The sequence below is a fragment of the Acinetobacter sp. FY683 genome (assembly GCF_059515885.1).
Genome location: NZ_JCAKNA010000002.1, coordinates 1 through 115343, shown reverse-complemented (window position 1 = coordinate 115343; position 115343 = coordinate 1). Strand labels below are relative to the sequence as shown.

At 36.1% G+C, this 115343-nt stretch carries 105 protein-coding genes and 8 tRNA genes (1 of these 113 running past the window's edge); 75 read left to right on the top strand and 38 right to left on the bottom strand.

All coding sequences use genetic code 11. The features are described 5' to 3' along the window. The 11 genes from nuoG to AC5YDH_RS01525 all read left to right on the top strand — a co-directional run. Positions 1-936, top strand: the 3' end of a protein-coding gene (gene nuoG, locus AC5YDH_RS01575; protein ID WP_496116514.1) for an NADH-quinone oxidoreductase subunit NuoG. It extends 1746 nt beyond the left edge of the window; the window shows 936 of its 2682 coding nt (coding positions 1747-2682); its start codon lies beyond the left edge, outside the window; it ends in the stop codon at positions 934-936. 3 nt (positions 937-939) lie between these two features. Continuing rightward, positions 940-1956, top strand: a complete 1017-nt coding sequence (gene nuoH, locus AC5YDH_RS01570) for an NADH-quinone oxidoreductase subunit NuoH (protein WP_496116513.1) — start codon at positions 940-942, stop codon at positions 1954-1956. Positions 1957-1974: 18 nt separating this feature from the next. Then, complete coding sequence (nuoI, locus tag AC5YDH_RS01565) at positions 1975-2517, top strand: NADH-quinone oxidoreductase subunit NuoI (protein ID WP_496116512.1); 543 nt, start codon at positions 1975-1977, stop codon at positions 2515-2517. Continuing rightward, positions 2517-3035, top strand: a complete 519-nt coding sequence (gene nuoJ, locus AC5YDH_RS01560; protein ID WP_496116601.1) for an NADH-quinone oxidoreductase subunit J — start codon at positions 2517-2519, stop codon at positions 3033-3035. The genes nuoI and nuoJ overlap by 1 nt, the downstream gene beginning before the upstream one ends. Continuing rightward, a complete protein-coding gene (gene nuoK, locus AC5YDH_RS01555) occupies positions 3035-3343 on the top strand; it encodes an NADH-quinone oxidoreductase subunit NuoK (protein ID WP_154772525.1) in 309 nt (102 codons plus the stop codon). The genes nuoJ and nuoK overlap by 1 nt, the downstream gene beginning before the upstream one ends. Beyond that, positions 3340-5235 carry an NADH-quinone oxidoreductase subunit L gene (gene nuoL, locus AC5YDH_RS01550; RefSeq protein ID WP_496116511.1) on the top strand — a complete coding sequence of 632 codons (1896 nt, stop codon included), beginning with the start codon at positions 3340-3342 and terminating at the stop codon, positions 5233-5235. Before nuoK ends, nuoL begins: the two co-directional genes overlap by 4 nt. A gap of 7 nt (positions 5236-5242) precedes the next feature. Further along, positions 5243-6850, top strand: coding sequence for an NADH-quinone oxidoreductase subunit M (gene nuoM, locus AC5YDH_RS01545; protein ID WP_496116600.1), 1608 nt, complete (start codon positions 5243-5245; stop codon positions 6848-6850). A 3-nt stretch (positions 6851-6853) separates the two neighbouring features. Then, on the top strand, positions 6854-8347 hold the full coding sequence (gene nuoN, locus AC5YDH_RS01540; RefSeq protein WP_496116510.1) for an NADH-quinone oxidoreductase subunit NuoN: 1494 nt from the start codon (positions 6854-6856) through the stop codon (positions 8345-8347). Positions 8348-8467: 120 nt separating this feature from the next. Continuing rightward, positions 8468-9103, top strand: a complete 636-nt coding sequence (upp, locus tag AC5YDH_RS01535) for a uracil phosphoribosyltransferase (protein WP_496116509.1) — start codon at positions 8468-8470, stop codon at positions 9101-9103. Positions 9104-9185: 82 nt separating this feature from the next. Further along, positions 9186-9473, top strand: coding sequence for a cold shock domain-containing protein (locus AC5YDH_RS01530; RefSeq protein WP_496116508.1), 288 nt, complete (start codon positions 9186-9188; stop codon positions 9471-9473). Between the two features lie 105 nt (positions 9474-9578). Continuing rightward, complete coding sequence (locus tag AC5YDH_RS01525; RefSeq protein ID WP_496116507.1) at positions 9579-10163, top strand: cold shock domain-containing protein; 585 nt, start codon at positions 9579-9581, stop codon at positions 10161-10163. Between the two features lie 69 nt (positions 10164-10232). Here the strand turns inward: AC5YDH_RS01525 and gigC are convergent, their stop codons facing one another. Continuing rightward, positions 10233-11111, bottom strand: coding sequence for a LysR family transcriptional regulator GigC (gigC, locus tag AC5YDH_RS01520; protein ID WP_496116506.1), 879 nt, complete (start codon positions 11109-11111; stop codon positions 10233-10235). Positions 11112-11195: 84 nt separating this feature from the next. Here gigC and AC5YDH_RS01515 point away from each other — a divergent pair, with 84 nt between their 5' ends. Next, positions 11196-11957 (top strand): ferredoxin--NADP reductase, encoded by a 762-nt coding sequence (locus AC5YDH_RS01515; protein WP_496116505.1) that lies wholly within the window; start codon positions 11196-11198, stop codon positions 11955-11957. 155 nt (positions 11958-12112) lie between these two features. Here AC5YDH_RS01515 and AC5YDH_RS01510 read toward each other — a convergent pair whose 3' ends face one another. After that, on the bottom strand, positions 12113-12535 hold the full coding sequence (locus AC5YDH_RS01510) for a hypothetical protein (RefSeq protein WP_496116598.1): 423 nt from the start codon (positions 12533-12535) through the stop codon (positions 12113-12115). Between the two features lie 198 nt (positions 12536-12733). Here AC5YDH_RS01510 and AC5YDH_RS01505 point away from each other — a divergent pair, with 198 nt between their 5' ends. Continuing rightward, entirely contained in the window at positions 12734-12895 is a 162-nt protein-coding gene (locus AC5YDH_RS01505; RefSeq protein ID WP_496116504.1) for a hypothetical protein, read from the top strand. Between the two features lie 126 nt (positions 12896-13021). After that, positions 13022-13168 (top strand): hypothetical protein, encoded by a 147-nt coding sequence (locus AC5YDH_RS01500; protein WP_496116503.1) that lies wholly within the window; start codon positions 13022-13024, stop codon positions 13166-13168. Between the two features lie 22 nt (positions 13169-13190). On the opposite strand, the gene AC5YDH_RS01495 is transcribed toward AC5YDH_RS01500, so the two are convergent. Then, the gene (locus tag AC5YDH_RS01495) at positions 13191-14390 is read right to left on the bottom strand and encodes a BaiN/RdsA family NAD(P)/FAD-dependent oxidoreductase (protein WP_496116502.1); all 1200 of its coding nucleotides are present in this window, start codon (positions 14388-14390) and stop codon (positions 13191-13193) included. Between the two features lie 60 nt (positions 14391-14450). After that, complete coding sequence (locus AC5YDH_RS01490; RefSeq protein ID WP_496116501.1) at positions 14451-15320, bottom strand: 1-aminocyclopropane-1-carboxylate deaminase/D-cysteine desulfhydrase; 870 nt, start codon at positions 15318-15320, stop codon at positions 14451-14453. Positions 15321-15477: 157 nt separating this feature from the next. Here AC5YDH_RS01490 and AC5YDH_RS01485 point away from each other — a divergent pair, with 157 nt between their 5' ends. Further along, positions 15478-15660, top strand: a complete 183-nt coding sequence (locus tag AC5YDH_RS01485) for an NF038215 family lipoprotein (protein WP_496116500.1) — start codon at positions 15478-15480, stop codon at positions 15658-15660. A gap of 274 nt (positions 15661-15934) precedes the next feature. Next, on the top strand, positions 15935-16558 hold the full coding sequence (locus AC5YDH_RS01480; protein ID WP_496116499.1) for a LysE family translocator: 624 nt from the start codon (positions 15935-15937) through the stop codon (positions 16556-16558). 47 nt (positions 16559-16605) lie between these two features. On the opposite strand, the gene AC5YDH_RS01475 is transcribed toward AC5YDH_RS01480, so the two are convergent. Next, entirely contained in the window at positions 16606-17796 is a 1191-nt protein-coding gene (locus AC5YDH_RS01475; RefSeq protein ID WP_496116498.1) for an ammonium transporter, read from the bottom strand. Positions 17797-18293: 497 nt separating this feature from the next. Here AC5YDH_RS01475 and AC5YDH_RS01470 point away from each other — a divergent pair, with 497 nt between their 5' ends. Genes AC5YDH_RS01470 through AC5YDH_RS01460 form a run of 3 tightly spaced genes read left to right on the top strand, consistent with a single transcriptional unit; the run spans position 18294 to position 20003 of the window. Beyond that, positions 18294-18968 carry a CsgG/HfaB family protein gene (locus AC5YDH_RS01470; RefSeq protein WP_496116497.1) on the top strand — a complete coding sequence of 225 codons (675 nt, stop codon included), beginning with the start codon at positions 18294-18296 and terminating at the stop codon, positions 18966-18968. A 13-nt stretch (positions 18969-18981) separates the two neighbouring features. Beyond that, positions 18982-19356 (top strand): DUF4810 domain-containing protein, encoded by a 375-nt coding sequence (locus AC5YDH_RS01465; RefSeq protein WP_496116496.1) that lies wholly within the window; start codon positions 18982-18984, stop codon positions 19354-19356. Continuing rightward, on the top strand, positions 19353-20003 hold the full coding sequence (locus AC5YDH_RS01460) for a DUF799 domain-containing protein (protein ID WP_496116495.1): 651 nt from the start codon (positions 19353-19355) through the stop codon (positions 20001-20003). Before AC5YDH_RS01465 ends, AC5YDH_RS01460 begins: the two co-directional genes overlap by 4 nt. A 342-nt stretch (positions 20004-20345) precedes the next feature. Here the strand turns inward: AC5YDH_RS01460 and AC5YDH_RS01455 are convergent, their stop codons facing one another. The 3 genes from AC5YDH_RS01455 to metG all read right to left on the bottom strand — a co-directional run bounded on the left by AC5YDH_RS01455 (position 20346) and on the right by metG (position 23882). Further along, a complete protein-coding gene (locus AC5YDH_RS01455) occupies positions 20346-21014 on the bottom strand; it encodes a DUF2971 domain-containing protein (protein ID WP_496116494.1) in 669 nt (222 codons plus the stop codon). Continuing rightward, on the bottom strand, positions 21004-21759 hold the full coding sequence (locus AC5YDH_RS01450) for a hypothetical protein (protein ID WP_496116492.1): 756 nt from the start codon (positions 21757-21759) through the stop codon (positions 21004-21006). The genes AC5YDH_RS01455 and AC5YDH_RS01450 overlap by 11 nt, the downstream gene beginning before the upstream one ends. A gap of 62 nt (positions 21760-21821) precedes the next feature. Continuing rightward, positions 21822-23882 (bottom strand): methionine--tRNA ligase, encoded by a 2061-nt coding sequence (gene metG, locus AC5YDH_RS01445; protein WP_496116491.1) that lies wholly within the window; start codon positions 23880-23882, stop codon positions 21822-21824. Between the two features lie 173 nt (positions 23883-24055). Between metG and AC5YDH_RS01440 the strand changes: the two genes are divergently transcribed. Continuing rightward, the gene (locus AC5YDH_RS01440) at positions 24056-24853 is read left to right on the top strand and encodes a hypothetical protein (RefSeq protein ID WP_496116489.1); all 798 of its coding nucleotides are present in this window, start codon (positions 24056-24058) and stop codon (positions 24851-24853) included. Positions 24854-24881: 28 nt separating this feature from the next. Here AC5YDH_RS01440 and AC5YDH_RS01435 read toward each other — a convergent pair whose 3' ends face one another. Further along, positions 24882-25103 (bottom strand): DUF6500 family protein, encoded by a 222-nt coding sequence (locus AC5YDH_RS01435; protein WP_496116488.1) that lies wholly within the window; start codon positions 25101-25103, stop codon positions 24882-24884. A 152-nt stretch (positions 25104-25255) separates the two neighbouring features. On the opposite strand from AC5YDH_RS01435, the gene AC5YDH_RS01430 reads away from it, so the two are divergent. The 5 genes from AC5YDH_RS01430 to dcd all read left to right on the top strand — a co-directional run bounded on the left by AC5YDH_RS01430 (position 25256) and on the right by dcd (position 29091). Beyond that, entirely contained in the window at positions 25256-25642 is a 387-nt protein-coding gene (locus tag AC5YDH_RS01430; RefSeq protein WP_496116487.1) for a hypothetical protein, read from the top strand. A 234-nt stretch (positions 25643-25876) separates the two neighbouring features. Beyond that, on the top strand, positions 25877-27118 hold the full coding sequence (gene apbC / locus AC5YDH_RS01425; protein WP_496116486.1) for an iron-sulfur cluster carrier protein ApbC: 1242 nt from the start codon (positions 25877-25879) through the stop codon (positions 27116-27118). 174 nt (positions 27119-27292) lie between these two features. Beyond that, positions 27293-27472: a hypothetical protein gene (locus tag AC5YDH_RS01420; RefSeq protein WP_496116485.1), complete on the top strand. Its 180-nt coding sequence runs from the start codon at positions 27293-27295 to the stop codon at positions 27470-27472. 330 nt (positions 27473-27802) lie between these two features. Next, the gene (locus tag AC5YDH_RS01415) at positions 27803-28396 is read left to right on the top strand and encodes a LysE family translocator (RefSeq protein ID WP_496116484.1); all 594 of its coding nucleotides are present in this window, start codon (positions 27803-27805) and stop codon (positions 28394-28396) included. A 125-nt stretch (positions 28397-28521) separates the two neighbouring features. Continuing rightward, positions 28522-29091 carry a dCTP deaminase gene (gene dcd, locus AC5YDH_RS01410; protein ID WP_152875746.1) on the top strand — a complete coding sequence of 190 codons (570 nt, stop codon included), beginning with the start codon at positions 28522-28524 and terminating at the stop codon, positions 29089-29091. 134 nt (positions 29092-29225) lie between these two features. Here dcd and AC5YDH_RS01405 read toward each other — a convergent pair whose 3' ends face one another. The 4 genes from AC5YDH_RS01405 to AC5YDH_RS01390 form a co-directional block, all read right to left on the bottom strand. Beyond that, positions 29226-30941 carry a proline--tRNA ligase gene (locus tag AC5YDH_RS01405; protein ID WP_496116483.1) on the bottom strand — a complete coding sequence of 572 codons (1716 nt, stop codon included), beginning with the start codon at positions 30939-30941 and terminating at the stop codon, positions 29226-29228. Positions 30942-31050: 109 nt separating this feature from the next. Then, positions 31051-34155 (bottom strand): efflux RND transporter permease subunit, encoded by a 3105-nt coding sequence (locus AC5YDH_RS01400; RefSeq protein ID WP_496116482.1) that lies wholly within the window; start codon positions 34153-34155, stop codon positions 31051-31053. Positions 34156-34173: 18 nt separating this feature from the next. Continuing rightward, on the bottom strand, positions 34174-35292 hold the full coding sequence (locus AC5YDH_RS01395) for an efflux RND transporter periplasmic adaptor subunit (RefSeq protein WP_496116481.1): 1119 nt from the start codon (positions 35290-35292) through the stop codon (positions 34174-34176). Positions 35293-35330: 38 nt separating this feature from the next. Next, positions 35331-35975 carry a hypothetical protein gene (locus AC5YDH_RS01390; RefSeq protein ID WP_496116480.1) on the bottom strand — a complete coding sequence of 215 codons (645 nt, stop codon included), beginning with the start codon at positions 35973-35975 and terminating at the stop codon, positions 35331-35333. Positions 35976-36247: 272 nt separating this feature from the next. Here AC5YDH_RS01390 and pilG point away from each other — a divergent pair, with 272 nt between their 5' ends. The 6 genes from pilG to AC5YDH_RS01360 all read left to right on the top strand — a co-directional run bounded on the left by pilG (position 36248) and on the right by AC5YDH_RS01360 (position 45094). After that, on the top strand, positions 36248-36631 hold the full coding sequence (gene pilG / locus AC5YDH_RS01385; RefSeq protein ID WP_154772849.1) for a twitching motility response regulator PilG: 384 nt from the start codon (positions 36248-36250) through the stop codon (positions 36629-36631). 27 nt (positions 36632-36658) lie between these two features. Continuing rightward, positions 36659-37027 carry a response regulator gene (locus AC5YDH_RS01380; protein WP_496116478.1) on the top strand — a complete coding sequence of 123 codons (369 nt, stop codon included), beginning with the start codon at positions 36659-36661 and terminating at the stop codon, positions 37025-37027. A 3-nt stretch (positions 37028-37030) separates the two neighbouring features. Then, positions 37031-37561: a chemotaxis protein CheW gene (locus tag AC5YDH_RS01375; protein ID WP_496116477.1), complete on the top strand. Its 531-nt coding sequence runs from the start codon at positions 37031-37033 to the stop codon at positions 37559-37561. A gap of 61 nt (positions 37562-37622) precedes the next feature. Further along, positions 37623-39692, top strand: a complete 2070-nt coding sequence (locus tag AC5YDH_RS01370; protein WP_496116475.1) for a methyl-accepting chemotaxis protein — start codon at positions 37623-37625, stop codon at positions 39690-39692. Positions 39693-39846: 154 nt separating this feature from the next. After that, positions 39847-44625, top strand: coding sequence for a hybrid sensor histidine kinase/response regulator (locus AC5YDH_RS01365; RefSeq protein WP_496116473.1), 4779 nt, complete (start codon positions 39847-39849; stop codon positions 44623-44625). Between the two features lie 4 nt (positions 44626-44629). Further along, complete coding sequence (locus AC5YDH_RS01360; RefSeq protein WP_496116472.1) at positions 44630-45094, top strand: hypothetical protein; 465 nt, start codon at positions 44630-44632, stop codon at positions 45092-45094. A 109-nt stretch (positions 45095-45203) separates the two neighbouring features. On the opposite strand, the gene dapE is transcribed toward AC5YDH_RS01360, so the two are convergent. The 3 genes from dapE to AC5YDH_RS01345 all read right to left on the bottom strand — a co-directional run bounded on the left by dapE (position 45204) and on the right by AC5YDH_RS01345 (position 47582). Continuing rightward, a complete protein-coding gene (dapE, locus tag AC5YDH_RS01355; RefSeq protein ID WP_496116597.1) occupies positions 45204-46340 on the bottom strand; it encodes a succinyl-diaminopimelate desuccinylase in 1137 nt (378 codons plus the stop codon). Positions 46341-46456: 116 nt separating this feature from the next. Beyond that, a complete protein-coding gene (locus AC5YDH_RS01350) occupies positions 46457-46606 on the bottom strand; it encodes an entericidin A/B family lipoprotein (protein ID WP_496116471.1) in 150 nt (49 codons plus the stop codon). A gap of 121 nt (positions 46607-46727) precedes the next feature. Further along, positions 46728-47582, bottom strand: a complete 855-nt coding sequence (locus tag AC5YDH_RS01345; protein WP_496116470.1) for a DUF1853 family protein — start codon at positions 47580-47582, stop codon at positions 46728-46730. An 89-nt stretch (positions 47583-47671) separates the two neighbouring features. Between AC5YDH_RS01345 and AC5YDH_RS01340 the strand changes: the two genes are divergently transcribed. The 10 genes from AC5YDH_RS01340 (at position 47672) to AC5YDH_RS01295 (ending at position 49688) form a co-directional block, all read left to right on the top strand. Further along, positions 47672-48055, top strand: a complete 384-nt coding sequence (locus AC5YDH_RS01340; RefSeq protein WP_496116469.1) for a YbaN family protein — start codon at positions 47672-47674, stop codon at positions 48053-48055. After that, a complete protein-coding gene (gene elsL, locus AC5YDH_RS01335) occupies positions 48052-48558 on the top strand; it encodes a cell wall-recycling L,D-carboxypeptidase ElsL (RefSeq protein WP_496116468.1) in 507 nt (168 codons plus the stop codon). Before AC5YDH_RS01340 ends, elsL begins: the two co-directional genes overlap by 4 nt. A gap of 234 nt (positions 48559-48792) precedes the next feature. Then, a tRNA-Val gene (locus AC5YDH_RS01330) sits at positions 48793-48868 on the top strand. 30 nt (positions 48869-48898) lie between these two features. Further along, positions 48899-48975 (top strand) — tRNA-Asp (locus AC5YDH_RS01325). 51 nt (positions 48976-49026) lie between these two features. Next, positions 49027-49103: transfer RNA gene (locus AC5YDH_RS01320), tRNA-Asp, on the top strand. Between the two features lie 22 nt (positions 49104-49125). Beyond that, a tRNA-Val gene (locus AC5YDH_RS01315) sits at positions 49126-49201 on the top strand. Positions 49202-49212: 11 nt separating this feature from the next. Beyond that, positions 49213-49289, top strand: a tRNA-Asp gene (locus AC5YDH_RS01310). Positions 49290-49318: 29 nt separating this feature from the next. Continuing rightward, a tRNA-Val gene (locus AC5YDH_RS01305) sits at positions 49319-49394 on the top strand. Positions 49395-49437: 43 nt separating this feature from the next. Next, positions 49438-49514 (top strand) — tRNA-Asp (locus AC5YDH_RS01300). Between the two features lie 98 nt (positions 49515-49612). Continuing rightward, positions 49613-49688, top strand: a tRNA-Val gene (locus tag AC5YDH_RS01295). Positions 49689-50149: 461 nt separating this feature from the next. On the opposite strand, the gene AC5YDH_RS01290 is transcribed toward AC5YDH_RS01295, so the two are convergent. The 3 genes from AC5YDH_RS01290 to yccS all read right to left on the bottom strand — a co-directional run bounded on the left by AC5YDH_RS01290 (position 50150) and on the right by yccS (position 55713). Next, a complete protein-coding gene (locus AC5YDH_RS01290; RefSeq protein ID WP_496116466.1) occupies positions 50150-52747 on the bottom strand; it encodes a PepSY domain-containing protein in 2598 nt (865 codons plus the stop codon). A gap of 146 nt (positions 52748-52893) precedes the next feature. Next, positions 52894-53454, bottom strand: coding sequence for a hypothetical protein (locus tag AC5YDH_RS01285; protein ID WP_496116465.1), 561 nt, complete (start codon positions 53452-53454; stop codon positions 52894-52896). A gap of 84 nt (positions 53455-53538) precedes the next feature. Beyond that, on the bottom strand, positions 53539-55713 hold the full coding sequence (gene yccS, locus AC5YDH_RS01280; RefSeq protein ID WP_496116464.1) for a YccS family putative transporter: 2175 nt from the start codon (positions 55711-55713) through the stop codon (positions 53539-53541). A gap of 659 nt (positions 55714-56372) precedes the next feature. On the opposite strand from yccS, the gene AC5YDH_RS01275 reads away from it, so the two are divergent. The 9 genes from AC5YDH_RS01275 to AC5YDH_RS01235 all read left to right on the top strand — a co-directional run bounded on the left by AC5YDH_RS01275 (position 56373) and on the right by AC5YDH_RS01235 (position 65321). After that, positions 56373-57698: a DcaP family trimeric outer membrane transporter gene (locus tag AC5YDH_RS01275; protein ID WP_496116462.1), complete on the top strand. Its 1326-nt coding sequence runs from the start codon at positions 56373-56375 to the stop codon at positions 57696-57698. 214 nt (positions 57699-57912) lie between these two features. Then, a complete protein-coding gene (locus tag AC5YDH_RS01270; protein WP_496116461.1) occupies positions 57913-59388 on the top strand; it encodes an alanine/glycine:cation symporter family protein in 1476 nt (491 codons plus the stop codon). A gap of 164 nt (positions 59389-59552) precedes the next feature. After that, a complete protein-coding gene (locus tag AC5YDH_RS01265) occupies positions 59553-60536 on the top strand; it encodes a patatin-like phospholipase family protein (RefSeq protein ID WP_496116460.1) in 984 nt (327 codons plus the stop codon). 279 nt (positions 60537-60815) lie between these two features. Beyond that, a complete protein-coding gene (locus AC5YDH_RS01260; protein ID WP_496116459.1) occupies positions 60816-61001 on the top strand; it encodes a hypothetical protein in 186 nt (61 codons plus the stop codon). A gap of 306 nt (positions 61002-61307) precedes the next feature. Next, entirely contained in the window at positions 61308-61823 is a 516-nt protein-coding gene (locus AC5YDH_RS01255; RefSeq protein ID WP_496116457.1) for an acyl-CoA thioesterase, read from the top strand. A gap of 130 nt (positions 61824-61953) precedes the next feature. Further along, positions 61954-62526: a TetR/AcrR family transcriptional regulator gene (locus AC5YDH_RS01250; protein WP_496116596.1), complete on the top strand. Its 573-nt coding sequence runs from the start codon at positions 61954-61956 to the stop codon at positions 62524-62526. A gap of 13 nt (positions 62527-62539) precedes the next feature. After that, positions 62540-63733, top strand: a complete 1194-nt coding sequence (locus tag AC5YDH_RS01245; RefSeq protein ID WP_496116456.1) for an MFS transporter — start codon at positions 62540-62542, stop codon at positions 63731-63733. 9 nt (positions 63734-63742) lie between these two features. Next, positions 63743-64636, top strand: a complete 894-nt coding sequence (locus tag AC5YDH_RS01240) for a LysR substrate-binding domain-containing protein (RefSeq protein WP_496116455.1) — start codon at positions 63743-63745, stop codon at positions 64634-64636. 118 nt (positions 64637-64754) lie between these two features. Beyond that, positions 64755-65321, top strand: a complete 567-nt coding sequence (locus AC5YDH_RS01235) for a hypothetical protein (protein ID WP_496116453.1) — start codon at positions 64755-64757, stop codon at positions 65319-65321. A 130-nt stretch (positions 65322-65451) separates the two neighbouring features. Here AC5YDH_RS01235 and AC5YDH_RS01230 read toward each other — a convergent pair whose 3' ends face one another. Together AC5YDH_RS01230 and AC5YDH_RS01225 are read right to left on the bottom strand one after the other, a co-directional pair. Further along, a complete protein-coding gene (locus AC5YDH_RS01230) occupies positions 65452-67077 on the bottom strand; it encodes a bifunctional 3-(3-hydroxy-phenyl)propionate/3-hydroxycinnamic acid hydroxylase (protein WP_496116595.1) in 1626 nt (541 codons plus the stop codon). Positions 67078-67380: 303 nt separating this feature from the next. Further along, the gene (locus AC5YDH_RS01225; protein ID WP_496116452.1) at positions 67381-67554 is read right to left on the bottom strand and encodes a hypothetical protein; all 174 of its coding nucleotides are present in this window, start codon (positions 67552-67554) and stop codon (positions 67381-67383) included. 406 nt (positions 67555-67960) lie between these two features. Between AC5YDH_RS01225 and AC5YDH_RS01220 the strand changes: the two genes are divergently transcribed. The 4 genes from AC5YDH_RS01220 to AC5YDH_RS01205 all read left to right on the top strand — a co-directional run bounded on the left by AC5YDH_RS01220 (position 67961) and on the right by AC5YDH_RS01205 (position 70649). Beyond that, a complete protein-coding gene (locus AC5YDH_RS01220) occupies positions 67961-68965 on the top strand; it encodes a CobW family GTP-binding protein (protein ID WP_496116451.1) in 1005 nt (334 codons plus the stop codon). Between the two features lie 62 nt (positions 68966-69027). Beyond that, a complete protein-coding gene (locus AC5YDH_RS01215) occupies positions 69028-69558 on the top strand; it encodes a YaeQ family protein (RefSeq protein ID WP_496116449.1) in 531 nt (176 codons plus the stop codon). 84 nt (positions 69559-69642) lie between these two features. Then, the gene (locus tag AC5YDH_RS01210; RefSeq protein ID WP_496116448.1) at positions 69643-69981 is read left to right on the top strand and encodes an FKBP-type peptidyl-prolyl cis-trans isomerase; all 339 of its coding nucleotides are present in this window, start codon (positions 69643-69645) and stop codon (positions 69979-69981) included. Between the two features lie 191 nt (positions 69982-70172). Continuing rightward, positions 70173-70649 (top strand): hypothetical protein, encoded by a 477-nt coding sequence (locus AC5YDH_RS01205; RefSeq protein ID WP_496116447.1) that lies wholly within the window; start codon positions 70173-70175, stop codon positions 70647-70649. A 47-nt stretch (positions 70650-70696) separates the two neighbouring features. Here AC5YDH_RS01205 and AC5YDH_RS01200 read toward each other — a convergent pair whose 3' ends face one another. Further along, positions 70697-71575 (bottom strand): alpha/beta hydrolase family protein, encoded by an 879-nt coding sequence (locus AC5YDH_RS01200; protein ID WP_496116445.1) that lies wholly within the window; start codon positions 71573-71575, stop codon positions 70697-70699. Between the two features lie 168 nt (positions 71576-71743). Between AC5YDH_RS01200 and pnuC the strand changes: the two genes are divergently transcribed. Together pnuC and AC5YDH_RS01190 are read left to right on the top strand one after the other, a co-directional pair. Beyond that, positions 71744-72322, top strand: a complete 579-nt coding sequence (gene pnuC / locus AC5YDH_RS01195; protein WP_496116444.1) for a nicotinamide riboside transporter PnuC — start codon at positions 71744-71746, stop codon at positions 72320-72322. 13 nt (positions 72323-72335) lie between these two features. Further along, positions 72336-72602 (top strand): hypothetical protein, encoded by a 267-nt coding sequence (locus AC5YDH_RS01190; protein WP_496116443.1) that lies wholly within the window; start codon positions 72336-72338, stop codon positions 72600-72602. Here AC5YDH_RS01190 and AC5YDH_RS01185 read toward each other — a convergent pair. After that, positions 72599-73618: a GGDEF domain-containing protein gene (locus tag AC5YDH_RS01185; protein WP_496116442.1), complete on the bottom strand. Its 1020-nt coding sequence runs from the start codon at positions 73616-73618 to the stop codon at positions 72599-72601. The two genes, AC5YDH_RS01190 and AC5YDH_RS01185, sit on opposite strands and share 4 nt — an antisense overlap. Before the next feature lie 302 nt (positions 73619-73920). On the opposite strand from AC5YDH_RS01185, the gene def reads away from it, so the two are divergent. Continuing rightward, complete coding sequence (def, locus tag AC5YDH_RS01180) at positions 73921-74415, top strand: peptide deformylase (RefSeq protein WP_496116441.1); 495 nt, start codon at positions 73921-73923, stop codon at positions 74413-74415. 57 nt (positions 74416-74472) lie between these two features. Here def and dhaK read toward each other — a convergent pair whose 3' ends face one another. Next, positions 74473-76203, bottom strand: coding sequence for a dihydroxyacetone kinase subunit DhaK (gene dhaK, locus AC5YDH_RS01175; RefSeq protein ID WP_496116440.1), 1731 nt, complete (start codon positions 76201-76203; stop codon positions 74473-74475). Positions 76204-76504: 301 nt separating this feature from the next. Here dhaK and AC5YDH_RS01170 point away from each other — a divergent pair, with 301 nt between their 5' ends. The 3 genes from AC5YDH_RS01170 (at position 76505) to AC5YDH_RS01160 (ending at position 78030) form a co-directional block, all read left to right on the top strand. Next, complete coding sequence (locus AC5YDH_RS01170; protein ID WP_496116439.1) at positions 76505-76870, top strand: endonuclease domain-containing protein; 366 nt, start codon at positions 76505-76507, stop codon at positions 76868-76870. Positions 76871-76970: 100 nt separating this feature from the next. After that, on the top strand, positions 76971-77474 hold the full coding sequence (locus AC5YDH_RS01165; protein WP_496116438.1) for a hypothetical protein: 504 nt from the start codon (positions 76971-76973) through the stop codon (positions 77472-77474). 268 nt (positions 77475-77742) lie between these two features. Continuing rightward, complete coding sequence (locus tag AC5YDH_RS01160) at positions 77743-78030, top strand: hypothetical protein (RefSeq protein ID WP_496116437.1); 288 nt, start codon at positions 77743-77745, stop codon at positions 78028-78030. Between the two features lie 68 nt (positions 78031-78098). On the opposite strand, the gene metH is transcribed toward AC5YDH_RS01160, so the two are convergent. Next, entirely contained in the window at positions 78099-81785 is a 3687-nt protein-coding gene (metH, locus tag AC5YDH_RS01155) for a methionine synthase (RefSeq protein ID WP_496116436.1), read from the bottom strand. Between the two features lie 540 nt (positions 81786-82325). Between metH and AC5YDH_RS01150 the strand changes: the two genes are divergently transcribed. Further along, positions 82326-83945 (top strand): inorganic phosphate transporter, encoded by a 1620-nt coding sequence (locus AC5YDH_RS01150; protein ID WP_496116434.1) that lies wholly within the window; start codon positions 82326-82328, stop codon positions 83943-83945. A 62-nt stretch (positions 83946-84007) separates the two neighbouring features. Here the strand turns inward: AC5YDH_RS01150 and AC5YDH_RS01145 are convergent, their stop codons facing one another. Beyond that, on the bottom strand, positions 84008-85558 hold the full coding sequence (locus AC5YDH_RS01145; protein WP_496116433.1) for a hypothetical protein: 1551 nt from the start codon (positions 85556-85558) through the stop codon (positions 84008-84010). Positions 85559-85973: 415 nt separating this feature from the next. Here AC5YDH_RS01145 and AC5YDH_RS01140 point away from each other — a divergent pair, with 415 nt between their 5' ends. After that, complete coding sequence (locus AC5YDH_RS01140; protein ID WP_496116432.1) at positions 85974-86270, top strand: DUF7710 domain-containing protein; 297 nt, start codon at positions 85974-85976, stop codon at positions 86268-86270. A 66-nt stretch (positions 86271-86336) separates the two neighbouring features. Here the strand turns inward: AC5YDH_RS01140 and AC5YDH_RS01135 are convergent, their stop codons facing one another. Beyond that, positions 86337-86954 (bottom strand): rhomboid family intramembrane serine protease, encoded by a 618-nt coding sequence (locus AC5YDH_RS01135; RefSeq protein WP_496116431.1) that lies wholly within the window; start codon positions 86952-86954, stop codon positions 86337-86339. Between the two features lie 160 nt (positions 86955-87114). Here AC5YDH_RS01135 and nfuA point away from each other — a divergent pair, with 160 nt between their 5' ends. The 3 genes from nfuA to AC5YDH_RS01120 all read left to right on the top strand — a co-directional run bounded on the left by nfuA (position 87115) and on the right by AC5YDH_RS01120 (position 92403). Further along, a complete protein-coding gene (gene nfuA, locus AC5YDH_RS01130; protein WP_496116430.1) occupies positions 87115-87753 on the top strand; it encodes a Fe-S biogenesis protein NfuA in 639 nt (212 codons plus the stop codon). Positions 87754-87920: 167 nt separating this feature from the next. Continuing rightward, positions 87921-90179, top strand: coding sequence for a FepA family TonB-dependent siderophore receptor (locus AC5YDH_RS01125; RefSeq protein WP_496116429.1), 2259 nt, complete (start codon positions 87921-87923; stop codon positions 90177-90179). Positions 90180-90390: 211 nt separating this feature from the next. Beyond that, positions 90391-92403, top strand: a complete 2013-nt coding sequence (locus AC5YDH_RS01120) for a ligand-gated channel protein (RefSeq protein WP_496116427.1) — start codon at positions 90391-90393, stop codon at positions 92401-92403. A 37-nt stretch (positions 92404-92440) separates the two neighbouring features. On the opposite strand, the gene AC5YDH_RS01115 is transcribed toward AC5YDH_RS01120, so the two are convergent. Next, the gene (locus AC5YDH_RS01115; RefSeq protein WP_496116426.1) at positions 92441-93442 is read right to left on the bottom strand and encodes a hypothetical protein; all 1002 of its coding nucleotides are present in this window, start codon (positions 93440-93442) and stop codon (positions 92441-92443) included. A 16-nt stretch (positions 93443-93458) separates the two neighbouring features. Next, complete coding sequence (locus AC5YDH_RS01110; protein ID WP_496116425.1) at positions 93459-94493, bottom strand: alpha/beta fold hydrolase; 1035 nt, start codon at positions 94491-94493, stop codon at positions 93459-93461. 309 nt (positions 94494-94802) lie between these two features. On the opposite strand from AC5YDH_RS01110, the gene AC5YDH_RS01105 reads away from it, so the two are divergent. Continuing rightward, a complete protein-coding gene (locus tag AC5YDH_RS01105) occupies positions 94803-95417 on the top strand; it encodes a carbonic anhydrase (protein WP_496116424.1) in 615 nt (204 codons plus the stop codon). 46 nt (positions 95418-95463) lie between these two features. Here AC5YDH_RS01105 and AC5YDH_RS01100 read toward each other — a convergent pair whose 3' ends face one another. Further along, positions 95464-96093 carry an arylesterase gene (locus AC5YDH_RS01100; protein WP_496116423.1) on the bottom strand — a complete coding sequence of 210 codons (630 nt, stop codon included), beginning with the start codon at positions 96091-96093 and terminating at the stop codon, positions 95464-95466. 11 nt (positions 96094-96104) lie between these two features. Between AC5YDH_RS01100 and AC5YDH_RS01095 the strand changes: the two genes are divergently transcribed. Beyond that, complete coding sequence (locus AC5YDH_RS01095; protein WP_496116422.1) at positions 96105-96830, top strand: ABC transporter ATP-binding protein; 726 nt, start codon at positions 96105-96107, stop codon at positions 96828-96830. 2 nt (positions 96831-96832) lie between these two features. Continuing rightward, complete coding sequence (locus tag AC5YDH_RS01090) at positions 96833-99322, top strand: ABC transporter permease (RefSeq protein WP_496116421.1); 2490 nt, start codon at positions 96833-96835, stop codon at positions 99320-99322. Between the two features lie 35 nt (positions 99323-99357). Here the strand turns inward: AC5YDH_RS01090 and AC5YDH_RS01085 are convergent, their stop codons facing one another. Next, on the bottom strand, positions 99358-100161 hold the full coding sequence (locus AC5YDH_RS01085) for a rhomboid family intramembrane serine protease (protein WP_496116420.1): 804 nt from the start codon (positions 100159-100161) through the stop codon (positions 99358-99360). A gap of 112 nt (positions 100162-100273) precedes the next feature. Here AC5YDH_RS01085 and mtgA point away from each other — a divergent pair, with 112 nt between their 5' ends. Both mtgA and ppk1 read left to right on the top strand, forming a co-directional pair. Next, complete coding sequence (gene mtgA, locus AC5YDH_RS01080) at positions 100274-100948, top strand: monofunctional biosynthetic peptidoglycan transglycosylase (protein ID WP_496116419.1); 675 nt, start codon at positions 100274-100276, stop codon at positions 100946-100948. Between the two features lie 122 nt (positions 100949-101070). Beyond that, on the top strand, positions 101071-103161 hold the full coding sequence (gene ppk1 / locus AC5YDH_RS01075; protein WP_496116417.1) for a polyphosphate kinase 1: 2091 nt from the start codon (positions 101071-101073) through the stop codon (positions 103159-103161). Between the two features lie 56 nt (positions 103162-103217). On the opposite strand, the gene oxyR is transcribed toward ppk1, so the two are convergent. From oxyR to rubA, 4 genes are all read right to left on the bottom strand, one after another. Then, a complete protein-coding gene (oxyR, locus tag AC5YDH_RS01070; RefSeq protein WP_496116416.1) occupies positions 103218-104123 on the bottom strand; it encodes a LysR family transcriptional regulator OxyR in 906 nt (301 codons plus the stop codon). 6 nt (positions 104124-104129) lie between these two features. After that, positions 104130-105074 carry an alpha/beta fold hydrolase gene (locus tag AC5YDH_RS01065; RefSeq protein WP_496116415.1) on the bottom strand — a complete coding sequence of 315 codons (945 nt, stop codon included), beginning with the start codon at positions 105072-105074 and terminating at the stop codon, positions 104130-104132. A gap of 49 nt (positions 105075-105123) precedes the next feature. After that, the gene (locus AC5YDH_RS01060; RefSeq protein WP_496116414.1) at positions 105124-106302 is read right to left on the bottom strand and encodes an NAD(P)/FAD-dependent oxidoreductase; all 1179 of its coding nucleotides are present in this window, start codon (positions 106300-106302) and stop codon (positions 105124-105126) included. Between the two features lie 66 nt (positions 106303-106368). Beyond that, a complete protein-coding gene (gene rubA / locus AC5YDH_RS01055) occupies positions 106369-106533 on the bottom strand; it encodes a rubredoxin RubA (protein WP_496116413.1) in 165 nt (54 codons plus the stop codon). Between the two features lie 502 nt (positions 106534-107035). Here rubA and AC5YDH_RS01050 point away from each other — a divergent pair. After that, positions 107036-107578: an adenine phosphoribosyltransferase gene (locus AC5YDH_RS01050; protein WP_496116412.1), complete on the top strand. Its 543-nt coding sequence runs from the start codon at positions 107036-107038 to the stop codon at positions 107576-107578. Between the two features lie 64 nt (positions 107579-107642). Here AC5YDH_RS01050 and AC5YDH_RS01045 read toward each other — a convergent pair whose 3' ends face one another. Further along, complete coding sequence (locus tag AC5YDH_RS01045; RefSeq protein WP_496116410.1) at positions 107643-108143, bottom strand: YqiA/YcfP family alpha/beta fold hydrolase; 501 nt, start codon at positions 108141-108143, stop codon at positions 107643-107645. A 327-nt stretch (positions 108144-108470) separates the two neighbouring features. Here AC5YDH_RS01045 and lysS point away from each other — a divergent pair, with 327 nt between their 5' ends. Next, positions 108471-110000 carry a lysine--tRNA ligase gene (gene lysS, locus AC5YDH_RS01040; protein ID WP_496116409.1) on the top strand — a complete coding sequence of 510 codons (1530 nt, stop codon included), beginning with the start codon at positions 108471-108473 and terminating at the stop codon, positions 109998-110000. An 83-nt stretch (positions 110001-110083) separates the two neighbouring features. On the opposite strand, the gene AC5YDH_RS01035 is transcribed toward lysS, so the two are convergent. After that, the gene (locus AC5YDH_RS01035; protein ID WP_496116408.1) at positions 110084-110626 is read right to left on the bottom strand and encodes a hypothetical protein; all 543 of its coding nucleotides are present in this window, start codon (positions 110624-110626) and stop codon (positions 110084-110086) included. A gap of 320 nt (positions 110627-110946) precedes the next feature. Between AC5YDH_RS01035 and cysD the strand changes: the two genes are divergently transcribed. The 3 genes from cysD (at position 110947) to AC5YDH_RS01020 (ending at position 114319) form a co-directional block, all read left to right on the top strand. Next, positions 110947-111861 carry a sulfate adenylyltransferase subunit CysD gene (cysD, locus tag AC5YDH_RS01030; RefSeq protein WP_496116407.1) on the top strand — a complete coding sequence of 305 codons (915 nt, stop codon included), beginning with the start codon at positions 110947-110949 and terminating at the stop codon, positions 111859-111861. Positions 111862-111969: 108 nt separating this feature from the next. After that, complete coding sequence (cysN, locus tag AC5YDH_RS01025) at positions 111970-113586, top strand: sulfate adenylyltransferase subunit CysN (protein WP_496116406.1); 1617 nt, start codon at positions 111970-111972, stop codon at positions 113584-113586. 160 nt (positions 113587-113746) lie between these two features. Then, positions 113747-114319 carry a GIY-YIG nuclease family protein gene (locus AC5YDH_RS01020; RefSeq protein WP_496116404.1) on the top strand — a complete coding sequence of 191 codons (573 nt, stop codon included), beginning with the start codon at positions 113747-113749 and terminating at the stop codon, positions 114317-114319. Between the two features lie 37 nt (positions 114320-114356). On the opposite strand, the gene AC5YDH_RS01015 is transcribed toward AC5YDH_RS01020, so the two are convergent. Further along, positions 114357-115289: an IS5 family transposase gene (locus AC5YDH_RS01015; protein ID WP_496116183.1), complete on the bottom strand. Its 933-nt coding sequence runs from the start codon at positions 115287-115289 to the stop codon at positions 114357-114359. Positions 115290-115343 lie beyond the last annotated feature (54 nt).

Sequence of the window (115343 nt, the reverse complement as noted above, 5' to 3'; positions counted from 1 at the left end):
GATCATGCTGAAACAGCAACTGTGAAGAAAGCATCTGTTGTTCTTTCTGCTGCAAGCTTCGCTGAAGGTGATGGTACTGTTGTATCGCAAGAAGGCCGTGCACAACGTTTCTACCAAGTGTATGACCCAAGCTACTACAAACCTGAACTTGCAATCAAAGAATCTTGGCGCTGGTTACACGCTTTAGAAACAGGCGTGAAAGGCAAAGCGATTTCTTGGACTGTTCTTGATGATGTGATTGAAACAGTTGCGAAAAACGTACCTGCTTTAGAAGCAATTCAAGATGTAGCACCAGATGCTGGCTTCCGTGTACATGGTCTTAAAGTTGCGCGTGAACCACGTCGTTACTCAGGTCGTACATCTATGCGTGCGCCATTGTCTATTCATGAGCCTAAACAACCTACGGATAAAGATTCTGCATTAACATTCTCTATGGAAGGTTATGTAGGTAATCAAACTCCATCTCCGCTTGTACCATTTGCATGGTCTGCAGGTTGGAACTCTCCACAAGCTTGGAACAAATTCCAAGATAAAGTGGGTGGCTCATTGAAAGGTGGTGATTCAGGTATTCGTTTATTTGATCGTTTGGCTAAACGTCCTGCGCGTACTTTTGTAGCTCCAGCACCTGTGCTTGTGAATGCTGAAAGTTTCCGCCTTGTACCTATGCATCATATCTTTGGTTCTGGTGAATTTACTGTTAAAACACCTGCAATGGAATCGCGTATTCCTGATGCGGTATTTGCAGTAGGTGAGCAAGATGCTGCACGTTTAAATGTGAAAGATGGTCAAACAATTACTGTTAAAGCAGGGGAAACTTCAATTGTTCTTCCTGTGCAAGTAATTGAATACTTACCAACAGGTTATATTGGTTACCCAATTGGTCTAGCACCAACGGTATCTCTTGCAGAGCCTGTTTCAGTCGCGGTAGGAGTGTAATTCATGGAACAAGAATTAATCCGTCAAACGCCGATTTGGGCTGAAAACTGGCCAATTGCCTATTCAGTTCTGCAAGCGATTGTAATCTTACTTGTTGTCGTATTGATTGCAGCTTTGATGTCGTTTATTGAGCGTCGTTTACTGGGCTTATGGCAAGACCGTTATGGTCCGAACCGTGTAGGTCCAGGTGGTATGTTCCAGATTGTTGCCGACATGCTTAAAATCATGTTCAAAGAAGACTGGACACCAAAATTCGCAGACAAATTAACATTCCGTATGGCTCCAGCAGTTGCGATGGCAACTGCGGTGCTATCGTTCATGGTTATTCCTGTATCACCTTATTTAGGTGTTGCAGATATGAGCATTGGCTTATTGTTCTTTATGGCAATGGCGGGTATTGCAGTATATGCAGTACTTTTCGGTGGTTGGGCATCAAATAACAAATATGCGTTGCTTGGTGGTTTACGTTCTGCAGCTCAAACTATTTCTTATGAAGTATTCTTGGGTATTTCACTTATGGGTGTGGTTGCAATTGCAGGCTCATTCAACATGCGTGAAATTGTAGAAGCTCAAAAAGATGTTTGGTTTGTAATTCCTCAATTCTTAGGTTTCTTAATCTTTGTGGTTGCAGGTGTTGCGGTAACTCACCGTCATCCATTTGACCAACCTGAAGCTGAACAAGAATTGGCAGAAGGTTACCACGTAGAATACGGTGGTATGAAATGGGGTATGTTCTTCGTTGCAGAATATGTAAACGTTGTTCTTATTTCAGCACTGATCGTAACTTTGTTCTTTGGTGGTTGGTTAGCGCCATTCAACTTAGATATTCCATTCATTCCAGCTGCGTTCTGGTTCATTATTAAAACAGCATTCTTTGTAATGATGTTTGTATTGGCACGTGGTTCATTAATGCGTCCACGTTATGACCAAGTAATGAATTTTGGTTGGAAAATTTGCTTGCCATTGGCATTGGTAAACCTTTTGGTTACTGGTGCTGTGATTCTAATGAATCAGGCCTAAGACAGCAGGGAGAATAAAATGTTTAAGTTTCTAGCTGGATTTGGGTCAATCGTTCGTTCGTTATTCATGGTATTTAGCCATGTGACACGTAAACGTGACACCATTTTATATCCGGAAGTGAAAGCTGAAGATATCGTACCGCCACGTTTCCGTGGTCGTATCGTGTTAACACGTGACCCAGATGGTGAAGAGCGTTGTGTTGCTTGTAACTTATGTGCGGTTGCTTGCCCAGTAGGTTGTATTTCACTACAAAAAGCAGAAAAAGAAGATGGTCGTTGGTATCCGGAGTTTTTCCGTATCAACTTCTCGCGTTGTATTTTCTGTGGTATGTGTGAAGAAGCATGTCCAACGACTGCAATTCAAATGACACCTGATTTCGAATTAGGTGAGTATGTGCGTCAAGACCTTGTATATGAGAAAGAAAACTTACTTATCTCAGGTCCTGGTAAATATCCTGACTATAACTTCTACCGTGTAACAGGTATGGCTGTTGCTGGTAAAGATAAAGGTCAAGCGCAACGTGAAAGTGCGCCAGTTGATGTACGGAGTCTATTACCATGATGTGGCCATTTTACTTGATGGCACTTGTGGCCATTGTCTCTACAGTTCGTGTTGTAACAAACACGAACCCGGTACACGCTTTACTAAGCTTGATCGTATCATTACTTGCTGTTGCAGGTATGTTCATGATTGTTGGTGCACCATTTGCTGGTGCGCTTGAAATTATTGTTTATGCTGGCGCGATCATGGTGTTATTCGTGTTCGTGGTGATGATGCTTAACCTTGGTCAACATACCGTTGAGCAAGAAAGTAAATGGTTGGCATCATCTGCATGGGCTTATCCGGCATTAATGAGTTTCTTAATGGGCTTGTTACTTGTTTGGATGCTTGGTTCAGACTACACACAAAGTGTAGCGCTTATGGGACAGGAAATTGTTGGTCCTAAAGCGGTTGGTCAAGCGCTCTTTACTCACTACCTATTATTGGTTGAAGTTGCCGCAATGTTATTGTTAGCTGCATTAGTTGCTGCTTTCCATATCGGTAAACGTGATCCAAGTGCTGAAGAGGAAAAAGAATAATGGGCCACATCCCTTTAGAACATGGTTTGATCGTTGCGACCATTCTTTTTGCACTTGGTTTTTACGGTGTAATGGTTCGACGCAATCTATTGTTTATTTTAATGAGCCTTGAAATCATGATGAACGCTGCTGCTTTGGCGTTTGTATTGGCAGGTAGTGCATGGGCACAACCAGATGGTCAAATCATGTTCATCTTGATCTTAACGCTTGCTGCGGCAGAGGCGTGTATCGGTCTTGCGATCGTGCTTCAGTTTTACCATCGCTTCCATCATTTGGATGTGGATGCTGCTAGTGAGATGCGCGGATGAGTTATTTATATTTAACAGTATTATTTCCGCTCATTGGTTTTATCCTTTTAGCGGCAGGACGTAACAAACTTCCTGAAAATATTGCAGCAATTATTGGTGTAGGTTCTGTTGGACTTTCAGCTTTATTTGCACTTATTGCTGGTGTCGACTTTGTAAATAATGGCTCGGTAGCAACAACTCAGTACCTTTGGACTTGGTTCAATGTTGCAGGTTTTGCACCAGAATTTAGCTTACATTTAGACGGTCTATCATTATTGATGATGGGCATGATCACAGGTGTGGGTTTCTTAATTCACATCTTTGCATCATGGTATATGCGTGGTGAAGAAGACTTCGCACGTTTCTTCTCATACTTCAACTTATTCGTAACAAGCATGTTGCTTCTTGTATTAGGCGACAACTTAGCATTGTTATTCTTGGGTTGGGAAGGCGTTGGTCTTTGCTCATACTTGCTTATTGGTTACTACTACCAAACACCTGCAAACGGTTTTGCTGCAATTAAAGCATTCACTGTAACTCGTGTTGGTGATGTATTCTTACTGATCGCATTGTTCTTGTTATATCAACAATTCGGTACGTTAAATACACAATTTATTGTAGATAACGCTGCAAATGTGATGACACAAAGTTCATCTATTACCATTTGGACAGCTTTAATGTTGTTCTTAGGTGCTGCTGGTAAATCTGCTCAAATTCCATTGCAAACTTGGCTTGCAGATGCGATGGCTGGTCCTACACCAGTATCTGCATTGATCCATGCTGCAACAATGGTTACAGCAGGTGTTTACCTATGTTGCCGTATGTTCTCAGTATTTGAACTTGCGCCAGAAGTGATGTTATTCATTTCTATTACAGGTGCGGTGACATTGTTGGTTGCTGGTTTTGCTGCATTGGTTCAAACAGACATCAAACGTATTTTGGCGTACTCAACAATGAGTCAGCTCGGTTATATGTTTATGGCTGTTGGTGCTGAAGCGTACCAAGCTGGTCTATTCCACATGCTTACTCACGCATTCTTCAAGGCATTATTATTCTTGTCTTCAGGTGCGGTGATTCTTGCTTACCATCACGAACAAAACATTTTCAAAATGGGTGGTTTGTTCAAGCGTAATAAATTCTTATTTGCTTGTTTCGCGATTGGTGGCGGTGCATTGGCAGCGATTCCATTCTTAACAATTGGTTTCTTCTCTAAAGATGCAATCTTAGCTGCAGTTTGGACACAAAGTCATATTGCAGGTATTCCACTTTACAACTGCTTATATTGGGCAGGTGTTGCTGGTGCATTCTTAACGTCTATTTATACATTCCGTTTAATTTGGGTTGTATTCTTTGGCGAAGAGAAAACTGCATACCATGAAATTAAAGGTGTAACTTACTGGTTGCCTTTATCAATTCTTGCTGTGCTTTCTACTGGTGTTGCAATTGTATTGAAAGCACCTGTAATGAGCATTCTAGATGCTGCTCACATTCCTGCATTTATTATTCCTGAAGCTTTAGAAGCAGGTGCACATGGCGCTGAATATGTCGCTACTGCAATTGCACTTACAGGTTTAGTGGTTGGTATTATCTTATTTGCTTTTGCATACAAAGCAGTTCAAGCATTTACACGTACTTGCTTGGGTGCTGGTCTGGTAAATATCTGTCGCAATGCGCTTGGTTTCGATGCGTTATATGACCTTGTGTTTGTAAAACCATATTTGTTCTTCGCGAAGCTTGTTGGTCGTGATCCAATTGATGGTTTGTGGTTAGTACTACCAGCTATTGTGAAAGGTGGTAATAGCTTTACAAGTTCACGTCAAACAGGTTCTTTACGCGAATATGCATCAAGCATGGCTTTAGGCATTATTGTGTTATTGATGATTTTGATCGTGACTCAGGTTGTGGGGAAATAAGATGGAAATCACAAACAATTGGATTTTACCCGCACTGATCCTTGTACCGTTCATTGCAGGTTTTGCATGTTGGTTAGTTGATAAGCTTGATCAACACTTACCGCGTTACATCGCACTCATTGGTATGATTGTAACTTTAATTCTCACTCTTGTGCTTTGGGCACAAGGTGGGTATGACTTTAGTTTACAACAGACTCCTACATGGGCTGCAGAATTCAACCTACCTTGGATTCAAAGCCTTGGCATTAACATTCACTTAGCCGTGGATGGTCTTTCACTTCTTATGGTGGGCTTAACTGCATTACTTGGTATTCTTGCAGTAGGTTGTTCATGGGGTGAAATTCAGAAGAATGTTGGCTTCTTCCACTTAAACCTTTTATGGTCATTAGGTGGTGTAATTGGCGTATTCTTAGCAATTGACTTGTTCTTATTCTTCTTCTTCTGGGAGATGATGCTAGTACCTATTTACTTCTTGATCGCACTTTGGGGTCATTCAGGAGCAAATGGTAAGTCACGTGTTTATGCTGCAACTAAATTCTTCATTTATACACAAGTTGCTGGCTTGATTATGTTGATTGGTATTTTAGGTCTTGTGATCTTTAATGCGATTGCTGTAACAGGTCAAATTAGCTTTGCCTATAATGATTTATTACTTGCTGCTCATTACTTAGAAGCAAACTTCCCAGCTTTAGCGTATGGCTTCATGGTGTGTTTATTCATCGGTTTTGCGGTAAAACTTCCAGTTTTCCCATTACACGGTTGGTTACCAGATGCACATGCTCAAGCGCCTACAGCGGGTTCTGTTGACCTTGCAGGTATCTTAATTAAGACTGCTGCTTACGGTTTACTTCGCTTCGTAATTCCATTCTTCCCAGCGGCTTCTGCACAATTTGCAGATATCGCAATTATTTTAGGTTTGGTTGGTATTTTCTACGGTGCTTGGTGTGCATTCCAACAAACAGATATGAAACGCTTACTTGCGTATACATCTATTTCGCACATGGGCTTCGTATTACTTGCAATTTATGCAGGTAACCTTCTTACGTTCCAAGGCTTAATGATTATGATGTTGGCACATGGCTTGTCATCTGCTGCATTGTTCATTATGTGTGGTCAAGTGTATGAACGTTTAAATACACGTGATTTACGTTTGATGGGTGGTCTTCGTGGTCAATTCCAATATTTACCATTCTTCTTAATGTTCTTCGTTGCTGCACTTGTGGGTATACCAGGTTTAGGTAACTTTATCGGTGAATTCCTGATTCTTATGGGTTCATTTGCTAAGTTCCCAGTATTCACAATTATTGCTGCTATAAGCTTAGTGTTTGCAGGTCTTTACGGTTTAATCCTGATTCACAAAGCATTATTTGGTACGCCAAATGAAGAGCAGAAACAACATTATGCAAGTCCGTTAAAAGACTTAAATGCGCGTGAAGTTGTTATTCTTCTAGTATGTGCTCTTGGTCTTGTATGGCTTGGTCTCTTCCCACAAACATTCCTTGATATTTCAAATTCAAGCATGGCGTGGTTAGCTAATAGCTATATCCCAGTTCAAGAAGTCGTTGAAGTTGTTGAGCAAACAACTATTCAACTTGAAAATGTGGGGATCCAATAAGTCATGAACTTCACAATGTCATTTTCTGAGCTTATGCCATTGGCTCCTGTGATGATCGTAGCGTTGACTATGATCGTCGTGATGATTCTCACCGCAATTAAACGTAATCATGATTTAATTGCGACAGCTTCAGTGGTCGGTTTAAACCTTGCTGTAGTTTTAATTTTATTCACAATGTTTGGTGGCTCATTTGCGCCATCAAACGTGATGGGCATGTTTATGGTTGATCCATTTACGATGCTTTATCAATTGTTAATTTTAATTGCAGCACTTGCTTGTTGTACTTTATCTCATGCTTATATTGAGACTTATAAAGATCAACGTGAAGAACTCTATATCTTAATGTTGGGCTCGGTAACGGGCGCAATGTTAATGGTTGCAAGTTCAAACTATGCTTCGTTCTTCATTAGCCTTGAGTTAATGTCGATTCCTGTATACGGCTTATTGGCGTATACGCATCAGCGTTCTAAATCTTTAGAAGCAGGTGTGAAGTATCTTGTACTTTCAGCTACAGCTTCTGCAATGTTGTTAATGGGTATGGCGTATATTTATGCCTACACAGGTTCATTATCATTCTATGATTCTGTACAAACATTATTGCAAAATCTACATCAACCACTTGTGTTGATTGGTATCGCATTCATTATCTTTGCTGTTGCATTTAAATTATCTCTTGCTCCATTCCATAAATGGACACCAGATGTTTATGCAGGTGCTCCAGCACCAATTGCAACATTCTTAGCAACAGCTGCGAAAGTTGCAACAATTGGTTTGTTTGTACGTTACTTACTTTCTTCAGGCGCAATTGCAGTTCAATCAGTAGTTACACTATTAACTATTATTGCTGTGTTATCTATTCTTGTAGGTAACTTCCTTGCAGTTCGTCAAGTGAACTTAAAACGTATTTTAGCTTACTCTTCAATTGCTCATTTTGGTTACTTGTTAATTGGTTTAATTAGCTTAACGTTTGCTAGCCTTGGTAATGTATCTGTTTATGTTATTACTTATGTATTAACAACAATTGGTGCGTTTGGTGCGGTAGCGCTTATGTCTAGCCCATATAACAATACAGATGAGGCTGAAAGTCTTGCTGAGTACCGTGGTTTATTCTGGCGTCGTCCAGTATTAACTGCTGTATTAACAGTAATGATGTTATCACTAGCAGGTATTCCATTAACTGCGGGCTTCATTGGTAAGTTCTTAGTTGTTATGGCTGCGGTAACAGCTCAACATTGGTTCCTTGCTGCAATGATCATTGTGGGTTCAGGTATTGGCTTGTACTACTACTTACGTGTAATTATCGTAATGTACATGACTCCACCAGAAAACCCACGTATTGATGCTGTAGATCACTGGGGTCAAAAAGTGGGTGGCATCATGGTATTGTTAGCAACTTTAGCGGTATTGGTGATTGGTATTTATCCAGATCCAATTATTAGCTTGGCTGTACAATCTGAGATTCTTTCTCCATTACATATGATGATGAGTTCACGTTAATCTACGTAAAAGATCGACATAATTAAAAAAAGCCTCCAAATTGGGGGCTTTTTTATTTTTTCCTAAGACAAAATGCCTTTATAATGGTAAAAATTTATTTACCATTTTAGGTGTTCTCCCGTGGCTATCCATGAAATTCAACATCCATTAATTCGACATAAACTTGGTTTGCTTCGACGTGCTGAAATTAGCACTAAAAACTTCCGTGAGCTTGCTCAAGAAGTAACAATGTTGCTAACTTATGAAGCAACAAAAGACTTACCAATGTGTGATCATGAAATTGAAGGTTGGGCTGGTCCAGTAACAACTCAGCGTATTGCAGGTAAAAAAATTACAGTTGTGCCAATTTTACGTGCTGGTATTGGCATGTTAGATGGTTTCTTAAATTTAATTCCAAGTGCTAAAGTTTCTGTTCTTGGCTTAGAGCGTGATGAAGAAACTTTAGAAGCACGTACATATTATAAAAAATTAGTACCAGATGTTCAAAACCGTATTGCAATGATCATTGATCCAATGCTAGCAACAGGTTCATCTTTAGTTGCTGCAATTGATGTATTGAAAGCAAGTGGCTGTAAAGATATTCGCGTTATGGTTCTTGTTGCAGCACCAGAAGGTATTAAGCGTGTTGAAGAAGCTCATCCAGATGTTGTGATGTTTACTGCTTCTATTGATGATGGTTTAAATGAAAATGGTTATATTGTTCCTGGTCTTGGTGATGCAGGCGATAAAATCTTTGGTTCAGTACAAAAAGATTAATTCTGAATATGAGCAAAAAGAGGCTTTTTAGCCTCTTTTTTTATATACTGATAGAAGTGTGATTTGTTTTAAGGTGTGAGTGATGTCTGAGCAATATAAAGGCAAAATAATAAAGTTTGATCCTGAAAAAGGATTTGGATTTATTTCATCTTCTGAGGGTGATATTTTTTTTCATATTTCAGATTTTCCGACAGAAACTGAACCCAAAAGAAATGATAAGGTAAAATTTGAAGCAGTAAAGAATGGTGATAAGTTTAAAGCTGTGAAAATTGAACGTTTGGAAGATTTGTCAAAAAAGGCAAAGAAATCTAAAGTAGCGACACACAATAAATCAATTACATCTGCATTATTATCAGATTTCCGTAAATAGACGTATATTTACTCAATAAAATTTGAAAATAATGAGTATTAAAAGAGGCATAAAGCCTCTTTTTTTATTAGAATAATGAGAAAATTCAACCAATAAGAGTTAAGCATGCTTAAAGAGGGGACCGTTAAAACCTATAATTCAGAAAAGGGATATGGTTTTATAGAAGTAAAAGGAAATACAAAAGATATTTTTTTTCATATTAATGATATGCCAAATAAGAAAATTGAACCTGAAATAGGTGAGACAGTTTATTTCCAAATTAGTGAAGAAAATGGAAAGTTGAAGGCAATTCATCTTAATCGAATCGATATTAAAGTAGAGAGTGAAAGCTATACGCCTCAGAGTCGATCTGTTCTAGAAAAGCGACCAGATATAAAACATCATTCTTCAAAGGGAGGATCGTTGTTTACTACATTTGGATTAGTGGTAATTTGCGTATTGGGGTATTTTGTTTATGAAAAATATCAAAATTATAAATTAGAACAAAACCCTCAAGAGCAGGTTCAGACTGTTATTTATCAACAGGCAAGTAATAAAAATTCTACAAATCAATTTAGCTGTGATGGTCGTCAGCATTGTTCACAAATGCGTTCTTATGAAGAGGCCGTATATTTTTTAAGAAATTGTCCTAATGTAAAAATGGATGGTAATCATGATGGTATTCCTTGTGAAAGACAGTTTGGTCGTTAATTAAAAAGCATAATGAATATTTCATAAAAAAGTGCCTCTAGAGGCACTTTTTTATGTGTAGATATTTAGTTATTGATCGCAATATTTCATAAATGCTTTTAGACCAGGACCTTGGTATTTTTGACGATGAACAAGCATAAATAATGGACGAGTTAATTGCCAAAATGGTGTGTCTAAAATGACAATTTGTTGCTTTTCAAGTAAGGGTTCAATCGCAAGTTTAGAAATACATGACATACCTAAACCGCCTGCAACAATTTTTAAAATGGCTTCGTTATGCCCTAAGGTTAAACGAATATTTGCATCGGGTAGGTCTTTTAATATGGCATTGTCGAACACTTCACGTGTACCAGAACCTTCTTCACGTAAAATCCACTGAACATCTTTAAAGTCGTTAATGGTTAAAGCACGATTTAACTTTGCTAATGGATGATCTGGTGAGCAACATACGGCTAGCTCATCATCACGCCAATGAATACATTGAAGTTGTGGTAAGTGGCACGAACCTTCAATAAGCGCTAAATCGAGTTGGAACTGATTTACAGCTTCAATCATTTGACGCGTGTTACCTACTTGAAGTTGTAGGTGAGCTTGAGGCTGAACTTTTAAGAAGTTCGCCATAAGATCAGGCATTAAATAATCACTAATGGTGAGAGTTGCACCGAGTCTTAAATCAATACTTTGAAGCTCACCTTTTGCTGCTTGTTCAAAAGCATCACAACGACCTAAAATTTCTAGAGCTTGTGGAAGCAAAAAACGACCTAAATCATTGAGTTGTAATCTTTTACCTAAGCGGTCAAACAGTGGAGCACCTAAGCCATCTTCTAGATCTGCTAAAGCCATACTTGCAGCACTTTGAGTGAGCTTAACGGCATCACTAGCTTTAGTGACTGTACCTTCCTGAGCGACTGCTACAAAAACAGCCAATTGGCGTAATGTCATGCGCATGGGTTGAGCCTTAACATATAAAGTTATTCACAAATTATAACGCCATGCTAACATGAGCATAGTCTTTCATGCCACGTACAAATCATGTCAATTGAGAAATTTAGTCTAGAAAAAGTTTTATCTGTACATCGTTGGACCAATACACTCTTTAGTTTCACTATGACACGGCCATCTCATTTTAAATTTACGGCAGGTCAATTTGCTCGTATTGGTTTAAAAGTTGGAGATGAATTGGTGGTTCGTGCATATTCTGTTGTTTCATCACCTTTTGATGAAACATTGGAGTTCTTCTCGATTGTTGTTCCTGATGGTGCATTTACATCGAACTTACAACATTTAAAAGTAGGCGATGAACTTTATTTAGAAAAAATTCCTTATGGTTATTTAACCCTTGCACGTTATCAACTGCCTTTGCCACAAGATTTATGGCTATTGGGAACAGGTACAGGTTTAGCACCATTTATTTCTATGCTTCAAGATTTTGAAACATGGAAAAATTATAAAAATATTAATTTGGTATATAGCGTACGTACGGCATCAGAACTGGCTTATGCAGAACGCATTCAAGAAATTGCTGAAACTTTTGGTGAAGGGCATACAGGTTTTAAGTTTACGCCAATTATTACGCGTGACCCAGAAGCACCTTTACATGATCGTTTACCTGTACTTATTGCAAATGGTGATTTAGAAAAAGCTGTTGGTTTAGGGCTTAATCCTGAAACCACGCATATTATGCTTTGTGGTAACCCACAAATGGTTGAAGACACAAAAGAAGCATTAAAAGCGCGTGGACTGACCATGAACCGTCGTGGAGAAGGGAATATTGCAGTAGAGAATTATTGGTAATACCTTTGAACCCCTCCTTTGAAAAAGGAGGGGTTGGGTGGATTCTATTGGCTATATTTATTCAGAATCGAGTCCCTCCCAACCTCCCTTTAAAAAAGGGAGGAGTTCTGAAAATAAAAAAACCTCCAATAAGGAGGTTTTTTGTTGAATACATTTTAATGTACAAACATATCCATAAATTCGCGAAGTTCGTGAATAGCAGTTTCTACATCTGTTGTTAGCCATGTAGGCTCAAATATCCCCATGTAATGTTCTAAACGATCATGTGGAACAACTAGACGAATTGGACATTCTTCTTCAAGTAAACGCCACGGAATAATAGGAACTTCATTATCTAAAAATGACACAATATTTCGAATATCGATAACCATCGCATTAATACATTCTGGGAATGGCATTACAGAAAGCTCTTCTGTACGACGACGAAAATATTCAAGATCGCCCCATTTTAGAATATAAGAAGGTTTATTAAACTCGATAATACCAATTAAGTGTTGGTCACGAGTGTAGTGCAATGAACATTGATGTGTGACGTCAGTGTCTAGATCAAGCGTTACACTTTGCTGACGATACGCCATATAACTCTTAAAGTGCATAAATTGGGCACATAGTATAGCTCATATTTCAAGGTAACACGCACATATCTGTTGATCGAACGAGCATAGATCACTTTTAAGGATGATTCGAAAATAATAATTGTTATTGAAATGAAAAATATATTAGTTTAAATATTATACAAAACAATATAAGAATCATTTGATCAATAAGGACCGAATATGGCAAAGAAAAAACCGAATAATTGGTTTGCACCAATTGTGATCGCTGGGCTAACAGTAGGGCTTCTTGCAAGTGCATATAAGTTCATTTTTGCAAATGAAAAGCTAGAAATAGAAAAAGATCTAAGTCAAAAAGGAGAAAATAAAGGGCAAGAAAAGTAAAAAAAATGGTCTATTTTGTTTATTGTAAATAATGAGAATTTAATAATATTTACATGTTAGTACTGTATTTTTATTAAACATATAAATTTTAAAATAATAGGAATTTATAAAATGGGGATTTTAAAAATGATGAATATACAAATTAAGAAGACACATACATTCACTTCACCACCTTTACATATTGTAAAAGCGGTAGAAAAAATGGATTGCACACTTCAGCGTGTGAAGAATGCAAGAAATGTAACTTTATTTAGAACAGATTATTTAGAGTAATCTAATTTAACACTTCATAAAATTAAACATATTCCGATGCGGCATGTGCTGAAGACCATGCCCATTGGAAGTTAAACCCACCTAAATGTCCTGTTACATCTAAAATTTCACCTACAAAATACAAGCCTTTTTGCTTTTTACTTTCCATTGTTTTAGATGAAACCTCAGTTGTATCTACACCACCTAAAGTCACTTCTGCTGTTCTGTAGCCTTCAGTTCCAGATGGTTTTACTTCAAAAGCATGCAAGCGTGATGCAATGTGTTCAAGTTTTTCATCGCTAATATTGGCAATTGAGATTTCTGCTTGTTCAGCCCAAATCAGTTGCTGTAATTCTGCTACAACACTTTTCGGGAAATATTCTGAAAGTAATGTACGCAATAAAACTTTGGGTTGGCTTTGCTTTTTCGCTTTGAAAAAATCTTTTAGATCGATTGAAGGTAAGAAGTCAATTTTGAAACTTTGACCTGCATCCCAATAATTAGAAAGTTGTAGTGAGCTAGGGCCACTTAAACCACGGTGCGTGAATAATAAAGCTTCTGTAAAGCTATTTAAGTCATTTGAAAGCGTTGCTTCAACGGCATTACCGCTGAGGCGAGTGGTGACTTCCTTAAAACCATCTGTAAAGGTAAATGGCACAAGCCCTGCTCGAGTTGGATAAACATGATGACCAAATTGTTTGGCAATATCATAACCAATTGCAGAACCGCCTAAAGTTGGAATAGATAAACCACCTGAAGCGACAACAACAGACTCTGCTTGGAAATAACCAATATTGGTCGCAACTTGAAAACCTTGATCATCTAGAGCATTTACTGCTTTTACTTCGCAGTTGGTTTTAATGTCGACTAAACCTGTTTTGTCACATTCTGCCAAGAGCATCGCTAAAATTTCTTTTGCACCATTTTGGGTAAATAATTGCCCATGTTTGCGCTCTTCATATTCAATGCCGTACTCGCAAACCATGCCAATAAAATCCCAATTGGTATATCGAGATAGGGCAGAAATTACGAAATGTGGATTATGCGAAATAAAGTTAGATGGCTCTACATATAGATTGGTAAAGTTACATTTACCCCCACCTGACATTAGAATTTTTTTACCTACTTTATTAGCTTTTTCAACGACAACGACTTTACGCCCACGTTGAGCTGCCATATATGCCGTCATTAAACCAGATGCACCAGCACCTAAAACTAAGACATCATACTGATTAGAAGACATGACAAACTCACAGGAGATAAAAGCAGGGCATTATAGACAATTTTACGCTGTTTTTCAGACTTATTCTGATTTAAGCCGACCTTGTAAGCCACCTGTATGAATTGCCAAAATTTTTGTGGATGGAGCAATGTGTTTTTGTTGAATCATTTTAGAAAGACCCAATAACATTTTTGCGGTATAGATGTGTTCAAGTGGAATTGAAAATTCATTTTCAAAGTTTTGTATAAAACTTAAAAGTTCAGGAGTCGTTTTTGCATAGCCACCACAACAAAATTCATCGGTGATTTGCCAATTAGTTTTTTGAGTTCTTGTTTGAACATCTTGAGTTAAAAAATTACCTTTTAATGCAGAAAAACCAAGTACGGTTTGATGTTGAGCACTTGATTCGATAATGCCTGTAATTGTGCCACCTGTACCCACAGCACAACAAATTAAGTCAAAATTTTCACGATCAGCTTCAGTTAAAATTTCCTTACAGCCTTGAATAGCAAGATCATTTGTTCCGCCTTCAGGAATAATATAATAATCAGGATATTGTTGTTTCAGCTCAGCAAGGAAATTAGAGGAATCTTTTAAGCGATATTGTTCACGAGAAATGAACTTTAATTGCATATCAAAATCTTGTGCTGTTGTTAAGGTTGGATTCAATGCTTTATGTGCAAGCTCTTCGCCACGAATAATTCCAACACTTTTAAAACCAAACTGATGAGCTGCAAAAGCAGTTGCTGCAATATGATTTGAAAATGCACCACCAAATGTTAATACACCTGAGTAGCCTAAGTTTTTTGCTTCTAAAAAATTATATTTGAGTTTAAAAAATTTATTGCCTGAAATTGCAGGATGAATCAAATCTAGACGTTTTATGGTTATAGATATGCCGTGTATTGAAATATGTTGTTCTGGAATATTTTCTGCAATTTCATTAAACATAAAAATAAAAGCTTTGGTTGTATAGCAAATAATATTAGCGATAAATCACAGCATAAAGAAATGTATTTGACGGAGGAATAATAGTATAAAAATAAAATGTTTGTTTTTTAATCAATAATGCTATGCTGATTAGAAAGGAATTAAAGAGGGATTTGCTATGAAATATACAACCCTATTTTTGACATGGTTTACCTTACTCAGTTTGACCGCATGTGATACGCAAACTTCAGGACAACAGCAGCAAATAGAAGCACGCACCATGATTATTGGTGGTGTTCCTGCACACGATAAAGATTATAAACTTTCACCATCCACGACATTAAACGAAAAGCTTAAATAGTTATTTAAAGTTGCAATGTTTTTTATACGTAGAGTATTTGGGTTAGTGATTTATCAAGAAAAAAAATGATGAAATTCATGAAAGTATTCTTTTGAAGATGAGCTTATTTTTTAGAAATATAGGTTTAAACAAGTTAAGTGTATTGTTATTTCATGAAAGTTCAATTAAGTAGTGAATAATTCTGTAGTTTTACAAAAATAATGCTAAAAACAGGGAGATATTTCACATTGTAATATGTAAAATTGCTTCGGAATTTTAATATGTAGGTGTTTCTGTGGAATCATTTTGGATTTTGGGCTCAATTGCCTTTGCTTTAATGCTAGGTGCAATGAGTCCTGGACCGACTTCGATTTATGTTGCAAAAAATGCAATTGCAATTTCACGTAAACATGGTTTATTTACAGCTATGGGCACTGCTACAGGTGCAGCAATTTTTGGTTTACTTGCTGTGCTTGGTTTACAGGCATTTTTATTGGCTGTTCCATCTGCATATTTATTATTGAAAATTTGCGGTGGTTTATATTTGTTGTGGATGGCATTTAAAATTATTAAACATGCCAAAGAACCTATTGAGTCAAATGACGATATGACAAAGCAAATGTCTTTACGTCGTGCATATACTACGGGCTTAATTACGCAATTATCAAATCCTAAAACTGCCATTATTTTAGCAAGTATTTTTACTGCATTATTACCTAAAGAAATCCCATTTTATTTCAACTTTGCATTGCCTATTTTATGTTTCTTTATTGATGCTGGGTGGTGTTCATTGGTGGCAGTTGCATTATCTGCTGAGAAACCGCGCCGTGTGTACTTAAAGTTTAAAGCAGGTTTTGACCGTGCAGCAGGTGCTGTAATGACCGTACTTGGTTTAAAACTTATATTCGGTATGAAGTAGTTTTATTAAAAAGTATGAAAAAAGCCTCTTTAAAAGAGGCTTTTTATTTATCTAAAACTATTGTCTTCAGAATTGGCTGAAATTCTGTGGATAGATAAGTCTGCACCTATATATTCTTCTTCTTGGCTTAAACGTAAACCTATGGTGAACTTCAACATACCATAAACCAAGAACCCGCCCGTTAACGCAACTGTAATCGCAATTGTGGTGCCAATAATTTGAGAAATCATAGAAATATGACCTATTCCGCCTAACCATTGTTGACCAAATAAGCCAACAGCAAGCCCACCAAAAGCACCACATACACCGTGTAATGGCCAAACGCCCAATACATCATCAATTTTTAATTTGTTTTGTGTGTAAGTAAATAATTTAACAAATATAAGACCCGCTAGTGCACCAATAATAAATGCCCCAAAAGGATGAACAACATCAGACCCTGCACAAATGGCAACTAAACCTGCTAGTGGTCCATTGTATAAGAAGCCTGGGTCATCTTTACCTGCAATTTTGGCTGCCAGTGTTCCGCCAATCATTGCCATTAACGAGTTAATAGCAACAAGACCAGAAATGGCATCTACACGTTGGGCACTCATTACATTAAAACCAAACCAACCGATAATTAAAACCCAAGAACCTAGAGCTAAAAATGGAATAGATGATGGTGGGTGGGCAACAACACGACCATCATTTTTATAACGTCCATGACGGGCACCAAGTAAAATCACAGCTGCCAAAGCAATCCAACCACCCATTGCATGCACAATAATAGAGCCTGCAAAATCATGGAAACTTGCACCAAAATTATTTTCCAACCATTTTTGGACACCAAAATTACCGTTCCACATCATCCCTTCAAAAAATGGATAAACTAAAGCGACTAAGAATAATGTTGCGATGGCTTGGGCTTTCATGTTTGCACGTTCCGCAATACCGCCTGAAATAATGGCAGGTATGGCAGCAGCAAAAGTGAGTAAAAAGAAGCAACGCATTAAGTTATAGCCATGATCTGCGGCTAAGGTTGTTGCACTGTGGAAAAAGTGTTGACCGTAGGCAAGATAGTAGCCTACTAAAAAGTATGCAGTGGCTGAAATAGCAAAGTCCGCTAAAATTTTACTTAAGGCGTTGACTTGGTTTTTATGTCGAACAGTACCAAGCTCTAAAAATGCAAATCCTGCGTGCATGGAAAGGACTAAAATTGAACCAAGTAGGAGAAAAAATAAATCTATATTTTGCATGGGATATCTCAATTTTGTGCGTGATTTCACAAATTGAGAGTCAGTATATAGAGCAAATTTGAGAGTAAAAGAGTGATTAATAAGGGAAATTATGATGATAAATTACATGGAATTAAGAAGACTCGATATAAGGCAATAATATAAAGTCTAGTTCTAAAATGGTGCATTATTTCTATTAAAAGAAAGGGAATAGATTTTAATTTTTATATATTTAATTTGAACATTTATTCAGAAATAGTTTAATGCTAATAAATGGTGCAATATGATGTACAGTAGAAATTAGGAATTAATTCTTCATTAAAATATTTTGTATGTAGTACTTATTTGGTTTTCTTAAGTTAACAAAGAACATTTTGCTTCTAAGAAGAAGAAAGCCCATGCATGATTGATATAGTCTAGCTCATCAATTTAAATGTGATGAAGTACACAAAATAAACAGTAATAAAATATTTTTTGGCTAGACTACGAAAAAATTACTCAACTTTGGGATAAATATTATGACTCAAAAAACATTACTTGTAACAGCGCTAGCTTGTCTATCTCTTACGGCATGTTCAACAGTAGAAACTTCAAAAACTATTCAATCGCCTCAAGTAACATCGGCAACTTCTGCTGTACGTTATAACGGAGTGAAAATACCTGTTTCAATTGGTAAGTTTGATAACCGTTCAAACTACATGCGCGGTATTTTTTCAGACAATACTGACCGTTTAGGTGGTCAAGCAAAAACAATTTTAGAAACACATTTACAGCAAACAGGTTATTTCTCGGTTTTAAACCGTGACAATTTGTCTGCATTACAGCAAGAAGCAGGTTTTTCAAAATCAAACCAAGCCATTAAAGGTGCACGTTATGTATTAACAGGTGATGTATCTGAGTTTGGTCGTAAAGAAGTGGGCGATCATCAACTTTTTGGTATTTTAGGTCGTGGTAAAACACAGATTGCTTATGCAAAAGTGAATTTAAATGTTGTAGATGTAAAAACGGCTGAAGTGATTCATTCGGTACAAGGTGCGGGTGAATATGCACTGAGTGAACGTGAAATTTTAGGTTTTGGATCTAACGCATCTTACGATTCTACTTTGAATGGTAAGGTTTTAGATTTAGCTGTTCGTGAAGCTGTAAATAATCTTGTTTTAGATATTCAAACTGGCAAGTGGTCTACTCGTTAATAGGTTTTAACTGATGAAAAAAACAGTTTTAGCTCTTATTGCATTGAGTCTTTTTCTTGTTGGATGTGGTGGTGGAAATCCTTCTTTGTATCGTTGGGGAGAATTTCCTCAACAAACTTATAATTATATGAGTGGCAAAGAGAAGACTTCACCTTTAGAACAAATTACACGTCTTGAAAAAGATGTAGAAATATCTAAAGCAGAAAATAGAGCAGTACCACCTGGGTTATATGCACATTTGGGTCTATTGAATTTAGATATTCAAAACTCACAACGTGCTGCCATGTATTTTGAATTAGAGAAACAGGTTTATCCTGAATCTACGGTATTAATGAATCGTTTGTTACAGCGTATGGGTGCAACAAATTCGAGTGGAGTGAAAAAATGAAAAAGTTAGGTTTTTTCACTTCTATTATCTTAAGTTTGGTTTCTACTTATTCATTTGCCGATCAAGTTGAAGATCGTACAGCTTATTTGTCGAATATACCTGTGTCTATTGTGGTTTTACCACCCATTAATGAGTCGCCAGATACACGTGCAACCAATGGCTTTTGGTCTACAGTAACGCCACCACTTGCAGAAGCAGGATATTATGTTTTTCCTGTAACTGTTGTAGACACTATGTTGAAAGAAAATGGTGTGACCAATGGTTTTGATGCACAAAGCATTCCTTTAAAAAAGCTGAAAGAAATTTTTGGTGCGGATGCTGTAATGTATTTAAAAGTGAAGCAATATGGTTCTAAGTATCAGTTGATTGATTCTGTTGTAACTGTTGAGGTTGAAGCAAAATTGGTTGATTTAAATACAGGAGCTTTGTTGTGGGAAGGGCAGAATAAGCAACGCCAAGGTAGTAGTGATGGTAATAATTCTTTAGCGGGTATGTTAGTTTCTGCTTTGGTGAATCAGGTTTCGAATCAAATGAGTGATGCGGGTTATGATGTTTCTCGTGTTGTGAGTTCTCATTTGTTTAGGGTTGATGAGCGAAAGAAAGGGTTGATGTATGGACCGAGGTCTGTGAAATCGGTGAAAAATTAAAAGAAAAATCCCCTAGCTTTAGGGGATTTTTTATGGGAGAAGCTTACGTTCTTTTCGTAAGATGAAAGTAATAGGAATTTTTATTTATTAGAGGGAGATGCTTATTGCAATTTCCTCTCCCTTGCGCAGCAGTACTGCTTATCTTCTAAAAGGAGAGGGAATAGCTCCAAGCTCCCTCTCCCTGAGGGAGAGGGTTGGGGTGAGGGAGAAATAACTCAGAATTTATTACTTTACTTTTGATGGATCAAAAGTAACAAAAATCCTTTGTCCGTTAGAGGGCACGTCCGTGTGCGCCTAACGAACGGGCGACATCCATGTCGCAGATCATTAGTAGGCATACTTCTAAAATTTAAACTTAATCAGGCTTAATGGCATATGTTTTATCGATTGTGTACTATGGCAAAAATATGCTTGATAGAAGTTAAACTCTGCTCTTTTATGTTCATAACATTTCTGTTTAATGATTTCTATAATTCTAATTTTATCTTTCTCAGAGGTATTAATTCCAAAAATTAGACCATTTAAAGAAGAAAATTCGTATCTTAGTGTTCTATCTTTGGGATTGGTGTAGTCATAGCAAAATTCATCTAAAATCAATCGATATTCATTTTCATAACGCCAATCTTTTGATTTTCTAGTTATATTTTGGATAAAAGTATCATGGTAGTTTTCATGCCAAACATGATAGTTTTGATAGATTGTATTTCGTAAATAACTGGTTTCACCTTTAAAATTTATTAGCCAATTTCTATCTAAATCAAGTCTGTTAATACAACCTAAAGATGTAAAAAAATTAAAGGAATTAGGTCTTTTATCATATTCGATACGATGAAACTTTAGCGGTGTTAGTTTTTGCTCATAAGTATGGGATTCATTACTAAAATCTGGGGTGTACAACTTTAGAGTTGAGAGCGCATTACACTTTTCTGAATTAAATATTAGGCAAACACCAGTATGATGTGAACCATAGGATCCCCAAACGGAAGAAGATTGACTGGATTCATAATTCATAATTCATGAAGCAGGCAGCGTACCAATTGCGATGCATTAATTTTTTAATTTTTTCTAGGAAAAAGTTTGGAAAACTTTTAACAAAAAACTCTTGTTTAAAAGTCATTTTTTTGGGTGCTAAATTCTGAAGCAAATCTAATTGTTGATTTGGAGAAGTCATTACTTGAAATATTAAAGGTCGCTCATATTGAGAAAGCGTATCTAGTAGATGAAAGAACTCCTCGTTAAATTGGCTGACTTTTGACAAATCAAGTAATTTTGAATCAAATAAAGGTTGTGAAAATTGAGAGTAAATTTCATTAACGGCTTTTAGAGCTATGAGGTGGATACTTCTTAAATATAGACTAATTTCATCCCAAGAAAATTTACGCTCTTTTTTACTGAGTTCTGTAAGAAAATTAACAGCTTCAGATTTATTAAAGAAACTATCAAAAATTTTTTGTAAGTGTAATTTCAGAGGGGGAGGAATTTTATCCCAATTATAAAAAAGTTCTAGGTGTGTAGGTTCTTTGTATCTAAGTTTAGGGGGATGTAAGAGGATATCCTGAATAACTTGGTCTAATAGAAATAAATAATTTTTAAAAAAATTAGTCCAAACAATTTCATCTCCTTGGAAGTAAATATCATGATAACCTTCCATAGGATCATTTTGCTCACTTGGTGAAGCAAAATAAATTTCCTGATTTTCGAGTTCTTTATATTTTCCTAATAAATTATCTAGTGATCTAAATCGATAAAATTTCATATTTTATTCATAACAAAAAGCCCCACTTAAATATAGCAGGGCTTTTTGTAAGTGTCTAAAAATTAAGACACTTTGTCACCAGCTTTAGCACCAGTTTCAGGTGAAATCACCCAAACACCTTCGCCATTACCCGCAGCTAAAACCATACCATTTGAAATACCAAAACGCATTTTACGTGGTGCAAGGTTAGCAACCATCACCACCAATTTGCCTTTTAAATCTTCAGGTTGGTAAAACTCACGAATACCACTAAATACGTTACGTGGCTCAGCTTCGCCTACATTTAAAGTTAATTGAAGAAGCTTGTCAGAACCTTCAACCGTAGTCGCTTCTAAAACTTCAGCCACACGTAAGTCAACTTTCATAAAGTCTTCGATGCCAATGATTTCAGCTTCGCCTACTTTAGGTTCAGGCTTTTTCTCAGCGACTTTCTTTTCTTTTTTCTTTTCAACTTTTGGTGCTTCAGCAGGGGCAGCTAAAGAATCTTTAGACGCATCTACCATAGCAGCAACTGCTTTCGGGTCTACACGTTGCATTAACGGTTGGAACAATGCAATTTCGTGTGTAACTAAAACTTGCTTACGAGATTCAAAATTGAAGTTTTCTAATTGTAAGAACGCTTGAACTTGATCTGCCAAAGTAGGCAATACAGGCGCAAGGTAAACAGCCAATTGACGGAATAGGTTAATACCTACAGAACAAACGTCATGAACTTGTTGTTCTTCACCTTCAATTTTAGCTAAAGCCCAAGGCTTTTTCTCATCAATATATTGGTTTGCTTTGTCTGCAAGCGCCATAATTTCACGAATAGCAGCAGAGAACTCACGGTCTTCATACGCTTTCGCAATAGAATCGCCTGCATCTATAAAGCTTTGTACCAATTCAGGTTCAGCACAAGTTGCACTTAATTTATTATCAAACTTAGTATTGATGAATTTTGCACAACGACTCGCAATGTTTACAACTTTACCAACAAGGTCAGAATTCACTTTTTGAACAAAATCATCAAGGTTTAAGTCAGAATCTTCAACTTTGTCAGACAGTTTAGATGCAAAGTAGTAACGTAAATATTCAGGGTTTAAATGCTCTAAATACGTTTCAGCTTTAATGAACGTACCACGAGATTTCGACATTTTTTGACCATTTACAGTCAAGAAACCATTTACGAATAAGCCAGATGGCGTACGGTAGTTTGCACCTTCAAGCATTGCAGGCCAGAACAATGCATGGAAATAAACAATGTCTTTACCAATGAAGTGATACACCTCATTTTTAGAATCTTTTTTCCAGTAATCGTCAAAGCTTAATTCAGGGCGTTTAGTTTTAATGTAGTTTTCAAAACTAGACATATAACCAATTGGCGCATCTACCCAAACATAGAAATATTTGTTTGGTGCATCTGGAATTTCAAAACCAAAATATGGCGCATCACGTGAAATATCCCAATCGTTTAAGCCATTGTCGAACCATTCATCTAACTTGTTCGCAATAGAAACAGGTAAACGACCTTCGTCACGTGTCCATTTTTGTAAGTATTCTGCAAAATTTGGAAGTTTAAAGAAGTAATGATCTGAAGATTTTTCTACAGGAGCAGCACCGCTTAAAGTCGATTTTGGATTGAGTAATTCAGTTGCGTTATATGTTGTTCCGCAAACTTCACATGAGTCGCCGTATTGATCTTCCGCTTTACATTTAGGGCATGTGCCTTTAATGAAACGGTCAGACAAGAACATGCCTTTTTCTGGGTCAAATAACTGAGAAACAGGACGAACTGCAATATTGCCTGCTTCGCGGTTTTTAATATAAATTTCTTCAGAACGCGCTTTGTTTTCTGCGCTATTTGTAGAGTCATAATGGTCAAAGTGAACACCAAAACCATCAAAATCACGAATATGTTCTTTTTGAACATTGGCAATTTGCGCTTCTGGTGAAATGCCATTTGCTTCGGCACGTAGCATGATTGCTGTACCGTGAGCATCATCCGCACATACATAAGTCACGTTATGACCCATTGCACGCATGGCACGAACCCAAATATCTGCTTGGATATAACCGAGTAAGTGACCCATATGGATTGGACCATTGGCGTAAGGAAGGGCGTTAGTAACTAAAATATTACGCACGGATATAACTCTCTCATTCGTATTTTATGCAATGGGCGTAATTTTACATGAGATAGCGCGCAGATGCACAAAGGTTTCAGCGAAATCTTTTCATAAAGTAAATATTTATATATTGCAAAGGCAATAACAGTGATAATAGCCTATTAAAGAAATGCCGAAAGAGTGATAAACCCATGATCGATGATGATTTTGATTTCGACCAACCTGTAACGCGTATTCCGCAAAATGAACAGCGTAATAAACAGCTGGGTAATCATATTTTAAAAGAGGCAGAGCAATATTTAGAAGCCATTTCGGCAGAAGAACATAAGCATTTAATTCAGTCGCTAAAAGCATTGGTAGCGAATGAAGAATACTTTACTGTTTTGGCAGAACAGCTAGACCAACCTTTAGGTGAAAAAGTTGCCAATGATGCTTTAAATTTACTGTACTTTTGGCGTGAAAACCAAAACTTTGAAAATGCAGCAGAATTTAAATTATTAGATGTGATTAACGGTGAGCATTTTCAGACTGAAATGTTAAAAGCCTTTGATGCACTTGAAATTGGTGAAACCAAAGCACAGCGTAGATTAGTAATTCTTGAAGCATTAAAGCTTTATAAATTAGGTTTTTATGCAGGCTGTATTCCTGTTTTATATTCGCAGTTAGAAGGTATTTTAACTGAAGTGCTTTTACAAACAGGTTTCTTAAAGCAAAACGGTACCAAGTTTGTCGATGTTTATAAAATTGTACCTGGTTTAAAAGGTAATGAAATTAAAAGCTTATGGCATAAGTCTAAAATTGCTGTTGAATTGAACCGTTATTTTGCAGAAATTAATGCTTATAAAATGGATAGTAGTTCTGTAGTCACGGCAACGCGTCATAATATTTTACATGGCACGGATGTTGAACATTTTAACCAAGAACGAAGCTTTATTTTGTTCATTTGGTTGTTCTCTGCGGTAAGTTTTATGAGTACGGTTCGCGCTTAACAAATAATTTCAATTGAAATAAAGCAGTTTATTTTTCTTGTGAAATAAGCTGCTTTATTTTTGTCGCTTTTTCAAAATGATCAAGTTTATGTGTTTGAATCCACCACGTTGCAACGTGCATTAAAGTTTCAGGGTCATCATTTTTATTGGCAAAAAAAGCATAAAAAGATAAGCCAACCGTTTCACCTTTCTTTGCTATTTTCTCATCACAAATTCTCAGTATTTTTTCTTTGATTAAACAATTCAGCATGCTATTTCTTTTTTATGAAATGAAAGGTGAAAAAACAATATACGCAAATTTATGTATCTCGTTTGTTATGATTTGATGATTTAGGATGTTTTTTACACTTTTATCTGTATAAATAATAGTTAAATTAACTTAATAACAATGAGGATTTAAAAATGTCGAATACAAATAATTTAGATGATTTAAAAAACAAAGTTGCTGAACTTGGTGAAGATGTAAAGCTAAAAGCTAAAGAAGTTCAGTTAGAAGGTGAAAAACTCGTAGATGATGTAAAGCATTCTGCAAAAGAAGCAAAGCTTGAAGGCGAAAAAGCGTTAAATGATTTAAAAAAAGATGCAACGGAACAGCAGGGTGATTTAAAAGATAAATTAGATCATTTCAAAACTGAAGCGGGTCAAAAGTTAGATGAAGCAAAGTTAAAAGCCAATGAACTAAAGCAAGATGCTTCTGAAAAACTAGATGATTTAAAAGTTCAAGCAACGGAAAAATTAGATGAGCTTCAGAAAAAAGCATCCGATTTATTTAATAAGTTTAAAGGTTGATAGTTGAATTTACGGTTCGCTGAATTGCTATATTTATAGCAAAAGAATATGCCACAGGATTTCAAATTTCTGTGGCATTTTTTATGGAGAATATTTAGAAAATAGAGAATGAAAAACCAAAAACCAACTATTTTTGTCAGAATTATAAAAACAGTGGCGAACTTTACTTAACCTTCTTCTCAATAATCGTTAAACTATAACATTCTGCTGTATTTCCAGACTTGGAGTAATTGTATGTCGTGGCTTTCTTCACTTAAATCTGTCTTTTCGCCTGCAAAAGGGGTAAACGAAGAAGAAATCCAAAATGTGCTTCAAAACTATGTTTTGCCAAATTCGACAAATGCATTAAAAGATCGAATTACTCAGGTGAATGTAGAAGGAAATATCTTACAAATTACAATTAATACAGTGCCTGCAGAAGCAGATGACCTACAAAAAATTCATGATGATTTAGCCGATGCTTTAGAAAAGTGTGGCATTACAGAATTGAATATGCATGTGATTCAACAAAAAACTGGAAGTTGTGGTCATGACCATAAAGAAGGTGAAAGCTGTTCTACACCAAAAGCAGAAACAACAAAAACAAATCTACCTCCTGTAGTTGATGCTTCTGGTTCTGCACAAACACCTGAAGAAGATCCGAATAATCCGCCTATTCAAAAAGCCGCACCGCAACAGCGTGATGTGCCAAAACATCCACGTATTCAAAACGTGATTTTGGTGTCTTCAGGTAAAGGTGGTGTTGGTAAATCTACAACCACAGTAAATATTGCACTTGCATTACAAAAGCTTGGTTTAAAAGTTGGTGTATTAGATGCAGATATTTATGGTCCAAGTATTCCTACAATGTTAGGTAATGCTGGTCGTACACCCATGATTGAAGCAGAACAATTTGTGCCCATTGAAGCCTATGGTATGGCTGTACTTTCGATTGGACATTTAACAGGGGATAACAATACTCCTGTTGCATGGCGTGGTCCTAAAGCAACGGGTGCATTGATGCAGTTGTTTAATCAAACTTTATGGCCTGACTTAGATGTACTTGTGATTGATATGCCACCAGGCACAGGTGATATTCAATTAACATTGGCACAGCGTATTCCAGTAACAGGCGCAGTGATTGTGACTACTCCGCAAAATGTTGCGTTGCTTGATGCAACAAAAGGGATAGAGTTATTTAATCGTGTGCAAATTCCAGTGATGGGTGTTGTTGAAAATATGTCTACACATGTTTGCTCGAATTGCGGTCATGAAGAGCAAATTTTTGGTACAGGTGGTGGCGATAAACTTGCTGAGCAATATCAAATTCCACTTCTTGGTCGCCTACCATTAAATGCTCAAATTCGTGAAAATGCCGATGCAGGCAAACCATCTGTGATTGCTCAAGATGCAGCAGCAGAGAACTATATGGAAATTGCAAAGAAAATTGCAGATAAATTACCAAAAGTTGAGAAAGATCAAAGCCGTATCTTTTAAGTCTATTATTTAAATAAAAAAACTCATCGAAAGATGAGTTTTTTTATGCCTAACGAATCAGTGAAGCATTCAAAATCCGATGGGCGGTTGAAAAACGTCTTAATTTAGGATTATTTACTCTATTTTAAATTTTTAAAATAGAGTTCTCCCAGTAACAACAGAATGGTATTTACAATGCGTTCTTCTAAAATTTTAGCGGCTGTAGTCATCTCTTTAGGTTTTGTTTCTTTTAATGCTTCTGCTGCAATGATCAACAATGTAGATTTTCCTGCTGAATTTGTTCAAGCAAAAGAAAAAGCTGCTTCGGTTAATCAAGAGCAAGTTATCGCATCTACAGCGGAAGTAAATAAATAATATTTATTTATGAAACATTTAAGAGGGCAATAGCCCTCTTTTTTAATATCAAATAATATGCTTTAAGTTGATGCGTTGAGTTAAATATTAATATTTTAAGTAAAAAAAAAACAAAAAAATTGAGAGCTTTTTATATATTTGCTTAAAAAGAAAACGACGTGACTTTGCAGTTCTAGTCTATTGAATTTTGATAAAATTAGATCAAGTTATTGAAATAGATCTAAATATTTAATTTTTAAATAAAAATGATAATTCCTTCTTACAATTAAATTTTTGCTAAGCTTTCTAATCTGATCTATTCTTCGAGGATTCTTTGGGTGAGGTCTTTGCATGATTTCATGGTTATTTATCGGTTTAGTGGTGACTATTCTTTTGACACCAGGACCAACAAATACGTTGCTTGCATCGTCAGGTATACAAGTTGGTGTTAGAAAATCTTTCCGATTAATTCCATCTGAAGCATTTGGCTATCTTATTTCAATTACAGCATGGGGCTTTTTAATTGGTAAAGTTTCCACGTATTTACCTTTGCTACCAGTAATTTTGAAATTATTTAGTGCAAGTTATATTGTATATTTGGCAATCAAGCTTTGGCGTACTGCCAATATTGAAGTGAGTTACGCTCAGCCTGTTATTGCTGCAAAAGAATTATTTTTGGCAACGTTGTTAAACCCGAAAGCACTTTTATTTGCAACTGCAATTTTCCCTGCATTGGCATGGGTAAATATGAATTATTATGTCGCACATATGCTGGCATTCTTAATACTTATTGTACCTATTGCATTTTTTTGGACTTATATTGGTTCAGTCTTAGCATCGAATAAAATTCGCTGGTTAAACCAAACGAATCTTCAAAAAACAGCATCTTTGGTTTTATTGAGTTTTTCAATCCCTTTAAGTTATTCTGCAATTTTAAGTCTCTAATTGGGACATTTTTCTTATTTCGTGAATTGAGTTGAAGTTAAGGTGAATAGACTTATTTGCATTAAGTCAGATTTCAGTTAAAGTACATCGCAGTGAATTATTTAGCATTATTTGGATAGAACTCAATGGCAATTAAATCGGATCGCTGGATTCGCGAAATGAGCGAAAAACACGGCATGATTGAACCGTATGCAGAAAACCAAGTGCGCTTAGATGAAAATGGTCAAAAACTAATTTCTTATGGCGTTTCTAGTTATGGTTATGATGTACGTTGTGCACGTGAATTTAAAGTATTCACAAACGTACATTCTGCAATTGTAGATCCAAAAAACTTTGATGATAAATGTTTTGTCGATATTGAAGCAGATGTTTGTATTATTCCACCAAACTCATTTGCTTTAGCACGTACAGTAGAATATTTCCGTATTCCACGTAATGTATTGACTGTTTGTTTGGGTAAATCGACATACGCTCGTTGCGGTATTATTGTAAACGTAACACCACTTGAACCTGAGTGGGAAGGTCACGTTACTTTAGAATTCTCAAACACAACAAATCTTCCTGCTTATATTTATGCAGGTGAGGGTGTTGCTCAGATGTTGTTCTTCGAATCTGATGAAGTATGTGAAACATCTTATAAAGATCGTGGTGGTAAATACCAAGGTCAAACCGGCGTAACTTTACCTAAAGCTTAATGTTTTAAATAAAGTAAAAAAATCCCGCTAGTTAGCGGGATTTTTTGTATTTAGTCTAAGTTTTTAGTTTCTTTTCACTCCCTTATAAAAAGAAATGAAAAGAAAAAACGAAGTTAAATATTTTTATTTAAGAATTAGTTTGCAACTTTAGCAAGTAACTCTTCTTTGCTTAAGTTTGTAGATTCTGCATCTCTACGACCTTTATATTCGAATGTACCTGCATCCAAACCTTTTTCGCCAATGACGATACGGTGTGGAATACCTGTTAATTCGATGTCTGAGAATTTAACACCCGGACGTTCGTTACGGTCATCAAGTAATACATCGTAGCCTGCCGCAGTAAGTTCAGCATAGAGTGCTTCAGCAGCTTCTACTGTACGTGGAGATTTGTGTGCATTCATTGGAACAATAGCAACGTCAAAAGGTGCAATGGCAGCAGGCCAAATAATGCCTTTGTCATCGTAGTTTTGTTCAATTGCAGAAGCAACAACACGTGTAACACCAATGCCGTAACAACCCATTGTTACAACTAAAGGTTTACCATCATCACCCAATACTTTACAGCCTAAAGCTTCTGAGTATTTTTGACCCAATTGGAAGATGTGACCGACTTCAATACCACGTTTAATTTGAATTGTGCCTTTGCCATCTGGAGATGGATCGCCTTCAACAACATTACGTAAGTCATAAACTTCTGTGAATTGAGCATCACGTTCCCAGTTTACGCCTGTTGCATGTTTGTCTGCTTCATTTGCACCTGCAACAAAGTCAGAAAGAACAGAAGCTGCACGGTCAATAATTACCGTTAAGCCTTTTTCTTTTAGACCTTGTGGACCACAGAAACCAGGTGTTAAGCCAAATTTTGCAATTTGTTCTTCAGTAGCAAAAGTAAGAGGAGATGCAATTAAAGGATGTTTTTCTGCTTTAATTTCATTGAGTTCGTGGTCACCGCGAATAAACAATGCAACAACAGGAGTTTCTTTGCCTTCTTCTGCAACACCTTGTACAAGTAATGCTTTAACAGATTGAGCAGGATCTGAATTTAAGAATGCAGATACGTCTGCAATTGTTTTTTGATTTGGTGTATCAACAATTGTTAATTCTTGTGTTGGTGCAGCGCGTTCGCCAACTAAAATAGCTTCTGCCATTTCCACGTTAGCAGCGTAGTCAGATTCTGTAGAGAATGCGATATCGTCTTCGCCACTTGAAGCCAATACGTGGAATTCGTGAGAACCTGAACCACCAATAGAACCTGTGTCTGCTTGAACAGGGCGGAAGTTTAAGCCCAAACGTGTGAAAATTTTGCAGTATGCATCGTACATTACGTCATACGTTTCTTGTAATGATGCTTGGTCTACATGGAAAGAGTACGCATCTTTCATAATGAATTCGCGTGAACGCATTACGCCAAAACGTGGACGAATTTCGTCACGGAATTTTGTTTGAACTTGGTAGAAGTTTGCAGGAAGTTGCTTATAACTTTTTAATTCGTTACGTGCTAAATCTGTAATGACTTCTTCGTGTGTAGGTCCAAGTACAAAGTCGTTTGTATGGCGGTCTTTAAAACGTAATAATTCTGGACCGTATTGAACATAACGACCTGATTCTTCCCACAAAGAAGCAGGTTGAGTCACAGGCATAAGGACTTGAAGAGAACCTGCACGATCCATTTCTTCGCGAACAATCGCTTCAACTTTATTTAATACGCGAACGCCCATTGGTAACCAAGTATATAAACCTGAAGCCAATTTACGAATCATCCCCGCGCGTAACATAAGCTGATGCGAAATAACTTCAGCATCATTTGGGGTTTCTCTTAACGTTGCAAATAAAAAGCGACTCGCGCGCATGGAAACTGTCCTAATCAATTTTGCGTGAAAGCAAAGAGTATACAATAAAAAATGAGGTGAGAATTTGTGTATCTCACCCCAATATTTTGGAAAATATGGTCTAGGGAAATTATGACATGAATTTTTTAGTTTGACGCATCATAAAGTTTTTAAAATCGTCTAAATAGGTAAAAATCACAGGAACAACAACTAAGGTGAGCAGTGTAGAGGTAATTACACCACCAATTACTGCATGTGCCATAGGTGCGCTTTGTTCGCCACCTTCACCTAAACCAAGTGCTAGCGGTACCATACCCATCACCATTGCGCTTGTAGTCATTAATATTGGACGCAAACGTGTTTTTCCTGCCTCAATAATGGCGTCATAGCGACTTGTGCCTTTATCCATTGCCTTTTTAATAAAGTCGATGAGTAAGATGGCATTTTTAGTGACCAATCCCATAAGCATAATAATACCAATAATGGAAAATAAGTTCATGGTCGAATTAAACAAGAATAAGGCAAGGAATACGCCAATAAGTGATAAAGGTAAAGATGCCATAATTGCAGCAGGATGAATAAAGCTATTGAACTGTGAACCTAGCACAATATAAATAAACACAATAGATAGCGTAATTGCAGTTAGGGCATAACCTGCCGATTCTGCCATATCTTTGTTTGAACCTTGCGTGTCGAAGCTATAACCAATAGGCAGTTTGAAATATTGCTGAATTTTAGCAATGTCACCGCCAATATCTCCCGTAGGGCGACCCGAGGTATTTGCTTCAATTAAAATTTCACGAGATAAATCACGACGGTTAATTTGAGATGCACCTAAGGTTTCTTCAAATTTCGCAACAGATGCCAAAGGAACAAGAATTGGATTGTTATTTGCATCGGTTTTTTGCGAGCTTAAATACATGTTTTGCACATCACTTGGTAGGCGACGTTGATCTTCCGTTAGACGTAAATTGACATCGTAAGTTTCACCATTTTCATCTTGCCAAGTGGTGACATCATCACCCGCAATTAAGGGGCGAACCACATTGGCAATTTGATTCACAGAAAGTCCTAAATCACTGGCTAATACACGATTAATTTGTACATTTAAGGTCGGTTTGGGTTCTTTAAATGAACTTTCTAAATCGACAATACCATCGACTTTTGAAATTTCAGCCATAAAACGGTCTGAAATTTTTTGAAGTTCATTTAAGTCAGGACCTTTGATAGAAATCATTACAGGTTTTTTACCACCTGAAACCACTTCATCTGCCGAAGCAATAGAGGTCACGGTAATACCTGCAACCGATTTTAAGCGGTCACGAAACTCATTATTTAAGTCAGATAAAGTTTGAGTTCGTTCAGAACGAGGCGTGACAGAAACACGAATACTGACATGATTTTTCCCTCGATCTGTTGCACTGTTAATAGATCCGTAAGTGACTTTTACTTCAGGGTGTTGACGAATAATAGCATCGACTTGTTGTAATTTAGCTTGAGAATATTCTAAAGATGCGTTTACAGGTGTTTCAAATTTAATGCGAATTTCACCTTTGTCTGGAACAGGAACGAACTCTGTACCTACAAATTTAGATAATCCTAAAGCGCCAAATAGTGAAGCCACAGCAATGAGCAAAGTCATTAAACGGAATTTAAGTGCAAGTTTTAAAAGCTTTTCATAATAGATGTTCAGTCGATCAATTTTGCCTGAAATCCAACTAAAAAAACGCTCTATACGGTTGGGTTTTTTATTTGGATTATGCTTTTCTGCCCAATGTGCGGAAAGCATAGGATCAAGCGTAAAACTTACAAACATTGAAATAAGAACAGCAATACTTACAGTTACACCAAATTGATAGAAGAAGCGTCCAATAATACCGCCCATAAAGGCAACAGGTAAGAAAACTGCAACAATGGTTAGCGTGGTTGCTAATACGGCTAAACCAATTTCTTTCGTGCCATCTAATGCAGCAGTCACATGATCTTTCCCCATGTCTGCATGACGTACAATATTTTCCCGTACCACAATGGCATCATCAATAAGTAAACCAATACTTAAAGATAGAGCAAGGAGCGTCATCATGTTAATGGTGAAACCAAATGCCCAAATAAAGGCAAGCGTGCCCAATAAAGAAATAGGTAGGGTTAAACCTGTAATGACGGTAGACCTGAAAGAACCAAGGAAAAGCAGAACAATTAAAATGGCTAAAATAGCACCTTCAATAATCGTTCGTGCAACATCTTTAATACTCCCTCGAATACCTTTGGAACTGTCTACTACAACTTTTGCTGTTGTGCCTTTAGGAAGCTGTTCTCTAATCGTATCTAAAGTTTTATACATGTTATCGACAACATCAATAACATTGGAATCTGAGCTTCTTAAAATGTCTACAGCCACAGCAGATTGACCATTTAAATAAGCACTAGACTCCATTTCTGCTTGGCTGTCTTCAATAGTTGCGACTTGTTTTAAATAAATAGGCGCACCATTTTTATTGGCAATAATTAAATCACCAAATGCAAATGGATGAATAACTTTAGACTTAATTTCAACAACAAGTTCAGAGTTTTTCTGTTTTAGTGCACCACCAGGAATATCAACATTTTCTGCTTTTAGGGTATTCATGACTTGGTCTATACCAATACCAAAGCTTTGTAGTTGTTGAGGATTGACCTGTATGCGGATTTGACGTTGTGCATCGCCCAATAAGTTAACTGTACCTACGCCTGCAACGGTTTTTAGTTGAGGAATAATACGTTGATTTAAATAAGAACTTAAATCGCGAAGCGACATATTATTTGACTCAAACACAATAGACATAACTGGGCTAGTGGTTGGGTCGTATCGTTCTACTATAGGGTCTTGAATTTCATCACGAAATTCTGCCGTTACAGGTGCAATTTTATCTCGGACATCTTGTGCGGCAACAGACGAGGAAATATCTAAATTAAACTCTGCAATAATCATAGATAAGCCTTCGCTAGATTGCGATATGACTTGTTTTAGACCTGAAATTGTATTGATCTGGTCTTCCATTTTTTTTGTAATTTCAGATTCTACTGTTTCAGGTGATGCTCCTGGATAATTGGTATAAACCACAACAAAAGGGAAGTCGACATCGGGAAATTCTTCAACCCCCATGCGTTGCCAAGAAGATAGACCTAATACCATCAAACAAAACATCATCATGATCGTAAAAACGGGATATTTCACACTGATTCGTGTTAACCACATAAATAAGTATCCTAATTTTTAGTTTTTATTGATGATCACTTCTTTGTGAATGTCTTGATCTGTAAATTTAATTCGGCTAATGACATCGTTAGCTTTTAAGCCAGAAATAATTGCAGAATTATCGCTGTAGCGTTGTTCTAAAACCTGAATATTTGCTTTGGTAATTTTATTTTGACGGATCACCCAGACATAGGGTTGAGTCGTAATATTTACAATACTATCAAGAGGAATAATTTGTCCTGAAATGTGTTGAGAGGATAAAATATTTCCATCCACAAATGCACCAATACTTAAAGAGTTTATCTCTGTAGTCGGTTTGGCAAAAAACTCGATTTGGCGGCTATTTAAATTGGCAATAGGGGATATTCGAGAAATTATGGCAGAGAATTTTTTTGCATTACCTTGAATATTAAATTCAACCTCTTGTCCAATTTTTAATGCTGATTGAGCATCACTTGGAACGTTAGCTTGCAATTCTAATTTGTTGATATCAACAATTTCAAAAAGAGTTTGTCCCGTTGCAACAGTTTGACCAGGTTCAATTTGACGTTTTGTAATGACGCCGTCAATGGGGCTTGTGATTACACCGTCTTGATTGGCTTTTTGTGCAATATTGACATTGGCTTGTTGAGCACGTGCATTTTCTAATTGGCTTTTATAATCAAGTTCACTTTGTTCATATTCGACTTTGGAAATAAACCCCTGATCTAATAAACGCTTTTTGCGTTGCATCATGCTTTGGGCTTGATTGGCTTGTGCCTGTGCAGAATTGAAGTTTGCCTGAGCTTGAGCAAGTCGGGCTGCATTGTCTTGATTGTTTAAGCGAGCCAGTATTTGTCCTTTTGACACACTTTGACCAACTTCAGCATTAACAGATGTAGCTGTAGCTGTTACTTGGGCTTGAATGCTACTTTGATTCACAGCACGAATAGTACCTGTGAACGCGGTTTTTTCTATGGCGCTGCCATTTTTAAATTGAATTAAATCTGCTTGAATCAATTCAATTTTATTGTTTTCTTCGGCTTTTGTGGTTGGTGTATTTTTACTGCAAGCACTTAAAGCAAGACATAGACATAGTGTGGTCATGCGAATAGGTGTACATAAATTTTTTTTTAGACATATTGCTTTAAGTTGCATTCACTAACCCTTGTTCTATATGTACCTGAAAGTTCAATTTATTCAATTGCTTTAAGACGTGCAATAACTTTGTCGTACTCAGCCTGTGTGTTTAAGTAACTTACTTGTAATGATTGAATATTTTCTTTTAACGAGCTTAAGTTATTAAGATTGTAGGTAAGGTTATTTTTAAGTTGTTCAGGAACAGCTTTTCCTTTGCGGGTATATTCCATTTCATCACGTTTAAATTGAACACGGTCATTTTGTAATTGTTTGAGTTGTGATTGTTGAAAGCTAATTTGTTTTTTAATGGACTGTAGAGCGATATCACGCTTTTGTGTGGCTACTTTGCTGTTGTTATATGCTTTCTTTAATTTTTGATCATTTTCTAATTGCTTTGCTTGGGCGGCTCGTTGAGGTGCTTGTTTTAAATCTGCCTCGACATTATACGCTCGATTTTTTCTGATCACTTGCATGTTTTTATCTAAAGCTTCATAACCTTGACGAATGTGTGCTGGAGTAACACTTGAACTTATGTTTGCAATCCCACGATTATCATAATAACGGTACCAAACAGCATTTGCTGAATTGTTTGCAAAAATTACAGTTGGATACAAGCTAAGAACGGTTAGTAGAATAATTTTTTTGATTTTATGATTGTGTAGATTAACTACCCAATTCAAGTTATGCTCATACCAGTTCATCTTTTTCCCCAATATAAAGTTGACTAAATTACTTATTTTAAAGTAATAATGAATTAATTTTAGTATAGTTTCATCCATATTAACTTTATATCACTCAAAAAAAAATCGGTGAATCTTATAAAGTGTGAAGCTGTTTGTGTATTACTAGTAAAAGTGTAAATTTGTAATAAATATGTTCATTGAAAGTACAAGTGAAGATATGTTAAAAATACCTACAATCTGTATTGAATTACAAATAAATCGCTTATCCAAAAATGAGAAGGGTCAGTTAAATGGACGATAAACACCAAAATCTTAAAGTTATGGTGATTGATGACTCAAAAACTATTCGACGTACTGCAGAAACTTTATTGCAACGCGAAGGTTATGAAGTTGTCACTGCAGTAGATGGTTTTGAAGCGTTGTCTAAAATTGCTGATGCGAATCCGGATATTGTATTTGTTGATATCATGATGCCACGCTTAGACGGGTATCAAACTTGTGCTCTCATCAAAAACTCTCAAAACTACCAAAATACTCCAGTCATTATGTTATCTAGTAAAGATGGCTTATTTGACCAAGCGAAAGGTCGTGTTGTAGGTTCTGATGAGTATTTAACTAAACCATTTAGCAAGGATGAATTGTTAAACGCGATTCGTAATCACGTTTCTGCATAATATAAATGGTTGTTATTGGGGAAAATTATGGCTCGTATTCTAATTGTAGATGACTCACCAACAGAAACATTTCGTTTTAAAGAAATATTAACTAAGCATGGATTTGAAGTTCTAGAGGCTACAAACGGTGCGGATGGTGTTACTGTTGCACAAGCTGAGTTACCAGATTTAGTTCTTATGGATGTGGTCATGCCGGGCGTGAATGGTTTCCAAGCTACACGTCAAATTGCTCGTGGTGATACAACAAAGCATATCCCAATTGTAATTGTGAGTACCAAGGATCAGGCGACTGACCGAGTTTGGGGCAAGCGCCAAGGTGCAAGTGACTATTTAACAAAACCAGTAGATGAAAACCAGTTAATTGAAGTGATTAAACAACAACTCAATGCAGGGTAAAATATGGCATCGAATGGATTTATCGAATTACTTCGGTTGTCTAAGCGTGGGAATAAAACCTACGCTTCAACTGAAAATGAAGTAAACCGATGGTCTGGCATTGCTTTTGAAATAATGGGGCAATATTTTGTTGCTCCATTAGGGGAAGTATCTGAAGTTATTTATCCACCCAAATATACACTCGTTCCAAACACTCAACCTTGGGTAGTTGGTCTTGCAAATATTCGTGGACGCTTACTGTCAATTTCCGACTTGGCGCATTATATTTCAGGTAATAAAAGTCAAAATACACGTACTCAAAAGGTTATGTGTATTAGCCATAACGATCATTATGTCGGTTTAGTTGTAGATCAGGTTTTAGGAATACAACACTTTAATAAGAAAAGTTTTTTCTCTAAACATCAAAATTTAGAAAAAAATTTACAAGAATACTGTCAGGGTTATTTCCAACAGCATAATCAGCAGTGGAATGTTTTCTTATTTAGTCAATTGTTGAAGAATCCTAAATATTTGAATGCAGCAATGAATTTTTAAAAAATGAATAATCGTAACCTTATTGTATAGGGCTAAAGTTTGTAATTTGGGGGAAAGCTGAATGGGCTTTAAGTTTAAAAAGAAAAAAACGGGCGAAGTCAATCCAAAAAAAGAATCGGCATTGGCAAAAAAACTTCAACCGCAAATTGATCAGTATGCACGTGTATTTGGTGATACAGATAAATCTAAACCGTTACTTTTAGCTGCGGCTATTGCTCTCGTTATTGCAACACTTAGTCTTTTATCCCTGTTCTATACAGTACCTCATTCAAATAACTTAACTCAAAGTTTGGGTGATTTACGTTTGTTATCTCAAACAGTATCTCGTCAGGCAACAGAAGCAACAGCATCTGGTACAAAAGAATCTATTGATAAATTAAAAACATTACAGTCTGAATTTAATCGTAATTTAGAAGTTGTAAAAAGTGGTCATTCATATTCTGCAGAACTTGAAGCTGTAGAAACTGATTGGGCTAAAATTTCAAGAAACATTGACTTAATTGTTTCACAACAAAAATTCATTAACACCTTATATGACACAAACATTGCTATTGGTGAAGCTATTCCGGGTATTCAGGCGGAATATAACTTGATGGTTGACCAAATGGCACGTCAAAACTTACCAAGTAGTCAGGTTATTATTGCGAAGAACCAGGTATTTCTTGCAGAACGTATTTTACGTTCTATTAGTTCGGTATTGGTTGGTGTCGAAAACTCTCGTGAAACTGCCGATGACTTTAGTGTGGATACAGAAACATTCGGTTCATATTTAAAAGCACAGTTAAATGGTAGTGCAGAGCTAGGTGTACAACGTATTTCAGAACCTGATTTACGTGCATCATTAGAAAGTATTGAAACAGACTATAATAATGTATTGAAGTCTGCTGCAGCTGTTGTATTAAAAAACTCAAACCAAATTGTACAAGTTCGTAAAGCATCTTCTGAAATTTTTGCTAAATCAGATGAGCTATTGAAAAATTTAAATCAAATTTCAAGTGGTTCAGGCTTATATATTGTTGTTCCTGCAATTGTATTGATTTTGGCACTTGTTGCATTCTTAGTTGTTGTTTATAAATTATTGACACTTCGTGGTGATTCAGATAAACAACGCGTTACACGCTTACAAGACGAATATGATCGTAACCAAAACGCAATTTTACGTTTACTTGATGAGATTGCCGATTTGGCAGATGGTGATTTACGTTCATATGCAACAGTATCTGAAGATTTTACAGGTGCAATTGCCGATTCCATTAACTTCGCGATTGACCAATTACGTGACCTTGTATCGCGTATTAACGACACATCACAAGAAATTGCACAATATACTGCGAACACACAGGGCATTACGAACCAGTTAGCAGAAGCTTCTGAGCATCAGGTGCAAGAAATTGCAGGTGCATCTGCCGCAATTAACGAAATGGCACTGTCAATTGACCAAGTATCATCGAACGCAGAAGAATCTGCTTTGGTTGCAGAACGTTCAGTACAAATTGCATCTAACGGTGCGGAAGTTGTAAACCGTTCTATCGATGGTATGGATATCATTCGTGAACAGATTCAAGAAACGTCTAAACGTATTAAGCGTTTGGGTGAGTCTTCACAAGAAATTGGTAACATTGTTGCCCTGATTAACGATATTGCCGACCAAACGAACATCTTGGCATTGAACGCAGCAATTCAAGCGTCTATGGCAGGTGAGGCTGGTCGTGGTTTCGCCGTGGTTGCCGACGAAGTACAGCGTCTAGCTGAACGTTCAGCATCTGCGACTAAACAGATTGAAACACTTGTTAAAACCATTCAAACAGATACAAACGAAGCCGTTATTTCAATGGAACAAACGACTTCGGAGGTTGTACGTGGTGCGAACTTATCTAAGGATGCGGGTGTTGCCTTGGATGAAATTCAAACCGTATCGAATAGTTTGGCAAAACTTATTGCAAGTATTTCCGATGCAGCAAAACTTCAGTCTGCGTCTGCAAGTCATATTGCAACAACGATGAACGTTGTACAGGAAATTACATCGCAAACAACAGGTGCTACATTTGATACGGCACGTTCGGTATCTGAGCTTGCAGGTATGGCAGAATCATTACGTGAATCTGTAACTGACTTTAAATTACCTGAATAAGGCTTAACAGCTTGGGGACGGTGTATCGATTTTTAGAAATGGATACACCCATTCAGAAATTTGTAACGATGCATTTATCTAAAAGGGTGCTGCATCTTTATTCCAGATTCAGTTTAAGTGCCTTTCGGTGCGGATAACGTAAGAAGCCTTAGCTATGAAAGAAATATTAAAAAATTTAGTTGAATCTACAACGCTTCCTGAAGATAGTTATCTTGAGCAAGATGAAGAAATTCTAGAAATTTTTGTTGAAGAAATTGAAGAAATCTTCGAAGAATTAGATCCGTTGCTTGAATTGTGGTTGGCTAATTCAGCAGATAATGAAGTGCTAAAGACAATTCGTCGCCATTTCCACACCTTAAAAGGTTCGGGGAGAATGGTGGGGGCGCGCTCTGCTGGTGAAGTTGCATGGGCGGTTGAAGATCTTTTAAATCGCGTTTTAGCAGGTGCAATTGAACCAACAACGCAAATAGAGCAATTTGTTGCGACTGTTTATAAAATTTATAAATTTAAGCTTTACCCATTATTTAAAAATGTACAAGCAACTCAAATAGATTTAAGACCATTTGTATTAATGGGACAATATTTGCAACAACAGCAAAGTCTTGAGCCAGCGCTAGAAGAACTATTGTTATTAGCGAAAACTCTAGATTCCGAAGATACTGTAACAGGGCTTGAGTTTACAGCTGATGTTGCTGTGGCTAGTGCTTTAGAAATTGAGAATTTTGAAATCGTTGAGCCAGTTTCTCAAGCAACTTTGGTTGAAAATAACCTTGTTTCAGAAACAATAGAGGCTATGGACTTTGATATTAAACCACAAGTTCAAGTTGACGAAGCTCTAGAAAGTACAGACACATTCAGTTTGGAAAATGAAGAAAAAGAATTACTTGAAGAAACAGTTGAAATTTTTATTGAAGAAGCTGGAGAGCATTTAGGCGTTATCAATAGTTTCTTAACGAATGAACATGCGACTGAAAAAGATTACAACAATTTAATTCGTGCAATACATACATTACGCGGCAGTTCAACCATGGTGAATTTAAACCATGTGTTTGATGCCAGTACGAAAGTAGAACACCTTATAAAGTCTTTACTAGAAGATGGTTTAGACGTTACAGACCAAGAAATATCGGCACTTATTCAATATTCAGACTTTATTCAAAACTATCTAGATCAACTTAAAAAGTCAGCACCTTGTAATGAATTACAATCGCTATTTGACAGTTTTATAGAAAGCTGGAGTCAGTATGAATTTGAGGAAAAGCGTGCTGAAGAAAGTGAAAATACACAAGGTATTGTCACTAAGTTAATGGATTTGAATATTGATCGTTTACTTGATGCAGAATTTGAATTCGATCAATTGGCAAGTGATGAGCAATATTTACGTGAATTAAGTGCTCAAGCACAAATTTTGGTAGATGGAACACAAGTTAAAGCGGCTGAAAGTATTCATCATTTAACCAAAGAATTGAAAGCTGCTTATGATGTACTTCTAGAAAAGCCACAACTATTAAATTCAGATTATGCGTATGATGTATTTAATACGATTCATCAAAAATTAATTTATTTATTCGATAGTTTGGCATCAAGTCAACGTGTTGTTCTAACAGCAGATGATTTGTATGCATTACAAAATTTATCGGCATTTGTTCAGCAAGATATTCAGCCAATCATTGTTGAAGAGCAAAAATCTACTGAGTTTGAGTTTAGTGAAAATTCGATTGGTTTAGTTGATTCAACTACGGAAGTTTTATCACCTGAGAAGCCATTAGTAGATATTGACGAAACACATATACTTAATTTTGAAGCCGCAAATACACTTGCAGATTTAGATACAACAGTTGTTGAAACGTCTAAAGAGCAAAGTACAGAGCAAGGTTCAGTTTTAAATTTAGCTCAATTATCACAGCGTATTGCATCCGATCGATTGGCTGTTGATTCTGATCTAACAAATCGTGATTTTGATTTAGATCTGCTCGATATTTTCCTTGAGGAAGCAGATGAGCTTTTAGGATCTATTGATGAAGAAGTCGATTCTTGGACTAAAGATCATGAGAATAAAACATCTTTAACGAATTTAATGCGCTATTTGCATACCTTGAAAGGTGGTGCAAATATGATTTCTGCAAAGAATATTGGTTTAATTACCCATAATTTAGAAAGTATTTATGAACGATTAATCAATAAACAATTTGAAGCATCAGCCGCATTAATTAGTGTTATTCGTTTAGTTCAGGATGATGTTTCCGACCGTATTCAAGCGATTCGTGAAGAAGCAATTGATTATCCAGCAACAGAAACAGTCGATATTCTTCAAAATATTGTGGCGATTACACAAGGTCAAGAGATTGTTCATGCAGAAGTTGTTGAAACGCATGTTCCTACAAATCTTGAAGTAGAATCTGTTCAAGATCATGTTGAAACGGCATTTGCAGAAGCTGATACGAGTCAGGTCGATAGCCATACATTAACATTCAAATCTGACGATACACTTTCGTTTGATATGAATGAAGCTTTCGAGCCTATTGCTGAAACTCAAAATGAAAGTTTGAATGTAGAGTTTGAAAATTCGGAACAAACGAAAGTAAATACAGAAGAGCAAAGTTTACATGAAATTGCTGAGGAGTCTTTCCTTGAAGAAGCAGAAGAGCTCTTAGAAACTACGGAAAGCTTGATTCATCAATGGATTGAAAACCGAAGTAGTCGTAGCGTTTTACTTCAATTACAACGTGCAGCACATAGCTTAAAAGGCGGTGCACGTATGATTGATTTAGAGCCTGTGGCTGCAATTACTTATCAACTTGAAAATACATTTGAGCAATTTGCCTTCCATCAATTCAACTCAAATGCATACGACAGCTTATTATTTACAACGGTAACTTGGTTAAAACAGGCAATTTTCCATCGAGATTACACAAATTTTGATGGCTTAAATGCAAGTTTAACCGCAATTGAATATGTAAATGTCTCTGCACAATTACCTGAAAGTGTTGCTCAATTAGATATTGTAGATAGCACTGCAAACTTTGAGTTTATTCAAGGTGATGGTACAGAGCCTCCTGCAATGCTAGGTGAGTGGGATGATCTTAATCAAGTAGATAACAGCAATGAAATGATTCGTATCTCGGCTGACTTAGTTGAGAAGATGATTGATTTATCTGGTGAAAACTCGATTAACCGTTCACGTATTGAAATGGAATTGGGGCAATTCAACGGTACTTTGTATGAGATGGAGCAAGCGATTCAGCGTTTAGCTGATCAGTTACGTCGAATGGAAGGTGAGCTTGAATCACAAATTCTTGCCAAGCATGGTAGTGAGAACTCTCGCTATGAAGATTTCGACCCATTGGAGATGGATCAATATTCATCTTTAAACCAATTGTCGAAATCTCTTGCCGAATCTACTTCCGATTTGGTCGATTTTAAAAACACCTTGTCAGATAAAATCCGTGGTGCAGAAGGTTTGTTATTACAACAATCTCGCATCCAATCTGAAATTCAAGAAAGTTTGATGCGTACACGGTTGGTACCATTTTCACGGTTATTACCACGTTTACAACGTCTTGTACGTCAAACAGCATCTTCATTAAACCGTCCAACAGAGCTTGTGGTTCACAATACTGAAGGTGAATTAGACCGTACGACACTAGAGCGCTTAGTTACACCATTCGAGCATATGCTTCGTAATGCTATTGACCATGGTATTGAAAGTCCAGAAGTGCGATTGGCTGCTAAAAAGCCTGAAATAGGTTTAGTGGAGTTAAACATTAGCCGTCAGGGAACTGATGTGGTTGTGACGTTTAGCGATGATGGTAAAGGTATTGATGATCAAATCATTAAAGAAAAAGCTTTAAAACTTGGTTTGATTACTCCAGAACAAGAGTTAGATAAACAAGAAATTTTACAGTTTATTTTCCATCCAGGTTTCAGTACAGCCAAAGAAGTGACACAAATTTCAGGGCGTGGGGTTGGTCTAGACATTGTACAAAGTGGTATTAAAGCACTTGGTGGTCATGTCACAGTAGACTCAACTTTAGGTAAAGGAACGTCATTCAGTATTCGTGTACCCACTACGGTAGCAGTAAGTGATGCCCTCATGGTGAAAGCGGGTGATCAACAATTTGCATTACCACTGGCACAAATTGAACGTATTGTTCGAATTGCACCAGCAGCGCTTGAAACCTACTTCAATAGTAAAGATGATTACTTCAAAATTGACAATGAAAGCTATAAGTTACGTTATATTTCAGAGTTTATTAGTAATCAGCCTGTACCACGTTTAAATAATGTTGGTCATTCACTTCCTGTTATTTTAATTAAAGGTAGTGCAGGGCAAACGGTTGGATTGTTAGTAGATCAACTTATTGGTTCTCGCAACCAAATTGTAGTGAAACCAATTGGTCAGCAGTTCTCTAAAGTGGGTGCCATTGCAGGTGCAACCATTATGGGTGATGGTCATGTTTGTCTAATTTTAGATAGTCAAAGCATTGCGCGTCAGGTACAAGCAACTAAGCGTCAACATGTAAGTACGAAACAGCGTGACATTCAGCGTAATGATGAACGTCGTTTAATTATGATTGTCGATGACTCCGTAACTGTACGTAAAGTAACAACACGTCTATTAGAGCGTCAAGGTTACGATGTTGTAACAGCAAAAGATGGTGTAGATGCTGTTGAGCAGCTTGAAAATGTGAAACCAGATTTAATGTTGCTTGATATCGAAATGCCTCGTATGGATGGTTTTGAAGTGACTACGCATGTACGACATCATGATCTGCATCAAGCCTTGCCTATTATTATGATTACATCACGTACAGGTGAAAAACACCGTGAGCGTGCATATAGTTTAGGTGTATCAAACTATATGGGTAAACCATTCCAAGAAGCAGAACTACTTGAGAACATTGAAACTTTATTGGCAGCAAAGCAGGGGTGATTGAATGAGTCAGAATTTAGAAAACTCATCACTGATTGATCAAATTAGTCAGCAAGAGCTACATCATTTAATTACTGTTTCAACAGGTTTTATTGATGCTTATATTGTTCAGTGTCACAATAAATCTCCAATGTTGATTCCACAAAACATTGTTCTTTCAGCACTCGATAGTCCAACGAAAGTAAAGACTGTAGATTGGCATGAGCTTAACTTACCTGTATTTTCTGTTTGTAATCCAGATACGGTTTTAGGTGTTGCTCTGATTATTGAAGGTGATGATGTTGATCAGCGCTTTGCCTTGATGTGTAATGAAATGCCAAAAACAGTTCGCTTACGTATTTCTGAAGTTGTTGATGATGAACAGCATGAGAATTTAGATGCTACGATTTTCCAATATGTGAAAAAGGGAGATGAAATTTACCATATTCCCAATATGGCAAATATTCAAAATGCATTGGGTATTAAGTAACTTTTTGCTAAATCTCAAATATAACAAGTTTGATGCAATTCAAAAAAAAAGGAACTCTAGAGAGTTCCTTTTTTATTTTAGACTTTTAATTTATCTTATCTGCAATAAATCATGAAGCCAGTAAGTTTTCTAAAATTTGTTCGTAAATCTCAGCAAGAGGCTCTAAATCGTCAACATTAACATGTTCGTTAATCTGATGAATAGTTGCATTCAAAACGCCTAATTCGAGCACTTGTGCGCCTGTAGGTGCAATAAAGCGACCATCAGAAGTACCACCGCTTGTAGAAAGCTCAGTTTCTACACCAGTTACATTTAAAATAGCAGTTTTGGCAGCATTCACGAGTTCACCAACAGGCGTCAAGAATGGTAAACCTGAAAGTGTCCAAGAAATATCATAGTCAACATTATTACGGTCTAAAATTTCTAAAGTGCGTGCTTGTAATTCTTCAGCAGTAACTTCAGTTGAATAGCGCCAGTTAATCAACATGTTCATTGTGCCGGGTACAACATTAGTTGCGCCCGTACCAGCATTAATATTCGAAATTTGGAATGTTGTTGCAGGGAAATATTCATTACCATTATCCCAAACTGTTTCGCACAACTCTGAAATAGCTTTAGATGCAGTGTGAATTGGGTTAATCGCAAGGTGAGGGTAAGCAACGTGACCTTGTTTTCCTTTTACTGTTACATTGGCATTTAAAGAACCACGACGACCATTTTTAACAATATCGCCAAGCTTATTTGTGCTTGAAGGCTCGCCCACTAAGCACCATGTCATTTTTTCATTACGTGCTTCTAAGGTTTCAATAACTTTAACAGTTCCGTTAATTGAAGGACCTTCCTCATCAGAAGTAATTAAAAATGCAATTGAACCTTTGTGATTAGGATGTTTTTTGACAAAGCGCTCAGATGCTACGACCATTGCAGCAAGTGCAGTTTTCATATCTGCACTACCACGACCATATAATTTTCCATCGCGGATTTCAGGTGCAAAAGGATCTGAATTCCATGCATCTAAGCTACCCGTAGGAACAACATCGGTATGACCAGCAAAACAAAATACAGGTGATTCAGTGCCTTTACGTGCCCAAAGGTTATCTACATCATCAAAACGCATGTTTTCAATATTGAAACCAATTTTTTCTAAGCGTTTTGCCATAATGTCTTGGCAAGTATGATCAATGGGAGTTACCGAAGGTTGGCGTAATAATTGTAAGCTAAGATCAAGAGTTTCAGACTGAGTCATACCATAAAAACACATCAAAAAAGTCACCCTATAATAGGCGAAAGTTGAGCATAAAGGGAGTTTTAAAAAATAAAAAACCCTATCAAAGATAGGGCTCTATAACTAAAAATAAGGAATTATTTTCTACTAATACTTTCTGAAGTCTTTTCAGCCGTATTAGTAACAGCACCACCGACTTTAGAAACATCTTCACCAACACCTTTTACGGTATTACAACCAGTTAATACAAAAGCAAGTGCAATTGATGCAACAATAATTTTTTTCATAATGAGTTCCATACGTTCAGGTTAAATTTTTATTACCTTTTTAGATTAAAAAATAAACTGAAAAGTATTGTTGATTTTTTATGGTGCTTACGTAAGTAATTGTAGCTTGTTTTTTAGTCGCCTAACGGTTTAGTAAATTTGAATTTCTATACATGTAATAATTCTGCAATTCGGGTTGATAATATAAGCCATCCGTCCACCATATTGCAGTTTGACTACTTGGATTGATATGTGGACAAATCCATTCTTGGCGGCTTAAGCGATAATATTCTTGAAGCGGATTTTTAATGGCTGTCCCCCAAGTGCCAAGACGTCTATTTTTATTAATCCAGCTAGGTTGTTTAATGTTTATTGGTTGATCGGGTAAAAATAATTGACCTTTCATCACAGCAAATTTATGTGAAATTTTATGATTTAAAGCATGACTAAATTGAAATTGCTTTTGAGTAAAGTGATTGAGTTTACGTGCAAAAGTATCACTTCTGTTTAAGCCATACCAAAAAGGTAGGGATAAATCTTTTTCTGCTAGATAATATTTAAGAGCAACTTCCCAATGTTCAATTCGATTTTCTTTATTGTTAAAAATTAAAAAGTCGAGTTCACCAATGGTTCTTGGACCATCAATAATTTGAATGCTGTGATCTAAAAGTGTGTAATGGTGATATTTGGCATCAAGTAACCAAAACCAAAAAAGCATTTCAAAGCGTAAACCTAAACGTGTACTTTTGAGTTTTGCTAGAAATCTATCAAGTTCTGTACTGTCTAAATCAAGTTCATGTAAACGATTTTCATAGTTTTTATAGTGACAATGCCAATGTTCATCTGAATGTAAGTCAAAGGAATGATGAATGGTTAAGTCGGAAGGGATGTTAGACAAAATATTTGGACTTGCAAGTGCAAATGCAAGATGACGGACAGCTGGAGTTTTATATTTTAGCCAAGGTTCTAGCATTAATGCTGTTGGAGCGTGAGGCATGTTAAATCCAAGCTAAAAAGTGAAGAAATGCAACAGATAATCATTTAAAACAACTTATACTACAAAAATGATTAACGTAGGAAAAATCTATGAAAATGTTGTTTTGGCGAAGTTTGGTTATCATCTTCGTAATACTTGGCTTCATTGGGGCGTTATTGCCAGGTATGCCAACAACGGTTTTTCTTATTTTAGCAGCATGGGCGGCATCTAAGGGGTGGCCACAAATGGATGCATGGTTATTGAATCATCCTAAATACGGTTCTACATTAAAAGCATGGCGTGCAAATGGAACTGTGCCAAGAAAAGCAAAATGGTTTGCAAGTATTATGATGCTTGCAAGCGGTATTCTGATGTTATTTACCAGTGCACCGCTTGCTGTTAAAGTTTTCACAGACGTTACTATGTTGATAGTTGCAATTTGGTTATGGTTAAGACCAGAACCAGAGCTTGAGGGAGATCACAGAGAAAAATGAAATATACTCTAGAACAAGCAGATATTTTAATCGATTTAGAAGAGCAGATTTTATATTTACCGAAACATAAAAAGCTTTATGTCATTTCTAGCGGTCTAAATGGTATTGGTGAAAAAGAGAATTCAGGAAAAACACCAAGAGGATGGCATGAAATTGCTATAAAAGTAGGTGAAAATTCACCAGAAAATACAGTATTTATTGCACGTCAAGAAACAGGCGAAATTTATAATCAAGATTTAGCGGAAGCATTTCCTGAAAAAGATTGGATTTTATCTCGCATACTTTGGTTAAGTGGGTTAGAGGAAGGATTTAATTTAGGTGAAGGGTGTGACACATTTCAGCGTTATATCTATATACATGGAACGCCAGATACAGAACCAATGGGCATTCCAAAGTCTCATGGCTGTATTCGAATGAGAAATGTAGATGTGATTGAGCTATTTAATTTGATTTCAGAAAAAGCATTAGTCTATATTTCTGAAAAAAAATTGCTCAATATTTAAAAAGCACCTAAAAATATCCTATTTTTTGTATTTAAGTTAAAAGAAGATGTGAGTGAAAAGGATAGAAACAAGTATTTTTTTCTAAAAAAATCATGAAATTTGCTTGTTTTTGAATCGAATAACCTATTTTTTAATCACTCAAGCTGAAAATGTGGAAAACAGTTACAAAAGCGTTTGACAGACTGTCAGGATTCTCTATAATGCACCTCATCAAGCGATGAAGTCGATTTGAAAGGGCGCTTAGCTCAGTTGGTAGAGCGTCTGCCTTACAAGCAGAATGTCGGCGGTTCGATCCCGTCAGCGCCCACCAAGCTTCTTTCAAAGTTAAGATACTTATAGTGCAGCGGTAGTTCAGTTGGTTAGAATATCGGCCTGTCACGCCGAGGGTCGCGGGTTCGAGTCCCGTCCGCTGCGCCATTTTAAGTTCTTAATACATTGTTTGTGCTTTAATAGAGATATTGTGTAAGTGCAGCGGTAGTTCAGTTGGTTAGAATATCGGCCTGTCACGCCGAGGGTCGCGGGTTCGAGTCCCGTCCGCTGCGCCATTTACGTAATAGACCTTTTAAAGGGCGCTTAGCTCAGTTGGTAGAGCGTCTGCCTTACAAGCAGAATGTCGGCGGTTCGATCCCGTCAGCGCCCACCAGATTTTTTGATGCAGCGGTAGTTCAGTTGGTTAGAATATCGGCCTGTCACGCCGAGGGTCGCGGGTTCGAGTCCCGTCCGCTGCGCCATTTTAAAATCTAAATGTTTGACCCTTTAAGGGCGCTTAGCTCAGTTGGTAGAGCGTCTGCCTTACAAGCAGAATGTCGGCGGTTCGATCCCGTCAGCGCCCACCATATCTTATTTATAAGATAAATACTTAGTAATAAGTATAGCGATGCAGCGGTAGTTCAGTTGGTTAGAATATCGGCCTGTCACGCCGAGGGTCGCGGGTTCGAGTCCCGTCCGCTGCGCCATTTTTCATTCCCTGATGTGAAAAATGTGATCAAAATGCCAAGACTACGTAATTCGTTTGTCTTGCATCGTAAAAATAATATATTATTTTTACTCCTCAGGGCGCTTAGCTCAGTTGGTAGAGCGTCTGCCTTACAAGCAGAATGTCGGCGGTTCGATCCCGTCAGCGCCCACCATATATTTAAATATAATTAGAAATATATTATTAAATTTTATAGTCATATCTTTTTTGTACAATTCATATTTTTATCAAGTAAATTACCAAATTTAATTCGAACCTATCGTTTATTACGTTTATTACGTTTATTACGTTTATTACGTTTATTACGTTTATTACGTTTATTACGTTTATTACGTTTATTACGTTTATTACGTTTATTCATTATTCCCATTTTTTAGATACAATAATCCTAAAAGATTATGCTATTGGTTTATATGGGAATCATAGCTTAATAAGAATTTTATAAATTTATCAGATAGATATCATTGAAGAATAGAATTGTTCTAGAGTTATAAGAGAGCATGGTAATTGTGTTATTTACTAAATTATATATCTAAATGTTATGTTGATAAAAGTATTAAAAAACCGAGTCCTTGAACTCGGTTTTTTAGTGAACTATTGTGCTTAACTCATGGATTAATAAACATCTCGTTTATAACGTCCATCTTGGCGTAATTGGTCAAGAGTATTTTCACCTAAAATTTCATTTAATGTACGATCTACATCGGAAGCCATACCTTCCATGCTGCCACACACATAAATCACTGCACCGTCATTAATCCATTTTTTAAGCTCATCTGCATGTTCCGATAATTTGTGATGAACATAGATTTTTTCAGCTTGGTCTCTAGAGAAGGCTAAATCTAAATGTTGTAGCATTCCCATGTTTTTCCAAGCCTCTATCGTTTCTTGGAAGAAGTAATCATGTTGAATTTGACGTTCACCAAAAATGAGCCAGTTTTGTGAATAATCTTGACGAACTCTAGCATGAAGTAGGCTCATTAAACCTGCAATGCCTGTACCGTTACCAATACAGATAATTGGTCTATTATCATCGATAAGATGGAATGACTCATTGGTACGAATACGTAAACTAATCGTGGTATTCAATTTTGAGTGTTCCGTTAACCAGCCTGAACCTAAACCAAGTTGCCCAAGAGTATTCGATTGTTGACGTACAACAAGCCTTAAAACTTGTTGAGATGGAATACTTGCAATTGAATATTCACGAGTAGCTAAATCAGTTAATTGCTCTAGTAGGTGATCTAAATTTGCAAAAGGTTCAATTTCACATGTTAGATCTTTGTAGAGGAGTGCTGTTTCAATACGGATACCAGAAGAGTCTACTTTTGAGCTTTCAGCAATGTGATGCTTTTGCATGAATTGTTGAATTCTTTCGGCACTATTTCCAGGTTGAATTTCAGCAATATCACCCGCTTGCCAAATTGCATCATGAGAAGGGGTTAGTTCAAGACTAAATGCAGGTGCACCTAAACTATTTGTATTTAATAGGGTGCGATTTTTGAGTGTCCATTGATCGAATGTTTTATCAATTGAAACATGTTGTAAATCTAGTTTAGTTGAGTGAGCAAGTGCTTCATTCCATTGCTTAATATGATCTTTATTTGCATTATCTACTTCGATAACATCAAAAAGTGAATGCGCATTATTGTTTTTAAGCCATGTGTTAATCGCATGACCAAAACTACAATAAGTTTCTGCATATTCTTTTGAACCTAAAGCAAGCACCGCAAAGCTTAAATGACTTAAATTTGCAGAAGAGCTCATTACTTTTTTCTCAAAGCTAGAGGCTAAATCGGGTGCATCACCTGTGCCATAGGTGCTTGCAACGAATAAAGCTTGTTCTACATTTTGTAAATCTTCTAGGCTCACTTGTTGTGCAGATTTAACTGTTACAGGCTGGTGTGCTTCTTGTAGGCTAGTTGCAGTACTCCATGCAAGTTGTTCTGAAACACCTGTTTGAGATGCATAAACAATAAGCCATGGCTTTGCATTTGGATCTATGATGAAACTTGATTGAGTGTTACGTGCAGCAAGGGTGAGTTTCTTTTGCTTGCGACGTTTAAGGTAGAGCATCCAACCTGTGACAAAGAATAAAGGCATTAATAATGCAGAAATCATTGCAAAGAATTGATAGATAGGGCCAAAGAAACTACCACGATGCACAGGAAGCATGCTACTCATGATTTTTTCATTTAACTTTTTATCTTCATAAAGTTCAATATCTTTAAGTTGAGATGTTTTGTAGTCAAAAGTTGCTTTATTGCGAGCACGTTCGTGTTGTGCAACAGCATCGACAAAACTTAACTCCATTTCACCATTTGGTTTTTTAGGAATGGTTAAGGTAAGAGTAGAGTAATCACGTCCAATTTGGCTATTAAAACCTGTCCAAGCTTGTGTTAAAGCTATACTAATTTGTTCAGGTTGTAGTGTTTTTACTTCTTTCTTTTCTCTCGATTCAGGATTTTCACCACGTGTTGCTTGATTTTCTGCATTAGCACCTTGCGGGCGTGGTTGATTCATCTGCATTTGAGCTTGAGGGCGTTCTACACCAAGTACTTTAAACATGCCATTACGCCACCAATCATACGACCAATAGAGTCCAGTACATGCAAGTAAAAGATAGAAAATGACAACCCAAGTCCCTACAACTGCGTGTAAGTCCCAAATGAAGTTGCGACCTTTAAGTTTAGGCTTAATAGCAAACCATTGTTTAATCGAGTGTTTTTTTGGCCAGCGTAAATATAATCCACTTAATACAAAGAAAATTAAGATAAGTGTACATGCACCCGTAATTTGTTTACCTATAGGGCCAACAGTTAAATTACGGTGTAATTGCTGAATAAATTGAAAGAATTTTTGTCCTTTGATTTCAGGTAGTACTTCAGCTGTATAGGGGTTAATCATGACATTTACGCCACGACGTGCACCTTCTTTTGCAATGTTAACCGTTGATGATGCTTCAGGATCTTTAGAAATGGTAATGCTATTAATTTTTGTTGTCGGGTTTTCTTGGCTAAATTGTTGAAAAATTTGAGCAGGTGTTAGTTTTTCTGTGTTTTGTACTTGAACAACATAACTGTCTTGATTAATTGCTTTTAGAATTTGTTGTTCATATGAATAAATGGCACCTGTAACCCCCATAAGAGAAAGGATAAGACCAGCACTAATTCCTAGGAACCAATGTATTTGAAAAAATGTTTTCTTAAACATGAGACGTTGTAGTGATAGGAAGAATTATTCTCAATTATATATCAAGATTTTGAAGTAATAGTGAATTATTTAAATAATAATTATTCTCAATATGTGATTAATAAAAATAAACCTCCTATAAAGGAGGTTAATTTTTATTTTAGCAATTAAATGCTTTTAGCTTCACCCACTGTTTCTTTTAAGTGTTTGCGAATTGTATTAAAAGAAAAGTTTTTAGAGTCTAAGCGTTTTGGAAGAATGTATGCACCTTGTTGATCTTTAACCTTGAAGTTAACTAAAAGGAAATCAGGTGTGTTGTACCATTCATAAATGTCTGTCCAAGAAACGCTACCAACGCCTTCTTGAAGCCCCATTTTCTGACGCATTACGATACCATGAGGTTGAACACCTAAACGGATACCTGCAATTTCTTGAACAGGGAACTCATTCATTTTGCGTTTAACATACCATTCTAGACCAAAGCGACGTACTAGGTAGTATGTAACAACACTGATAAGAGCAACCCAACAGAAAATAGTTGAATAGTTTTTTAGTAGAACAATGCCTAGAATCGAAAGTAAGGCAACAACCCCCATGATAGCCCAAGCTTTCATGCCAATTTTATTGGTACTACGCCAAATTGTAAGTTGAGCATTACGTTGCTCAGCTTCAGAGATTTCGTAGTTTACAGGCTGTAATGTATAAGCGTATAAATTTTTCGCGGTCATAGTGAAATTAACAAATTTAGAACTGTAAAAAGTGTAGCATTAATTGAGACATTTCAGGAGTATATTGTTGCATATTCATCCTATTTATAAAGATGCTAATTCTGTGGAATGTTCATCTCTATCATGACTCAAACTTTGCTTTAAGCGACTAAGTTGATTCAATATACTCATCATCAAAGATAATTGCTGTAAAATAATGAGAGATTTTTGATCTTCATCTGTATTTAGCGTTAAGCGTTGACGAATTTTTTGTAGCATGTTTTGAGCACTTAAATCGGGTACTTCATCTCGAAGTAATGCACCATTAATATCATTGAGTGCTTTATCTAGCAATGCCAAAATCTCTTGATCTTGAATTTTTTCTCTATGTGCACCTAAAGCTGCAATGTAACTTAAGAAAGTATGGTTTAAGCATAGAAATTCAAAGGCGAGAATTTTCTGATCTGGATCAAAATCTGGTTCTGTAGCCAAGGTAGATATAAGTGATGCAACATCCGCATCTGTGTTGTGAGCAGCGCGACGAACAATACGATAAGTTAAACCGTTATTTCGACCTGTTTTATATTGCTCAATAATTTCAGATAAATAGTTGCTTTGAGCATTGAGTGAACGTGAAATATTGCGCGGTAAACGTCGGAATTTCCAGTCTGGAAAAATAAAAGTGACACCAAGCCATGCGAGTGCGCAGCCAATAAGTGTATCAAGCATTCTAGGAAAGGCAGCTGCAAAACCTAATCCATCTAAATTAAAGTTAATAAGGGCTAAAATGGTAATAAATGCAGTTGCTTGAGCATACTGTTTACTACGTAATTCAAAAAATAAAACACCACTAATAATAAGTAGAAGTAATTGTCCTTCTACAGATGGAATAAAGTACAAAATGGCATAACCAATAATAATACCGATAAGTGTACCTACAATTCTTAGGCGTAAGCGACGTTTGGTTGCGTTGAAGTTGGGTTGAATGACAAATAATGCAGTTAAAAGCACCCAGTATCCATATTGAATATCTGTAATTTGTACAAAAATATACGAAACTAAAAGTACGACAGACATACGAATAGCATGACGGAATAAAACTGATTCAGGAGTAAGGTTTTGTTTTATACGAACAACAATATCATCCCAACCTTTTAAATCATCATCTTTAAGTTGATTTTCAATGTGTTTAGATTTTTCGAGCGAAATAGTTCGTTCTGTTTCTAAGTTTTTAAGCTGGGCATCAATCGATTTTAGGTTTTGATATAAAGAATAAAGTGAATTTACCCAAATTTGATCAAAAGCATCATCTGTTTTTAACTTTTCAAGAGAGTGTTTTAGGTTTTGAAAAGCGTGCTTAAAACGCTGGTTATGATTGTAAACTTCACGTTTCAAAATACTTTGACTTAAATCCTTACAGGCTTTTCCTTGTAAAGATAAGATACGTTGAAAACGAAAAAGTACATCGCTGTGTTCGAATATTTTAGCTAGTTTTTGATAGTCGATATGTGCTGAGTCTGCACGTTCATGAATATCTTGAGCAACAAAATAGTATTGTAAGCTACGACGGGTATCTTTTTGCCCACGATCGCCCTTTAAACGTGTGAGTAAAGCAGTCTTCATTTGGTTGAAAATTCCGACTAATGTTCCATTTTCTAATGAAAGATCAATCATACTTTGTTGATAACTCTTTGGTGTCATATCGACATCAAAAAGGTTTGATTTAGCAAATAAAAAGTCACCTAATGATGAATAACATAAAGAAAGTTTATCTTGTACTTCTCGAACAGGAAAAAGTAAAAAGCTGATAGTTGAAATGAGTCCATACCATGCGGCACCAATTACCAATAAAGAGGGTTGCATATACCAACTTTCAAATATATGAACGCCTAACATAGAATAGACAGAAACAATTAAACAACCATAGGCAATGGTGGCGTATCTACGACCTAAAGAGCCTAATAATATTAAGCAAATGCAGGATATAATTAATCCACAAGCAAATAAAAATGGATGAGGGAACAGTAATTGAATAGATGTGGCGGTAATGAAAAAACCTAAGTAGGTATAAAGTTGGTTTTGAATACGCGCAGAAAATCTGTCATCAATATCGCTGATACCTGCCGCTACAACACCTAAGGTTAAGGGAATAGTTGCAAGTTGGTTTCCCATAAAATAGGGTAAAAAAGCCGTACCTGAGAATGCAATGATCATTCTAATGCTATACATAAACGTCGTGTTGTAAGTTGTTTGTTTTAGACGTATAAGCCAAGATTTCAAAGCAGATCCTTGAATAATATATGGTGAATATTTTAAGTTTTAAGTTTGTTTTGGGGTGAACCGAAACGATGACTAAGATAATACTATGTACATATTAAATTTGTCTTTAAGTAAAGTTATAGATTTTAAAATGGTATTACATAGATTTTCGGAAAAATTTTCATTTCTTTATGTTGTTTCATATAACTTTCATGTAATTTTTAAATATTAAATTCTAATTTTAGGTTAGAAAGTTATCGGAAATTTATTTTATTTTTAAATGTGTATTAAATATCAACTAAATAGCTTAGTATTTAAAAAATAAATATAATACATAAGTGTATAGTTAAGATTTTTTCTGGATTTTCATTGTTTTAAATTTTGTTAAAAAACAATGGTTTGTTATTTTTAATAAAAAATATTAATATTTTTTTATAAGTAATTCAGTAAAACTGATTTTAATATTGGTAAGAACTTGTTACATTAAATCCATAATTCGAGAAGTGTTTTATTCATGGATTGAATTAATAACTAAATTACACAAGTTGTAATAATTATATTTTAAGCTTCTGTATACGGATGTTTCATCTATAAAGCTTTTGAGTTTTTGGTTATTGGGAATATATAAATAACCTTGAAAGAAAAAGTCACGGACGCAATTTTAAATTTTGGAGAATTTCATGAGTCAATTGCTAACGACTAAGTTTGTAGCAAAAAGCTTAGCGGCAACTGTATCAGTTTTAATGTTAAGCACGGTTGCAAATGCTGCAACAGCAGAGCAAAAACAAATTCAACAGCTTCGTCAAGAAGTTGAAACACTAAAAACACTTATTCAGCAGCAACAACAAGTGCAATTACAGCAAGCTTCTCAAATTGAGCAAGTAAAAGCTGCACCAGCACAATCTGCTTTAGCTGGTTTAAAGTCTAAAGCTGGTGCAAATGTAAATCTTTATGGTTTTGTACGTGCAGATGCAAACTATATCATTGAAGGTGCTGATAGTGACTTTAGTAGTGTAGCTTCTACTACAGGGGCTACAAAAGATAAATTACGTTCTACAGCTAAAACAACTCGTTTAGGTTTAGATTTTAAAACAAACGTGGAAGGAGCAGATGTAGGCGGTAAAGTTGAAATTGACTTTGCTGGAAAAACTGAAGATTCTACAGGTACTGCGGTACGAGTGCGTCATGCATACTTAACGTATAATAATTGGTTAGTAGGTCAAACAACGTCTAACTTCTTAGGTGGTTATTCACCTGAAATGATTGATTTCTCAACTAACGTTGGTACGGGGACAGCACGTCTTCCACAAGTTCGTTATGGTTTTAATGTTGCGCCTAAAACAAAATTAATTTTCTCTGCTGAACAAGGGAAAAGCACGGGTATTTCTGGGTCTAAAACAGTTTATGCAATTAACCAAACTACTGGTCTTGTTGAGCCTAAATCAGAATCTGTATCTAACACAAAATACTCGTTACCTGTGTTAACTGCTAAAGTTGTTCAAGGTTTTGAGGGGGGTGAGGTTTCAGCACGTGCATTTGTTGAACAATATAAAGATGATAATATCCGTGATGATAAAATTGCATATGGTGTGGCAGGTGGCGTGAGCTTTAAGCCAATCGACCCTTTGCAATTAGTTGCTGATGTGTCATATGTAAAAGGTAACAATCAATATTTAATTGGTAGTAACAGTGCATATTCTGTCGTGAATGGTTCTATTGAACAAAATGAAGCGATTGCGGCGAACATTGGTGCAACTTATCGCATTACTCCAAAATTACGTAGTACATTAGGTTACGGTACAATCATTGCTGATGATGATACTACCTTTGCAAAAAATAATTCGGGTGCAAATAAAACCTTATCTCAAGCATGGTTAAATTTCATTTATTCACCTGTTAAGCCAATTGATTTTGGTGTTGAATATGTGAAAGGTGATCGTAAAACCTTTGCAGGCGATAAATACAATGATGATCGCGTAGGCTTTATGGCTAAGTACAATTTCTAATTTAAGCATTTAAGTTTAAATTGAAGAACAGGAGCTATTTGCTCCTGTTTTTTTGTTTGTTTATTCTGCAGTTTATTAGTAAATTGTAAAAGATAATTAAATAATTGTTCATAAAAATGCATAATGCGTCCACATTTTAGGGCGTGACTATATTTTTTAATAAATATGAACGGGTTCTAATCATAATTTGAATTTTAAGCTTGTAGGACTGCATATGGATGAGCATTTGAACGAACGCTTATTGGCTTTGGTGAATACGCTAAATACGCCACTATGGGATTTTTTAGTCATCTTTCTTTTAGCTGTAGGTGGCTTTTATACAGTGATTACAGGTGGTGTGCAGATACGCATGCTATTTCATAGTTTAAAGGTAATGAAAAGCAGCCGTAAAGAAGGCGATGATGCGCATGGTATTACACCATTTCAGGCATTTGTGACAGGGCTGGCGAGTCGTGTAGGTGTGGGAAATGTTGCGGGCGTTGCTATTGCTATCGCAATTGGTGGTCCAGGGGCAGTATTTTGGATGTGGGTAACAGCATTACTTGGTATGAGTTCTGCTGTTGTAGAGTCATCACTGGCTCAGTTGTTTAAAATTCGTGATAAACAAAATCAACAATTTCGTGGTGGTCCTGCATATTATATTACTCAGGGTTTAAAGAAAAAGTGGTTGGGTGTTGTTTTTGCCGTTTCTTTAATTTTCACTTATGGCTTTGTTTTTAATGCAGTACAAGCCAATGCAATTATTGGTGCAACCTCGCATGCTTGGGGATGGAATAAAACAAACCCAGTTTTATCATTGGGTAACCTACATTTAGAAGTTTCGTGGGTTGGTTTAGCACTTGTTTTCTTAACAGCATTGGTTATTTTTGGCGGTATTAAACGTATTGCAAAAGTTGCCGAAAGTGTTGTGCCATTAATGGCCTTATTGTATTTGGCTGTCGCACTTTATATTGCTGTTAGTAACTACAATATTTTACCAGATGTCTTTCACTTAATTTTGAGCAAAGCTTTTGAGTTTGATGCGGCAGCAGGTGGTTTCTTTGGTGCTATGGTCTCAATGGCAATGATGCAAGGGATTAAGCGTGGATTATTCTCAAATGAAGCAGGTATGGGGTCTGCACCTAATGCCGCGGCAGCATCTGATGTAAAACATCCTGTAAACCAAGGTTTGGTGCAGATGTTGGGTGTGTTTGTAGATACTTTTGTCGTTTGTACATGTACCGCAATTATTATTTTAGTTTCGGGTATGTATCATGATGCTGGCTTTGAGGGGGTGACTTTAACTCAAATGGCATTGGAAAGTCAGATTGGTATGTGGGGTGGAGATTTCTTAGCAATCATTTTATTTATGTTTGCATTTTCTTCTATCATTGGTAACTATGCTTATGCTGAAGGAAACATCCAATTTATTAATAATAATAAGCATTTGATGTTTATTTTCCGTGTTTTTGTATTGGTTATGGTTTATTTTGGCGCGATTACAAGTGTTCCATTAATTTGGTCTATGGCTGACTTATTTATGGGAAGTATGGCATGCATTAACTTATTAGCGATTGTATTGTTAACGCCATTCTTCATGATGTTGTTGAAAGACTACAGAACACAGTTGAAAAGAGGAATTAAAGAGCCTGTGTTTAAGTTGGATGAACATCCTCAATTTAAAGACAAAGTAAATTCAGATATTTGGTAATTTTTTAACGTCTAAACAGCCTCTTTTATAGAGGCTGTTTTTTGACTAAATAATTAAGTAGAGAATGATTTAGAAAAATTGAAACAAAGTTAAATTAGAAATCTTAAATTTATCCATAAATTAATAGTATGGTATAAGCGATCAATTTAAAAATGAAAGGCAAGATGTTGAAGTTAAATCTTATATTTGCATGTACCGTTTTATTACTTACGGGCTGTCAAAGTCTTTCTTCAGTTCAGCAAAATAATAAGTCAAAATTAATGGCGAATAATACTGTGGAAGATGCTCGAGAAGTATCTAATCGAGTAGATTTTAGAAAGAATAAGAAAGATTCAACACAGCCAGTTGTTGCATTGGTTTTAGGAAGTGGTGGAGCAAGAGGTTATGCTCATATTGGTGCTATTGAAGTTTTGGAAAAAAATCATATTTACCCAGATTTTATTGTGGGTACAAGCGCAGGAAGTATTGTGGGTTCACTGTATGCCAGTGGTAAGAATGCAGCGGAGTTAAGAGAAGTTGCATTAAATTTAAAAGCAAATGATGTTCGTGATGTAACCATTGATAGAAAAGGCTTTTTTGAAGGACAAAAAGTTGAAAATTTTATGAATGAGCAAGTGAATAATACGCCATTACAAGCTTTAAAAACGCCAATGTATGTTGTTGCAACGGAGCTTAAAGAAGGGAAAAAAGTTGTTTTTAATTATGGTAATACAGGACAAGCTGTAAGGGCTTCGGTTGCAATTCCTAGTATGTTTATACCCACAAAAATTGGCGATGATGAATATGTAGATGGTGGTTTAGTTAGCCCCGTACCTGTTGAAATTGCAAAGGAGTTGGGTGCAGATATTATTATTGCTGTAGATATATTGGCACAACCTGTTCATACAGAGACCTCGAATGTTTGGGGATTGTTTAATCAGAATATTAATATTATGCAGAAGCAGTTAGCGCATGAAGAATTAAAAGAAGCAGATATCATTATTCAACCTGATTTGCGTGAAAAAGTGCATATTTTTGATGTGAGTGGTCGTGAACAAACGATGCTTGCAGGACAAAATGCGACTAATCAAATCATTCCTAAATTAAAACAACTTATAGATAATTATTCAGTTGTAAAGAATTCAGATCGTTTTATCGCAGAAGAATAGATTGGCTAAATTTTAAAGACCTACTTTTATTAGGTCTTTTTTTATATTACAGAATACTCAAGAAAAATTTATATGAAAATAAAATATTGAAAAATCTATTTTATTTATCTTAAGTTAGATTTAATTTCTATAAGTGTTGCAATTTTATTAAAAATCTACCAATTAATTCAATAATTTATGTTTAACGTTTGGTTGTATTTAATTATAATTTTATCGTTTGAATGGATGTTTATAATTTTTAATTTCAAAGATATTGGATAATCAATAACAGGATGATTTATGAATAAAATTGGTATTGGTTCAGATGTGATGATGGCAACGATAGAAAATGTTGTGTTTACAGTAATTAATAAAAATGTTGATGGTTCATTTGAAATAGAAGCAATTTTGGATGGAAAAAATATAATTAAATATGGAAACATTGCACAGGAGATGTTGAGACTTGTACCTAGAGCAATCAAGTAGTTTTAAATTTATCCAATGAATTCGGTAGATAGGATAATTTACCGAATGCATTGCTAAATGTTTCTTTTTTGTATTTTAAAAACTATTGAATATTATGTTTTTTTGTTTTATTCAATAAAAAAATTACGGAAACAATAAATTAAAACGATAGGCAAGTAAATTATTATACATTTTTGTGAATGATGTACTAATCATTATAAAAAATAATGATGACATTTTTAGATAAGCAAACGGAAAAATGATTAAAAAAAGCGATATAATATTATTCACATATCTTATTGTCTTTAAACGAGTCTAGAGAACGTAATGTCCCCATTAGATCAAATTGCCCCAATATTAGAAGATCAGTCTGAGCTTACAATGTCAGTTTTAATGACACCAGACATGGCAAACTTTTCAGGTAATGTTCATGGTGGAACAATTTTAAAATTACTCGATCAGGTAGCGTACGCATGTGCAAGCCGTTATTCGGGTAGTTATGTTGTTACGCTTTCTGTAGATAAAGTAACGTTTAAAGAACCTATTCATGTGGGTGAAATGGTGACATTCCTTGCAAGTGTCAACCATGTGGGTCGTACTTCTATGGAAATTGGTATTCGTGTAGAAGCGCAAAATATTCAAAAGCGTACAGTACGTCATACAAACAGCTGCTATTTCACAATGGTTGCTGTAGATGAAGCAGGAAAACCAAAACAAATTCCTGCACTAAATTTAGATAATGATTGGAAACGTTGCCGTTTTGAGTCGGCAGAGCATCGTAAGGTTGCTCGTCTTCAAGAAAGTCATCATCCTTCTTGCAGTATTTATAAAAAAGCACGTTAAATTTGACGTGGTAAGAAAAGGCTCCTTAATGGAGTCTTTTTTTATGGAAAAATATGTATACACCTTAAGTTGTATAGAGGCATATAGTTTGAATACTATAAAATAAAACGATACGTATCGTTTTATGGTGATGCACATGGAAGAAAAGTGTTCGCGTAAACAGCATGAAATTTTGAATGCTGTTATTGAAGCGCTAGAAGAAATGGAATATACAAAGCTGACTATTGAAGATGTTGCAGCCCGAGCAGGGGTAGGTAAATCAACAATATACCGCTGGTGGAAGCACAAATCTGATTTAGTTTTTTCAGCATTTGGTTATAAAACAGAATCAGTTTTTGATTTAGATTTTGAGCAGTCTTTAACATTTAATTTACAGCAACAACTTCTTAAATTGAGCCACGCATTAAGCCAAGGGGTTGGTCGTGCCTTATTGGTGGTTATGGCAGAACATCGAGAATCTGCCGGGAAGTTTTTCCAACAATATTTATTGCCACGCCGTGAACAAGTGAGGAAACTGCTTCAACATTCGATAGCGCGTAATGAAATTATTGCGAATTATTCATTTGAACTGATGCTCGATAGTTTGTATGCACCTTTGCATTATCAAATTATCTTTTTTAATAAAATTCCAGATGAAGTCTATATTTCAGAATTAGTCGATTTTGTGTTAAGTCCAATATTGATTAAAAACGTTGCTGAGTAATGGGATAAAAATAATGAACGATACTACTCAGCAACAGTTGTGGAATAAATCATTTATCTTATGTGTATTTAATAATCTATTTCTATTTACCTATTATTTTGCATTACTTGCTGTTTTACCCATTTATATTATGAAAGATTTGGGTGGAACAATTGAGCAAGCAGGTTTAGCACTTACATTATTTCTTGTTTCATCTATATCTATTCGACCATTTTCAGGATTAATTAGCCAAAAACTAGGGAAAAAACTCACATTTAGAGGCTCGGAGTTGCTCTTTGTATTATTCGCTTTGAGTTATATCTGGATTGATAGTATGTGGTCTTTATTACTTGTGCGTTTTTTACATGGGTTTTGGTTCAGTATATTAACGACCGTTACCGTTCCTGTTGCAAATGACTTCATTCCTGAGCACCGTAAAGGTGAGGGTATGGGATATTTTGTAATGTCGACCAACCTTGGTGTTGTGATTGGACCATTAATTGCCTTAACTGTTATTCAATATGCAAGTTTTAATACCTTATTCGCATTGTTGTCCATTTTAATGGCGGTAGGTTTTATTTTTTGTTTAATGCTGAAAATACCTGAACAGCCTTATGAAGTTAAAGATACTCAAGTAAAGCAAAAGCTTAACTTACATGACATTGTAGAAACGAAAGTTATTCCTGTTGGATTAGTGGCTTTACTTACAGCCTTAACTTATTCAAGTATTTTAAGCTTTATTACAGCTTACAGTGAAAGTAAAAACCTCTTTGAATACGCGAGTATTTTCTTCATTGTTTTTGCAGTTTCTATGATTGTTGTTCGTCCATTTGTAGGCAAAATGTTTGACCGTAAAGGGCCAAGTGCAGTGATGTACCCGTCATTCATTTTTTTTGCGATAGGCATGGTTATTGTTAGTTTTGTGAATAATCAATGGACACTTTGGTTATCTGCAGTATTTATTGGAATAGGTTATGGAACATTGTTTCCATGTTTACAGACAGTTGCTATTCAAAGTGTTCCTAAAATGCGAATGGGACATGCAATTTCTACATTCTTCACTTTATTTGATATTGGCTTGGCTGTTGGTTCAGTCATTATGGGAATCTTCATTTCTTGGATAGGTTTTCAAAATACATTTTTACTCTGTAGCGTGATTATTGTTTTAACGTTATTGGTTTACAGAGCTACCGTTGCACCTGCACTCCGTCAAAAACAAAGTGCATAGGAGATATACATGGAATTACGACACTTACGATATTTTGTTGCTGTTGCAGAAGAGTTGAACTTTACTAAAGCTGCACAACGTATGTGTACTGTACAACCTTCATTAAGTCAGCAAATTAAAGATTTAGAGCATGAAGTTGGTGTGCAATTGTTAGTTCGTACTAATAGAAAAGTGGAGCTAACAGCAGAAGGGCAAGCTTTTTTAAAGCAAGCTTTACTTTCACTTGAACATGCAGAGCAAGCCATTGAAGATGCACGTAAAGTGGCAAAAAAGAATGATTTACAACTGAATATCGGCTTTGTGCCCGTAGCGGAAATGAAGGTGTTTCCTTATATTATGCCGAATATTCGTGCTCAGTTTCCTGATTTGAATATTCATTTTCATAGTCAAACCGATGCAGATCAGTTTAAAGCCTTAAAAAAAGGGAATTTAGATATTGCCTTTACTCGCTATGTGGATGATTCCGAAGATTTAGAATTTGTGGAAATATTTAGAGAGCCTTTGGCTTTAATTGTTCCTAAAGATTCACCTGTTGCTGCACAAAAAAGCGTAAGTATTAAGAGTTTTAACCAGCAAAAATTTGTGATTAGTGATGAAGATGCATCGCCTCAATTACATAAAATTATTCAAGACTTTTTCAAAAAGTCTAAATTGAATGTAGATGTGGTTCAGCATTCAACGAATATTTTATTGAATGTAAATTTAGTTGGAATGGGGGGGGGTTGGAGTTTGGTGCCTGCTTATGTGATTCCACTTTTGGGCGATAAAATTGTGGTGAAAAATACTATTGAGCCTTTGCCGATGATTGAGCTATATGCGAGTTATCCGAAAGGGCAAAAAAATGCGGCGATTGATTTGATTTTAAAAGTTTTAAAAGATCAGTTTTATTTAGGGTTTAATTAAGTTTTAGATCTGTTGTTTGATTAAATATTTTATAAAAGCCCAGTTTGTAGTGACTGGGCTTTTATATAAGTATTAAGATATTGATTTTAGAAATATTAAACTTCTATATAGGAAATATATGTCACTAGTAATATTTTTTGAAGACTTTGAAAGAACGGAAAATTCGGATTACTTACATGGTGTATTCGGTCGCTGCTTAATTATAGCAACTAGATTTGACTCTATGTGTGTAAGTATGTCTAAAGCAATAAAAATAAAAGAAGAAATAACTCTACGAATTATAGAAAAGCAAGGTAATGAACTGGACACAGAGAATGAAACAAAAAAACTAATAACCGAGGCAGAATTTAATGAATTAGTTGAAAAAACGCAAAAATATCTTACGCTTGATAAAAGCATTCGAACCTTAGGTTTGCCAGAAAAATTATCTACAATATTACATGAAGCACGCAAATCAAGAAATGAAATAGCTCATTCTTTAACTAGAGGTTTAGATGGCTGTATTGATACTAAAATTGATAATACTATTTTGATTAAAAAAATAGAAAAATTGATCGAAAATATCGTTGAGGGAGATATTATTATCTCAACACTAATAAGTATCTTTAATAAAGATCCTATTTTGAATAGCCAAAATCTTAGTCAATACAAAGAGGAAATTATTAATTGGGTAATTTCCCCATAATATAGTTAAAAGGCATTTTTCTTTACCATTTAACACAATGGCGATTATTTGAAATAGAAAATAAATAATCACAGAATTCCTCTCAATAAAAAACCACGCATTTGCGTGGTTTTTAAGTATGAAGCCTAACTTAGCTTACATGCATTTTAGAGAACAAAGCTTGGCTTGTACGTTCAAGCGTTTGTGGAATAGCAAGCGCAGCCACGAAACGGTCAGGACGTAAAATAACCACAGATTCTTCAGTTTTACCAAACCAAGTACGAATATCTGTACCTATGTCACCAATCGTAATCACATTTTCAAACTTTTGGCGTTTATCATTGCCCAATTGAACCGCAGGAATCACTTGAATGAATTTCACACCCAGTTTTTGCCATTGTTTCATCGTGCTTTCTGAAAGACCCCATTTCGGATCTACACCCCAAGCTACAATCGCAAAGTCATTACCAATCACTTCATCAAGCAATACTGTTTGACCAGACTCTAACTTAACTTCAGGTTGAATAAACATTTTGCCTACAGGAGATGTTTTCTTCGCTTGAGGAAGTAAAGCACCATCGTTGTATTGAGGCATTGGTTTAAAACGCATTTCCAATAAATACTGTTTAATTGGTTTAATGTAGTTCAAGGCGTATGCAATGCCATCACGTACAACACCATACCATTTTTTAGGTGGCGCAAGTACATGACCTGCCATCACTGAAAGATCAATCATGGCTTTAGCATGATCCTTACGTTCAACCTGATAGCTGTCTAATAAATCAGGGCTCGCTTTACCTTGAACAACGAGTGCCATTTTCCAAGCAAGGTTAAAGGCATCACGCATACCACTGTTATAACCTTGACCTTGCCATACAGGCATAATGTGTGCGGCATCACCTGCAAGTAAAATACGATCTACACGGAATTTGTCAGCAATACGCGCGTTGTGTGTGTAAACACGTTGGCGAATCACTTCAATACCATCAGAATCTGGCAATACTTTAGAAAGCAATTTTGCAATGTTTTCTGGTTTGCTTAACTCTTCTTGAGTTTCACCTGGCATCACCATAAATTCGAAACGACGGATACCGTGTGGTAGTGCCGCTGAAACGTATGGACGAACAGGGTCACAACACAAATAAATATGTGGTGTTGCAAGAGGATCATTTTCAATATCAATAACAATCCATTGGTTTGGTGCAGTTTTACCATCGAAACCAATGTCTAAAGTACGACGTACAATCGAGTTACCGCCATCACATGCAATTAAATATTTTGCACGAATGATTTCTTCTTGTTGATCTTTAGTTTGAATGTTTAAAGTCACGCCTTGAGCATCTTGAGTGAACTCAGTTAAGTTACGTGAAAATAAAACTTCAGTTTTTTCGTATTGTTTTAAGCCATTGAGTAATACGTTATCTACTTGAGGCTGAATAAATGCATTACGACGTGAGAAACCAAACTCACGTGTTAATGGTTGAATATCTGCAAAGCAATGACCCTTTGGTGTAAGGAAACGCATGGCATGGTTTGGTGTTGTATGAGGAAGTACCTGATCAACTAAACCTAAAGATTGAATAGTTCTTAACGATTCATCATCAATACCAATTGCACGTGGGTAGTCAATTAATTGATCTAATTGTTCAATAACAGTGACTTGAACACCTTGTTTGCTCAAATAATTGGCAATAGTCAGACCAACTGGGCCAGCCCCTAAAATTGCAACGTCAGTGTTGTAATTTGTTTTATGTGCCATAGCGAATTTCCGTTCCATCATGAATCAAATCATTGGTGCTATTAACGAGTATTCGCTTGGAATGAACAAGCTAGGCGATAGTGTAAAACTTGGGTGTATTCGGTAAATGAAAAATCTTCGATGTTTTTTAACTCATTGATAATTATTGTAATAAATAAATTTTGAAATTGAATAATATAATCAAATGATCATTTCTTTCTATCATTAAAGTGATTAGACATAAAAAAATAGCTGAATTGATATCAATTCAGCTATTTAAAATTTCTTATTTAAGTCTAAAACTAAATTGAACTTAATGAAGAAAGGAGCACTCAAAAATAATTATTGAGCAGTAGCTTCAGAAGTTGCAACTTCAGATGCAGCAACCTCAGAAGATGCTTGGTCTTGAGCTACAACTTGTTCAGATTGTTGAGACGGTGTTTGTACTTCAGCTGCGAAAGTAGTAGCGGCAGCAGCAGCGATAGTTGTAGCAAGTAAAATTTGAGTAAGTTTCATTTTGGCAACCTTATTTAATATAAATATATAAGCAACATCTACCATCACATAGATATTGAGTTCGCTTATGCTAGTTTGCGATTGTATTTTGAGCAATAAAAGCAACAAAGCGAAACACTCCTATTAACCTAGTAAATACATAAGGTCTAAATTTGTCTTTTTCTTGTTATGTTGTGGGTAAAAAACATTCATTACTTGTTCGGAAATATGTATTTTTGGTTGAAAAATAATCTTTGTTTTAATGTAAATAATACAAACTTACATTCTATATTTAAGAAATATGTTTAGTGCTGTGTAATTTTTTATTACTACTTCAGTGTTTGTGTATGTTGAAATTTAAAATTGTGATTGAACTCTAACTTTTTCTTGGTAGCATGGACAAATTGCGATTTAAAGTGAGTATGTTTTGAAATTAATTGCCCCAGCTCAAGCTATTCCTACTCATATTATTTCGGGTTTTCTCGGTGCGGGTAAAACGACAATATTACAAAATTTACTGCGTCAAAAACCTGCAGGCGAAATGTGGGCGGTGCTCATGAATGAGTTTGGTCAAATAGGAATAGATCAACAGCTCATGCCACAAACGGAGGGGTATGCTGTTCAAGAACTTTTGGGTGGATGTTTGTGTTGCAGTAGTCAACTGCCTATGCAAATTTCATTGTCACGACTCATTTCTGAAAATAAAGTTGATCGATTGTTTATTGAACCGACTGGCTTAGGGCATCCTGCACAATTATTAGAACAGTTAACCGAGCCACATTGGTTACAACACTTAAGTATGCGAAGTTTGATTACCGTTGTGGATGGTTCACGTTTGCACGATACAGAATGGACAACGCAAAATTTGTATCAAGATCAGTTGAAAGTCGCACAAGTGGTGGCAATTTCACATCAAGATTTAATGTTGGACGCCGATTTCTTAGCTTTAGAAACTTTGAAGAAAGAATATGAAGCCTATCAGCAAAAATGGCTCTTAATTTCTCAAGGTGAATTAAAATTACGGGATGTAGATCAGTTATATACGGGCAGTAAACGTCTGGTTCAGCCTTTATTGAAAATACAAAAAACATTAGCTTCTGATGAAAAGCCTGTGATTAAGCAATTGCCATATCATTATGTAGAAAGTGCACAAGGCTATAGCGTTGCAGGTTGGAAAATGCCAAAAAGTTGGACATTCAATTTTTATGATGTGCTTGATTTATTGTGTGAACAAAAAGATTGGCTTCGAATTAAAGCGGTATTTAATACAGACCAGGGTTGGAAAGCTTTTAATTTTAATCCCAATCAATTTAATTATCAGACTACACAAGAAGGCATAGATAGCCGTATAGAAATTATTTATCAAAATGAACAAGATTGGTTAAGTTTTGAAGAAGCACTTTTTCAGTGTCGTATTGAGCAGACCGGATAAAACTTCTTCTGCAAAAATAGTTGAAATCTTATATGCTAGGCGCCAAATTTGAGGAAAATTTCATGGCGCTTAAAGCAACAATTTATAAAGCAGATTTAAACATTGCCAATATGGATGTTCATCAATATGGTGACTATCAATTGACAATGGCTTTACATCCATCTGAAACCCTTGAGCGTTTAATGGTGCGTATTTTGGCGTATGCTCGTTTTGCCGATGAAGCTTTAGAATTCACGAAAGATTTATTTGAAACAGATGAACCTGCGCTTTGGGAAAAAGACTTAACAGGTCAGCTGACAAAATGGATTGAAGTGGGTAGCCCAGACGAAGATAAAGTAAAAAAGGCAAGTGCACGTTGTAAAGAAGTTGCAGTTGTAACCTATGGTTCATCTGTAGATGAATGGTACAAACGTAATAGCAAACTTAAAACATTAAAAAATGTTCAAGTTTGGCAGTTATCACCCGCTACAACAGAAGCGATTCAAGCCCTTTGTGAACGCACAATGAAGTTGCAGTTAAATGTGATGGATGGTGAGTGGACTTTAATTGGTGATAATGCTCAAGCCGAGATTGAGTGGACGCAGTTGCAATAAGCATTTGATCTGCTACTAGAGAATATCTCTTGTAGAATTCCTTTATAATTTGAAATATTGAAATTTGGCTGATAGGTGAATATCGTGACGACAGAATTAGAAATTATTGAACTTGTAGAAGGCACAGGTAAAGAAGCAGTTAAAGGTGCATTAATTACAACGCATTACACGGGTTGGTTGGAAGATGGTACAAAGTTTGATTCTTCAATAGATCGTGGTAATTACTTTGAAACGGTCATTGGTACTGGTCGTGTTATTAAAGGTTGGGATCAAGGAATTATGGGCATGAAAGTGGGTGGGAAACGTAAGTTAATCGTTCCATCACATTTAGCATATGGTTCACGTAAGATGGGTAATGTGATTCCTGCCAATTCAAACTTGATTTTTGAAATTGAATTATTTGATGTTAAAACACGTGACTAATTGGTGTTGATGTCTTTGAAGAAGGCAATATAAGTTGCCTTCTTCAAGATAAAAAAGAATGAAAACTAAGGCTTAAATATTTTATAAAATAAAACCAGTATTTCTAATTTATAAATGATGTTTTTTTATTTTTTGATATAAATAATGTACAGTAAGGGTGTAAGCCGTGAATACAAATCGTGGGTGCGCTTATGGTTAAATTTCTAATTTTTCTTGTTTTGATTATAGCTATTTTTGCTTTTTGGAAAGTGTTTTGCAAAATAAAAATCAATCAAGCTTTTAAGTCTAAATACTTTGCAAAATTAAACTCTGTCAAAGTTTCGATAACAAAAGCAACCACAAACACGCCTAAAGAAATTGTGGAAGTTGTAGATGAATATGAACAACAACTTTTTGATGATGTTGCAAGCATATTTCTAGAATCTAAAACTCATGAAATGAATAAAGATTATGCGGGAGATATTCAAAAAAATGTTTTGAGTAAGATGCCCATTCAAACACAAACAAATGTACGCAATTTAGATTTAGAAGAGTGGTCTATTTATTGGGGATTTTATCATCAGTCCTTAGAATATTATGTGGGGCGCTATGGAGTGTTTATTACTCATGTAGATAGAGATGGTAAAGAGCATCAATATAGCTATCGTCTTCCTGAATCTCATGAGTGAAAAATGATAGCGTGTAGAGTTCTTATAAATACATAAGATTCAATAACTCAAATTAGTGTATCAAAAGTATCGAAAATTTCTTGCCAGATTTTTTCTGAGCCTTTTCTAAAATAGCCCATGTGTCCAATTTCTTTTAAACCATATTGTTGTGGTGTGAGATCAATATAATGCATAGGGGCTTGCGTATAATGTTGCATAAAAGCATGGCGAGATTTAGGTAATGCCCATGCATCATCTAGTGCTGAAACGGCATAAATAGGTGTTTTAATTTGAGCATAAACATCGTGTAAATATTGATGTTCAGGATCTCCAAAGCAATAGGTTGGATTGTTACACCATTTTCGCCATTGTTGATACACATGCTTGGGTAGGTCAGCCCCCATTTTAAATTTACTCCATGGTAAATAGCCTGAAACTGCGACCATAGGAGGGAAAACAATATTCCAAATGACTTGAACTTTAATACGCTCACTTAAAGGCATATAGCCATGCCAGCCAGCACCAGTACCAAAGCAGTACATTGCTTTTATAAGATGATGATTGGGTGCTAAGCCTAAAGCTTGACCACCATAAGAATGCCCAACCATAAAAATAGGTAAGTTAAACTGATTTAAGTAATCGATTGCGCCAGCTAAGTCAGATTTCCCCCAATCTAAATATGACATTTGAAAGTCTTTTAATGTTTTGGGGGCAGATTGAGCAACACCACGATAATCGAAACAAAGAACTTGGTAGCCTAAGCACATAGCATATTCAGCAAAACGTCGATAAAACGGCTGTGGTACACCTGTTGCACTTGCTATTACAACTTGCGCTTTAGCATTTAAAGGGGAATAAAGTGTGCCAGCAAGCATATAGCCATCGAAAGCAGGAAACTGAATATTCTTAATCGAATCTGTAATAGAAAGAACAGCTTGCGTAGACATAAAGTATCCTTACTTAAGTTGGTTGGGCATCATGATGTTGTAATCAATCTTAAAAATGAAGTCAAAACTGGCAAGTTCACAAATGAATAAGATAAAAATTACATGAGAATACTTGAGATTCGAGCAAATAATTTCATAATGTGCCAAAAGAATGGAATCGATTAATTTATGTCTCCCTTAGAAATATTTGCGGTTATTGTTCGTGTGATTGGTGTGGTGCTGACTATTCGTCGCCATATATGGTGCTGGGGTGTAAACCTTATTGCTTATATTGTGTATGGCTACTTATTTTTTGAATATAAGTTATATGGTGAAACCATTTTACAAATAGTCTTTGTATTTTTAGGAATGTACGGTTTTTATCATTGGTCAAAAACTAAAAAACAAGATGATGAAATTCGAATAGAACCTATTTCTCGGAATAAAATATTATTACATGTCGTAATAACAGCAGTAGGTGGGTTGGTATTTGGTTTAAGTTTGCATTATTTTACCGATGCGGCATTGCCATTATTAGACTCTCAATTGGCTGCTTTTAGTTTACTTGGCACATATTGGACAAGTCGAAAACATATCGCAACTTGGGTGCTTTGGGTGTTTGTCGATATTATTTATACAGGTATGTTTATATATAAAGACTTATATTTAACTGCGGTTTTATATGCTTCTTTTGTAGGATTAGCTGCTTGGGGATGGTATCAATGGTCGCAAGTACAGCAGAAACAAAACGGTTTGGTGGTTGAATAAATAAGGATACGGCATGATTCTAGATTTTGATCAGTATAAAAAAGATCAGTTTTATGCTGTAGCTTTAAAGCTTCAGACACATCCTGAGCTGTATTTAAATTTTGATTCGGTTGCTGACTTTTATCAGGCAGACTTTTTAACTGAATTTCCTAAGGGCACAGTTTGGACTGCAACAGGCTTAGATGATGGTGCAGAGAAGTTTTATGCCAAAATTGAATTTAAGCAATGTTCCGTGAGTATATCTAAAACCGAAACAGTGACTGTAGACATAAAAATTTAAACCAAATGTACGGATGTAGAGATTGTTTGATTACGTCCTAAATTTTTAGCTCTATACAGTTGTGAGTCTGCTTCATTAAACGCATTTTCAAATTCTTTGGGATGACTAAAAAAGCTAAAACCAATACTTACATTAATATGGATCTCTTGGGTTTGAACAATAAGCGGAGTATTTTCAATGGTTTTACGAATTTTTTCTGCAATATTCAATGTGGTTTGATTTGTGATATCTTTTAAAATAATGACAAATTCTTCACCACCAATACGTGCAACTTCATCATAGCAGCGGACATTTTTTCGCATAATATGGCTAACATGTTGCAAAGCTAAGTCACCAATTAAATGCCCATATTGATCATTCACACGTTTAAAGTGATCAAGGTCTATAACTAATATGGCATTAGATATGCTGTAATTTATATTGAAATGTTCAATTTTTTCTCTTAATGCGCGACGGTTGAGTAAGCCTGTAAGGGGATCAATATTACGTTCATGTTCAAGCTTTCGTATTGAGTCGAGAATAGAACATGATGCGAGTAAAGCAAAAAGCAGAGAAGTAAAAAATAAAATCAAAAATTGTGAGCTAGCCCAAATGATTTGTAATTGATCTACACTTTTTTCAAGCCGAATAATAGAAACAAGAATAAGAGCACGTATTAAAACAGCAAAAATTGACCCACATAAACATAATTTAAGTAAGCGATCTAAAATATGCGGATGCTTCGTTTGTATAAACTTAAGACCATTGTTGAATAAAATGGCCATGGTTGTGAGCGCAACGATACTAAAACGTACAGCAATATTTTGTTCTATATATGAATAGTAGCTAATTATACTAATAGATAAAATAATTGAGCCAATAATAACATTCCATTTTGTAGGAATATTTAACCGTAAATAAACAGCATGAGTACACAATACAATACTGATTAAAAATAAGAGTGCCACAAGTGGGGCAATCATATAAATGTCTTCAGGAAGTAATGCTGTTTGTAATATTTGAGCACAAGCTGACACAAAAATTGCAGCAGAAAACCAGACTATTTCAATGGATACCAATTTCTTTGAACGTAGTACAAAAACAAGTAACGATACCGTCAAAAAAAAGAGGGGAATCAAAAGGCTGAAATAATTTAATCCATTAAATGTCATGGGGAAATTACATGTGAAATTTTAAGCATTATATCAATGGTTATATTATTTATGTTTTTACTCTGCAGTAAAAGGAATGGTATTTTTTAATGGTTTTAATTTGAAAAATTGATAATTTTATAATCTATTATCTTCATTGAATTTTGCGGTTTATTGAGCAATTGTTTATGACTGAAATTTTAAAAGTTGCCCAAAAAGGCGAAGCTATTTTAGCTTTATGCGCGACTGAAGTAAGTATGCAAGAATTTGGTTCAAAGTGGTTGACTACACTTGCAGATGCCATGCACGTTACTATGCTTGCACGAAATGGTGTAGGAATTGCAGCGCCTCAAGTTTATATTTCACGCCGTGTGATTATTGTGGCTTCTAGACCCAATATTCGTTATCCAGATGCACCTGAAATGGATGCAATTGTGATGATTAACCCTGAAATTATTCAGCGTTCAGATGCACAAGTATTCGGTGAAGAAGGCTGTTTGAGTGTGCCAAATGAAAGAGGGCAAGTCGCACGTGCAAAAGTGATTCGTGTGAGCTATCAAACGTTAACGGGCGAGAGCATAGAACAAGAGTTTTCAGGTTTTCCTGCGCGTATTGTGCAACATGAAATAGACCATTTAGATGGGGTTTTGTTTGTTGAACGATTAAGTGATGTAAGTGAATGATCATTTAAAATTAAATAAAAAAGCCTCGAAATTATCGAGGCTTTTTCAATTTATAGCTTACTTAATATGATTGGCAATATCGGTAAAGATTACGCCTAAACCATGTGCACCCGCATCAGGATAGCCTAAGCTACGATCGCCTACAGTTCCTGCACGTCCCATACGTGCTACTATTTTCTTGGTCGATTCAGCACCTTGAACAGCAGCATGTGCGCCCAATACAAAGTTTTCTTTAAACGATTTATCTGTATTTAAAGACCAAGAATCTGCACATGGTACAAGCGCATCAATTAAAGTTTTATCTCCAACCACAGCACCACGACCAAATGAGCGTTCACCTGTAACTTGAATGCCTTTAACCGCATTTTGTAAAAGATGGGCAAAATCGGCAACAGTTAAAGTATTTTTCCCTTTGATTGCTTTACTTGCAGCACGGAAAGCTGAACCCCAAATTGGGCCTGAAGCACCGCCACAATGCTCCATAATAATCATTGAACAATTTAATAAAAAATCATCCATTTTTTCGGCTTGTAATAATTCGTGCCATTGGCGTTTAAGTTGTTTAAAACCTTTTGCCACGCTCATACCAAAATCGCCATCACCCGCATGGGCATCGAGTTCACAGAATGGCACTTCATTTTTAATGATACATGCTGCCATAACATCTACAACATAGCGCATGTTTTCAATGGTGAATTGTTCATTGCTAATCATCGCATGTTCAGGATGTGTTTCTACATCTGTATTTACAGTATGTGCAACGCTTTCATCTTTCTTAGAAAATTCGAAAGGTAGAGCAGATGATCCATCCATTTTAAATGCAGGCGTATTTGCTTCTGCATCTAAATACGTTTTGAGTTCATCATCTAATGCAAGAAGTGAAACAGAAGCACCGTTCATGTCGATGCTGGTCATGTAATTACCAACAAATGTACGGTAAATTTTGATGCCTTTGCTTGCAAGATGCTCACAAACATCGTTATTAAACACATAAAGTTCTTGTAATGGCGTAGTTCCAAAACCATTCACCAATACAGCAACTTCCGAAAGGTTCGGGCGGTCTAGGAATAAATCATCAACAATACGTTGAGCAAGTTCTTTAGACGGTAAGATTTTTTCACGACGAATACCAGGTTCACCGTGAATGCCTACACCGTATTCCATTTCATCATCTGCCAAGGTAAATGTTGGCGTGCCTTTAGCAGGAACAGTACATGAGCTATAAGCGAAACCTAAGCTAATCACGTTATCCGCAGCTTTTTGAGCGACCGCTTTAACTTCTGCAAGTTCTAAACCTTCAGATGCTGCTGCACCTGCAATTTTGTGAACGAATACTGTGCCTGCAACACCACGGCGACCGACCGTATAAAGGCTGTCTTTTACCGCAATATCATCGGCAACTTTTACATAATCGACTTGAATACCATCATCCGTTGCAAGTGCTGCACCATTCTGGAAATTCATCATATCGCCAGAATAATTTTTGATGATCATCAACACGCCTTTATCCGTTGCAACATGTTGTAAGGCTTTATAGACCTGAATTTGCGATGGAGATGCAAATACATCGCCACATACAGCTGCGTCTAACATACCTGTTCCAACAAAGCCTGCATGCGCAGGTTCATGACCGCTACCACCACCACTGATGAGTGCGACATTTTGGTGTTTCTGTTTTCTTGAAACAATTTTGTATGATTCATTGAATGCGAGTTCTGGATGTGCAAGTACGAAACCTTTGCACATTTCAATAACGATGTTTTCTGCACCGTTCATGAGTTTTTTCATAGAAACACCAGTAGTCTTTTATTGGGGGAGATTAATAGTTAATTGTTATTATAAAACGGATTTATTCACTAAGTGGTAAAAAAGTTGGCGGATAGTATTGGTGATTTATTTAGTTAAAAGTAGTGTTTGGTTGAAGTCTATTAAAATTTGATTCTTAATCCCTCCTTGCGAAGTATTGCTTCTCACCCTTTAAAAAGGGAGGAGTGGTCACGTAATTAATTTGATACGTGGAAATTTCTCTTTTTTCCCTTGCGCCATATATGGCTCAGGGCTAGGTGAGATTTATAAAAGAGAAGAAAAAATGAAACCTTACAATAAAAATTTAAAACAAGCCTCACGTGACTTACGCAAGAACATGACTGATGCTGAAAAGTTGTTGTGGTCACGACTTCGTAATAAGCAAATTTTAGGCTTGCAGTTTTATCGGCAAAAGCCAATTTTGAATTACATCGTGGATTTTTACTGTCCTGCTGTCAATTTGGTGATTGAGTGTGATGGTAGTCAGCACTTTACAGAAGAAGGATTGGAAGCAGACCGAATTCGTGATGAAGCTTTAGGTCAGCTTGGATTGAAAGTTTTAAGGTTTGATAATGGGCAGGTGATGAGGCAGATTGATGATGTGGTGGATAGAGTTTATCAATTTATACGGCAGGAATCCCTCTTTTAAAAAAGAGATCGTTTTTTCTCGAATTTAGCCATAGTCTTAGATGAACTAAGAGTAGTTTTAAAATAATATAAAATTCAATAATTAATAGGAGGGATTTGAAATGCTACCAAGTGTGAAAGATATTGGAGAAAATTATGCTAAATGGGAAAAATATGAAATTAAGACAAAAACTTTTGAATTAAGACCTTTTGAAAAGCCTGATATGTCCCCTTATTTAATTCATATGACTAATGAGGAGTCTTTGTTAAATATTTTGAAAAGCAGTAAATTGGTGGCTACTACTCCATCACAATCAATGTCAGATTGGTACAGCGAAAAAATAGTTTGTTTTACCGAATCACCCACATTTGCAATCGATTTTTTCCGTTATAAGGCTTATAAAAGGTGGAAAGCTGACCTCAGATTTGGGATTGGATTTTCTAAATTAAAATTAGCTCATAAAGGGGTTCGCCCAGCGTTATATGTAGATAGATCAGAATTAATTTCCTTAATTATTAAGTCAAAAGGAATTCTTAGTAAAGAGGATACTGAGTCAAATTTAACTACTATCTTAAAAAAAATTTCTGATCAAGTTGCACCTTTTATGACCCCCCCTAGATCATAACCATGATAAGCAAGGTTTTTTATGGGAAAGGGAGTGGAGGTATGCAAATGAAGATTTCTATTTTGATATAGGTGATATAGAAATTATTTGCTGCCCAAGAATACATAGAAATCAAATTAAAGAAAAATTAGGTGTGTAGGGTTCTCATATTAAATTTATAGAAACTTGGGCTGAATATGATGAAGTATCAACTTATTTAACTGAATTTCAGCAACATCAAATTATTCAAGCAAAAATAGATGATCTTTCACTTAAAGAAAGTTATTCATTGGATGATCAAATAGATGGTGAAATAGAAAAATTAAAATTATACGAAACTCAATTGGAATCCATGCTGTCTAAAATCACAGAAGTGAAAAAAATTATTCAGATACTAGAAAAGAGAAGGGTCGATATTTCAGAAAGAATAGAATTAGAAAAAGAAAAACAATGCGTCCATTGTGCAAATGACTTTGATCATTGCAATGGAACTGGCTATCGTAATTGGAATGAAGATGGACACTTATGTTCTAATTGTAAAGCAGAAATGCATTATAAAATTAATATGGATGATTAATCCCTCCCAACCTCCCTTTAAAAAAGGGAGATTTAGGGGGATTTAGGGGGATTGTAGGTTAAAGATGATTAAGAAATCGAATCATCCAAATTCGGCGCTAACCAACGTTTCGCTTCATCCAACGTCCAACCTTTACGCTTCGCATAATCTTCCAACTGATCGCCAGAGATTTTACCCACGTTAAAGTAATCTGTTTCAGGGTTTGCATAATAGAAACCGCTGACAGATGAAGGTGGCCACATCGCAAAGCTAGAAGTTAAGTAAGTACCCATTTTCTCAGTTGAACCTAACCAATCAAACAATGACGTTTTTTCCGAATGTTCAGGACAAGCAGGGTAGCCAGGTGCAGGACGAATACCCACATACTTCTCTTTAATCAAATCTTCATTTGACAATTGTTCATCTGCTTGGTAGCCCCAGAACTCTTTACGAATACGCTCATGTAAATGCTCGGCAAAGGCTTCTGCAAAACGGTCGCCCAAGGCTTGAACCATAATCGCATTATAGTCATCGCCCTTGGCTTTGTATTCTTGCGAAAGTTCTTCCGCACCAAAGATCGAAACCGTAAAGCCACCCAAGTAATCCTGAGCGACATCTTTAGGCGCAACAAAATCTGCCAATGAGTAGTTTGCTTTACCTGTTACTTTGTCAGACTGCTGACGAATATGCTCAAAGTTGTGCGTAACGACCCCATTCTCATCCGTAACTGCAACAGTATCTGCTGCAACACGATTCGCCGGGTAAATACTAAAAGTTGCACGTGCATCAAAGCGTTTGTTTTCGATAATATCTTTCAACATGACTTGTGCTTGTTCATACAAATCACGCGCTGCTTCGCCAACCACTTCATCTTCAAGAATTTTCGGGAATTTACCCGCTAAACTCCAAGAAATAAAGAACGGTGTCCAGTCAAAGTATTCAACCAATGTTTCTAATGGATAGTTGGTAAATGTTTCTGAACCAATAAAGTTAGGCTTCACAGGTGCATTTTTTGCAAAATCAATCTTAAAGCCATTTTCAACCGATTCTGCATAAGAGAGTTTTGCAGCTTTCGGTTGTTTGTTGGCTAAGCGCTCACGGATTTTTTCATAATCAACAGCATAATCAGCTGCGAGTTTTGGTTTCATTTCCGCAGAAAGTAATTGAGTTACCACACCTACCGCACGAGAAGCATCGGCTGTGTAGAACACGCCATCATTATGATATTGCGGAGAAATTTTTACCGCAGTATGTGCTTTAGATGTTGTTGCACCACCAATCATCAATGGAATGTTAAAGCCTTTACGTTGCATTTCTTTGGCAACAAACACCATTTCATCTAAGCTAGGTGTGATTAAACCTGACAAACCAATGATATCGACTTTTTCATCAATAGCAGTTTGTAGAATTTTTTCACATGGCACCATTACGCCAAGGTCAATGATGTCATAACCGTTACAGCCAAGTACCACGCCAACGATATTTTTACCGATGTCATGCACGTCGCCTTTTACAGTTGCCATCAAAATTTTACCTTTTGATTGACCAACTGTTTTTTCAGCTTCAATGAACGGGTTTAACCATGCAACCGCTTGTTTCATTACACGAGCAGATTTCACCACTTGCGGTAGGAACATTTTACCTGCACCAAACAAGTCACCGACTACGTTCATGCCTGCCATCAATGGACCTTCAATGACATCCAATGGGCGAGTCGATTGTAAGCGTGCTTCTTCGGTATCTTCATCAATATACGTGGTAATACCTTTCACCAATGCATATTCAAGACGTTTTGCAACGCTCTCATTACGCCATTCAAGGTTTTCTTCGGCTTTTTGTGCACCTGCTTGACCACGGTATTTTTCTGCAACTGCCAGTAATTTTTCAGTGGCTTCTTGACCGCTTTCACCTTGGTTGCGGTTTAATACCACATCTTCAACCGCTTCTTTAAGCTCAGCATCGATATCATCATAAATCGCAAGCTGACCTGCATTCACGATGCCCATGGTTAAACCTTGTTGAATGCCGTGATATAAGAACACTGCATGGATTGCTTCACGTACAGGCTCATTACCACGGAATGAGAATGATACGTTTGAGATCCCGCCTGAAATCATTGCATTTGGCAGGTTTTGTTTAATCCAACCTGTTGCTTCAATGAAGTCCACACCATAGTTGTTGTGTTCTTCGATCCCTGTTGCTACCGCAAATACGTTTGGATCAAAAATAATATCTTCAGAAGGGAAGCCCACTTCATTGACTAACACATCATAAGAACGTTTACAGATTTCTTTTTTACGTTCAGCAGTATCGGCCTGACCTTGTTCATCAAATGCCATCACGATGACCGCAGCACCGTACTGACGGCAAAGACGCGCACGTTCTACAAACTCGTCATAACCTTCTTTCAGAGAAATCGAGTTTACAACCGCTTTACCTTGTACGCATTTCAAACCTGCTTCAATAATCTCCCATTTAGAAGAATCGAGCATGATTGGCACACGTGAAATATCAGGTTCAGATGCAATGAGATTCAGGAAATGTACCATCGCAGTTTGCGAATCGAGCATGCCTTCATCCATGTTAATGTCGATGATCTGTGCGCCTGCTTCAACTTGCTGACGAGCAACGTCTAAAGCTTCAGTAAAGTTTTCTTCTTTAATTAAACGTAGGAATTTTTTAGAACCTGTCACGTTGGTACGTTCACCGACGTTTACGAATAAAGAATCCTTAGTGATGTTAAATGGCTCTAAACCACTTAAACGACATGCAGGTTCAATGTCAGGAATTTGACGTGGTGTAATGCCTTCAACCGCTTGTGCAATCGCACGAATATGGTCAGGCGTGGTACCACAACAACCACCAGTGATGTTGATTAGACCACTTTCAGCGAATTCTTTAATAAATGCCGCAGTTTCTTCAGGGGTTTCATCATAACCACCGAATGCATTTGGTAAACCTGCATTTGGATGCGCTGAAACAAAAGTATCGGCAACGTCAGACACGGTTTTCACGTGTGGACGCATCGCATCTGCGCCTAGCGCACAGTTAAAACCAATTGAGATGGGTTCAGCATGACGCATTGAGTTCCAAAATGCTTCTGCGGTTTGACCTGTGAGTGTACGACCTGAGGCATCGGTAATGGTGCCTGAAATCATAATTGGCAATTCATAGCCAATTTCTTTAAACACTTCTTTTACTGCAAAGATCGCCGCTTTCGCATTTAAAGTATCAAACACTGTTTCAATCAGGATGATGTCTGCACCACCTTCAATGAGCGCTTTGGTCGATTCGATGTAATCAACTTTTAATGCATCAAAAGTAATGTTACGGAATGCAGGATCATTCACATTTGGAGAAATAGATGTAGTACGTGAAGTTGGACCAATGACACCTGCCACAAAACGTGGTTTTTCAGGGGTTGAATATTTTGCACAGGCTTCTTTTGCAAGACGTGCTGCAGCAATATTAATTTCAGGTACCAAATCTTCCATGTGGTAATCAGACATTGAAACACGAGTACCGTTAAAGGTATTAGTTTCAATAATGTCCGCACCCGCTTCTAGGTAAGCTTCGTGAATGCCTTGAATAATATGGGGTTGAGTAAGAACTAAAAGGTCGTTGTTGCCTTTTAGGTCAGAAGCCCAATCTGCAAAACGTTTGCCACGATAGTCTGCTTCTTCTAATTTATGACGTTGAATCATGGTACCCATGGCACCATCGATCACAAGAATTCTTTTACTTAGAAGCTCTTTTAGAGTAGCAAGTGTGGACATTCAAACATTCTCAATGCGAATAAAAATCGGGATTAATATTAACAGATTCAAGTTTTGTTTTCTGCCAACTTTCTTTCAGAAACACCTATATAGATGATTTGAAAAAGTTATAAAGGGATAACACTTGTTTTAATACAAGATTAATTCAAAAATAGATATGTATTCTTATATTTTTCAAATATAGATATTAAAATGTAATTTATAAGAAATAAATAAGGAATTTAGCAGTGTCATAAATTATTCATTTATTTGTCATAAAACTAGTTCACTATAATTGGAAAAGTTCGGGTTGTTAGTTTTTTGATCATTTATGCTGAATGTTACAATTTAGTATAATCTTTAGGTTAATGGATTATGAAATATATAAAACTACTTAAAATATTGTATTTAGAGTATTAAATATTAAATTTATCTTGGGTTTTTAGGGTAAATTGCAACAATAAAGCATTAAAACTGACTTTATAAGACAGTGTTTTGTCATATAATTGTCATAATTAAATTGAAGAATAAGGGGATTGATCATCCTCTTTATTTGCTTGCATGAATTCAAATCAAAATCCTGTTGATTCAGCACAACCATCGGTTCCTTCTAAGTCGACCAATGTTCATGTGCCAACTCCTAAATATTTTGTCCCAGTCTTTTTAACTGTCATTATTGCAACACTTGTATACATTGGTGTTCAGTTATCTGTGGATTTGGCTCATGTCCCGGCTTTGAGTCTATATACAATTATTCTTTTATCTACAGCGTTATTTATTGCACTTGGATTTGAGTTTGTTAATGGTTTTCATGACACAGCAAATGCTGTAGCCACGGTAATTTACACCAATGCATTGTCTGCACCAGTTGCTGTAATGTGGGCAGGTTTTTGTAACTTCCTTGGTGTAATGGTTGCAAGTGGTGCTGTTGCATACGGTATTATTGCTTTACTTCCAGTAGAACTTATTATGAATGTAGGTTCTGGAGCTGGTTTTGCAATGGTTTTTGCCATGCTTATTTCTGCAATTTTGTGGAATTTAGGTACATGGTTTTTAGGTATTCCAGCATCGAGTTCGCATACTTTAATTGGTTCGATTTTAGGTGTGGGTATCATGAACTACATTTTGCATTCAGGTAGCGGTGCATCAGGTGTAGACATGGAACAGGTGATGAAAGTGGGTAAAGCACTTTTATTCTCTCCTTTGATTGGTTTCGCTTTTGCGGCTTTGTTATTCTTGTTGGTAAAAAAAATCTTCAAGAAACAAATGGAATTATTCCAGCCACCTGAGGGCAATAAGCCACCACCACCACTTATTCGTGCAATTCTTATTTTCACATGTACGGGTGTAAGCTTTGCACATGGTTCAAATGATGGTCAAAAAGGTATGGGTTTAATCATGCTTATTTTGATTGGTTGTGTCCCATTAGCTTACTCATTGAATAAAAATTTAGATCAACAACATCTTCAGTCTTTTGAGCAACTTTCAGCTCAAACAGCATCGGCTATTTATGCAAATCATTCAGATATTCCTGATGAAAAAGCACGTGCTATTATCACAACATATATTCAGACTAAAGAAGTGAATAACCAAGTTGTTCCTGCTTTAGCTAGTCTTACAGATCACTTGGGTGAGCGTGTAGGACATTATGGTGATTTAAAAGATATTCCTGAAAAAGAAGTATCTAGCTTACGTAATGATATGTATTTAAGTACAACAGCGTTTAAAAGATTAGATAAAGCGGAGCTATTACCTACTTTCTCTGAGGAGCAAACTAAAGTTGTAAAAGAATATCGTAGTAATTTAGATTCATTCTTACAATATATTCCAAACTGGGTAAAAGTAGCTGTAGCTTTAGCTTTAGGTCTTGGAACGATGGTTGGCTGGAAACGTATTGTTGTGACGGTTGGTGAGCGTATTGGTAAACAGCACATGACTTATGGTCAGGGTATGTCTGCTGAACTTGTTGCAATGACAACAATTGCAGCTGCAGATGGGTTTGGTATGCCTGTATCAACAACACATGTATTGAACTCTGCTGTAGCAGGTACAATGGTTGCCAACAAGTCAGGTTTGAATTTCAAAATGGTAAAAACAATTTTATCTGCTTGGATCTTTACTTTACCTGCAACGATTTGTTTATCGGGTGTTTTATACTGGTTATTATTAAAAGTATTTTAATTGATTTTAAAATAAAGTTTGAACGGAAAAATGCTGCGATTAATCGCAGCATTTTTTTTGCCTTATTTTTTGATTTTGTTGAAAAGTGTTCCAATAGGAAGCTTATCGTTTGCAAAACCATATAGTGCAGCAAAAGGAAGTGCTGTTCTTGCTAAATAGGCAACTCGCCAAAGTCCACCATGGTTAGCTCCCTCCATCATTAACTCCAAAGGATGATCTAAATTAACTTCTGGGTTAGCTACAGATCTAGGATTACGTAAATCATGAATCCATAAAGCAGCCATAATTGCATTGGTTGTTGCAGGTTCAAATGCTTCAACATCAAACAAACTTGCACCATTAAAAGCAGCTTTCAATAATGGATTCTTTGTGACTGAATGTGTTGTTGTTGATGGGGCAATATTAATACTGACACGTTGACCTTGATGTCTTGCTAAGGTTGCTCGCCATTGTTGAATGCGTTTTGCTAGAGCGTAGTTGGGACCTTGTTCAATCACTAAACAATCTGCAATACCATATTGCTTACCATTGTCGGTAGTATAAAGCTCTGTAGAAATTTCTTTAAAAAAGTGTTTTAAACTAATAGATGACACTGCTTTAGAAAGTGTTTTTTGAAGTTGAGAACGACTGTGAAACTTAGCTGAAGAAGCTTCTACAATTTCTTTAGGAATCGCGTAAACATCCGTTGGTGTACACATAAACATTAAGCTTGTATTGGCTTTATGCTCACTTACAAATTGCATGATTGCATCCATTGCCATAGAAACCCGAACGTGCTTTTCACCATCTAAATATGCAATTGCAGCTAAGTCTAAATGATTAGGGTTTTCAACGAGCCATTGTGCAATTTCAGGTGTTTGCGTTAATAGGTTTGCTCCAAGCTTTGTTTTTAGCTCTTCGATATTTGTATCTGTAGCTAAGCATTTTTCAGATGGTGCATAAAGTGTTGCATTACCACTTTTTATCGTATTTAAAATTTTGCCCCAAACACGCTCGTTGGGTAAGTCTATAGCAACAATATTGGCTTTCCATTTGGACAACCATGTTAATGGCCCAGCTTCAGATGCAGCACCAAACAGAACCATGGTTCGATCAGATAAGTCGAACCATTCAGGATGTGCAATCACATCGCGTAAAGCATTTGCATGACTTGATTCTATAATACCTGTTTCTTCCCACGTTTGAATTTGAGCAAGTAAAGCATTTCCTTGGAGATTCTGACCTTTATAGGGCACATACCATTCAGGATTGTCTGTACTTTCACCTTTAAATATAAAAGTGTTGAGTTTTTGATTTGTCAGTTGCATCACATCGTTAAAGTTATGCTTTTCACCATATCGATAAAAATCAAAAGATTGGTGAGCTTTACTTAGTCCCAATTCAGCAATTTTTATAGGATTATCTGTATTTTTAATACCAGACTCGACCAGTGCTTTAAAATATTCAGGATAAGTTTTACGCCAATTTTTTTCTTGAGTTGCTTGATGTGAAAGTTTTGGATTCACTGTCGAAAGGGCTTCAGCAATAATCTCTCTCCCAGCTTTTGAGGTACTGGGTTTGGTGTTAGGGGCTTGAATAGGGAATTGAAGACCATCTAAAGTTGAGGATGACATTGCAAAATATCTCGATATTAATAAGGTTAAATATACAGATGTATACAATATCCTTGGAGCTTTGATAAACCGTTGGCATTTACTGCCAAAATTCAATCTTATGTTTTAGTTTGTGAAATATAAAAGTGAAAAGAAGCAAGTATTAGAAGAAAGGGTGTTGCAGGTGTAATATGAGATGTCCTCAACGTAATAGTTAAGCTGTAAAGATAAAAAGGATTTTTCATAGATAATTCAGAACGTATTTGAAAAAAATAAATAAAATTTATCTAGTTTCAAATAATTATCATTCAAGGTTGCATTTGGTTGTAATCACGTACAAAAAATATGTATTTATGTAAAAAGTGAATTATGTCACATTTCATTTGTTATAATGCTCATTAATTAATCTATTTTTTTGTTTTTAGAGTTGTAACACATGTCATCTATTTACTTATTTACTTCCAAATCGATGGGATTGCCATCAGGGGTATTTACATCTTTCGATTTGGCTTCGGAGTGGATTCAAAAAAATTATTTAAGCGGTATTTTAACGGAATATCCAGTAGATCAAAGTTGTTATGATTGGGCAATTGAGCGTAAGTTTTTCAAAGAAAAATCTGTAATTGACCGTTCGCCAACATTCATGGAAAAGTTTGTATCTGCATACCAGCAAAATTGGCATTTTGAACATGGTGAAAAACTATGCCATCAAAATATGCGAGATAATGCTTAAATAAGCAAAGAGGTGAGTTTTCATCTCTTTGCTTAGATCTTTAATCATTAGTATTTCACTTCTATTCTAAAATGGAAGATGTGAAAGTTTATTAATGAAGTGTTGAATAATACGAGGTTCTATTATTATTGTCATGATGACGCCATAAGCTGCTCCCCACAAATGGGCGCTATGGTTAATATTGCTGTTGCCTTTTTTCCCTGACCAAATGCTATATCCTACGTATAGAACAGCAAAAATAATGGCAGGAACAGGAATGAAAAATACAAAAATAAGTTTCCACGGTTCAAATAATATATAGGCAAATAAAACAGCAGAAACTGCGCCTGAAGCCCCAAGACTTGCCCAGCGATGATCATTTTTGTGCTGTAAGTAGCTTGGAATAATTGCCGCGATTAATCCACCTAAATAAAAAAGTACAAATCCTAAATCGAATAGATACTGTCTATAAAATGTTTCAATAATGCTCCCAAAGAAAAATAAGGTGAACATGTTGAAAAGTAAGTGCATTCCATCGGCATGTACAAAACCATGAGTAATGAATCGATCATATTGACCTTTTTGCAATGCAGGTGGCCAAAAAATCAAACGATTCATTAAGTTTTGATTTGAAAATGCTAAGAATGAAATGATCACAGTAATAATGATGATCGTTACAGTATGGTTAAAAGGTAAGTCGAGCATAGTTAAATAGAATCAGAATTTATTCTTTGATTGTTCATAATGCCATTAAATGCATCAAAATTTTGAACTTTTATAATTAATCCGACAAATTTAGTTGAATTTTAAAAAATACCCCGCATCTTCAGTTAGAATAGCAACTTCAGCTTGAGGAAATATTGATATGTCGACTGATAACACCAGCACTGCAGTTGCAGAAGAAATTCCAAACTTATTAATTACTCCAACTGCTCAAGAGTATTTAGCGGATTTATTAGCAAAGCAAAATACACCAGGTATTGGTGTGCGTGTGTTTGTGGAAAATCCTGGTACACCACGTGCTGAATGTTGTATGGCTTATAGTGCTCCTGAAGAAGTACTTCCTACAGATTACAAACAAGAATACCCAGATTTTCCTGCATATGTTGATGCTCCATCTATTCCTTATTTATTAGATGCAGTCATTGATTACAACAAAGACCGTTTTGGTGGTCAACTGACGTTCCGTGCACCAAACTCTAAAGTTCCACGTGTGGGACCAGATGCTTCAATGGAAGAACGTATTACTTATATTTTACAGTCTGAAATTAATCCTGGTTTAGAAGGGCATGGTGGTAACTGTGCATTGGTTGAAGTTCTAGATGATGAAGAACATGGTTTAACAGCTGTTCTTAAGTTTGGTGGTGGTTGCCAAGGTTGTTCTGCAATTGATGTAACTTTAAAGCAAGGTGTAGAAACTACGTTAAAACAACATATTCCTGAATTGGCACGTGTTGTCGATCAAACAGACCACAGTCAAGCCGATGGCGCTTACTTTAAATAAGTTTTAAAGTTGTAAAAACCTCCATTTATGGAGGTTTTTTTATATGTGATATTAGATATTCAAATGATAATGATTATTAAAATTGTTTGCATTTATTTATCTTGCAGATACAATACGCTACGAAAAGTTACATATTTTCTCCTCAATTCTATGTGAGTTAACTTTAAATGACGCGTTTATTCATAAAATCAGCATTAGCATTTGCAATATCTACAGTGACCTATTCAGTGGCTTTTGCGAATGATTCAATAAAAAATGAGCAGGGTTTAGCAGTAAGTCAAGAAAATGTAAAACTAGATAAAATTGTTTTAACAGCTGAAGAACAAGCTAAACAGTCACTAGGTGTTTCTATTATTACGGAAAAAGAATTAGAAGAATTACCTGTAGTGAATGATGTGTCCGAATATATACGTCGTATGCCTGGTGTTAACTTAACTGGAAATAGTTCAACAGGTCAGCGCGGGAACAATCGCCAAATTGATATCCGTGGTATGGGACCAGAGAACACTTTAATTCTAATTGATGGTAAACCAGTCAGCTCACGTAACTCTGTACGTTATGGTTGGCGCGGTGAACGTGATAGCCGAGGCGATTCGAACTGGGTTCCTGCTGATGCTATCGAATCTATCGAAGTGATTCGAGGTCCTGCTGCAGCTCGATATGGTTCGGGTGCAATGGGTGGTGTAGTTAATATTAAAACTAAAAAAGTGACGAATGAAGTTCATGGATCAGTTGAAGTATTTACAAACCAACCTGAAAACTCAAAAGAAGGATCAAGCCACAGAGAAAGCTTTAACTTAAGTGGTCCAATTGTTAAAGATGTTTTATCTTATCGTGTATATGGTAATTATAATAAGACAAATCCAGATGCTGCTGATATTAATCCATTAACTATTGGCAGTACGACAGAGAGCGGGGTAACGTATCCTACTTATTCTAGAGCAGGTGGTAGAGAAGGTGTAGAGAATAAAGATATTGCGGCACGCTTAGCTTGGCAAATTAATGAGCAACAAAGCTTAATGTTGGATTTATCTTATGGTCGTCAAGGTAACCGCTTTGCTGGAGATGCTCAAAATAGTAACACTGACGCAACAGGAAATACACCTGGTGCAAGTGCAAGTAGTAATTATGGTCTTATGAGTGAACTGTACGACACTGAGACCAATACGATGTACCGAGATGGTTATGCATTAACGCATGAAGGTAATTGGGATTGGGGAACAACAAAAGTTATTGCACAATATGATAAAACTAAAAATAAACGTTTAACTGAAGGCACAGGCGGAAGCGGTGAGGGCTCAATTAACTCTAAAACAGACCGTCCTGTATCTATTCTAGATTCTTATCGTGTTTTAGCAGAGGCTAATATTCCATTTACGTGGGGTATACCGCAAGTTGTGACCGTTGGTGCAGAATATGTTCGTGATGACTTTACCGATACTGCCAATACTACAGCTGTGCCATTAACTGGAAATAATCCATATACTCCATCATCTGAGAATAGAGGAAAATTAAAAAATACCATTGCATCGGTATTTATTGAAAATAATTTAGAATTAACTGATTCGACAGATGTTGTTGTGGGTCTTCGTTTTGATGACCAAAATAAATCGGGGTCAAATTGGAGTCCTAGTTTAAATATCACGCATCAGCTTAATGATAACTGGTCTGTAAAAGGTGGTATCGCGCGTGCTTATAAAGCACCAAATATGTATCAAAGTGCAGAAGGATACCTATTGAATACGAAAGGAAATGGTTGTCCTCCAAATACTTCTGGAAACTGCTTTCTTGTTGGTAATGGTGATTTAAAACCAGAAACTTCAATTAATAAAGAAATTGGCTTTGAATATCAAAAAGATATTGTTAAAGCGAGCTTAGCTTGGTTCCGTAATGACTATAAAAATAAAATTGTAAGTGGTTGGTTACCTGTCAATACAAATAATAATGCTGTATATGGGAACTTACTAAAATGGGAAAATACGCCTGAGGCATTAATTGAGGGAGTTGAAGGTAGCATTGCATTAGATTGGGGGAATATAACGTGGACGAATAATGTGACGTATATGCATGCTTCAGAAGATAAACGTACGGGCAATCCACTATCCATTGTGCCAAAATATACAATTAACTCGATTTTCCATTATCAAATTACAGATGCTTTAGATACTAACTTTGTATATACGCAATATGGCCGTCAAGAGCCTCGTCAAGTTTCTGATACTAGAAATGCTTTAAGTTCTACAGCAGCAGTGAAAAGCTATGGCTTGGCAGGGATTAACTTTGGTTATAAGTTTAATCAGAATGTTTCTACTCGTATTGGCATTAGTAATTTATTTGATGAGAAAAAAGAGAGAGATAACTCAATTAATCAGACTTATAACGAGCCTGGTCGTGCATATTATGCAAGCTTGAAGTATCAATTTTAATTAAGTCATTTGAAAGTCTAAGATTGAAAAAAACCGCCTTGGCGGTTTTTTTAACTTTAAAAAAGTATAACTAAGATGTAAGGATTGTAAATTTATAAGGAATCCTTGTTAATAATTTGTAAGTAGTAATGATAATTATTTGCATCATTGTTAAGTAAAACTTTAATATTCACCCAGATTTTTACTAGCTAGTCATGATTGGGTAAAGTATATGCATTTAAAGTTTAATAAAACTACATTAACGACAGTTATATTATTGAGTATTAGTGGAGTTGTAAGTGCGGAATCATCAACATTTCAATCGACTGACAACACGGCAAAACTGAAAACCATTGTGGTTTCGGCAAGTGGCTTTGAACAAGATATAAAAAAAGCTGCAGCTTCTATTTCTATTTTATCTCAAGAAGACATCAATAAAAAAGCATATCGTGATGTGACCGATGCTTTAAAAGATGTGCCTGGTGTTGTGGTAACAGGTGGTGGTAGTTCAAGTGATATCAGCATACGTGGTATGGGAAGTGCCTATACTGTAATTATGGTTGATGGCAAAAAAGTAAATACGCGATCAGTACGTCCCAATAGTGATAACTCGGGTATTGAACAAGGTTGGTTACCGGGTATTGAATCTATTGAGCGAATCGAAGTTATTCGAGGACCAATGTCTGGACTTTATGGTTCGGATGCAATGGGGGGCGTCATTAACATCATCACTAAAAAATCGGCAACTGAATGGTCGGGTGCTGTAAAAGTTGATTCGACCATTCAAGAACACGCAGATGCTGGAAATACATATCAAACAAATGCTTATATTTCGGGGCCATTAATTAAAAATTTACTTTCTTTGAAAGCCAATGGTACATATTCGAAGCGTCAAGAAGATGACATTATTGGAGGTTATAAAGAACAAAAAATGCGTGCAGGTGGTGCAACATTAACCTTAACGCCAAATGATCAACATGCGATTGATTTTGAATATCAGCGTTCAATTCAAAACCGAAATGGTACGGTAGGGAAAACCATTGCCAATGTACCGAATAAAAAAGGACAACTTCCAACAGACTCAATCACAGACTATTACCGTACAGAATATAGTATTACTCATAGAGGTGAAGTTGGAAAAGTAAAAACAAATTCATATATTCAACGCGAAGAAAATGAAAATCCTTCACGTCAAATGAAAGCTATAAATACAACATTTAATACAAATAACCAAATTCAATTAGGTTCACATGATTTAAGTTTTGGTGGGATGTATTTAAAAGAAAATTTGGAAGATTTAGGTAATCAACTTGCAGTGAATGGTTCAAAGCTTTCAAAATTAGATCGCTATAGTTGGGCTATATTTGCAGAAGATAACTGGACAATTGTAGATCCATTTGTATTAACAACATCACTTCGTTTGGATAAAGATGAAAAATTTGGGGATCATTTAAGCCCTAAAGTTTATGGTGTATGGACGTTAAATGATGAATGGGTTGTTAAAGGTGGAGTATCGACAGGTTATAAGACACCAGCACTTCGTGCTACAGTCGCTGAGTGGGGGCAAGTGACAGGTGGTGGACAAAGTAATGGTGTAATTGTCGGTAACCCAAATTTAAAACCTGAAAAAAGTATTAACTACGAAGTTTCCGCAAATTGGGATAACAATGCAAATTTAAACGCAGGCTTCACCATTTTTAATAGTGAATTTAAAGATAAGATTACTGAAGTTCGAGTATGTGATGGTGGTTCAGGAAGTGCAGCATGTCCTTGGTTAGGTGAGAATTTTGATTTTGTGAGTCTGCGTGAAAATGTAGACAAAGCCAATATGCGTGGTATAGAAGCAACTTTTGGTTGGAAAATTAATGACGACATTAAGTTAAATGCAAACTATACATTAACGGATACCGAGCAAAAAAGTGGTGTGAATAAAGGTAAGCCACTGAATGAAATGCCAAAGCATATGTTTAATACGACAGTAGATTGGCAAGCAACAGATACTATTGGTGTTTGGGGACGTGTAAATTATCGTAGTAAAATATCGGAATATTTAAGCCGTACGACTATGGCAAAAGGTAAACCTGCGTATGGCATGATGGATGTGGGTTTAAACTATAAACCAACAGATCAAATTCAAGTGAATGCTGGGGTGTATAACTTATTGGATAAGCGTATTGATGTGGAAACTTATGACTATGTACTCGATGGTCGTCGTTACAACATTGGTTTAACTTATAAGTTCTAATTTTACAATGTAAAAGCCTCCAGTTAGGAGGCTTTTTTTATTTTGCTAAAATTTTTTGAGCTTGTTCAGAGTAATAGAATTTCTCTAAGTAAAAACGTGCTCGTATTTTCAAATGTTCTGTGGAAATCATGTGTTGAATAACGGGAGTGAGTAGTTTTTGTAGTTCATTTTGAACTAAGGCTTCGTCAATATTTAAATCTCTTAATAATAAATCGAAAGAGCGTTCTTGGTTGCGTACGTACCAAGCATAAATACCGTCATGAACTTGTTGCTTTAAATAGTCTGTTTGGCGAATGGCATCCCAAATTTCATGTCCCATTTCGACTGTTTTTGGTAAATCTTGCGTCTCAATATAATTTTTTAAAACAGATAATGGTTTATCTTTAATTTTATGCCATAAATTCGCTTGGAAATGATAAAGCTTATTGTCATCGAAATGATGATTTAAAACATGTTCACTCATTTGACTAAGCTTTTGAATATTTTTTTGCAAATAGTGATTTATGGTGTTTTCTAGATTGGAGTCTGTCACTGTTTCTAATACAGACTTTCCGATTTTCATGAAACTTGAAACACCAGGAACATTCTTGACCATTGCAGAATTATCTAAATAATCTTGAATAGAGTGTTGAATAAGTTGTGTCACCATTGCAGAAAATGCTTGGTTGTTAACAATAGTTTTAATTAGGCGTTCTCTATGACCACTTTTACTTGCAACATATTGTGCAATTTTATCTACGGTTAACACAGGAATAACATCTGCAATTTTTGTTGTTTCATTGATAGGGTGTACCAACGCAAAGCGAATGTGTTCAGCAATTTGTTCAATTAAAAATGCACTTGCATGTGTAGCTAAAACTTGTTTTTGAATCAGCTGATTAATTTGTTCAAAAGTCCAAATATCTTGTAGTTTTTGTTTTCTAAACCATTGGTGAAAATGTAAGAACTCATCTTCAGTTGTTTTAGCTTGAGAAAATTCATGTTCTAAAAATTCGAGATGAGCTTCTATGAGTTGCTCAATCATTGGGTTTTTTTGCATAAAAATTCTAAACAGCCTAGTTGAAAGATATTAGTTTATCAGCAAGTGGATTCTTTAGGTTCTGTGTCTTTGAAAGGAATGGTAAATAATATTGAGCAACCAGTTGGTCAGCTTCAATATTAGGCATATGACCAACATTATTTAAAATAATTGGTTTTTCTGCACGCTTTAAAAGGCTCTGTAATTCTGTTGCCACTTCATAATTGATAATCTGATCTTGCTTACCCCACATAATTAAGGTTGGGGCTTCTACATTTCGTGTTAAACGCGCAAAAGTATCGGGTGTATATATACGATTCAGCTTTACAATTTGATCAATGGCTTGATTGGTTTTAGATGATTTTGAAATCAAAATTTGTTCTTGTGCTGTTTTGAGCTCAGAAGGAAATTGTGGTGGAGTCGTCATAAGTTTATGAATGACATTCTCAAAGTCACCTTGTTTATACACAAGTAAATTTTTAAGTGTTTGAGGGTCTTTTGCATAACTTGTATTGGCTTGTTTGTAGATGCCCGCGCTACTGAGTAAAAAAAGACTTTGTGTATCAAACGGATATTGTGATGCATAAACGGTTGCAATTGAGCCACCAAGTGAATGTCCTGCAATATTCAAATCTTTATCAACATCAATTGCTTGTGCAAACTGTCTAAGTTCAGACGTAATATTGGGGATAGATGTGTCAAAACTTTTGGGGAAGGTTGTATCACCATTTGTAGGTAAATCGGGAGCAATGACATGGTAGTAGGGTGTTAAATAGTGTGCGACACGATTCCAATGATCTCGTGTGCCTGCTAAACCATGAATGAGTAAAACCGAAGGTTTAGATATATCACCGCCTTCATTGTACGTCCAAGTAATGTCACCCACTTTTAGGGTTTTTGTTTTAAGCCCTGCTTTTGTGCGTTCTTGTTTTAAATATTTTTGTAGAACGCTAGATTGGTTGTTTTTTGTATCTTTGGGTGTATATGCAGATGTTTGGTGTGAATAAAATATAGTCAAACCAATACAAAGTGCATATCTTAATTTGAATAATCGAGTATTAATCTGTTTCATTTTTGCACCCCATAATTTTAGATCTTAGCAAAATTATTTAAGTATTAGAGTTCTGTTTTGCTGATAAAACTTTATTAAATTAAAGGAATCTCTTTGATTCTATTATAAATATTTAAATCCAACTGTCATCCTTTGTTTTTGTGATATTTGTTATAACTTCTTAGAAAAGTGTGAGAAAAAGCATGAAAACGGTATGTTAATTTAAATGTTCTAAATTATTAAAAAGTATACAGCTATTATTTTTTGCAAGTGACAATCAAAAAACATGAGATTAAACTATAACAACTTAAAAGATCGGTGATAGAAATAATGCTAACAGCAGCAGAAGCTTTAGATCGTTTAAAAAAAGGAAATTTACGTTTCGTCCAAGGTGAAACGAGTCATCCTAAGCTTTTGACACATCAACAACGTGCAGAAATGGCGGGTAGCCAAGAGCCGTTTGCAATTATTTTAGGTTGTTCAGATTCTCGTGTACCTGCTGAAATGGTTTTTGATCAGGGATTGGGAGATCTATTTGTTATTCGTGTTGCTGGCAATATTGTAGCGCCATCTCAAGTAGGTAGTGTTGAGTTTGCTGCAGAGAGTTTTGGTTGTCCAATTGTTGTTGTTTTAGGTCATACGCATTGTGGCGCAATTCATTCAACGATTGAAGCACTTATGAATCCTGAGCAATCATCTTCTGCGAACTTAATGTCGATTGTAAATCGTGTTCGTCCATCTGTTGAAATTTTAATGCAAACAGAATTAAAAGATGATTTAGATAAACTTTCACAACATGCTGTTCGTTCTAATGTTTTTGCATCAGTAAATCAGTTGCGTCATGGTTCGGCTGTACTTGAAAATTTAATTGATCAAGGTAAGTTAAAAGTGGTTGGTGCTGAGTATTCACTAGAAACGGGTGAAGTATCTTTCTACGATTTTTAAGAAAATGATTACTGTGTATTATTCATGGTGAAAAATAAAAGGCGCTTTATAAAGCGCCTTTTATATATGGGTAAGTATTATTTAATAAAATAGGTTGGGCTTTTGCATTGGGATGAATTTGATCTTTTTGCATTAAGTCTTTATGACCAGCAACATCTTTCAAGAAAAAAGGCATCAATTTTACTTTATATTGATTGCTCACAACTTTATAACTGTTTTCAAAAGCGTGTTGATATGCTGTACCATAATTAGGTGGTATTTTCATACCCAATAGAATGACTTTGGCTTTTGATTTTTGGCTTTGTACAACCAATTGAGCTAAATTTTTTTGAATATTTTGAGGGGGCTGTCCGCGTAAACCATCGTTGCCACCAAGTTCTATTACCACAATATCTGGTTTATAAGTAGTCAGTAGTTTTGGTAATCTTGCTAAAGCACCGCTGGTTGTTTCGCCGCTGACACTTACATTGACCACTTTATGTTTTTTGGGATATTGTTGCTCTAAGCGCTTTTTGAGTAAATTTACCCAGCCTTGTTCAGTCTGAATACCATAGCCAGCACTTAAGCTATCTCCAACGATCATAATTGTTTTTGCTGAAATGCATACAGGCAATATGCTAAAACATACAACGAAGATAGACGCCAATATACGATTTATAGAATTGCGATTTTGCATATAGGGACAATATGACCGACTTAACCAATAATAATTCCATCATGCCACAAGCAATTATCTCTGCACAGCAATTGAGCCAAAAGATACAATTAGCACAAAAAGAATTAAAGATTTTTACAGATCTTAATTTTGAAATAAAACAAGGTGAGCAAGTTGCAATAACAGGTCGTTCTGGGTCAGGTAAATCGACATTATTAGGAATTCTAGCGACTTTAGATCAGGCAAGTTCGGGGAAACTTGTTGTATGTGGGGAAGACATTCAGCGTTTGAATGAAGAGCAACGCGCTTTAGTTCGTTTAAAAAATATTGGCTTTGTCTTTCAATCCTTTCAGTTGTTACCACATTTAACAGCGTTAGAAAATGTGATGTTACCTTTACGTTTGCATGCACATTTTAATTATACAGAAGCTGAACATAAAGCATTAACATTATTAAAAAGAGTAGGGTTAGAGCGTCAATCATCACAAACACCTAAAGTTTTATCTGGCGGTGAACAACAGCGTGTTGCAATTGCTCGGGCGTTAATTAGTGAACCAAAATTAATTTTTGCAGATGAGCCTACAGGTAACTTAGATGGTGAAACGGCAAAAGAAATTGAGCAGCTGTTATTTGAGTTGAATCGGGAAATGGGAACAACTTTAGTGCTTGTTACACACGATGTTCAGCTTGCAGAACAATGCCAAAAACATTATGAATTATTGAATGGTCAACTTATAGATCGAACTCAAGGAGCATAATCATGAATGCTCTTTTTCGACCTTTATTTATTCAAAGTTTTAAAAGCTCAGGTATCTATCTCCTTATTATTGCTTTAATTTTAGCAATAAGTGCAACCACAGCCTTAAAGTTTAGTAATGAGCAAATTCAAGATGCAGTTGCCTTGCAAGCAGCTGAAATGCTTGCAGCAGATTTGGTGATTACCGATAACTATCCTATAGAAAATCAATGGCGTGATGAAGCTGAAAAATTGAATTTACAGCAATCTAATGCGACTGTTTTTGGTTCTATGGCTTTTACCAATGATCAATTTGTTATGGTGAATGTGAAAGCAATCGATGATGTCTTTCCATTACGTGGCGAACTAAAAGTCAAAGAGAATGCAGCTAAGCAAATTCAGTCGGGAGAGGTGTGGTTGAGCTCCCGAGCAATGGATTTGCTGAAAGTAAAAGTAGGGGATACGCTGAATATTGCAGATGGGACATTTAAAGTTGGTGCAGAAATTGAACATGATTCGAATCAAGAACTTGGTTTTTCAGCATTTTCACCTACGGTTATTATTTCTCAAGCAGATGTAGCAAAGACCAATGCAATACAAACGGGTAGTCGCATTGAATATCGTTTATTGCTTTCAGGCAATGCAAAAGACACAAAAGCATTTGAGCAGAACTTTAAAGCAATTGTAAAAGATCCTAAAAACACCTCTGGAACAACGTCATCTAGAGTAGATGCTGATGAGCAAAATAGTTTAAAACTTCGTAATGCGAGTGAAGGGAATACTCGCTTAATGAAACCAATTGCAAATTTAGATACTTTTTTACAGTTGGCAAATATTCTTACCATTTTGTTATGTGGTATCGCAATTGCGCTAACAAGTCAGCGCTATGTGCAACAAAACCAAGATCATATTGCTTTGTTACGTTGTATTGGTTCTACCAAAAAGCAAATTTTAACGGCATATTTAAGTTTACTTGCCGTTGTTATTGTTATTTCAATTGTTATTGGAAGTATTGTTGGTTTGGCACTTGGCTATGGTTTATTGCAACTAATGTTGCAGCTTATTCCGCATATTGAATTGCAATTTTCAGCACTAGATATGTTGCTAGGCCCTTTACCTATTGCAATGCTAACAAGTGCTGTTGTGTTATTGGGTTTTGTTGTTCCAAGTTTGATGCAATTACTCAATACACCACCTATTCGTGTGATACGCCAACAAGAAAAATCTGTGAAATCTATGCTTTGGATGTTGCTCACAGGTACTTTAGGTTTAATTGTTTTTAGTGTGGTATTAACTGAAAATCTTATATTAACCTTGTGGGTAATTGGCGCAATTATTGTACTTTGTGCTGTTTTATATGCATGTATTTGGGGTGTCTTAAAGTTCATTCAAACTTTGAAGTGGAAGATTTCTGCTTATGTACGTGTGCCATATCAATCGGCATTTCAAATTACAGCTTTGGCTTTAGGGCTAAGTTTAATTACGGTACTTGCGGTATTAAGAACAGATTTGCTCGATCGTTGGCAACAGCAACTGCCAGAGGGTACACCAAACCAATTTGTATATGGTTTACCTCCTTTTGATATGCCCGAACTGAAAAATCAGTTAGATACTAATCAATGGAAAAGTACACCTTTATATCCCAATATTCGTGGAAGATTGATTGCGAAAAATGATCAACCTTTTGCACAAGAATTAGTAAAACAAAATAATTCGTTGCGTCGTGAACTGAATTTAACGCAATCTGAGCAGTATCCAAAAGACAATAATATTGTGGCAGGAAGTGCAAATTTTACTGCTAAAAATGAAGTATCTGTAGAAGCTAAAACAGCAAACGAACTGGGTATTCATCTTGGTGATAAATTAACATTTAGCTTACCTGAAGGGGTTTTAGAGGCTAAGGTCGTGAATTTAAGATCTGTGGAATGGGAAAGCTTTAGTCCAAACTTTTTCTTTATATTTTCACCTAAAACGATGGATGAAAATGCAGGAAGCTATTTGGGAAGTTTTTATGTACCAGAACAAGATAAACCGAAGCTCATTGCACTTATTCAGCAATTTTCCAATACCGTATTTATTGATATCAGCCTGATTTTAGATGAAGTAAAACGTATTGTGAGCGTGCTTGTTCAAATTATAAGTTTACTTGCTATATTGGTGAGTATTTCAGGTATTTTAGTGCTTGTTGCATGTTTGAATTTGTTGATGGAAGAGCGAAAGCGTGAAGTAGCATTGTTGCGTTCTTTTGGTGGGTCTAAGCAAAAACTTAAGCAAATGATGACTTTTGAAATTGGATTTATGGGCTTTGTTGCAGGTATTGTTGCATGTTTATTCGCAGAAGTGATTAGTGCAATTGCAAGCTATAAAATGGATTTAATGATGCAAATGCATTGGGAAATTTGGTTCATTTTACCTGTCAGTATGACTTTGATTTGTGCATTGATTGGGCGTTATAGATTAAGTTATTTGTCTGAAATACCACCATTACAAAGTTTAAGAGAGATGAATCAGTAAAGATTCATCTTCTATTTATTTTTTATGTTGATGGTTTAGTTGGTTAAATGTGCTAATAACGCTTGCCAAAGCGGTAAAACATATTCAATTTGAGTTAAACAATACTCATAAACAAGGTAGCAAATAATGCTACCTGTGATGATGCCGAACCATATAAATAGCTTGTTTTGGAATTTTTGAGCAACATACCAAATAAGTGTCAAAAATGCTCCCATAAGCATACCGCCAATATGGGCAGCATTATTGATACCTGAAATCATAAAGCCCATGCTTAAGTTAATTGCCATGACAATGATCAGTGTTTTTTTATCTAAAATGAATTTTTGACGAGGTAGCGGGGGCAGTATAGCCAGTAAAGTTAATGATCCACCTAAACCCATCACCGCACCTGAAGCACCTGCACCAACACGTGGTAATAACTCAGGAATCATTGTATTTGAGTTTAGAAGTGTGTAACTCTCTTGAATAGAGATATAACCACTTAATAAACTACCCGAAAGCCCTGCTAATAAGTACAGTCCTAAAAAATACCAGCGCCCATAAAGCTGTTCCACAATACTGCCAAAAATATATAAAGCCCACATATTGAGCATGAGATGAATAAGCCCAAAGTGGAAAAACATGCTACTAAATAGACGGAATGGTTCAGCTAAAAAGGTTAAAGGAGCATAATCTGCACCCCAACGAATGGCATCGGCAGAGCTTGGGTTTGAAATATCCATACCCGCTATTACTTGCCAAGCAAATAACGCGACATTTATGGCAATAATCAGCGCCGTAGCCCACCAAAGGTGAATATCAAGTTTTGCATGAATAATTGGTGGATTTTGGTTTGTCATGTGATTTTTGGGATATGATTCATTATGATAAAAATGATAATTAAGCTGTTTAAAATAAGCTTATGACATCTTAAGATAGCACGAAAAAATTAGACAGGGGTATGGTTCTAACGTGAAAGCCTTTATTCTGCGTATATTAATGATACTTGTAAGTTTAGTACTCATTGTTCAATTGTGGATTTTTGCAAGTCTAGCTTGGTGGCGTACGCATCCTGTAAATACAACCATGTTTATGCGAATTGACTATTTGTCAGATATGTCTAAGCCTATTCAGCATGAATGGCGTGACTATGACCAAATCAGTGATTATTTAAAACATGCTGTTGTTGCTGCTGAAGATGGAAAATTTATGAGCCATAACGGTTTTGACTGGGATGGAATGAAAGTTGCTTTAGAACGTAATAAAGATAAAGGGAAATTAGTTGCGGGAGGCTCAACAATTTCACAGCAATTGGCTAAAAATTTATTTTTATATAATAAAAGATCATTTGTTCGAAAAGGGCAAGAAGCTGTCATTACATGGATGATGGAGCGTATGTGGTCAAAAGAACGTATTTTAGAGGTATATTTAAACTCTGTTGAGTTTGGTGAAAATATTTATGGTATTGAAGCAGCAACTCAGCATTATTTTGGTAAATCATCAAAAAGTTTAACGCGTGAACAAGCGATATTTTTGGCAGCCATATTGCCAAATCCAAAGTATTTTCAAGACAGACGTCATGACAGTAAATTAAAGTATCGTAAGCGAATGATTCAAAAGTATATGCGTTATAGCCAAATTCCGTAATGTGTATATCTTGTAATCGGTAAACAAAAAGTCCAATAAAATTGGGCTTTTTTTATGAAATTGTCACAATTTTGAAGCATACTTGTAGATATGGATAGACTTTAAAATAATGATGGTGATTTATGAATACGGCTATAAGTGAAATTCCTGTGCAAGCTCCACAAATTGAATATGCATACAATGATCGCTATATCAATCGTGAATTGTCTATTCTAGATTTTCATTTGCGTGTGTTGGAACAAGCTGTAGATCCGCTTCATCCCTTACTTGAACGCATGAATTTCTTGCTGATTTTTTCTCGTAACTTAGATGAATTTTTTGAAATTCGTGTTGCAGGAATGATGGAGCAACTAGATTTAGGTAATGAAAGCCACAGTCCAGATGGTTTGACGCCTAAACAGGTTCTAGAACAAATTTCTAAAACTGCACATGAAGCCATTGAGCGCCAATATCGCATTTTAAATGAAGAAATTTTACCTAAATTACGTGAAGAAGATATCTGTTTCTTACGCCGTGGAGAATTAACACCTGCACAATCTGCATGGGTGAAAAAATACTTCCAAGAACAAGTCGCTCCTGTATTAACACCGATTAGCTTAGATCCTGCACATCCATTTCCACGATTAGTGAATAAGTCACTGAATTTTATTGTGACTTTAGAGGGGAAAGATGCTTTTGGTCGTCAGATTGATTTAGCCGTTGTTCCAGCCCCACGTTCATTGCCACGCGTTGTACGTTTACCTGATGAACTTACAGATGGTAAAGAACATCATGTCATGCTGTCTGCGATTATTCATGAGCATGTTTCAGATTTATTCCCTGGTATGACAGCAACGGGTTGCTATCAGTTCCGTGTAACACGTAATGCAGATTTAGCACTGAATGAAGATGTTGAAGATTTAGCTAAAGCATTAAAGGGTGAGTTAAACTCGCGCCGCTTTGGTCGTGCAGTACGTTTAGAAGTTACACAAAACTGTCCAAAGAATATTTATGAATATTTATTAGATGAGTTTGATTTACATGAGTCCCAACTTTATAAAGTTCATGGACCTGTGAATCTTGCACGTTTATTAACGAACTTTAAGCGTCCACATTTACGTTACGATTCACATACGCCAATTATTCCAAAAGTACTCAAAAAATCTGAGAATATTTTTAGTGCAATGCAAAAGCAAGATATTTTGCTACATCATCCATTTGAATCTTTTGCACCAGTCATTAACTTGCTTCGAGAAGCTGCACGTGATCCTCAAGTTTTAGCAATTAAGCAAACTTTATATCGTAGTGGTCCAGATTCTGAAATTGTACAAGTACTTGCAGAAGCTGCTCGAAATGGTAAAGAAGTTACAGCCGTTATTGAGCTTCGAGCACGTTTTGATGAAGAGTCGAATATTGAAGTTGCAAATGTATTGCAAGAAGCAGGTGCAGTGGTTGTTTACGGTATTGTGGGCTATAAAACACATGCCAAAATGATTTTAGTTGTACGCCGTGAAAATAATAAGCTCGTACGTTATGTTCACTTAGGAACGGGTAATTATCACGCAGGTAATGCACGTATTTATACAGACTACGGCTTACTCACTACAGATAAAGAGCTTTGCGAAGATGTGCATCGTGTATTCCAAGAACTCACTGGAATGGGAAAAATGGCAAAGCTGAAAAAGTTATTGCATGCACCATTTACGCTTCATGCTCAGTTGCTTAATTTTATTGATGATGAAATTGCGAATGCAAAAGCAGGAAAACCCGCACAAATTATTGTGAAAGTAAATGCCTTAACAGAAGTACAGCTGATTAATAAATTGTATGAAGCATCACAAGCGGGCGTGCAAATTGATTTAATTATTCGTTCAATTTGTTGTTTGCGTCCTGGTTTGCCAGGCTTGTCTGAAAATATTCGTGTTCGTTCAATTGTTGGGCGCTTTTTAGAACATACTCGTGTTTATTACTTTAGCAATAATGGTGATGCTCGTATTTACTGTTCAAGTGCGGACTGGATGGATCGTAACTTATTCAATCGTGTTGAAGCATGTTTTCCTATTGTCGATTCAGTATTGAAGAAACGTATTTATCAGCAAGGTTTATTAACATACTTAAAAGATAATCAACAAGCGTGGCTATTACAAAGTGATGGTACTTGGCTACGTGCTAGCGTTGAGGACGGTGGTGCATTACACAATGCACAGCGTTTATTGTTAGCCACTATTAAATAATCACAAGCTCAAAATAAAAAAAGGAGTCATAAATGACTCCTTTTTTATTTGCTAAATTACTGCTGGTTTTGCGTAATTTTTTGCAAAATTTGAAGTAGAACATCGAACTCACTTTGTAGTGGTGTGCTCTTACGTGTGACTAACGCTAAAGTACGGCTAGGTGCAGCATCGATAGGTTTAACAACTAAATCTGGATTTGCTTTCACCATATTGGTGTGAATTGCAATTTCAGGAAGTAGGGTAAAGCCAAGATTTGCAGAAATCATCTCTACAAGTGTTGGAAGAGAACTTGCTTTTAAACGATGATCATTTTTACGTTCGCCAATTGGGCAGGCACTTAAGGCATGATCACGTAAGCAATGACCTTCTTCAAGCAACATCAAGCGAGATAAATCAAGCTGATCTAAAGTTTTTGCATTTGCCGCATTTTGGTCTGACTTATGGTAAACCAAACATAAGTTTTCACGAGTAATTTCTGCAACTTTTAAGCTACGCGTATCAAAAGGTAGAGCAAGAACAACCATATCTAGGCTGCCATACTCTAATCTCTCAACAATTTTTTCGCTTTGTGCTTCGTGAAAATGAAGTTGAATTTTAGGAAGTTGCTTATGCACTTCATCTAACAGTTGCGCCAAAATAAATGGAGCAATTGTTGGAATCACGCCAAGGTGTAAATCACCTGTCAGTGGTTCACTCATTTCACGACTTAAACGCATTAGGTCTTGTGCATCAGCCAATAGAACACGGGCTCGAGCAACGACTTGTTCACCCAAAGGGGTTAAACGTACGTTTTGGCGATCACGTTCAACGAGTACGCCACCCAATAATCGTTCTAATTCCATGATACCGCCCGACAAAGTCGATTGGGTCACAAATGAACGGCGCGCGGCTTCTGTGAAGTGCAACGTTTCAGACAGCGTAACTAGATATGATAGCTGTCTTAGGGATGGTAATGCAGCCATAGTGTCCTAATTTTTCGATTTAAAGTGATGTACAAATAATCCGCTAAGATATGGAATAAAGTGCGGAGGGACATCATGCCCCATTCCTTCAATTAATTCAAACTTAGCCCCAGGTATTGCTTTTGCAACAGCCTTACCATGTCCAGGAGGTAATAAGCGATCACAAGAACCATGCACGACTAAGGTTGGTTTTTGAATCTGCTTATCTAAATGTAACAATGATCCTGTACATAATATTGCTAAAAACTGTTGAAGTACACCCGTAGGATAATAACTCCGATGATATAGTTTTTTAGCTGTTTGCATTGCTTCAAGTTGATTTACAAAACCTGGTGATCCAATAGTTTTGAGTAATTGCATACTATGATCAATAATACCATTTTCATCTGTAGACTCTGGTTTTCCAATTAAACTAAATAGTTGTTTTGGATAAGGCAAAGGTAAAAATGGTTTATTGTTACTGGTAAAGAGTAAGCCTAGACTTTGGACTTTTTCAGGGTAATTTGATGCAAGAATCTGTGCAATCATTCCTCCCATAGAAGCGCCAATTATATGTGCTTTTTCTAGACCGAGTTGATCAATTAATAAAGCTGCATCTTCAGCCATATCATATAAGCTGTACGGTGCACCTTGATTCTGTAAGCCAACAGAAAAGCGACCCATCATTTTTATGGTATTTAGTTTTGGTCCGTTGTTTCGTATTTTACTTGATAATCCTATATCTCGGTTATCATAACGTATTACACGAAAGCCTTGATCAATAAGTGATTTACAAAAAAAATCAGGCCAAAATAGTAATTGTGCACCTAAGCCCATAATAAGCAAAATAGCAGGATCTTCTTTTTTTCCACCCACTTCAACATGAAGTTCTATGCCATTGGCTAAATTTACTTTAGTTTCAGACATAAAAGAGGTGTAAGGGGAGTCCTGAAATTTTAGGGCACTATTCATTTTTATTTTCCTAACAAAGATGCTTGTAGGCATCTTTGCCATTTAAACCTTAAACAGATGCAGGAATCAAGTCTGGAACAAGTTTAGTTAATGTTAAACGTTGTTTACCAGCTGTAGCACCTAATAATACAAAACCACGTAAAGTTTCCGATGAATCGAAGGCTTTTGCAATCATACCATCATCTAACTCTTCTGTTTGCCAAGTCACTTCTAGCTCATTTGGAACTGCTAAAACAGTAAGTGGTGCGGCAGGTGTTTTGACTGCAACAGGCATTGCAGGGTAGTGAACAGCGGTATGTGTACCATTGAGTGTTTTAGCAAGAGCACGTGCTTGTTGCATAATTGGCATAACATAAGGCAGTAAAGTACCGTTTACTTCTGCACAGTCACCTACGGCATAAACATCTACTTGATTTGTTTCAAGTGAGCTATTTGTTACTACGCCACGTGCAGTTGTAATATCTGCAGCTTTAGCAAGTGCTGTATTGGGTTGTAAACCAATTGCAGAAAGAACAGCGTCGGCAACAAAAGATTGTCCATTTGCTAAAGTCACAACATAACTGTTGTTTTCTGCTTTGGAAATTTTTTCAACTGTTGTGCCTAATACAAAATGTACACCAGTATCTTCTAAACCTTGTTTAAAAGCAGATGCGACATGTGCAGGTAATAAGCGGCAGAGTGGTTGAGTTGCTAAATCTACAACCGTTACTTTGTGTCCAGTATTTTGTAAGTCATTGGCAAACTCACAACCAATTAAACCTGCACCTAAAATGACAACACGTTTATCGTGATTTTGATCAATTTGCTTACGGAACTCGGTGTAATCACTTAAATTATTTACGACATGAATGTCATCACTTGCATCACCTGCAATGGCTAAGCGAATAGGATTTGCACCAATGGCTAAAACAAGTTTTGCATAAGTTAATGTAGATTCAACGCCATCTTTTTCTAAGCTTAAAATGTGATTCTCTGCATCTATGCTTTTTACCCACGTATTTTTTTCAATGCGCATATTGAGTTGAGCACTCATTTTTTCTGCATCGCCTAAAGCAATTTGCTCAGGTGCTTTTTTACCTACTAGTGCGTTTGAAAGCGTTGGTTTTGCATAATTTACTGCGTCATCGGCACAAATCATAACAAGTTCTTGTTCTGTATTTAGTTTACGGAACTCACGAGCTACGGTATAACCCGCCATGCCTGAACCAATGATGACGATAGGATGCATAACAATCTCCACGTTAAAAGGAATAGTGCATAAAAAAGACCAGATTCTGGTCTTTTATGCAGATACTTAGATTTCAATCATTTCAAAATCTGCTTTAGACACGCCACAGTCAGGGCACGTCCAATCATCTGGAATATCTTCCCATTTAGTACCAGCAACGATACCGTCTTGAGGGCAACCTTCTGCTTCGTCATAAATCCATCCACATACGATGCATTGATATTTCTTCATTTGACTCTCCAAAACCGATCTAACGAGGATCAGTGAAAATCCTTATAAAAGGCAAGATACTATTTATATGACGGTCTGCGTGCATATATACGTAAATTTTTACGCAGTTATATGTATAAAGTAAAGTAAATATCTTTCTTTAATTGAGCATTTGTTAAAATGAATGTGGTTAATGAGCAAAACTTGTCATAAATTATCGAGTACTTAAGTACGAAGCTGAATTGAATAATATATTTTGTATGTGAGTGAAACATATTGTTTTACATAGAGCATTATTCGCAAATTAAGACTTAAGTTGAACAGATTTTTGTGAGAAAAATAAGTATTTTATAATTAGATTAATCTATATTTAATATTTATATAAAAAATAAAGTAATAAAAACAAATGTTTAGCTATTTATTGTGTGTTTGTATATTATTAATACAGCTCTAATTTGCTAGCCCTTAGTTAAAATAAGCTGTAAAATTCAACTATCCCTTCATTTTTTTTTAAATATCTCCCATGAGTAATCAGTCTACAACTTTGTGGTCACACATTCGTACGGTCCAAGATTTTCCAAAACCAGGTATTTGTTTCTTTGATCTTACGCCATTATTTATGAATAACATTAGTCTTTTGACTGATGCACTTATTGCGAGTATTCCAGCAAAACAACTTGAAGAAGTTGAAAGTTTTATTGCCGTAGAGGCTCGTGGCTTTGTGCTTGCAAGCTTACTTGCACAGCGTACAGGTAAAGGGCTAATTTTGGTTCGTAAGGCAGGTAAATTGCCACCTCCTGTAGTTGGTGTGGGTTACAGCTTAGAGTATGGTTTAGACCGTTTAGAAATGTCAGCTGAAATTGAAAGCCAAAAAGTGATTATTGTAGATGATGTACTTGCAACTGGCGGTACTTTAAAAGCAGTAAAACAACTTGCTGAAAAATGTAATCATAATGTTTTAGGTGCAAGTATTTTCTTAGATTTACCAGATTTACATGGTGATTTAGGTTTAGATATTTGGACTGTTTTAGATGATAAATCTAAGCCTGAAACTGAAGCAGCATAAATTTTTTAATTTATTCTGACTAAAAAAGCCACATACATTGTGGCTTTTTTTTATTGTGATTCTTTTATTTAAATGTTTTTTCTATTTCTAAAATTAAATCATTTATTTGTTCAGGTTGTGCGAGGCGATGGTGTCCGCCTTCAATACTTTGGATTTGCATATAGTTTTCTAAAAACTCTTTCGTTGCATGCATATCAAGAACTTCATCACCCAATTCAATATACGCCATTTGTTGAATGTCATGATTCAAAATATTGTCAGAAATAGGGGGGTAATCATCACGAAAATTTGGTTTTAGACTTGGGTTAGCAATGACGCATGGAATTTGGTATTTAAATGACATTAATAAAGCCCAATAACCACCTAAACTATGACCCACAATAATATTAGGTTTAATTTTTTCAATAATGTCGTGATAAAACTGAGCAACAGTTTCAAAATTTAAATTTCGATAATCGACATTAATACAGTATTTTTGCTCTGCATCAATTGCATGAAATTTTGTTGAATCTCTTGAAGAGTCCAAGCCATGGAAAAACAAAATTTTAGAAAGATAGGTCGTCATTATTTTTTATTCACAAAACAAAAATATTAAAATTTGATTTTTCAACAAAGGGTTAAGAATAATGTTAATCAATATGGGTATTTAAAACAGTTAGATATTGGTCTATGTTGTATTCATTTTTCAGCCTTTAGTCTAAGTTGTCAGCTAATTTAATGTCGTAAAACGGATATTTGTTTGTGTACAACTGAATGATAAAATTACTTCTAGCTAATTTTTTTGTTGTATCTACTAGATTTTTATAAATCTGCAGTATTTCCCTCTGCTCATTATCTCGTAAATCTGCTATGCTATGCCACTTCTATTTCTTATCTAATCTACGAGGCAGAGATGACGCAAAATAACGCTCAATCGACTTCTGAACAAACTATTTCCGAAAACGATTTAATTGCACAGCGTCATGCCAAGTTAAAGCAAATCCAAGAACAAGCAAAAGAAACGGGTGTTAGCCCTTGGCCAAATACGTTTAAACGTGAACATTACGCACAAGATTTACAAGACCAATTTGCAGAAGTATCGAAAGAAGATATTGAAGCGGGTGAAAAAGTTTACGTGTCTGTAGCAGGTCGTGTGATGTTAAACCGTGGTTCATTCATGGTTATTCAAGATATGACAGGTCGTATCCAGTTATATGTTGCACGTAAAGAGCTTGCACCTGAAGTATTGGAAACAATCAAAGGTTTAGACCTTGGTGATATTATTGCAGTTCAAGGTTATGTAGGTCGTTCTGGTAAAGGCGATTTATACGTACATATCGAACATTTCGAATTATTAACTAAATCATTGCGCCCACTTCCAGATAAGTTTCACGGTTTAACAGATACAGAAGTTAAATACCGTAAGCGTTATTTGGACTTAATCGTAAACGAAGAAACACGCAAAACATTTGAAATTCGTGCAAAAGTAGTTTCAGGTATTCGTGCATATTTAACCAATGAACGCTTCATGGAAGTTGAAACTCCAATGATGCATGTCATTCCAGGTGGTGCATCTGCGCGTCCATTTGAAACACATCATAATGCTTTAGATATGCCATTGTTCTTACGTATTGCACCTGAGCTTTACTTAAAACGCTTGGTTGTTGGTGGTTTTGAACGTGTGTTTGAAATTAACCGTAACTTCCGTAATGAAGGTGTATCGACACGTCATAACCCAGAATTTACAATGATCGAATTCTATCAAGCTTATGCAGATTATAAAGACTTGATGGAATTGACTGAAAAAATGCTAGAAAAATTAGCAATCGACATTTTAGGTTCTACAGATGTTCCTTATGGCGAAGAAGTGTATAGCTTCAAAGGTCCATTCAAGAAAATTTCAATGTTTGATGCAATTCTTGAGCACAACCCACAATTCACACCTGAAAATGTGGCAGATCGTGATTTCCTTGCTGATTTCGTTAAGAATGAATTGAAAGAACAAGTGAAGCCTGGTTTTGGTTTAGGTAAACTTCAAACAATCGTATTTGAAGAAACTGTTGAAACTCAGCTTCGTCAACCGACATTCATTACAGAATATCCAGCGGAAACTTCTCCATTGGCTCGTCGTAACGATGACAACCCGCATATTACAGACCGCTTTGAATTCTTCATTGGTGGTCGTGAACTTGCAAATGGTTTCTCTGAGTTAAATGACCCAATCGACCAAGCAGAGCGTTTCCAAGCGCAAGTTGCTGAAAAAGATGCAGGTGATGATGAAGCAATGCATTATGATGCAGACTTTGTTGAAGCTTTAGAATACGGTTTACCTCCTACAGCAGGTCAAGGTATTGGTATTGATCGTTTAGTGATGTTATTTGCTAATGCACCAAGTATCCGCGATGTAATTTTGTTCCCACATATGCGTCATAAAAATGCATAAGTTGTGAAGAGTAAAAAACCCGCCTAGTGCGGGTTTTTTTTGAAATAAATTTTATCTATATTTTAGTTTATACAGTGTAGTCATTATAAAAGAGTAGTTTGAATACGTACTTTCATATCTAATGCTTGTTGCATAATAAAGTTTTTCATCCAAGCAACGTGTTGTCCCATTGGGTTAATTTTGATTGCACTATTAAGAAATGATAAGGTTTCTTGCTGAAAAAGTTGCTGTTCAATTGCTTCTGAAAGCTGTTGGCTATTGCATGCTAAAGGCATGCTTACCGTATAAAAAGCTTTAGGGAAATTATAAAAAGCATAAAGTAAGTTAAAGGCACGTTCATCTCCCTTTAAATTGCCTGCGCCAATTTCGTAATTTTTATTCTGATTACTATGCGTAATACCAATCACAAATTGCCACTGATTATCCGAAAGTCGTAAGCCAAATTGCATGCCAATTTGGTCTGTTGTATGTTCATGCTGAACAAAGTTATTCAATGCAGAACCATCTTCCGTTAATGCTTCTTGTAAAACCAACATGTGTTGTTGATGCTGATATATATAGCCTGCAAGCATTGCTTGTTCTAGTTGATTTTTTAATGATTCAAGGTCAAAGTGGCTATACGGCATAAATATAAGTCTTGTATGAAACTTACTTAATTTAAGCATGTTTAGCTAGAAATAGAAGCAATTAATAAGAGTTTTTAAGAATAAAAGGGTCTGAATTGGCTCTAAATATATGATCAAAAAATCAGGCATTTGAGTTTAAATAAATTAAGTTTAGCTATCTGATTAATTATATTTTATAAGCAATATCAATAAAGCTTTATATGATGAATTCGAATATTAATATCATAAAACAAGCAATAGCTTGGATAACTAAATCACTATAATGAATATAAAATTTCATATGTGTCATAAGTACACGTTTTTCTAAGCTGGTGTTGTCCATGTCGTTAAATGAGGAAAGACTTACTCATCTAAAACAGCTTGAAGCTGAGAGTATTCATATTATCCGTGAAGTAGCTGCTGAGTTTGAAAACCCAGTTATGCTTTACTCAATTGGTAAAGATTCAGCAGTCATGCTGCATTTAGCCCTGAAAGCATTCTATCCTGCAAAACTTCCATTCCCGCTACTGCATGTAGACACAGGTTGGAAGTTCAAAGACATGATTACTTTCCGTGACAACATGGCAAAAAAACATGGTTTTGATTTGATCGTGCATCAAAACAAAGAAGGGAAAGATGCAGGCATCAACCCATTCGACCACGGTAGCTCTAAATATACAGACATCATGAAAACTCAAGGCTTAAAACAAGCACTTGATAAATACGGTTTTGATGCTGCTTTTGGTGGCGCACGTCGTGATGAAGAAAAATCACGTGCAAAAGAACGTGTTTATTCATTCCGTGATTCTAAACATCGTTGGGATCCTAAAAACCAACGTCCTGAACTTTGGAATCTTTATAACGGTAAAGTGAACAAAGGCGAAAGTATTCGTGTGTTCCCATTGTCAAACTGGACTGAGCTTGATATTTGGCAATACATTTACTTGGAAAGTATTCCATTAGTACCGCTTTATTTAGCTGCAGAACGTCCTGTGGTTGAACGTAGTGGTACACTGATTATGGTTGATGATGAACGTATGCCTTTAAAAGAAGGTGAAGTTCCACAAATGAAATCGGTACGTTTCCGTACGTTGGGTTGTTACCCACTTACTGGTGCTGTTGAGTCTGAAGCTGACACATTGCCTGAAATTATTCAGGAAATGCTTTTGGCAACAAGTTCTGAACGTCAAGGTCGTATGATTGACCATGATGAAGCAGGCTCAATGGAGAAGAAGAAACAAGAGGGTTACTTCTAGAATCTCTCCCAACCTCTCTTTAAAAAAGAGAGGAGATTTCCCCCTTTATTAAAAGGGGATACAGGGGGATTAAAAACCGATTTCAAAAGAATATGTGGAGTTTGAGCAATGTCTCATCAATCAGAATTAATTAGCCAAGATATCTTGGGTTATTTAAAACAACACGAAAATAAAGACTTATTGCGTTTTTTAACTTGCGGTAACGTAGATGATGGTAAATCGACTTTAATTGGACGTTTACTTTACGATTCAAAATTGATTTATGAAGATCAATTGCAAGCAGTTACGCGTGACTCTAAAAAAGTAGGCACAACAGGTGATGCACCTGATTTGGCTTTACTTGTAGATGGTTTACAAGCTGAGCGTGAACAAGGTATTACGATTGATGTTGCTTACCGTTATTTCTCTACAGAAAAGCGTAAGTTCATTATTGCCGATACTCCTGGGCACGAACAATACACACGTAACATGGCGACAGGTGCATCTACTTGTGACCTTGCGATTATCTTAATTGATGCGCGTTATGGTGTTCAAACACAAACACGCCGTCATACATTTATTGCAAGCTTGTTAGGCATTAAGAACATTATTGTTGCAATCAATAAAATGGATTTGGTTGAATTTTCTGAAACTCGTTTCAATGAAATTCAAGCGGAATATGCTGCCTTTGTTGCACAGTTAGGTGACCGTAAACCTGCAAATATCATCTTTACGCCTATTTCTGCGTTGAATGGCGATAACGTGGTAAACAAATCTGCAAATACGCCTTGGTATACAGGTGAAACTTTAATGGGTTCTTTAGAATCTGTTGAAATTAACCGTACATCTGCGAAGCAAGATTTCCGTTTTCCAGTTCAATATGTAAACCGTCCTAACTTAGACTTCCGTGGTTTCTGCGGTACTGTTGCGCTAGGTGATGTGTCTGTTGGCGATAAGATTGTTGCTTTACCATCGGGTAAATCTTCAACTGTAAAAGAAATTGTAACTTTCGATGGCAACCTTGAGCGTGCTGTTGCAGGTCAGGCTGTTACGCTTACATTAAATGATGAAATTGATATTTCACGTGGTAATGTTTTAGTTCGTGCAGATCAGGCTGAGCCATTTATTTCACGTTCTGTGAATGCAACTGTCGTTTGGATGGCAGATCAACCGCTTGTAATTGGTAAATTGTATAACTTGAAAGTGGGTACGCAAACTGTCCCTGCGAAAGTGACGGCAATTAATTTCCGTACAAATGTAAACACGCTTGAAAAGGCGAAAGTAGAAAGCTTAGAGCTTAACTCTATTGCGAATGTTACTGTTGAGTTTGATGCACCTGTTGTATTTGACCGTTATCAAGACAGTCGTTATACAGGTTCATTTATTTTCATTGATCGTTTAAATAATGTGACGATTGGTGCAGGTATGGTGGAAGAGTCTGTTGAATGGACTGCTCATACAAACCCTGTCACTGCGGAAGCACGTGCTGCTCGTTTAGGTCAAAAGCCTGCGTCTATTACTGTTTCTGAAGCTGCATTAGCAAATGCTCAAGTGCTTGAGAATTTGTTGCTTCAACAAGGTGTAGTTGCTATTGCGAAAGCTGGTTTAGACGCTACTCAAGTTGCACTTTTACGTGAAACGGGTGTTGCGATAATTACAACTGTAGCGGAAGGTACGGATGTAAGCTTTACTGTAGATGCTGTTGAAGAACTTGCTGAAAAGATTGTTGAGTTAGTTCGTTTATAAGACTGAATTGATTTAAATTAAACCCGCCTAATGGCGGGTTTTTATTAGACAAAAGATATACATATCATAAGAGTTATACTTCTGGATATTATGTAAAAACAAAATACTGTTATTAACAGACCGTTGAATGATTATTAATATTAGAAAATAAAAGGAAAGTATGAATATCAAACAAAAGCTTATCGATGTAGGTTTTAAAAATGTAGGATTTTGGAATATTGGGGATAGTGATGAGTTGATATATAAATTAAATTATTTATCTAGTGTTGAAAATATACTTTATGCATTTATAGAAAATAATGAATTGCTGTATATCGGTAAAACTACACAAAATTTGGATAATAGGTTTAAGGGTTATCTCAAGCCAGGTCGTACTCAAACGACAAACATTAGAAATAATTTAGAACTAAGTAAATTGCTTAAATTGGGGAAAGTAATTGAAATTTGGCTATTTGAAGATTTTGGATTGATGAATTATGGTGGATTTAAACTTAATTTGGCAGCTGGTTTAGAAGATGCATTAATAAAAGAATTAAAACCAAGATGGAATGGAAGTAGGCTGAAAATCAGTGAAATCAGTGAAATCAGTGAAATCAGTGAAATCAGTGAAATCAGTGAAATCAGTGAGCAATTAATATATGAATTGACTCTATTTGATACTTATTTTAATTGGCAGTGTCTTAATATTGGAGTCGCATATTCACATTGTTTAGGAAATGGCTTTGTTGCATAAAGGCTTGAAAGGCTGAGCTCCCCTAGGTGAGCCAAATTTAAGAGACAACTTGGGTATGAGGACGACCTAATTCTGTGAATTTATTCAAGACTGCCATGCGTGCGTGGATCTCATTCACCTGACTAGGAAAACTCCTTGCTGTTAATTTATCGCCTAATAATTTGATGCAATGCATCTTCGTTTCAACCAAACTCCGACGGTGATAACCAGACCACTTTTTCCAAAGCGATCTACCTAGACGTTTGACTGTCTTTAATAACTCGTTCCGCTCGATAGACCTCGCTTGCTGATCTTTCCAAGGCTTTGCATTTTTCCTCGGTGGAATGATCGCATGTGCATCTCGATCTAAAATGACTTGTCGGCAATGCTTTGTGTCATAAGCACCATCTGTATAAACAGAATCAATTTTCTCATCCAAGGGAATTTGAGAAAGTAAATCTTCAAGTACTTGAGAATCACCAACATCATTTGTAGTGAGCTGTACAGCACGTATTTGAAGAGTTTTAGCATCTATAGCAATATGCAGCTTACGCCATTGACGACGATATTCAGCCCCATGTTTCTTGCATTTCCATTCACCTTCACCTAGAAACTTCAAACCAGTAGAGTCTACGAGTAGATGCAGACCATCACTACTTTTTTCATAGCTAATCGCAATATCAATATGTTTTTGTCTTCTGCAAAGCGTAGTGTAATCCGGCGCTGTCCAATCTAATCCAGAGAGTTTAATCAGACTTTGAACAAAACCTGTGACCATACGTAAAGAGAGTCGAAATAGAGATTTGATCATTAAGCAGCATTGAATCGCTGTATCGGAGTAGGTCTGATTTCGACCTTGCTTGCCTTGTGATTGTGCATACCACTGGGTCTTTGGATCAAACCAAATGGAAATATTACCCCGGTTGATTAAGGCTCGATTATAGGATGACCAATTGGTTGTACGATAGATTTTAGGGGCAGGTTTATTCATTTTGAAATTATATTGCTGAATAAGCCTTCCATGCTAGGTTTGTGCAACAAAGCC

Coding starts and splice junctions, on each gene's coding strand:
- nuoH (WP_496116513.1), top strand. CDS start 940: ATGGAACAAGAATTAATCCGTCAAACGCCGATTTGGGCTGAAAACTGG.
- nuoI (WP_496116512.1), top strand. CDS start 1,975: ATGTTTAAGTTTCTAGCTGGATTTGGGTCAATCGTTCGTTCGTTATTC.
- nuoJ (WP_496116601.1), top strand. CDS start 2,517: ATGTGGCCATTTTACTTGATGGCACTTGTGGCCATTGTCTCTACAGTT.
- nuoK (WP_154772525.1), top strand. CDS start 3,035: ATGGGCCACATCCCTTTAGAACATGGTTTGATCGTTGCGACCATTCTT.
- nuoL (WP_496116511.1), top strand. CDS start 3,340: ATGAGTTATTTATATTTAACAGTATTATTTCCGCTCATTGGTTTTATC.
- nuoN (WP_496116510.1), top strand. CDS start 6,854: ATGAACTTCACAATGTCATTTTCTGAGCTTATGCCATTGGCTCCTGTG.
- AC5YDH_RS01530 (WP_496116508.1), top strand. CDS start 9,186: ATGTCTGAGCAATATAAAGGCAAAATAATAAAGTTTGATCCTGAAAAA.
- AC5YDH_RS01525 (WP_496116507.1), top strand. CDS start 9,579: ATGCTTAAAGAGGGGACCGTTAAAACCTATAATTCAGAAAAGGGATAT.
- gigC (WP_496116506.1), bottom strand. CDS start 11,111: ATGCGCATGACATTACGCCAATTGGCTGTTTTTGTAGCAGTCGCTCAG.
- AC5YDH_RS01515 (WP_496116505.1), top strand. CDS start 11,196: ATGTCAATTGAGAAATTTAGTCTAGAAAAAGTTTTATCTGTACATCGT.
- AC5YDH_RS01510 (WP_496116598.1), bottom strand. CDS start 12,535: ATGGCGTATCGTCAGCAAAGTGTAACGCTTGATCTAGACACTGACGTC.
- AC5YDH_RS01505 (WP_496116504.1), top strand. CDS start 12,734: ATGGCAAAGAAAAAACCGAATAATTGGTTTGCACCAATTGTGATCGCT.
- AC5YDH_RS01500 (WP_496116503.1), top strand. CDS start 13,022: ATGATGAATATACAAATTAAGAAGACACATACATTCACTTCACCACCT.
- AC5YDH_RS01495 (WP_496116502.1), bottom strand. CDS start 14,390: ATGTCTTCTAATCAGTATGATGTCTTAGTTTTAGGTGCTGGTGCATCT.
- AC5YDH_RS01490 (WP_496116501.1), bottom strand. CDS start 15,320: ATGTTTAATGAAATTGCAGAAAATATTCCAGAACAACATATTTCAATA.
- AC5YDH_RS01485 (WP_496116500.1), top strand. CDS start 15,478: ATGAAATATACAACCCTATTTTTGACATGGTTTACCTTACTCAGTTTG.
- AC5YDH_RS01475 (WP_496116498.1), bottom strand. CDS start 17,796: ATGCAAAATATAGATTTATTTTTTCTCCTACTTGGTTCAATTTTAGTC.
- AC5YDH_RS01470 (WP_496116497.1), top strand. CDS start 18,294: ATGACTCAAAAAACATTACTTGTAACAGCGCTAGCTTGTCTATCTCTT.
- AC5YDH_RS01465 (WP_496116496.1), top strand. CDS start 18,982: ATGAAAAAAACAGTTTTAGCTCTTATTGCATTGAGTCTTTTTCTTGTT.
- AC5YDH_RS01460 (WP_496116495.1), top strand. CDS start 19,353: ATGAAAAAGTTAGGTTTTTTCACTTCTATTATCTTAAGTTTGGTTTCT.
- AC5YDH_RS01455 (WP_496116494.1), bottom strand. CDS start 21,014: ATGAATTATGAATCCAGTCAATCTTCTTCCGTTTGGGGATCCTATGGT.
- AC5YDH_RS01450 (WP_496116492.1), bottom strand. CDS start 21,759: ATGAAATTTTATCGATTTAGATCACTAGATAATTTATTAGGAAAATAT.
- AC5YDH_RS01440 (WP_496116489.1), top strand. CDS start 24,056: ATGATCGATGATGATTTTGATTTCGACCAACCTGTAACGCGTATTCCG.
- AC5YDH_RS01435 (WP_496116488.1), bottom strand. CDS start 25,103: ATGCTGAATTGTTTAATCAAAGAAAAAATACTGAGAATTTGTGATGAG.
- AC5YDH_RS01430 (WP_496116487.1), top strand. CDS start 25,256: ATGTCGAATACAAATAATTTAGATGATTTAAAAAACAAAGTTGCTGAA.
- apbC (WP_496116486.1), top strand. CDS start 25,877: ATGTCGTGGCTTTCTTCACTTAAATCTGTCTTTTCGCCTGCAAAAGGG.
- AC5YDH_RS01420 (WP_496116485.1), top strand. CDS start 27,293: ATGCGTTCTTCTAAAATTTTAGCGGCTGTAGTCATCTCTTTAGGTTTT.
- AC5YDH_RS01415 (WP_496116484.1), top strand. CDS start 27,803: ATGATTTCATGGTTATTTATCGGTTTAGTGGTGACTATTCTTTTGACA.
- dcd (WP_152875746.1), top strand. CDS start 28,522: ATGGCAATTAAATCGGATCGCTGGATTCGCGAAATGAGCGAAAAACAC.
- AC5YDH_RS01405 (WP_496116483.1), bottom strand. CDS start 30,941: ATGCGCGCGAGTCGCTTTTTATTTGCAACGTTAAGAGAAACCCCAAAT.
- AC5YDH_RS01400 (WP_496116482.1), bottom strand. CDS start 34,155: ATGTGGTTAACACGAATCAGTGTGAAATATCCCGTTTTTACGATCATG.
- AC5YDH_RS01395 (WP_496116481.1), bottom strand. CDS start 35,292: ATGCAACTTAAAGCAATATGTCTAAAAAAAAATTTATGTACACCTATT.
- AC5YDH_RS01390 (WP_496116480.1), bottom strand. CDS start 35,975: ATGAACTGGTATGAGCATAACTTGAATTGGGTAGTTAATCTACACAAT.
- pilG (WP_154772849.1), top strand. CDS start 36,248: ATGGACGATAAACACCAAAATCTTAAAGTTATGGTGATTGATGACTCA.
- AC5YDH_RS01380 (WP_496116478.1), top strand. CDS start 36,659: ATGGCTCGTATTCTAATTGTAGATGACTCACCAACAGAAACATTTCGT.
- AC5YDH_RS01375 (WP_496116477.1), top strand. CDS start 37,031: ATGGCATCGAATGGATTTATCGAATTACTTCGGTTGTCTAAGCGTGGG.
- AC5YDH_RS01370 (WP_496116475.1), top strand. CDS start 37,623: ATGGGCTTTAAGTTTAAAAAGAAAAAAACGGGCGAAGTCAATCCAAAA.
- AC5YDH_RS01365 (WP_496116473.1), top strand. CDS start 39,847: ATGAAAGAAATATTAAAAAATTTAGTTGAATCTACAACGCTTCCTGAA.
- AC5YDH_RS01360 (WP_496116472.1), top strand. CDS start 44,630: ATGAGTCAGAATTTAGAAAACTCATCACTGATTGATCAAATTAGTCAG.
- dapE (WP_496116597.1), bottom strand. CDS start 46,340: ATGACTCAGTCTGAAACTCTTGATCTTAGCTTACAATTATTACGCCAA.
- AC5YDH_RS01350 (WP_496116471.1), bottom strand. CDS start 46,606: ATGAAAAAAATTATTGTTGCATCAATTGCACTTGCTTTTGTATTAACT.
- AC5YDH_RS01345 (WP_496116470.1), bottom strand. CDS start 47,582: ATGCCTCACGCTCCAACAGCATTAATGCTAGAACCTTGGCTAAAATAT.
- AC5YDH_RS01340 (WP_496116469.1), top strand. CDS start 47,672: ATGAAAATGTTGTTTTGGCGAAGTTTGGTTATCATCTTCGTAATACTT.
- elsL (WP_496116468.1), top strand. CDS start 48,052: ATGAAATATACTCTAGAACAAGCAGATATTTTAATCGATTTAGAAGAG.
- AC5YDH_RS01290 (WP_496116466.1), bottom strand. CDS start 52,747: ATGTTTAAGAAAACATTTTTTCAAATACATTGGTTCCTAGGAATTAGT.
- AC5YDH_RS01285 (WP_496116465.1), bottom strand. CDS start 53,454: ATGACCGCGAAAAATTTATACGCTTATACATTACAGCCTGTAAACTAC.
- AC5YDH_RS01275 (WP_496116462.1), top strand. CDS start 56,373: ATGAGTCAATTGCTAACGACTAAGTTTGTAGCAAAAAGCTTAGCGGCA.
- AC5YDH_RS01270 (WP_496116461.1), top strand. CDS start 57,913: ATGGATGAGCATTTGAACGAACGCTTATTGGCTTTGGTGAATACGCTA.
- AC5YDH_RS01265 (WP_496116460.1), top strand. CDS start 59,553: ATGTTGAAGTTAAATCTTATATTTGCATGTACCGTTTTATTACTTACG.
- AC5YDH_RS01260 (WP_496116459.1), top strand. CDS start 60,816: ATGAATAAAATTGGTATTGGTTCAGATGTGATGATGGCAACGATAGAA.
- AC5YDH_RS01255 (WP_496116457.1), top strand. CDS start 61,308: ATGTCCCCATTAGATCAAATTGCCCCAATATTAGAAGATCAGTCTGAG.
- AC5YDH_RS01250 (WP_496116596.1), top strand. CDS start 61,954: ATGCACATGGAAGAAAAGTGTTCGCGTAAACAGCATGAAATTTTGAAT.
- AC5YDH_RS01245 (WP_496116456.1), top strand. CDS start 62,540: ATGAACGATACTACTCAGCAACAGTTGTGGAATAAATCATTTATCTTA.
- AC5YDH_RS01240 (WP_496116455.1), top strand. CDS start 63,743: ATGGAATTACGACACTTACGATATTTTGTTGCTGTTGCAGAAGAGTTG.
- AC5YDH_RS01235 (WP_496116453.1), top strand. CDS start 64,755: ATGTCACTAGTAATATTTTTTGAAGACTTTGAAAGAACGGAAAATTCG.
- AC5YDH_RS01230 (WP_496116595.1), bottom strand. CDS start 67,077: ATGGAACGGAAATTCGCTATGGCACATAAAACAAATTACAACACTGAC.
- AC5YDH_RS01225 (WP_496116452.1), bottom strand. CDS start 67,554: ATGAAACTTACTCAAATTTTACTTGCTACAACTATCGCTGCTGCTGCC.
- AC5YDH_RS01215 (WP_496116449.1), top strand. CDS start 69,028: ATGGCGCTTAAAGCAACAATTTATAAAGCAGATTTAAACATTGCCAAT.
- AC5YDH_RS01205 (WP_496116447.1), top strand. CDS start 70,173: ATGGTTAAATTTCTAATTTTTCTTGTTTTGATTATAGCTATTTTTGCT.
- AC5YDH_RS01200 (WP_496116445.1), bottom strand. CDS start 71,575: ATGTCTACGCAAGCTGTTCTTTCTATTACAGATTCGATTAAGAATATT.
- pnuC (WP_496116444.1), top strand. CDS start 71,744: ATGTCTCCCTTAGAAATATTTGCGGTTATTGTTCGTGTGATTGGTGTG.
- AC5YDH_RS01190 (WP_496116443.1), top strand. CDS start 72,336: ATGATTCTAGATTTTGATCAGTATAAAAAAGATCAGTTTTATGCTGTA.
- def (WP_496116441.1), top strand. CDS start 73,921: ATGACTGAAATTTTAAAAGTTGCCCAAAAAGGCGAAGCTATTTTAGCT.
- dhaK (WP_496116440.1), bottom strand. CDS start 76,203: ATGAAAAAACTCATGAACGGTGCAGAAAACATCGTTATTGAAATGTGC.
- AC5YDH_RS01170 (WP_496116439.1), top strand. CDS start 76,505: ATGAAACCTTACAATAAAAATTTAAAACAAGCCTCACGTGACTTACGC.
- AC5YDH_RS01165 (WP_496116438.1), top strand. CDS start 76,971: ATGCTACCAAGTGTGAAAGATATTGGAGAAAATTATGCTAAATGGGAA.
- metH (WP_496116436.1), bottom strand. CDS start 81,785: ATGTCCACACTTGCTACTCTAAAAGAGCTTCTAAGTAAAAGAATTCTT.
- AC5YDH_RS01150 (WP_496116434.1), top strand. CDS start 82,326: ATGAATTCAAATCAAAATCCTGTTGATTCAGCACAACCATCGGTTCCT.
- AC5YDH_RS01145 (WP_496116433.1), bottom strand. CDS start 85,558: ATGTCATCCTCAACTTTAGATGGTCTTCAATTCCCTATTCAAGCCCCT.
- AC5YDH_RS01140 (WP_496116432.1), top strand. CDS start 85,974: ATGTCATCTATTTACTTATTTACTTCCAAATCGATGGGATTGCCATCA.
- AC5YDH_RS01135 (WP_496116431.1), bottom strand. CDS start 86,954: ATGCTCGACTTACCTTTTAACCATACTGTAACGATCATCATTATTACT.
- nfuA (WP_496116430.1), top strand. CDS start 87,115: ATGTCGACTGATAACACCAGCACTGCAGTTGCAGAAGAAATTCCAAAC.
- AC5YDH_RS01125 (WP_496116429.1), top strand. CDS start 87,921: ATGACGCGTTTATTCATAAAATCAGCATTAGCATTTGCAATATCTACA.
- AC5YDH_RS01120 (WP_496116427.1), top strand. CDS start 90,391: ATGCATTTAAAGTTTAATAAAACTACATTAACGACAGTTATATTATTG.
- AC5YDH_RS01115 (WP_496116426.1), bottom strand. CDS start 93,442: ATGCAAAAAAACCCAATGATTGAGCAACTCATAGAAGCTCATCTCGAA.
- AC5YDH_RS01110 (WP_496116425.1), bottom strand. CDS start 94,493: ATGAAACAGATTAATACTCGATTATTCAAATTAAGATATGCACTTTGT.
- AC5YDH_RS01105 (WP_496116424.1), top strand. CDS start 94,803: ATGCTAACAGCAGCAGAAGCTTTAGATCGTTTAAAAAAAGGAAATTTA.
- AC5YDH_RS01100 (WP_496116423.1), bottom strand. CDS start 96,093: ATGCAAAATCGCAATTCTATAAATCGTATATTGGCGTCTATCTTCGTT.
- AC5YDH_RS01095 (WP_496116422.1), top strand. CDS start 96,105: ATGACCGACTTAACCAATAATAATTCCATCATGCCACAAGCAATTATC.
- AC5YDH_RS01090 (WP_496116421.1), top strand. CDS start 96,833: ATGAATGCTCTTTTTCGACCTTTATTTATTCAAAGTTTTAAAAGCTCA.
- AC5YDH_RS01085 (WP_496116420.1), bottom strand. CDS start 100,161: ATGACAAACCAAAATCCACCAATTATTCATGCAAAACTTGATATTCAC.
- ppk1 (WP_496116417.1), top strand. CDS start 101,071: ATGAATACGGCTATAAGTGAAATTCCTGTGCAAGCTCCACAAATTGAA.
- oxyR (WP_496116416.1), bottom strand. CDS start 104,123: ATGGCTGCATTACCATCCCTAAGACAGCTATCATATCTAGTTACGCTG.
- AC5YDH_RS01065 (WP_496116415.1), bottom strand. CDS start 105,074: ATGAATAGTGCCCTAAAATTTCAGGACTCCCCTTACACCTCTTTTATG.
- AC5YDH_RS01060 (WP_496116414.1), bottom strand. CDS start 106,302: ATGCATCCTATCGTCATCATTGGTTCAGGCATGGCGGGTTATACCGTA.
- rubA (WP_496116413.1), bottom strand. CDS start 106,533: ATGAAGAAATATCAATGCATCGTATGTGGATGGATTTATGACGAAGCA.
- AC5YDH_RS01050 (WP_496116412.1), top strand. CDS start 107,036: ATGAGTAATCAGTCTACAACTTTGTGGTCACACATTCGTACGGTCCAA.
- AC5YDH_RS01045 (WP_496116410.1), bottom strand. CDS start 108,143: ATGACGACCTATCTTTCTAAAATTTTGTTTTTCCATGGCTTGGACTCT.
- lysS (WP_496116409.1), top strand. CDS start 108,471: ATGACGCAAAATAACGCTCAATCGACTTCTGAACAAACTATTTCCGAA.
- AC5YDH_RS01035 (WP_496116408.1), bottom strand. CDS start 110,626: ATGCCGTATAGCCACTTTGACCTTGAATCATTAAAAAATCAACTAGAA.
- cysD (WP_496116407.1), top strand. CDS start 110,947: ATGTCGTTAAATGAGGAAAGACTTACTCATCTAAAACAGCTTGAAGCT.
- cysN (WP_496116406.1), top strand. CDS start 111,970: ATGTCTCATCAATCAGAATTAATTAGCCAAGATATCTTGGGTTATTTA.
- AC5YDH_RS01020 (WP_496116404.1), top strand. CDS start 113,747: ATGAATATCAAACAAAAGCTTATCGATGTAGGTTTTAAAAATGTAGGA.
- AC5YDH_RS01015 (WP_496116183.1), bottom strand. CDS start 115,289: ATGAATAAACCTGCCCCTAAAATCTATCGTACAACCAATTGGTCATCC.